This is a genomic window from Klebsiella sp. PK01, from assembly GCF_057624675.1.
This window is the reverse complement of record NZ_JBYEZM010000001.1, coordinates 344,955-459,412: the sequence shown is the minus strand read 5'-3', so window position 1 is coordinate 459,412 and position 114,458 is coordinate 344,955. Positions and strand designations below refer to the sequence as shown.

Here is a 114,458-nt window from a genome sequence, read left to right as displayed (position 1 = left end):
CCAGTCGCCGCCGCCCTCTGTACTCCCGGGCTCTGGCCGCCAAAATCGCCACTTCGTGGTTCCTTCGACTTATCCCGGCAGGCTCCGGGTCGGGCCGAGGCAGCATCCCTGCAAATCACGGCCCTCAGCCCGCATCCATGCGGGCTGCCCCGGCCTGCCGGGAACGTCTCAGCGATTTTGAGGCCACCAACACCGCAGTTTCAGTAGCCATTTACAAGATAGAGATCTTAAGCTCACAACGGTACGGACCATAGATACTGTTATCGGTTTGCTACTTTTTTAAGGGGTTTTCCCGGACGCGGCGCGTTGCGCCTTCTCCGGGCTACCAAATCGCAAAGCGCTGTAGCCCCGGTAAGCGGCAGCGCCACCGGGGATTTTGAGGCTACCAACACCGGCAGTATAAATTAACGGCAGGCCGCACGGACCGTAGGTCGGGTAAGGCGTTAGCCGCCACCCGACAAAACAACGGCGCAATGGGCCTGCCGCTATGGCTGGTACGGATGCACCTGCCGCCAGTGGTCGGCAATCTGCTGGCGGGTACAAATCCACACGCGCTCATGCTGCTGCACGTAATCAAGAAAACGTTGCAGAGCGCGGAAGCGCCCAGGGCGCCCCAGCAACCGGCAGTGCATGCCGATAGACATCATTTTCGGCGACGTTTCGCCTTCCGCGTACAGCACATCAAAGCTGTCTTTCAGATAGGTATAAAACTGTTCAGCGGTATTAAACCCCTGAGCGGTGGCAAAGCGCATGTCGTTGGCATCGAGCGTGTAAGGCACGATGAGATGCGGTTTACGCTGCTCGTCGGCGCAAGGCACTTCCGTCCAGAACGGCAAATCATCGCCATAATAGTCGCTGTCGTAATCAAATCCGCCATGTTCCACCACCAGTTGCCGGGTGTTAGGGCTATCGCGACCGGTATACCAGCCGGTGGGCGGTTTGCCAAACAGGTCGGTCAGCACCTGCACCGCTTTATGCAGATGGTCACGCTCCTGTTCAATCGCCATATGCTGATAGTGGATCCAACGCCACCCGTGGCTGACCACATCATAGTTGGCCGCTTTGATCGCCGCGACGATATCCGGATGACGCGCCAGCGCCATCGCCACGCCAAACACCGTTAACGGCACCCCCCGCTCCTGAAAGGCATGATGGATACGCCAGAAGCCCGCGCGGCTGCCATATTCATACAATGAGTCCATTGACATATGGCGGTCAGGGTAGCTGGCAGCGCCGATGATATCGGAGAGAAACTGTTCGGAACCCGCATCGCCGTGCAGGACGTGATTCTCGGCGCCCTCTTCGTAATTAAGCACAAACTGTACCGCGATACGCGCCTGATTTGGCCACTGCGCGTGCGGCGGCTTTCCCGCATAGCCGCGCAAATCGCGCGGATACGATTCTGCTGCTGGTATCATCTCCCACCCCCTCATTTAATCATTAAACACGGCAAATTTACCGCTAAGCGTTTTACGTTCCGGATAGGCTAAATCACCGTGCTTGCTGGTTGTCAGCCCGAGCGACACCAGAGATTCAACCATCTTCACCGCCGCGCTGACGCCATCAATAACGGGTACCTGAAGTTCCCGGGTCAGTTGCTGCGCCAGGGTCGCCATGCCGCCGCAGCCCAGCACGATAGCGCCGCAGCCGTCCTCCTTTAGCGCCTGAATACAGCGGGCGCGTACTTTTTCCTGCGCCACACCGCTGCCATCTTCCAGTGCCAGCACCGGTAGATCGATCGCATGCAGACCGGCGCAATGGTCATGGAATCCATACTGATGTAGCAGGTGGCGAGCGATAATCAGCGTGCGCGGCAAGGTAGTGACCACCGAGAAGCGGGTAGCGACCAGCGTCGCCATATGCATCGCCGCTTCGGCAATACCAATAACCGGCCCCTGGGCCAGTTCACGGGCGGCCAGTAGTCCCGGATCGCCAAAACAGGCGATGACATGGCCGGAAACGCCCTGCCGCCGCCCGGCTTTAATCTGCTCCAGCACGCCGACGGCGGCGACGGCTTCGTCAAAATGTCCTTCAATCGACGGCACGCCGTCCGGTGGACAGACCGCGAGAATATCGGTTCCTGGCGACGCCGCGGCGCGGGCCGCCTCGGCGATGGTTTGCGTCATACCGGGATCGGTATTGGGATTGATAACTTGTATACAGATGGTGGACATTACCGCTCCTTATAGCCGGCGAATAGCCGGGCGAAATCGGGAACCGACTCCCCCGTGCGGGAAAAACATAAACTGGCGACGATGTGTTCAAAGTGATGGTTGAGCGCCTCGGTCAGCGCGGTTAGCGCTTTTTCGCGCAGCAGGCCGACAAGGCGTTCGTGGTCATCGCAGCGGCACCCTTGCCGCCACGGCGCGCCCCAGGCGGCAATCACCAGCGATGAGCGTTGACTGAGCCGGGTGACCATCTCCGTTAGCACCTGGTTGCCGGAAATGGCCTGTAACTGAATATGAAAATTAGCGGAGTGGCGGATAGCCGCCGGGCCATCATAGGCCTCATGCGCCAGTTGCTCCTGCTGAATAATGGCTTCCAGCGCCGCCAGATGCGGAGGCTGGCAGCGTTGCAGTACATCCGGCAGATTCGCCACTTCCAGTAGCGCGCGGGTGCGGAATATTTCTCGTGCCTCGTCAACTGTCGGACTGGCGACCTGTGCACCACGTTTGGGCGTTAATGTCACCATTTGCACAGCGGCGAGTCGTTGCAGCGCTTTGCGTACCCCCGTGCGGCTGACGCCGAACACCTCCGCCAGCGCCTCTTCCGGCAATTTGCTGCCCGGCAGCAGCTGTTGCTCGACAATCGCGGTCAGCAAGGCTTCGTAGATAGACTCATCCTTGTCATGCAGTCCGGCTGCGGCCTGCAGCGGATTTTCATTGCCCATTGGTCTACTCCACTTTCCATTTTGATATCAAATCGTATACATAAAATAAATATTTTGTATACAAGATTAACCATTCTGGCCTGAATCCTGCAACGCCTTCCGCTATCAACGGCACAACGTTTGTCTTCAGAGGAGCAGGATCCATGCCAAATACACAAAATACGCATCAGCTCAACGCCGGAGACCCGGCATCAGGCTACAGCCCGCGTCTTTGCAACGAGGATCTGGCGCCGACGCGCGAGCAAAACTGGAACTGGTACAACATTTTTTCTTTCTGGATGTCGGACGTGCATAGCATGGGAGGCTATGTAGTGGCGGCGAGTTTCTTTACGCTGGGGCTGGCGAGCTGGCAGGTACTTATCTGCCTGTTGGCCGGAATTGTTATCGTCCAGTTTTGCGCCAATCTGGTGGCAAAACCCAGCCAGATTGCCGGCGTGCCCTATGCGGTCATTTGTCGTCAGGCGTTTGGCGTCTTCGGCGCCAATATTCCGGCGGTGATACGCGGACTGATTGCTTTCGCCTGGTACGGGATCCAAACCTATCTGGCTGCGAACGCCTTGATGCTGGTGCTGCTGAAGTTCTGGCCCTCGCTGGCGGCAATGACGCAAACCTCATTGCTGGGTCTTTCATCGCTTGGCTGGCTCTGTTTCGCTACCATGTGGCTGTTGCAGGCGATGGTGTTCTGGCACGGCATGAGCGCGATTAAGCGTTTCATCGACATCGCCGGCCCGGCGGTATATGTGGTGATGCTGGCGCTGGCGGGCTGGATTGTATACAAGACAGGCCTCGACGGTATCTCCTTTACCCTCGCCAGTAAGACGCTGACCGCTGGCGAGCAAAGTTGGCAGATGATCACCGCCACCGCGCTGGTGGTCTCTTACTTCTCCGGTCCGCTGCTCAATTTTGGCGATTTCTCCCGTTATGCCAGAAGCATGGGCGAAATTCGCCGCGGTAACCGCTGGGGGCTGCCGTTTAACTTCCTGCTGTTCTCGGTGGTGACTGTAGTGATCGTCTCCGGGACGCAATCTTTATTTGGCCGGATGATCACCGACCCGATTGAAACGGTGAGCCATGTGGGTAACGATCTGGCGGTGGCCATCGGCTTGCTGACCATGATCACCGCCACTATCGGCATTAATATTGTCGCCAACTTCGTCTCGCCGGCATTTGATTTTTCCAACTGCGCGCCACAAAAAATCAGTTTCCGCACCGGCGGGATGATTGCCGCCGTCGGCTCGATACTGCTCACCCCGTGGAACCTGTTCAACTCCCCTGAGCTTATCCACTACACCCTGGATGTATTGGGAGCGTTTATCGGGCCGTTGTTCGGCATTCTGCTGGTTGATTTCTATTTGATTAAACGCGGGCAGGTATCGGTCAACGATCTGTTCGATGACACTCCGAAAGGCAAATACTGGTACCGCAACGGTTTTAACCCGAAGGCCATCGCCGCGCTGCTGCCCTCGGTAGCGGTTGGCCTGATTATCAGCTTTATTCCCGCTCTGCATGAAGTGGCCAATTTTAGCTGGTTCATCGGCGTGCTGCTAAGCGGCAGCCTGTATCGCTGGATTGCCCGCGATGAGCGGCAGGCCGCTTCTTCCGCCCGCTTTACCCCCGGCACGCTGGCGCAGAAAGAATAATTCCGCCCGGCCGCGGCATCTGTCGCGGCCTTCTGGCATTAAATTTGCAAAACATTTGCGTAATAGATATCTCCACACTCAAATAAGGCGGCAACATGCTGGAATACCACACCGCGCTACGCGGTGCGTTTTTTGATATTAGCCAACCCGCCGCCAGCGCTGACGATATCGCCCGCTACGCGCGATATATTGATGATGGCGTGCTGTTTATTTACGCCGGAAAGATTCAGGCGTTACTGCCATGGCAGGAAGGCGAAGCATTACTCGATCCACAGAAAGGCTATCGCGATCTGCGCGGTAAACTGCTGCTGCCGGGGTTTGTCGACGCCCATATTCATTATCCTCAAACCGAAATGATCGGCGCCTTTGGCGAACAGCTGCTGGAATGGCTGACCACCTATACCTTCCCGGTGGAAAGCCAGTTTGCCGATGAACGGTACGCGGCAGATATCGCCCGTTTTTTTGTCAACCAGTTGCTCAGCCATGGCACCACCACCGCGCTGGTATTTTGTACGCTTCATCCGGCGTCCGTGGATGCCCTGTTTACCGAGGCGTTGCGCCTGAACATGCGCCTGCTGGCCGGTAAGGTGATGATGGATCGCCATACGCCGGAGTATTTAACCGAAACCGCCGAACAAAGCTATCGCCAGACCCGCGAACTGATCCAGCGCTGGCACCGGCGCGGTCGTCTGGGCTACGCCATTACGCCGCGTTTCGCCCCCACCTCCACGCCGGAGCTGCTGCAAGCTGTTCAGCGTCTGCGGGAGGAGTTTCCCGATACCTGGCTACATACCCATCTGAGTGAAAACCTAAATGAAATAGCGTGGGTAAAGCAGTTATGGCCGGAGCATGAGCACTATCTTGATGTTTATCATCACTATCAATTGACCGGTGAGCGCAGCGTCTTCGCCCACGGGATCCATCTGGCAGAGAAAGAGTGGCGGTGTCTGCATGAGACCGGTTCGGCAATTGCTTTCTGTCCGACGTCAAACCTGTTTCTGGGCAGCGGGCTATTTCGCCTGCCCGCCAGCTGGCAACATCAGGTCCGGATCGGCATCGGCAGCGATGTTGGCGCCGGGACCTCCTTCAGCCTGCTGCGTACTCTCGGCGAGGCCTATAAAGTGGCGCAGCTACAGAGCTATCTCCTGCGCGCCAGCGAAGCGTTTTATCATGCGACGTTGGGCGGCGCGCACGCGTTACGCCTGGATGACAAAATAGGTAATTTCCAGTCGGGAAAAGAGGCCGATTTGGTGGTTATCGACCCGGCGGTGACGCCGCTACAAAGACTGCGCAGCGCCCGCTGTCAGGATGTGTATGAACAGCTGTTCGTGTTAATGACCTTAGGCGATGAACGGAACATTAGTGAGACCTGGGTCAATGGCGAACAGGTATGGTGTAACGAAGGATGAACCGCTGCCCGGCACTGTATTCTGACCGGGCAGCGGACTCAATTTAACTTCCGCGATAGGTCGACCAGCCGCCGGGGGCAATTAAAAACGGCAGATGAAAATGGTCTTTGTCGTCGTTGGTAATCATAAAATCGATCTGCGCCTGTCGGTACAGGGTCTGGCGGCCATCGCGCGCAAACCACGATTGCAGTTCGGCCACCAGCTGATAGTTTCCGGGACGCAGCTGTCCCGTCGCCATCTCGCCCAGACGGCCATTGCTGTCCGTCACGCCTGATGCCAGGCTGCGCCCTTCGCATAACAGGGTGACCGCCACGCCTTGTGCAGGCTTGCCGGTGGAAATATCAAGAATATGGGTGCTCAGGGTGATCATGCGCTAATAACTCCCGCCAGTCTGAGTAAGGTGATTTCACGTAATTGTTCCAGTGCCGCTTCAATTTCCTGCGCGTCATTATGCGTCAGCCGTTGGGTCAGCGCCTGCAGGATCTCGGCGGCGCTGCGCCCTTTGGCGCGGATCAAAAACACGCGGTCAAAGCGGGCTTCGTAACGGGCGTTCCCTTCTTTCAGCGCCCGGGCGATAGCGGCATCGTCGGCATTAACCTCCGCCTGCTCCTGGCGAGACAGCGCGGCATGCACTTCCCCGCCCGTCGGCTTTTCCCCGATCCGCGGGTGGGCGCAGAGCGCCCGCGCCAGGTCTGCCTCCCCCCAGTGCTGCATCAGCTGTTGTGCGCGGTCCGTTAAGGCCGTCAGTGTGGCATAGGGTCGCCCCAGCGCCAGCGCTTCGCGCCAGGCGGGGAGCGCCACGCAGGGTTCGAGTAGTCGCAGGGCTTGCGCCTGCGGCAGCTGATTAAAGTGGTTGAGTGTTATCATCATTGCTCCTTGCCGCTGCCGTCATGGCGGCTTTCTCTTGCGGAATAATCAGATTCAATACAATCGCTACCAGCCCGCCGCTGGTAGCGGCAGATTCAAACAGATTGCCGATGATGGGCGGGAAATGGGCAAGGAAAGCGGGAACCGCCTCAATGCCGAGGCCAAAACCAAATGCCAGGCCCACAATCAGCATATCGCGGCGGGTTAGCGGGGTCTGGGTGATAATGCGGATCCCGGCCGCCACGACACAGCCAAACATGACCATCGTCGCGCCGCCTAACACCGGCGTGGGGATCTGGCGCAGGATCTCGCCAAATGGCGGGAATAGACCAAGCAGGATCAGCAATACGCCGATATAACGCCCGACATAGCGGCTGGCGACGCCGGTCATTTGGATAACGCCGTTATTCTGCGCGAAGGTGGTATTGGGAAACGCGCAGATCGCCGCGGCGATCAGGCAGCTAATACCATCCGCGAGGATCCCGCCTTTCAGGCGTGAGCGAAACGCGCCATCATCGATGGACTGTTTTGAGATCAGGCAGTTGGCGGTTAAATCGCCGACGGCTTCAAGAATGCAGACCAGCGACACCAGCGCGACCGGTAAAAAGATGGCGCTATTAAACTGAAAGCCAAAAGGAAAGAGCGCCGGCAGACGAAACCAGCTCTCGCCGATCGGCGCCAGATGAAATTTCCCGCTCAATGCGGCGGCGATACAGCCCACCGCCATGCCGATGACCACCGACGATAAACGCAGCCAACGGTTTTTCGCGCAGCTTAATAACACGATAATCCCTAAGGTCACGCCGCCCAATGCGATATTGCCCGGGCTGGCGAAATCCTTCGCGTGCTCGCCGCCGCTCCAGTTAATAATACTGACCTTTATCAGGCTGATGCCGATCAGCGCAATGACGCTGCCGGTAATAATGGGGGTAAAGAGTTTTTTCAGCGGTTCGATAAAGCGGCTGACGACGACCGGTACCAGCGCGGCAACAACGTTGACGCCGAACAGCATAGCCATAATGTCCTGCGGGCCGCCTCCCTGCGCTTTGACCCACATGCCGCCGGCAATCGCTACGCCGAGAAAAGCGAAGCTGGTGCCCTGCATACAGATCATGCCCGCACCGAGCCCCCAGACGCGGTTAGCCTGAAGAAAGGTGCCAATCCCGGAAGCTATTAGCGACATACTAATTAAATATGGCAGCCATTCGCCAAGCCCCAGCGCGGCGCCAATAATCAGCGGCGGCGTAATAATGCCGACCAGCCCCGCCAGCACGTGCTGTAAGGCGCTAAAAAAGGCCGGCAGCGGCGGGATGCGCTGCTCGAGGCCATAAAGCAGGTTGCTGTTCTGTTCATCAGACATGGGGTCACCGTCTCGTCGTGGGTAAGCGTTAACGATGTAGTGCACAAAGCAGGCCACATTGCTGACTCCCTCTATCTTTATCCACCTAAAAATCGTTTTATCTATTATTTTTCAGTGAAATAGCTTCATTAAAGAGTGGGGGTTCCGTAACGATCGTTGGCGCAAGGCGATGAAACTTTTGATTCCTGAATTCATAAAAAGAAATTTTTGATTCATAAAAAGGCAACATAATCGCAACTTTGCCCTTCTTTGGTGCGCACTCCGCCCATCACCCTTCCGTTTTCCGCTGATTTCGTATGTTCTGCTACCTGGTACGCAAATTGCTGAACCCCTTAAACAACACACCTAAGGGGAAGACAATGAAAGCAATCGTGATTGGCGCGGGAATCGGCGGCTTGAGCGCCGCGGTGGCGCTCCGTAACGCAGGCATCGCATGCGAAGTGTTCGAAGCGGTAAAAGAGATTAAGCCGGTTGGCGCCGCGATTTCTATCTGGCCCAACGGCGTCAAGTGTATGAACCGCCTGGGGATGGGCAAGATCATCGACGCTTACGGCGGCCCGATGCATTATCTGGCGTATAAGGAGTATCAACGCGGAGAAACGCTCACCCGCTTCAGCCTCGCGCCGCTGGTTGAACGTACGCAGGGCCGCCCTTCGCCTGTGTCGCGAACGGAACTGCAGCGCGAGATGCTCGATTTCTGGGGGCGTGAGCAGGTGCGGTTCAGCAAGCGGGTTACCCGCGTGGAAGAGCATACCGACGGCGTAACCGTCTGGTTTACCGATGGTAGCGAGGCGCACGGCGATGTGGTCATCGCCGCCGATGGCAGTCATTCGGCGCTGCGGCCATATGTGCTCGGCTATACGCCGGAACGCCGCTATGCCGGTTACGTTAACTGGAATGGTCTGGTCGATATTGATGAGTCCATTGCTCCCGCCGATCAGTGGACGACGTTTGTCGGCGAAGGGAAACGCGTGTCGCTGATGCCGGTGGCGGGCGGACGCTTCTACTTCTTCTTCGATGTGCCGTTGCCGGCCGGATTAGCGGAAGATCGCCTCACCCTGCGCGACGATTTAACCCGCTACTTCACCGGCTGGGCGCCGCCGGTGCAAAAGCTTATCGCCGCCCTCGACCCGCAGACCACCAACCGGATAGAAATTCACGATATTGAACCTTTTGATAAGCTGGTACGTGGCAAGGTGGCGCTACTGGGCGATGCCGGACACAGCACCACGCCGGATATTGGCCAGGGCGGCTGCGCGGCGATGGAGGACGCGGTCGTGCTGGGGAATGTACTACGCGAAAACAGCGATATTGTCACCGCGCTGCGCCAGTACGAAGCATTGCGCTGTGAACGGGTGCGTGACCTGGTGCTCAAAGCGCGTAAACGCTGTGATATCACCCACGGTAAAGATATGGCGTTAACCAAAGCCTGGTATCAGGAACTGAAAACGGAAACCGGCGAGCGTATTATCAATGGCTTGTGCGAAACCATTCAGGGCGGGCCATTAGGCTGAGAGTGAGCAGCGCTACGCATCTCCTCCATCACCAGCGTGAGTTTTTGAATCGCCATTTGCGCCGGACGAGATAGCTGGCGCGATGGCGCGGTGCATAGCGCCAGGGTCAAAGGCCGCAGCAGCTTATTACGTAGCGGCACAAACGCCAGCGAACCGTTGTTTACCTCGTCCTGCACGTCGAGCAGGCTCAGGACCGCCACCCCGCCGCCTTTAAGCACCAGCGATTTAATCAGACGAATATCATTGCAGCTAACGGTGTTGGGCGGCGAAAAATCATAATGGCGATAGAGCATTGCCACCCGGTCATGCACTATTAACGGCGCGCCGGGAATAATATGCCGTTCATCGCTAAGTTCCCCCAGCGAGATCGCGGGCGCAGCGGCAAAAGGATGGTGCGGATGCAGTACCACCCCGACTTCCATTTCAATAAACGCCAGTACGTTGAGACCCGCCTGACCTTCAGGATCGAGGATCAGACCAAAATCGACATCGGCCTGACGCACTCTGTCGCTGATGCTCTGGCTATCGGCGACCTGCAACATCAGTTCCAGCCACTCGCACTGGTTGATAATCTCTGCCAGCGCCGCGGCAAAGCTCCCTTCGGCTAGCGCCTGCACCATACCGACATTCACCGTTCCGCGTTTTAGCCCCTGCAGTTCATCAAATTTCTGTTGGGTTACGCGAAACTCTTTTTGCCAGCGCAGCAGATTGTCATACAGCAACTCGCCTGCGGTGGTCATCCGCAAACCTTCGGGCAGCCGCTCAAACAGCGGCGTGCCGAAGGACGCTTCAGCCTGCAGTATCTGGCGGTTAATCGCCGAAGCCGAAATATGCAGTTTTTCCGCCGCCCGACGCAGGCTGCCGCTGCGGGCCACTTCCATAAAATAGCGAGCAAAGCGTGAGAAAGGACTCATCGGTTACCTGTACTGATTTTTGCAACGGATGGCTGAATTAATGCTGATGGATGTCAACACCCTACTATGGCAACAATTAACTCACAACAATTAAACAATCACTTTAGCCATCAGGAAGCAAAACGATGAACAGACAACCGCTCACGCCCCCCGCGCATTGCACCTTTGAACCCCAGGACTGGCTGCGGCTGGCAAAATGCTGGCATCCGGTGGCGCGTAGCGCGGATATCGGCCGGCAACCGGTGAAGGCCACCCTGCTGGATGAAAAGCTGGTAATCTATCGCCTGCACGAACGCATAGTGGTCGCCCGCGACGCCTGCCCCCACCGCGGGGTACCATTGACGTTAGGTTTTCATGACGAAGAAGGTATCATTTGCCCTTATCACGGCCTGCGCTTTGGGGAAGATGGCCGCTGTAACCGAATCCCCTCCAGTCCAAATCAGCCGATACCGGCGAAATTAAATCTGACCAGCTACGCGGCGGAAGAGCGCTATGGTCTGGTGTGGGTCTGTCTCGATTATGATGCTGACAATCCCCCGCAGTTACCGACCATGCCGCACTGGGCAGACGACGGATTTCAGCAACTGACCTGCCCGGCTTTTGAGGTCAATGGCTTCGCAGGCCGTCAGGTTGAAGGGTTTCTTGATGTGGCGCATTTTGCGTGGATCCATACCGACACCTTCGCCGATGCGGATAATCAACAGGTTCCTGACTACCTGCCTGAGGAAACGGAAAATGGGTTTGTCGTCGACTACTGGAGTACGGTCGGCAATTATCCGGCAAGCGCCGGCTACCGTGCTCCGGAGGGTTTTCAATGGCTGCGTCGCTTTGAGATGCATTTGCCCTTTACCGCCACCCTGACGATTCATTTCCCCGGCGAAGCCCGGCTGGTAATTATGAATGCCGCCTCGCCCGTCTCATCACGGATCACGCGAATGTTTGCCCCTATCGCCCGCAATTTCGACCTGCATGTGCCGGTGGAGGAAGTCTACGCCTTCAACCTTCGCGTGTTTGAAGAAGACCGGCTGATGGTAGAGAGCCAGCGTCCGGAGACGCTACCTCTGGATCTTACCCTGGAAGCACATATTCCTGCCGACCGTAGCTCAATTGCCTACCGTCGCGGCTTGAAGCGGCTGGGTTTCGGTGAGTTTTTCCTGGTCTGAGCAAGGAGTTATATGATGAGTACTCTGATTGAGGTGGTTGTCGATGGTCTCTGGCGTGAAGGCGAACATAATCTGGCGGTCACGTTGGTGACGACTGACGGCGGCCCATTACCCGCATGGCAGCCCGGCGCCCATATCGATCTGCATCTGGCGAGCGGCGTAACCCGTCAGTATTCACTCACCGGCAGCCACAGCAGGCTGGAACGTTATCTGATTTGCGTGGCGAGAGCGGCAGAATCGCGCGGCGGTTCGCGCTACATCCATGAGACGCTGCGACCGGGTCAGAGGATGATGATATCACCGCCGAGAAATCAGTTTGCCCTGCAGACGGCGCGACACGTCACCCTGCTGGCCGCCGGGATTGGCATTACGCCGCTGTATAGCATGGCGCGGGCGTTAGCGGCGCAGGGAAATCCGTTTACCTTGCATTATTACCTCAACCGTCGGGAAAACGGCGCCCTGCTAGCCGCGATTGCCCGCAAGCTGGCGCCAGAAAACGTGAGAATTTATAGCTCAGCTGAAGGCGGGAGCCCGCGAGAAAATCTGGCTGGCAGATTGAGCGTTCCTCACCGTGAGGATCGGCTTTACGTATGCGGTCCGGCGGGATTTATGGCCGCCGCGCGCCAGGCGGCGGCGATACAAGGCTGGCAGGCTGAGCAGATCCATGAGGAGGCGTTTCAGGCGTCAATGCCCGCGAACGACGCCCGGCCAGAAGAGACGTTTACGGTGACGCTCGCCTCTTCTGGCCAATGCTGGCCTGTCGCCGCCAATCAAACCATCGCGCAGGTATTGCAGGAAAATGGTGTGGCAGTGCCGCTCTCTTGTGAGATGGGGATTTGCGGCGCCTGTCTGACCAGGGTGGTTGAGGGAGAGGTGGACCATCGTGATACGGTGCAGTCAGCAGCAGAAAAATGCGCCATCGTGCAGCATGTCGCGCTGTGCTGTTCCCGCAGCCGCAGCACGAATCTGCTCATTGATTTATAAAATAAGGCCAGGCGAACCCTTTTCTAACGTGAAGCGCGGCGCGGCATTTGGCGCTGAATATTAAGCTGTTTTCGCCAGACCCTGTTATGTAAATAAAGGGCGTTTGCACGGTAAAAAGTCTGGCTATTTATGCATCGGATACAGCCGAAAATGAATAATAGTCCCAGCACGGCGCTGATGAGAAATCCTGGTTTTAGTCCGGCGCCGAATAATGCCCCGAGGCAAACAGAAAGAAAATAAACACTCGCAACCAGACCACTGAAAACCATCAAAGCCAGTGATAATTTAAACGCCAGAAAATTGCCTCTGGCAACGAAGTACATCGCCAGAACCATTACCAGACTATAAATTAGCGATACAGGCACAATCGCCGCCATCACGGCATACTGCGGCAGCCCAAATAGATCGAACATTGCCAGGCAGAGATAAGGTTGAGCCAGGGCAAAAGCGAGCATGCTCAGAATCATTGCCCCTATCAGCGGTATTCCTGACATATGCCAGCCGACCGGAATACCCATCCGGTCTTTTAATCTGTCTTTAAGCTTCTCCAGTTGCTGCGGATCGTTGGTTTTTATTCTGTCCCTGACGACCGCACTGAGCAGCAAACTGTCTTTCATGAACTTCAGCATCCTCTGAACATCCTGTTGTCGAGATGGATATACGCGCCAATTATGGCCCTTCCGTCGACGGCGGTGTCGTCGTCCGTAAACTGTTTTCCTGCGATAAGCGCCAGAAATCATGCCCGGCGGGATACTGGTAAAGACGCAGTGAAAACTGCCCGGCCACGGCGGTAATGTATTCAAAAATAGCGGATTGCGTGTTCTCGTAATCCATCCATAGCGTCGAGGAGGTAAAGCAGTAGATTTCCAGCGGCAGCCCGGACGGCGACGGTTTTAACGTCCGTGCCACGATGTACATATCTTTAATGATATCTGGCCGTTCGGCGAGATAGCTCATCAGGTAATGGCGAAACAGCGTCAGGTTAGTCAACCCGTTATCAATAAACCAGCGATCCGCGACGCCGCCCGGATCCCGGCCATCCAGTAATTTACTGAGCGGCTCACTCACCCCGCGGATTGCCAGCATCGGGGTTAACATCTCCTGATTCAGGAAGGTTACCGAGTGCTGATCGATATTAATACTGCGCATGATCCGCCGTGCGCCGGACGAGAACATCGCCTGCCAGTTGGTATACGTTTCTGTAAGGAAATTCTTGGTCGGAATACGCGAAATGGTGTTGTCCCAGTTACGGATAGTAATGGTATGCAGCGCGATATCCGTCACTTCCCCGCTCAGATTCTTGTCAGGCATTTCGATCCAGTCGCCCAGTTGCAGGACATCGTTGGACGATAGCTGGACGTTGGCCACCAGCGACAGCAAGGTATGTTGAAACACTAACATCAGCACCGCCGCGACGGCACCGAGGCTGGAAATGATAATCACCGGTGATTTATTCGACATCACGGCGAGGATCATAATCGCGGCCAGAATGTGAACTAAGATTTTGCCTATCTGGATATAGCCTTTGATGGAGTGGTTTTTGCGCTTGGTCTTACGCAGATAAGAGCTATTGACGATATCCAGCATTTCGTTGAAGAAGATCGACAGAAAAATAAAAAACAAAATTCCGCAGATGGTATTAATCGCCGTTACCAGCGATGCCGGCATATTGGGCATAAACTGCAGAACATAGTAGACGATAATAACCGGAATGAAGTTTGACAGTTTCTCGGCGATACGGCGGTCTTTTTCCAGCGGTACGTCCTGTTTATGGCTGGCGAAGAACACTTTGCGTATCACTTTAATCAGCAAAAACTTGCACAAAAGATGGGCAAAGATGCCGGAGACGACCAACAGAATAAGGTTAAAGCCGATCGCTAATGCCGGATTACTTTCAATAAACGTCAACAGATGATTCAAATACGCCATGCGTTATCGCCTGAATAAATATGCCCTTTTGTATTAGCCCTTCACTCTCGGCTATTAATACAAAAATTTAACCAATGTGCATCATGACATGTCAAAGCCGCATAAGTCCACGCTTTGCGCGGGGGATCACATTCATTGTATAAATATGTTCATTTGCATTAATGATGCTCTGCGCCCACTATTAAGGGGCCCGAAATGAGGACATATCAACTCCAGGAGGAAACATGTTCAAAGCACTTGCCGCCATCGTCGCACTCACCGCATCCGCCAGCGTCATGGCGCAAAGCGATGTTACGCTGACTTCACTTGCCAAAGATAATGCGACCAAAGCGTCGTTCAGCCAGATGGTAAAAGGCCATAAGCTCCCGGCCTGGGTTAACAGCGGTGGTACCGGATCCCCTGCACAAACCGTGAAACTGGGATCTGAATCCTGGCAGGTATTAAGCGCCTGTAAACCACACGATTGTGGAAGCGAACGTATCGCCGTGATCTGGTCTGAAAAATCCAAACAGATGGCGGGCGTCTTCTCAGTGGTTGATGAGAAGACATCGCAAGAAAAACTGACCTGGCTTAACGTCAGCGATGCGCTGTCGATTGATGGCAAAACCGTGTTGTTTGCCGCGCTGAGCGGCAGCCTTGAAAACCATCCTGACGCGTTTAATTACCCGCAATAAACAAAATCCCTGGCTATCCGTTGATAGTCAGGGGTTGCTCACCGCCTTTACCACTCCCTATTTGCGCTGCCGGCGTAGTTTGCCCGCGAGAAGAGCCAACCGCTGGCTACGACAATAAATCGCGAACAGCACGAACCCCTGACGGTTAAATATTAGCCGGCAACACAGTAATGCCAGCGCGGCGAACGCCAGCGGCCAGAGACTTTCACCTGCGCTGAGCATCGCTCTCAACGCTTGCGCCGCCGTTGACGCTGAGAGGATAAGAAATAGCGCCAGAAATCCCTTCAGCCCGAGGGTATAACCGCGAGCCAGCAACACGCCGCTGGTTAACAGAAAAATTATCATCACCAGCGCCGGTACAAAAAAACTCGCTACCCGTTCCGGCGTAGAAAGCCATGGCAGCGTCTGCAAAAATGGCAATAGGTTTAAGGCAAAAGCTATTGATAACAGTGGAAACAGCGCGGTGACCGGAAATGGGTTTTGCCGGGGACGTTCGCCTGGCGGACGTGAAAAGTAGCGTTCAAGTTCTGGCGTGGAGTGAGTCAGCAGGCTGGCGTCCCGGCGCGCAATAGCGCGGTCGATCTCCCGACCATGCTGCAGGAGATCGTAGAAGACGGGCCCTACTATCGGAGAAACTATCGACATCAGATGACGGCCTGGGCGCGAATTATCGCTGCCAAAATAGCGCTGAATGTTTGAGGGCCGCTGAGTCGCTCCACCACCTGACCATCGCGGAAAACAAGCGTATTGGGTAACCCCCAGACGCTATATTTCGCCGCCAGCACCGGAGCCTGAACGACATTTACTGTACCGACTAATACATCAGACGGTAGCCGGTCTGCCGCCTGGAGAAACAGACTTTCGCTGCTTTGACAAGGGCCGCACCACGGCGCATGAAAACGCACAACAGCCACGCCGTTATAGCGTTCAACTTGCGAGAAATTGTCTTCATTCCACTGAATAACGCTCGGATTCATCTTGACCCTTATAACTCTGCACAAAAAGTGATTCAGTTGGGCGATTGTAATCGTTTTCGCGCATAGCCGACAGCTTACGGCGCCAGCATCAATACCTTGAACTGGCTGGGGACGATGCGCATACCGACCGCATTTGTCGAATTTTGCAGGCTAACGCTGGTTAGACGCGTCGCCGGCGTGCCTTTTAACAGCACGGTAAATGCGCCGGTCAGATGACGCGACGGCCCCATTACCGTACCTGACGCCACCCCGGTCGCTACGCCGGGGTTATCGCCGTTGGTGAGCGGCGTCACCGTCGCCATATTGTGCGCGGGCATGCCCATAAACAGAATATTGAGCGCGTTAGGGATCGCCGTCGGCCCCAGCGCGATATCCGGATAGGGAATCGGCGTTGGCGCCGGCATCGGCGTCAGACAGACGTCGGGAAAGGCTAAATCGACACCAAAAAGCTGGCAGTTGGCAAACATGATTAGCTCCTTAGCCCATGTGGATCTGTTCTGAATCGACTTTGGTGATCGCTTTTGAGGTGATGACCGTATTGTGCGCATGCAGCCGGGCGTAATCTTCCGCTTTCATATCCAACTGCCCGGCGCGCACCTGCTCGGTCTGCCGGGTGGTGCGCAGCAGATTGTGGCTAATTTGCGTCACCGTTTGCCAGACCGATTCGGCGCGCTTGCCGACAATACGTGACAGTGTCACCCATGCCGAGAGCTTATCGCCGCTGTAGTTCATCTCGCTGATATGGCAGTCCCCCTGCGCAGCATTGACGCACAGCCGCTGACCGCTGAGGCTGAGTTCCCCCTGACTTTGAATATGCAGGTCACCCGGTACGCTGAGCTCCGCCTGGCGGCTTTCATCACGCTCCAGCACCGCTAACAGCCAGATCTGGTTGTCCACGCTGCTGATGAGTACGCGATCCCCAGCCTGCGGCGCGATCAGACAGCTGACCGCTCGCCTACAGTGCCAGCCGCGCCCTTCGCTCTCGACGGTCACGCTACCGTCGGCAAAGCAATGGGTCACCGTGCCGGAAGCCTGCGCCGGCGGCATCACCGCCTGGGCCAGTTTGTGATTAATAGTTGTCATCTGTTGTCTCCTTAACAACGGCTGTGGCGCTGGGCGCTCCACGCCTCAGCGGCTAATAACTCTTCATCGTATTCCAGGATCCCCTGGCGGCCGGTAAACAGCGCTTCGTCCTGGCGGGCGCGATGCAGGCGGGTGCGGGAAAAGGTCGCGCCGCGCAGATCCGCCTGGCGCAGGTCGGCGGCGGAAAAATCACTCCACGTCAGATCGCAGAGCGCGAATCGCGCTCCGGCGGCCTGAACCCGCTGTAAAACGCTCTGGAACAACCTGCTCTGGCTAAAGTCGGCCTGCTCCAGGATCGCGCCGACAAATATCGCCTGGTCGAACAGGCTACCGCGACACTGGGCGCCGCGCAGATCGGCCTCCATAAACAGCGCCTGGCTGGCGTTCACCTGATTGAGCTCTGCTTCACGCAATGACGCGCCTTTGAAATTGCACTGGGTTAGCTGGGCGCCGTTAAACTTCGCGCCGTCCAGCGGACAATCGGTGAACTGGCAGCCGGTAAAACCCTGCCTTGAATAGTCTTTGCCGCGCTGATCGCACTGGAAAAACACCAGCCGATCGCACTGCATTTCGTTCAGCGCGGTGTCCCGCAAATCAATATGGTAAAAGGTGGTCAACAGACCGCGGCTTTGCGCAAAGCTGGCGTGAGTCAGGTCAGCCTCATAAAACACGCTGCGTTCCAGCGTTGAACCGCTAAAACGGCTCCTGCTCATCTGGCAACGCATAAACTGGCTGCTTTGCAGCGTCGTCGCCGAGAAATCGCTCTCTTGCAGGTCGCACTGATTAAACACGCAACTATCAAGCGTGGTTTCAGCGGCCTGAAGATGGGTCATTTCACACTGATTGAAGGTCGTCTGCTTAAGTTGGGCGCCTTGCAGCTGCAGGTTCTGCAGCTGGCATTCGGTAAACAGGGCTTCATGCAGATTGGCATTTTGCAGATTAGCGCCGCGTAGCGACACCTCCTGAAACAGACCGCCGGAGAGATCGCAGCCCTGCAGGTTGATACCATCCAGCGATATTTCATTGAGTGGCTCGCCGTTTTTGATGCGCTGAACGATCTCCTCCGGGCTCAGTATCGTCATATCACTTCTCCATCGCGCTTCGGCAGGGTTTTAATGCGTTTGGTCCATGCGCCATCCAGCCGCGTGGTTTTACTGGTAAAGGATTGTGAAAGATCGGCGCGGAACAGATTGGCGCCTTCGAAATTTGCCCCGGCAAGCTGGCTTTTTTGCAGCAGCGCGCCCATCAGGTTGGTGTCGGTAAAATCGGCCTCGCGAAAATCGGTGCGAACAAACAGACTGCCGACCAGATTCGCGCGCACAAAGCTGGCATCACGGCAATCAGCCTCACTCAGATCGCTGTTTTCGATTTTTGCCAGCGCAAAGCGCGCGCCCTGTAATGGCGTCTGGCGCAAATTGCTCTGCTGCAGCGTAGCGTGGCTGAAGTCGGCGCCGATAAGTGAGCTTTCCGACACCGCAGCGCTGGCTAGCCATGTTGCAGCGCTAAAATCAGCGTTCTCCGCTCGGGTCTGCACCAGCGAACAGCTGTCCAGCGTCGCCTCGTGGAAAATGGCATGCTCCAGTTCAGATTGTAAAAACGAGCATTTGTGCAGCCGCGCGTGGCTGAAATCAGGTTGTGCCAGCGTCAGTTCCATAAAGACGCAGCCATCCAGCTCGGCGCGCTGAAAACGGCAGTCAATCAGGCTGATTTCCCGAAGGATCAGCGTTTTTAGCGTCGCGTTATCGAAAATGCATTGCGCAAACAGCGCGTTCTGTAGCTGACTATCTTCAAAGCGGGCGCCGGTGAAGTCGCTTTGATGGCACTCCGCCAGTACCAGGCTGGCGCCGCTAAAATCACAGTTACGCAGCGACGAATGCTGTAGCTCCGTTCTGGCCAGCACGGCCCCCTGAAAAGAGGCGTTATCCAGCTGACAGTGGCTGAGGTCCGCGCATTCCAGTAACGCCTTTTCAAAATTGGCGCCGCGAAAATCCATGCCGGAAAAATCAACGCCGGTCAGATCCATCCCGCTAAAATTGCCGCCCTGCGCCATGGTACGCTCGGCGCGTTGGCGCAGGATCATCGCCAGATCGCCCTTCAGCCGGACCGCCGGCGGCTGATGCTGCACCGCGGCCAGGTACATCTGATGTAGCGCCTCGCGCGTTTGCGCGCGCTTCTTCTCGCTCAGTTCCTGCTGGTGCTGATGTAGCATCTCCTGCATCCGGTGCATGGATTCGGGGCCACGCGGTTGGTTTTCATCGTTATTCAACTGCGGATATTGCGCCTCCATCTCACGCTTGCGCTGTTGTGCATCATTCTCCATTTCCTGCGCCTGACGCTCCATGTCGGCGATAAACTCCGGCAGGTCTTCAAGCTTAGGCAACGTGGGCTCGTCGATATCCGCCAACAGGCTATCGATATCACCGCCGCTGGCTTCGATGGCGGCGCGGTGCTGTTCACGCAGCAGACGAGCGCGGTTTTTCATATTCTCCTGCTGCGGACTCGGCGACTGTTCAATTTCATTGTCGATCCACGGGCCGATGGTCTCTTCCGGTATGAGATCCTTTTCGCGAAAGGAGAAGAGCGCGCCCTTCTCTTTATCCATTCGCTGGGCCAGTACCTTGCGATAGTGATTAAGCGAACGGGCGGCGCCCTCTTTTTCCAGCGCCGGGATCAGCTGCAGGACGTCGGCGGCATCGTCTTCATTGATACGAATGTGCCCCTGCCAGATAAGCATCATCTGTTCCCGATGGGGAAAGAACCATACCGTGGTGGCGCGTAAGGCAATTTCTTCGAATAGCGTTTCATCCGCGCGCTGGCGATGAATAAAACAGCGAGCCTGCCACGGCGGCAACTGGCCCTCCTGCATTGGTTTCTCTGGATGCATATTCCAGATCCGCCATTTCGCCCCTGGCGGCAAGGTATCCCGATCCTCCCACCATTGATCGGGACTGGCGGCGTTAAAGACTTTCCAGTCAATATCGCGGGCAAAACCGGGAAACTCCTGTTGTAGCCAACTGGCATCATATTTTTTGCCCATTCGGCTAAACCGCCGCGGCCACTGAATATCCAACGGGCCAAAACTTGCCGGCTGCGGTTTCTGCTGCGGCGAGCTTACTCTTCCCTCCAGCGGTTCAATATTCGGCAGAGGATGACGCTCGCGCCCCTGCTGTTTTACCGGCGCGATACCAAGACCGTGCGGGTTGTCGGCATAATCACCGCCGCCAAAGGCGCGGCTCCAGTCGAGGCGCATTTCGCTAAACGGCTGCGGTCGGGTCATACGTTGTCCCGTCCACTCGCGATCGCCGAACACCACCAACGACTTACTCAGTTTGTCGATATCGATGCGCGCCACGCAGGCGCTTTTTTCCTGCTGATGATGGGTATAGGCAAAACCGGTGGCAAGAAATTCGGCGCGGACTTTAGGGATGGCCATATCCACCACGCCGCCGCTGGTTTGCAGTTCGTCGGCGGCAAGCTGCCACAGTTCCATCTCGGGGCGCAGCTGCGGGTTTGGCCCCATATCCGCCAACGCCAGCACCGAAACGCCAAGATAATTTTTGCCCTGCCAGCGGAATGGCCGGTTCAGTACGCTCAGGCGTAAGGGTTTAATGATTTTCATATAGCCCTAATGCGATAGGTTCTTAAGGGGAATTGATGCTTAGCATCAGACATTACGATAATCGAGGTAGTAGAAATGTTGTGGGTCGTCCTGGTGAACGCGAATATTGATTAATTGATTCACCTGAACCTCAGATTGGTCTTGCGCGGGGAATATAACGCCGCGGATGCCCTGCAGTTCTTGCTCATGCCAATGATAACGAAGGGTCAAAATGGCTGAGTAGTGATTATTAATTCGCTGGTCGCGATCGTATTTGATCTGCAGGATGGTGGCCTTAACATTGACACCATTCATTTTCGTTTTTTTATCTTGTCGCGCAGAGCGTATATTCTGCATCGCAACCCAGGCCACAAAGAGCAATACTACCAGCGGAATGGCCCATGCCATGGTTAGCATTATGGTAGAGACGATTTCCATGTTATCTCCTGATTAGCTGTCACAAAAAAAGCGGCCTGTCATATAGCGCAATTCTCTGCGGGTTCGCCGGATCGTATTTAATCGTTGTGCCATTACCCGGCTTAAAACGCTCAATGTCGCTGAAATTCAGGGTGTAATTCAGGCTAGCCTGGACTTCCACCTGCTCGCGGGTCTTAAATTTAAAGGTGAGACGATAGACCGGTTTACTTCCGCTCCAGGCGCTGGTCTGGTGTGCGGCAATGATATCCGCGTTGACCGCAATCCCGGATTGCAGGACCTCACTGTGGGTGAAACTATCCTTTAAATACGGATAAACATCCTGATAAAGAAAGCGGGCCATGGGATAGATACCAAACACCAGGACAATCAGCCCCATGACGATAAAAAAGAGTATATCCATAGTGAATTAACCCACATCACCGATTTGCATAATAGCAATCTTATTGCCGCGTCCTTTCTTAACGACAATGGACAGCCCTTTACGTAATAGATGTATTTGTGCTGGTGCAATCAGCGCCTTGGCGCAAAATAATTGAGGCATTTCATCGATGCGAAAATATATATCGAAAAATAGATTATTACCGAGCATTACATTAGTTTGTTGCCAGAATTCAATCTGCGACCTCAGTAAGTCTCCTCGCCAGCGCTCGCGTTTTAAAAAGATTTTCCCTGACTTTAGTTGTAACGATGACTTTCTGAATGTGAAATAGGTGGCTATCATGAATAATATACTTACTGACAAACCAATAATCACGGGTATCATTTCCCCTGGAGACATATTGGTGATCCATTTTTCAAATGACATAATTATCCCTGGTGGGTTTCAGTTAAGGCTTCGCAACTCATGATTTTAGGTAAAAAAACATCTTGGTTTTCTCACAATATAGAGAGACTCCATCACTCCATCTCCCAGGGTGTTGGTAATAACCCTTTGGGATTATCAGGCATGTAGTAGATGTAAATAGTATTGTTTCTCATGATTTTTACCATATTTTGCGGGGAAATATACTGTTTAGCCGTTGCCGTCACCAGACCTGAGTCAGTATTGAAAGATAATTCCATTTTAAGTTTAGTGCTCCCTCCGCCACTCGCGCCAATTTTTTCCATGCTTAATATTTTAGCCTCGGTACGAATGCCATTTGCCTTAAACTTATCATAATTGGAGCCTGAACGATAACAATATAAGAACAAACCAAACAAAATTAAAACGGCTAATATTAATGTTCCCCACATAGAGTCAAACATAATGATCCATTAATGATGAAGTTCACCACATATTAGAAATTATGTGAGTGTTTTTAAGTGGCCACCTAAATGGCCACGAGCATAGAGGTCTAGTGGATACCCTGTTTATTCATAATCCACATCCATAACAGCCATTCGTTTTGGCGGAACGCCCTCATGCTTTATAGTTAATTGAAGTCCCGGTTTTAATTTGGGGATTTCTGAAGCACGTACCACGGCGGCAGCATTATACTGTTTTGTCGTACCCTCAATGTTCGCCTCAAAGGTAAATACAAAATAATAATCAAAATTATTGGTCGCGTTAGTTTGACGCCAACTTACCAGAGATGCGTTTTTGATCTCACCGGGCCAGCGCTCACGGCTTAGCCAGTTTTTTATTTCAGTAAGGTCCCCGCCCTGTCCTTTGAGACTTCGCAACGAACCGAACAACAGAAAAAAGCTAAATGCAACCGATGCAATAACAATTAACAAAGAGTGTTGATAAATAAAGTTCATTGTTAGCTCTTTTAGGTTTTAAATATAAATAATTGTCACATTATAAAAATAATGGTCTGTCATAAATTGCGATTCGTTTAGGATTTTTAGCGTCGTATTTTATTGTTGTCCCATTGCCGGGTTTAAATCTCTCAATTTCTTCAAAGCTTAGCCCCATATCAACACTCGCTTCGGTTTCAACACCTTCAAGAGTTTTAAATTTTAAGGTCAAATGGTATATTGGCTTATTTCCACCCCACATACTAGTTTGATGAGATGCAATAATATCGGCATTTACTGCGATTCCTGTTTTAAGAACAGCGCTTTCAATAAACCCAGCCTTGATCATAGGGATAACGGAACTACGAAAATTCCGCCCAATAATATAGAGTGCTATAAGGCATGCCACAAGCAGAATATAAAACCATTTTGTATTTAGAAAATCCATTTAATCAATTCCAGGTTGTGATTTTATAGGTAGAATGAAATATCAAATACTACAGCACCATTACACATTTAATAATTAACGGAAGTAACCGCTATCTTTACAAGCGTGTCATTACTGTACTTTACTGATAATAACATTCCTTTCTTTAATTTATGAATGTCACCGGGTCTTACAATGCCTTTCGCAATGTATTTTTTTACATAACCGTTTATATTTGCACTAAAATAGAAATCATAAATATAATCATTGCCGTACTTTGTTTCTGTCTGACGCCATGATTCTAGCGGAACCTGGATTGTTTGACCGGACCACTTATCTCTCGATAACCAGTTTTTAATTGCTGAGACTTCAGATTTATTCGGTTTGAATGCAGCGAATGATATACCTAATGCTATGATTGTCACCACAATGCCAAAGATAAAAGATGATTCCGTGATGACATTCATAGGGTTGCATCCGTGTTATTAACAAAAACCATCATCGATTGCTTACTCCATATCCCCAGGAACAAGGTAGACTTTTTCAGGGGTACCTGGGAGGTAATATAAACAAACTATATTTTTCCTACCAATTTTAACCATTTCTTCCGGAGTTATAAAACGACGAGCATGTGTGACGACAACTCCATCGGGAGTCATAAATTCCAATTCAAAATCAAATTTCATATTCCCGGTGCCAGAGGTACTTATATGTTGCTTACTAATAATTTTAGCTTCAACTTTAAGGTCTTCCTTACGAAACTTCTCATCATTATTTCCTGACTTCATTATACTGTATAAGAACCACCCCAAAACTAAAATGGTTATAAAGATAGACCACATTGTTGAATTTGACATCGTAAAATCTTACATTAAGTGAACCATTGATGGCTGTCTTATTTTAAATGCAAAAAATTGAGAAATCGTTAGGTTCTGGATTGATTATTTATTACCAGCTAAAACCAATGGAAAGGAAACGCAGCATTTGGAGGCCGTTTCTATGCCATGTTCCCTATCAAAGGGTAAAGCAGCAATTATATGTCGTGCATCGACTAGTATTAGCCTACGCTCATGACTGCTGTTTTTTTTGGGGGTACTCCCTGGTATTTGAACATTACAGGCATATCCTTTTTTAATTTAATGACTTCAGAGGTCTTTAACACAGTTGCTGCTTTATATGTTTGAGCTTCACCACTCAAATTAGACTCGATAGTAAAAATATAGAAATGGTCAAAATTATTGGTAGTTGATGTTTGTTTCCATTCTTTTAATTTCCCTGTTGCTAATTCGCCGTTCCAGTTGTCCCTTGTAACCCAATTTCTTATTTCACTAAAATCTTCCTTCTGTCCCTTTAATCCTCTGAGACAGATGAAGATGAATATCAACATTACACCTAACGCAATAGGGCCTGAGTGTTCAGAAAGAAAATTCATATATACCTCTTACATAAACATGTGGATAAAACCAATAACTACATTCTGCAATGAAGATTCTATTTTTGTTAGAGATCTAGTTACATTCATTGGAGAGTGGACAATACTTGCTAATGACGTTGGCATGTTTAATGGTGTCCAACTAAACGATGCACCATTCACAGATGTGCTAAGTCCGTTGAAGGAGTGTGTTGTGCCATTTAATGATACACTTATTCCCTTGTTAGTGAACAACCCCTCAGGGGAAACAATTTCTACTTTAGTATCGCTTTTTATAGATATTTTTAATGGTGAGTTAATAGATATTTTGCCTTGAACCGTTTCATTAAGTTCACCCAGGATATTTCTAGCAACATTCCCTTTAACGTCTACTATTTGATTATTATCCACGGTAAGTTTGTCAATACCTTGGATATGCGTTACAACCCCTTTTTTGTATGTCACTCTGGTGGCAGCGGAAACTGCGCTTGTAGAGGCTGCTGCCAAATAATCTGTTGCGTAGAGCTTGGTCCCTGGTGCAGCCATAATCTGCCCAGCGGTATTTTTAATATCAAAAGGTATATTGGGAACTGCACTTTCTGTACCTTTGGCATCGACAACCTGACCAAAGATAACATCTGGCGTTTCGTACATTATCTTCGATGCCGCCAAAGTGCTAACCGTATCACCGCTTTCGGTTACCACATTGCCGGTATAACTATTACTTGAATAACCTGTAACCGATTTAGTTTCACTATCGACAATGCTTTCATTACGTCCATTAGCCGTGATAGCGATGGTTTGCCCGGCATTAAAGGTTTGCGTATCGTGGCCTACCACACTAGTGGAACGCGTATTTAGATGTGAATAGATCGTTTGCTGATGAACAACTTCATTGTGCATCCCTTCAACAGACACGTTCATATTTTTTTCAGAATGCAAATCGACGGACTCTTCACCAAGCTTATCTTCAAAAAACAGGTAACTGGCATTGTCCTGATTCCCATCCTTACTCCGCGTCATAAAGCCCATCCGGGTGGCGTCGCCGGGGAGATCCCATGGCGGCATGCTGGCTTCATTATACACACGTCCGGTGACGATCGGGCGGTCAGGATCGCCGTTGATAAAATCAATGACCACTTCATCGCCGACGCGGGGAATTTGCACGCCGCCAAAGCCCTGGCCTGCCCAGGCGCTCGACACGCGAACCCAGCAGGAGCTGGTGTCATCGCCTTTGGCGTGGCGGTCCCAGTGAAACTTCACTTTGATGCGGCCATACCTGTCGGTCCAGATGCTTTCCCCTTCAGGCCCGACAACTTTCGCCGTCTGCGGGCCATAGGTGCGCGGCCAGTCGGTTACCTGCGCCGGGCGATAGACTACCGAAGAGGGGATCACTCTAAAATGGATTTGGTGCGAGATATCGCTATTGCCGCCGCTGGCGTAGCTGTTCTCTTCAAACAAGTAATCTGCGGCGGTCGTCAAATATTCGCCGTTATCGCTAAAGAATGGCGCATTGGTTAGGGTAAACGTTGCGCCGGGAGCGATGCCTACCGCGGTGGCGGACGCCTGGATCTGCTGATGTTCTACCTGCCAGCGCTCCTGGCGGATACGGGCGTAGAATTCACCGTGTCCGTGATCGACAAACCGCCCCGGCCAGTCGTACACGTCGATACTGCCCGGCGAGGGCGATGCCGGGTTCTGCCGCGCCTGAAACAGCCAGGCGTTAGGTTTACGGAAATCATAGTCATCGAGGCTGTAAATCCCCGGCGTCACGCTATCTTCCAGCGCCCACTGACCGATCCCCTCTTCAGTGGTAATACTGCCCGATGCCGTCTGGTGGTAGGGAATGGTTTCATAGCCGCTTACCGGTTGATGCTGGGTGGCTGAATCGGTCAGAACCATCGTATGTTTACCCGCCTCGTGACGGAAATGGTAGGCAATCCCCTCCAGCTCCATCAGGCGGCTGATAAAGGCGAAACTACTTTCCTGATACTGGACGCAGTAATCCCAGACGCGGTAACTGCCGTTCAGCTTATCCTCAACGTTGACCTGATATTCGCTCAGCAACGTATTGATGATCTGCGGTACCGTCTGCCCCTGGAATATACGCAGGTTGCGGTCGCGTTTCATCGGCCATAAGTCGGGTTCAACGATCAGTTGGTAAGCGGCGTAGCGGATACCGCTCAGTTCAACGGCGCTCACCGCCACGCGGGTAATTTTACCATTGAAATAACGCGAACTCAGCGCGTTTTGCGTCGGAATGGTCACGGTGACCGGCTGGCCAAGCAGCTTGCTGCGATCCAGACGCGCATCGCTGCCAAGCAGCGTTAAGCTGAGCTCAAACATTTCCGACATGGCTTCATGTCCGCTGAGTTTCCAGAAAAGCAGCCCCTCAACGGGGAGCTGAACGGTGATCCTGTTAGACATAATATTATTCCATTCAGGGGGATACAGTTTGTGCAGCATTAGCTGCGCGTTAACAGTGGGTTCGGCAGATCGACCAGCACCTGTTGCGGGTCAAGGCGCAAGTAGCGTAACGGAATCGGCTTTCCCGGTTGAAAGTTTTGGATACGCGTAATATCAATAACGATATCCCGCTGACCGGTCAGCAATTCACCTTTTTCGTTAACGTAATTAAAATCGACGCTAATATTAATAAACCCGGAATTACCGCCCGAGCGGCTTCTCACATTTGTGATGGTGCCAGACACCGCAACGCCATCATTGTGGATAGCCGCTTTGATTTTTTTATTTTTCGCATCGCGAATCAGTAATGACGCAAAAATATAAATAAACAGTAGGACCACGGCCAGAACGATTACGTTAGTAAAAATATTCATCTTCCACTCGTCAGTTTTGGCTTATCGTTAATATCTCTTACAAACACAATGGCGTTATCTTTTGGCTCGAGTTTTGCCTCATAAGTCACTCCGACCTGCCAGGCATCGAGGGTAATTAGCAAAACCGTTTCCTGGTGCTTTTCCACAAGCCACGTTTTTCCATTATTTAAATCCTGTACCCGCAGATCCATATCAATGACAGGATTGTTGTTGATAAATAATCCGGTTTGCCGCATTGCGAGTATCGTAACCTGGATATCGTTCCCGTTTTCGATAATCCGCTGCTCTCGCCGTTGCGAGTTTTTTACTATGCGGTTGGCAAGGTAAAAGCCGATGAAAATAATAACAAACGTCAATACTGCGTTGATAATCCAGCCTGGGGTCATTAAACACTCCTTGTTGATCAGTGATATCTCGCTAAATGATTATCCCACCCGCCGTTCATTGCCGGCGGAGGGATTTCGCTCTCAATTGCGCCATCTAACTCGATGGATTAATAAGCCAGGTTCCCGGTTTGGCGATATCCAGCGTCTGCTCGCGGGTTTGTCCATTACCCTGCAGGGTAATTTCATAATGCCCCGGCGCCAGCTTCAGCGAGGCGAAGCCGTTCGTGGCCGGTTGCGTATTATGAGGTTCGCCATTGAGTTTGAGCTTTTCCCCTTCCCGCATGCGCACGTAAACCTGAGCAACAGGCGCCGCCGCGGCGGCAGGTTTGCTCTCTTGAACAGCAACGGGCGGAGCGGGCTGCGCGTTAGCGGTCTGCGTTGTTACCGGCGGCGTAACCGCCGCTGGCGGCTGGGTGCTGGCGCTCTGTGCTGGTTGCGTCTCGCTGCCGCCGCCGCTGAACAGCATACCGCCGGCAATAATGCCGACCAGTACGCCTGCGGCGACCATCCCCGGAACCTTATAGCGCCGCCAGTCTGTCATGGCCGGCGCCTGTTCTTCCTCTTCGACCAGCGCCAGCATGGTGCCGGTTTTTTTGACCGACAAGACGTCATCGATACTGGACACCGGCATTTCAATCAGCTCGGCGAACGCGTCGATTGACTGGGGACGATCTTCCACCCGCAGCGCCAGAGCTTTATCCACCGCCTGTAGCAGCGGCAGCGAGTAACCCGCCGGCTTCAGTTCCGCCAGCGGCTGATAGTTGTCCTGAATACTCCGCACCACGCTCACCGGCGGCGGTGAACCCACGATCAGCGTATGCAGCACCGCGCCGACGGCATAAATATCGGTCCAGGCGCCCTGTTCGCTGTCATTATCGTCGGTATACTGCTCGATAGGCGCATAACCCGGGCGCAGCATAGTTTCGGTTTCGTCGGAGAGATTACCGATGGTCCGGCGCGCCGAACCGAAATCGAGTAGCACCGGCAGGCCGTTATCCTGGATCTGGATATTTTCCGGTGAGATATCACGATGCAAATAGCCGGCGTCGTGAATGGTTTTAATGGCGCCGAATAGCATCGGCAGCATCCGGCGGATCCATGCCTCATCGATGAGGTTTGGCTGTTGTTCGCGCAGGCGGCTCAAGGTGGTGCCGCTATAAAACAGCGTGCCCATATAGGCGGTGTCGTTCTGAACCCAAAAGCGCAGCACGTGCAGCAAGTTGGGATGATTAAAGCGCGCCAGCAGCCGCGCCTCCTGGATAAAGCTGTTTAATCCAGCGGAGAACGCTTTGCTAAAGCGCTCGCTACGCAGTACCAGGGTCATATCTTCGTTACGTACCGCCAGCGACGAAGGCATAAACTCTTTAATCGCGATGGTACGTTCCAACTGATGGTCCCAGGCGCGATACACAATGCCGAAACCGCCGCCGCCAATCACTTCCTTTATTTCAAATTCGTTAAAACGATACCCGACCGGCAGCGCGTTCAGGACAGTCCGATTGTTTTCGTGATCCGTCATCTTAAGACTCACTTTCTGATGGTGTTACGCGGCAAACTGACAATGAAACTCGCCTTGCGCATAGCTGATGCGCAGTTGCGTAAACTGCTCATCGTTACGGTTGGCGGTTAACAGAATTTGGCTCATCTGCGGCAGCAGCGTGTTGGTCAGAATCGCATCGACCATACGCCCGCCGGATTCCACTTCGGTACAACGCTGAACCACCTGCTCGACGACGCTGTCGTCAATCTCGCAGACAATGTTGTGATTGTCCTGCAGACGGCGCTGAATACGCGCCAGCTGCAGACGCACGATTTGCCCCAGCATCGCATCGCTCAGCGGGTAGTACGGCACCACCAACAGGCGGCCAAGCAGCGCTGGCGGGAAGACCTGTAACAGCGGCTGACGCAGCGCGCCGCTCAGCGCTTCCGGCTCGGGCATCAGATCCGGATCGGCGCACATAGCGCTAATCAGCTCGGTACCGACGTTAGACGTTAAGATAATGATTGTGTTGCGGAAATCGATATGGCGGCCTTCACCGTCTTCCATCCAGCCTTTATCAAACACCTGGAAGAAAATTTCGTGCACGTCCGGATGCGCCTTCTCGATTTCATCCAGCAGCACCACGCTATACGGGCGGCGGCGTACCGCTTCAGTCAGCACCCCGCCTTCGCCGTAACCCACGTAACCCGGCGGCGCGCCCTTCAGGGTCGAGACGGTATGCGCCTCCTGGAACTCACTCATGTTGATGGTGATAATGTTCTGTTCGCCGCCGTACAGCGCTTCCGCCAGCGCCAGCGCGGTTTCGGTTTTACCTACGCCGGATGGACCGCATAGCATAAAGACTCCGACCGGCTTATTGGGATCGTCGAGCCGCGCGCGTGACGTGCGGACACGTTTGGCGATCAGATCCAGCCCGTGGCGTTGGCCAATCACTCGCTGGTTGAGCGTGTCGGCCAGGCTCAGTACGGCGTCAATCTCATTTTTGACCATCCGCCCCAGCGGAATGCCGGTCCAGTCAGCGACCACCGCCGCCACCACGTTCTCATCTACCGCCGCGAACAGCAGCGGCATCTCACCCTGCAGGGTTTTTAGCGCCAGCTGTTTTTCATTAAGCATCTGGCGCAGCGCCGGCTGGGCGTCGTCATCGGCCTCCTGCAATTGCGCGCGCAACGCGATGACTTCATCAACCAACGCGCGTTCCTGCTCCCAGCGACGACTCAAGGTATCGCGTTCAGTTTCCTGCTGCTGACGCGCCTGCTTGAGTTGCTCAATGCGCTGAGCATCGCCAATCGCCACCCGGTTCTCGCGTTGGGCAATCTCCAGTTCCACATCCAGGGCGGCAATGCGCTGCAGGCAATCTTCCAACTGCGGCGGCGGCGCGCTTTGGCTGACGGCGACGCGGGCGCAGGCGGTATCCAGCAACGCGACCGCTTTATCCGGCAACTGCCGCGCGGGAATATAACGATGCGACAGCTTCACCGCCGCGTTGACAGCTTCATCAAGCAGCAGTACCCGATGGTGTTTCTCCAGCGGAGATACGGTACTGCGCAGCATCAGCAACGCTTTCTCTTCATCCGGCTCGTGCATTTGCACCGTCTGGAAACGGCGGGTCAGCGCCGGATCTTTTTCAATATATTTTTTGTACTCCGCCCAGGTGGTCGCGCCGATGGTGCGTAACTGTCCGCGCGCCAGCGCCGGTTTCAGCAGGTTCGCCGCATCGCCGGTGCCCTGCTGGCCACCAGCGCCAATCAGGGTGTGGATCTCGTCGATAAACAGCACGATCGGCGTCGGGCTGGATTGCACTTCGTTAATTAACGCCTGAAGACGGGCTTCAAATTCGCCTTTCATGCCCGCACCGGCCTGCAGCATGCCGATGTCCAGCAGCCACAGCTCAATATTACGCAACGGCTGCGGGACATCGCCTGCGGCGATCCGCCGCGCCAGCCCTTCCACCACCGCGGTTTTGCCGACGCCGGCTTCCCCGGTCAGCAGCGGGTTGTTCTGCCTGCGGCGCATCAGGATATCCACCATCTGGCGGATCTCTTCATCGCGGCCAACCACCGGATCGATTTTGCCCTCCTGCGCCCGCAGCGTCAGGTTCTGTCCGTACTGGGCCAGCGTACCCTGCGCCGTCGGCGTCGCGCCAGTGTTGGCCGTCTCCACCGCCGCCTGCTGGCTCTCTTTACTGGCGGCCAGCAACGTCTCAAAGCTCTCGCTCAAGGCATCGACATTGATTTTGCTAAACTGCGGCGAAATGCCTTTCAGAACGTTAGCCAGATTCCAGGTTTTCAGCAGCCCTATTAACAAATGGCCGCCGCGGATGCGGTTGACGCCATATTTCAGCGAGCCATAAACCCACGCGCGTTCGACGGCGCTATCGATATGCTCAGAAAGGTCGGAGACCGAGCTGGCGCCGCGCGGCAGCGCATCCAGGGCCGCGATGATATCGCGGGTCAGCGCCTGCTCGTCAAGGGCGAAATGGCGGATAATGTGTTGCAGATCGCCGTCCTGCTGCTGCATCAGCTGATGCAGCCAGTGCACCAGCTCAACGTAAGGGTTGCCGCGCAGTTTACAAAAGGCGGTTGCGCTTTCCAGCGAGGTAAACAACAGCGTATCCAGTTTGCCGAAGAGTACGGCACGGCTGATTTCTGACATGTTCGGTTCCATTGATAACATTAATAAAGGTGTCAGAGAGCAGACAACATCAGGCGTCGCTCTGCTCCACGCTAAACACTAAATCGCCACGCGGCGCGGGGGCTGGCTGGTGGCCAAGCCAGGTGCTGTAACCCAGTTTGCCGTCGCCGCTGAGGACCGTACCGGGTATTTCATCGCCGCGGATAAGTACCCTGACATCCCATGCATATTCGATCCCAAGATACTGGCGGATCCAGTCGCGTAATTCGTTTACCGCGTTTTCGCCCGGCAGAAAACGGGCGTATTCGGCGGCGCTAAGCGGGCCGATTTCAAGGCGGAATTTATGCTGAACATCGCGTACCGCGACGCCGAGAAACGCCGAGACGCCCAGGCGAGGTAAACGCCTTCCCGCCCCCAGTTGCGCTTGTTCTCGCGAGGTCAGCGGCATCCATTGCGGCACGTTGCTGATAATGTTGACCGGGACTTTGAAGTAATTTCGCAGGATCTTCTCCAGCCCTTCCGGATCCCGACCATGGCGGCTGAGATGGCCTGCGTGGGTGAAACGCGCATGCGGGCTCAGGTCGCCCTTCTCCAGTTGCCCCGGCTGACCCATGCCGATGAGTGAGGCGAGATAGCGCTCAAAGCGGCGGTTATCCGCACGGTCTAACGATACCGTTGGCTGCGCGTCGGCCCAGGCGCGGTAGAACAGTAGCGTCAGGCGGTGATGAAAGAGATCGGCAAAAGCGCTCAGGCTGTCGTCCTGATGATGATGAATACGCTCGCGGGCGTATTCGGTCATATGAACCGGCAGCGGGCCATTAGGGCCGAACAGACCGAAGCTGAGAATCGATATCTCATGCACCGCGCTATTTTCCCGTTTCTGCGCGCTGGCCAGCGTCGCGGGCGCAAACCCCATGGATGGCGTCTGCCCGATGCGCAGCGATTCAAATTTCGGCAGCGGCGCGCGCCCAAGCGGATAACGTTCGCCCCCTTGTGCGTCAATGCGGCGCAGCAGATGAAAAAGATCGTAGCGCCAGGGCGCGGCGGTAACCTCGCGCCAGAAAACGTCCGCCAGCGGCGTCAGGCGATGAATGGTAGCCAACGTGTCACTCATATCAGCGCCCTTTTCCCCATTCGCGGCGCCCAGTAACCGATTTCGCCACGCTGCTGGCTACATAAGGTGAATTCGGTAAAGCTGTTGAGCGACACCAGCCGGGCAAAGACCCGTTCCAGTACGCTGCCAAACAGCCACGGGCTGGCGCCGGAAAAAGCGCGTTCATCAACGGTCAAGGTAATGCCGATACCGCGGGCGAAGACGATCGGCCCCGGCTCCGGCACCCGGCGATGAACCGGCTCCAGCACGCAGTGGCGTACCCCTTCGATTTGGCGGGCCACGGCGGTCTCCGCCAGCCCGGCATACAGCCCAAGCAACTGGCGCAGCGCTGCTGCGCCTTCGCCATTTTCACCGTCCATCAGGCTGAGATAGTTCATCTGCAGCTGGCTTATCAGCCGCCAGGTGCTGAGCCCTTCCGCCAGCGCCGGTCGCGGCGGCGTCGGGCCGCTACGCATTTTCAATGTTTTTACCGGTAGCGAATCCGCCAGCACGAATTGCCCCAGCTCCTGTTGTAGCATCAACGGTAGGTCGCGGCTGGTGCACAGCACCTCGGCGGTAATGTAACGCAGATCTTCCTGCCACGGCGCATGCTGCTCATCGACCAGTGAGACAAAGGTCTCAGAGCCGGTATAGCCGGTACGCGTGCCATAGCGCAGCGCGTGTTCGGAAAGCACCCGCTGTTCGCGGCGCAGTGAAAAATAAGCGCCGTAATCTCCGGCATCCTTGCTCCATGAACTCCAGAATGGACGGAACTCGCGATCGTCGCGGTGGCCATCGGCGCTGCCGTGAATTTTACTCACCGAATAGATTTCGTAGTCCAGCGGGCGGATGTTATCGACCACCAGATGGTATTCATGTTGGCTGTCGCTCAACGACTGGCGGGCGGCGATTTTCGGAAACAGGTTAATCACCGGCGTGCAGTGCAACGCGAAGTGGTTAGCTTCCACCACTTGTTCCAGCCGGTCGTCGGTTTTATCCAGCAGGATAATGATATCGAAGGATTTTTCTTCCTTGCACTGGCCGATTAACTTGCTGAGGCCGTTAATACTGATAAAGCGGAAGCGCGCCGGGAAGGCAAAGTATTCGTGCAGCAACCGGTAGCCGTCAAAATTGCGAAGATCTTCCGGTAGCAGCGCCTGATTGGCGGCGAAACCCTCTTGTTGTATAGCCTCTTCGCTCAGCGAAAAACGCAGCGGATCGCGCCCGGTGGTCTGGCACACCACGCCGACCTGGTGGGCAAGAATCAGCTCCAGCAGGCGCAGCGCCTCAATATCCGGGCCGCTTAAGAAAAACGCCAGCCGGTCAAAGGTCAGATGGCCAAGATGTTGAGCCCCTTCACAGCTTATACGCAGACGCAAAGCGCTGACGGCGCCGCGCTGGCTGAGCCCAAGCGCGGCCAGCGGCACATCGGCGGGGATCCCGCCAAGTTCGGCTTTCTCAATACGCAGCGGTAACAGCGTGACATCGTGCGCGGTGGTATAGCTACAGGTGACGCCGTTTTTCTTCAGTACCTGGCTGTCCATCATCGTACCGCGCGGCACCACGAAACCTTTACTCAGATCGCCTTTATTGATGTCCGGCTGCAGTTCGGCAATCGCCATCGACGGCGTAGGCGCCAGATAATTGGGCGCGATCATCTCCAGCAGGCGCTGTGAAAAACGCGGGAATTCGGCGTCCATTTTTAGCTGCACGCGGGAAGTCAGAAAGGCGAACCCCTCCATCATCCGCTCAACGTAAGGATCGGCGACCTCAATACCGCGCATGCCCAACCTGCCGGCAACCTTCGGATAGCGTTCGGCGAATTCAGCGCCCATCTCACGCAGATAGGCCAGCTCGCGGTTGTAATATTCAAGCAGTTTGCCTTCCATCGTTACCCCGCGTCTTTCAATTCAAAGTGGCCATTTTCGAGATCCACATCGGTACGGAACAGAAACTCTAATGGATACGGTACGCACCACAGACGCCCTTTAATTTCAATCGACAGGACGTTATGTAAATCCAGTGACTGGGTATCAGAAATACAGCGGACCTGAAGCCCCTGCGGCAGAATGCGTGGTTCGAAGCTGATAATTGCCTCGGTAAGTTTGCGCTGAATATCCTGCCATTCAATGTCCGACATCCGTTTCCCGGCCAGCGGCGCGACGCCGAAATTAACCACCGAACGGCGCACGTGCGCCAGCGCGGCCAACGCCTGCGGATCGTCATGATTGATGGTATTGAACAGCCACTGCAGATCGCGCAGCACGTGACGGCGCAGCGTACTGTGGGTGATCAGGTTGCTGTTAAGCGGCTCCGATTTTTTCTGCGGCTGATTATCGGTCAGGCGGTCGAGCAGCGACGGCTGCATCTTATCGCGGGCGCCAATGGTCTCTTGCTTGCTACGCGCCTGCCAGCCGCTGCGCAGCGCGTCACCGTCGCGTACCGGTTTGTTCATGCAAAACTCACCACGTCGAGAGAGAGAATCGGGAATTCATCGTTATCGTTAAGCCACACTTTCTGCCCGTGGCCCTGATACAGGGATCCTTCGTCGTCCAGCGGCTGCCACTCGGTGGCGCGGCCCAGCTGGAAGCGCGCCTCCGTCTGCGGCGTGACAGGGTAACGCGCGGGGATCTGACACACCTGCTCGCTTCCATCGGTCAGGCGCACCAGCGCATGGCGCCACACCAGATCGGTGACGCTCGCCGGGGCCTGAAAACGAATTTCGGCGATAGCGGCGAACGGCAGCCAGCAATACCGGCCATTGACGATAAGTTCGCAAACCGGCCCCAGACGCGCGTCGCCGTCCATCAACCAGTGAAAAGCGACCGCGGGGGTATCCGCCTGATTGAGATTGCCAGGATTAAGGGGCGCCTGTTCAAAGGCGGCCAGCCGCTGTCGCTGGGCGGTTTCTGAATCAACACAAAGCGCGGAGGCCAGCGCAGACAGCCACGGCCACTGGCTGTCCGGCATCTGCGGGCGGGCGCTGCCGGCAAATACCGCATCGCGCTGCTGCTCGCCCTGAATGCTCTGTTCCAGCAGGGTGACCGTTGGCTGGGCCTGCGGCTTCAGCGCCAGCCAGCTTTTTAGCTGCGCCAACGCGCGCGTCCAGTTACCGCTCAGACATAGAAACTGGACGAACGCCGCACGTAAATCGGCATCGGCGGGACGGCTTTTGATCTCGCTTTCCAGGCGCTGCAGCGCCGCGCCGACGCTTTCGCCAGCCAGCTGTTGATATAGCGTGTTCATCGTCGCTCCTTAGTTTGCCGCGCGCCATGCGCCGGCCGCCGGGTTACGCAGCAGCGGGTGCAGGCCGTCGATCAGCACAACGTTGAGTTTGATATCCGGCGCCAGCCACGGCGTCCAGACGCTACGCGCCGCCTCTATCCGCGCCTGTAGACGCGACGGATCGTTGGCCAGTTCCTGGGACATTTCGATAGCCAGCGTGCCGGTCATCTGCCAACCGTTTTGCCCGGCGACATAGGGCAGGATCATCCAGCTTTGTTGAGCGTTTTCATTGCTGACTACCATGCGTTGATTATTGACCGCGGTGATCAGAAGTTTATTGGGGTCAGCGGCGGCATTGAGACCCAGGACCGGGAAACCATGTACGAAGGTCACGGTGCTCTGCTTTTCTTTACCGTTAACGGATTGAGTGATGACGGTGCGACCGCTCAGCCAGCCGCCCTTTTCGCAACTACCGGATTCAACGGCGGGGATGAATAAGGCGGCGGCGTTTTCCTGCCAGAAGGTGCGCAGTCGACAGCCGCCCTGCAATGTGAACTCCTGCCACGGCGTGCGGTCGGCGGCGGGAGACAGTTTTTCCGCCTTCTCTTCCGGCGGCAGCCAGGCTGGCGCGACGGGCTTTTCCGCCGCCGCGGCGGTCTCGGCGGGCGCAACTTTTACCGCCCATTTTTTGTTTTTCGCCGCGCTTCCCTGGGCAATATGCCCATTGTTAGCGTCAACCAGCGTCCAGTTCAGCTGCTGTAAACGCGAACACTGATGCTCCATTAACGCGCCGACGCGTGGCAGGAAGTTATCCAGTATCTTAACGTTCTTGTTACCGTTGGCGACGATGCGTAGCGCCACTTCATTAGCGCACCAGCTCTGCGCGGTATTACCCTTGATGTTATCGATCCAGACATCCAGTTTTTGCGAAGGCGATTGCACGATACGGTAGTTTTCCGCCTGTGCGACGCCGGTGGCGGCAAATAGTGCCGCACCCAATATCCAATGTTTCATAAAAATCCTTCTTAGCCTGTCTCAATCCCGCAGGGGGAAAAATTGCGCGGCGTCGGCCAGCGAGTGCAGCAGCGTCGCCTCTTCCGGACTGCCCATCCATACCGCGACGGCGCTGTAGTTGTCTTGCGAAGCCTGGTCGCCGTCATTGTTTCTCTGAAGATACTGATTCATCAGGGTTAACCACTCCTGCGGGGTATTAACCATCTGCAGGGAGGATTTCATCTGCTCTTCGCCGACGCCGTGCCAGAAACCGTCGGTACAGAGCAAAAAGGCATCGCCGTCTTCGACCGGCACCACATCGCTATAGCTGGCTTCCGCACCGTCGCTGGCCATGCCTAACGCTCGGTACAGTAGGTTGCTGTTAATATCGTCGGTCTGATGTCCGGCATCTTTCATCTGTTGGACCAGACTGTGGTCAGTGGTGACGTGGTACAGCCAGCCGCGGCGAAACAGGTATAACCGGCTATCACCGGCGTGGGCCCAATAGGCCAGCTTATAATCGCGATCGATAAACAGGCTCACCAGCGTGGTGCCCATTCGCCGATAATCCGGCGTCGCCTGCTGTTGCTGGAGAATGGCGCCGTTGGCCTGCTGTACATACTGGCGAATGGTCTGGGCGTTCAGATGATTATCGCCGTCAAACCGATCCAGAATCGCGTTGCGCGCCAGTTCCGCCGCCACCTCGCCGCCGGGCAACCCGGCAATGCCGTCGCAGACCACAAAGCAGGCGGAGCGCTCACCCACGCATTCGCCGGTCTGATCCTGATTGCTGGCGCGCGTTCCCTGGCGGGAAAGAGAAGCCGTGGTAATGTCCATTATTCTTCCGATCCGCTCTGTGAGTCTTTGTACTGATTCACTTCCATGTCATAGGCATAGAGGAACGCTTCGCCAAACAGGGTGTGGAAATCGTCTTCAATTTCCCCGGCGGTTTCGCCGTAGGTACGGACAAAATAGTCCCATAACGCCGCTTTGCGGCTGGCCGGAAGCGCCAGGCGCGAAGTATGGCCATCGCGCTTAGCCTCTTCTTCCAGCTGCTCGGGATTAAAGGACTGCAGCATCGCGGCAATAATGGCGCGGATCCCCGAGATCATCCCTAACTGATGGGCCTGCAGGTCAATCAACGCATCGCGCACCGATTTTTTCGGCGGCATAAAGCCCGGCATCCGCGCGCCGAACATCTGCATCAGCACGGTTTTGCCCGAAGGCAACAGCTTGAACGGGTTATTGGCGTCGTCCAGTACCATGGTCATATCGGCTTTGACGCCGCGTTTGAGGATCGAACGCGAAGAGAGCAGCGCGACGGTTCCCTGCGAGAACATGCTCAGCATTTGACCAAGCTGCCGCATATTCTCTTTGTCGAACTGCGGCACCGGCTGCATATCGCCGAGCCCCATGCCTTCCAGTAAGGCTTCCAGTAGCTCTCCCTGCAGCACTTCGCCGTTACCCGGCTGCGGCGTGCTGGTCGCCTGATGTTCATGACGTACGGGATCGATACGCAAGCGCCCTTTTGGCGTTTGGGCGGCTTGCCGCGCCACGGCCTGCGGTGTCGGTAAGGTTATTTCCGGCGCTTCTTCACGCGCTGCCGCGGGCGGCTCCTGCGGCGGCTGGGCCATCAATAATGGCGAATCAAAAGCGGCATCAGGCTCGTCGGCAACCGTTTTAGCAGGCTCTTCGTTGCTGAAGGCATCTACCGATGTCAGCGGCGCGCCGCCCATTAGCCCCAGCGGATCGTCATGACGCGCGGTTTTGGCGCTCGCGTCGCCGCCAAAGAGCGCCAGCGGATCCAATTCTGCCTGCGGCTCATCGGCGACAGGCTGAGCCGGTTTTTCAACTGGCGGCACCAGCGTCGTTGGCGTAACGTCGGCAAAAATACTGTCGCGATCAAATGGGGTGTCATCGGCAAACAGGTCGTCCGTCGCCACCGGCGGGCGCTCAAACAGCGGTTCACTATCAGCGAACATCGCCAGCGGATCTTCCGGATTACGTTCGGCAGGCTTCGGCTCGGCGAAGGGATTAGGCGCATTATCGGCCTGCGGCTTAGCCCGGCTGCTGGAGATGCTGTCGGCAATCGAGAATTCCTGCATCAGGCTATCCCAGATTTCTGACGGTACCGCGGTTGGCGCGGCTTCCGCCACGGTGGGCGCTGCGGATGGCGCTGGTGTCGACGGTTTCGCAGTGACAGGCGGCTGACCGCTCGCCGCCATTCGGCTTATCGGTTGGCTATCCTGCAGCAGATCGCTGACTTCGATGCGATAGTCGTCAATGGCGAGGATATCGCCATCCTGGAGTTCAACCTGACGCCCCCGCTCCAGCGGGATCTCGTTGAGTACCACCCGCGTCACGTTGCCGCGATTGGTAATTTTGCACTCGCCGTCTGCCGCCACGTGAACGATGGCCTGGAGGCGAGAAATGGCGCGGTCGTCATCCGGCAGCACCAGGTTATTGTCCGTACCGCGCCCAATGGTACCGCCCGGCGCGTAAAAGTCACAGCTGCCCTGCGGGGGCTGATGACCGGCTTTGGTCGAAATAATCGTGAATCGCATAGCCTATTCCTGCTGATATGATTGGCGCACAAACGCTGCCGCTCTCGGAATAAGAACGGCGGCGTTTACGGGCGAGTTATTGAGTCATTTAGAAAAAAAAGAGAAGTAAATTTAGCGAACTAATTATCGCCCAGCAAGGCCAGGATGAACATCACCGTAAATAAAAATAACATTAACCAAGTCAGGCGCTGAAAATTCTGTAGCAAGGAAATGTCATAATATTCTCTGACTAACTGACTCGCCCCAGACTTAAGCCAACCGCCCCCTTTTCTTTTTATCTTTTTCTCCTTAAGAATTGCGGCCATTAATGATGCTCGAAAACCGAAACCGGGTAACCCCAGCTTTTCATATAAATAATAATCCTGGTAATCAAGAAAACCGTTCCGCCGTAATAATTCGAAAGCGCCAGCTAATTCCTGATCGTGTTTTTTATAATAACCATGATAGATAATCAACATTACAAATACTGCAACAAACAAAAATGAAGAAATGATGAGGTGATAACTAACAATAGACATTTTAGTTAACGCATAAGCGTCCATACCAGAAGCACTAAGAACTCAATAGCCATTATAGTAACGCATTTATAATAATTACGAATCCAGTCGAGTTCGAAGTTTGCGATGCAACGCTGACCTTCCCTGGCATCCAGTATTTTGGCATTACTCAATTTAACTGGCTTGCCATTATGAATTCGTGAAACCATTGCCACGCGAAAACTAAATCCCCAGAATCCTAACCTCTGCCAAAACTCATAATCTTGAGTACTAAGCAGTCCCGCTTGCACGAGTAATAGGCACATTGCTTCTACTTGCTTCGTATGGCGACGATAAAATAAAAAAGAAAAAATAATAGATGTAAAAAAAACAACTACAAGAAGCAAGTACAATATATCAAGGTAGTATTTCAATGTAGTATCAATCCCCACGATAAATTAATCTATTTAATGTATTGCCAATTTCGTCGCCAACGATACTACCAGCCCAAGAACCTGCTGCCGTAACTACTAATCCACATACAATAGTTCCTACACCATAAGTGGGAACACCAGCCGCTATACAAATAGGTGCTGCAAATGATGCTCCAGCCATACCGCCACCTATTCCCCCAGCAAACTCACTATATTTTTTGATTGCTACCTGACCACATTCGCTTTCTCGGCCTGCGGTGCAAGCGTGATAGACGTCATTGCTGGTGTTCATGAATGATAGACCAAATGCCACCCAGCCCCCCATCTTCATAAAAGCGGCAGCTTTGGCTGCACTGTTCACATAAGTTGCGTAACCGGGTATTGCCCCAATGCCAACTGTGCTCCATTCATGAACGATAGATTGAGTAGACAATCCAAGTACCCTTTTCATATCGTTATAGTCATTGAATTTAAGGGACTTTCTTACAACCTTATTAAGCAGTGGTTTTAGCTGAGTAAATAACGCATTTCGTTCAGCATAGAATTGTTGTCCAATCAAAGCACCTTGTGTCCTGAATTGATTTTGATACGTTGCTTCAATTTTTTTCAGAATACTCTCGATTTGCCTGAAATATTTTTCGCCTGAATCGCTCGCATTGCCAACTATCGCATCCCCCCACGAAGTAATGGTAGATATTTTATCATAATTTTTATTGAGCATTTCAGCCACTGAATTATCAACAGTCGATAATGCTGTGTTTACTTTTTTCTTGGCGACAAAAAGTGAATTCATCTGGAATGCTTGATTTAAGTTGTTTGGGTTGGCAATAATTAATATCTGGCCTGGTTTGACCCATGGGGTATCGCGATTAAGCTGCATAAAGTAACGGGCGGATTCACAATTGATATTATTGAATAATAAGCGAGCTTGAAAATCCAATGTTCCCGGCTGCTGTACAATACAGTAACCTGGTAATAAGTTTGATTGTCCCTTCATTTTCTTAGTCCCTGGTGAATTAAACCGAACCAGAGAGTCCCCCGGTTCGGTTAAAGCAATATAATTATGCTTCTTTATTTTCTTTGATATTCCAGCCGGCGCTGCTTTCTGCCCCTTTACCGCCAGCGGAAGTCTGCTCCCAGTACTGCTGTTTCACTTTCGCCGCCTGGAAGGCATAGGTTACGCCAACGGTGTCGCCGTTATCGGCGCCGGTGTACTGCACAGAAGTCACCAGTACATCTTCGAGGGTGATTCGCGCATATTCAACCTGCTGACCACCGGCTTTGCAGACCGAAAGTTCAACTTTGGTCAGGTGCTTGCCGCTGGAGCAGTGCTTCAGAATCGCGGTGGTGGATTTGTCGATCAGCGCATTTACGTGCAGGTCGTTGAAATTCACTTTACCCGCACCACCACCGCCGCCCACGCTCATATTACCCGGCTGGGATGCGCCCCAGGAAAAAGAGGTAATATCAGTCCAACCGGTGTGATTAGAATCTTTTGATTCACCGGTTACACCCTCGACCTTCAGAAACATATCAATAGCCATAATATCTACTCTTCGTTAATGAAAATTATTGCTTTCGAAAAAGCACTTATATGGCAAACAGGAAAGCATGGGGCTGAATAAAACCATCCATATTTTACCTCTGCCTCAGAGCAACAGGCTTAAGCCCATTGCTGGTCTTAACACTCATGCTGTGAAATAGCAGGAATGCAAAGTTGAAATTAATGCGGGTTATCCTGACTCCAGGTTTTATTAGGATCACCGATGATTATCTGGGAAGTTAATTTCCCAAAACCATATTTCTTTGCAGTCGGTGTAGTTCCATGGCGTGGTACCTGCCGGGAGTCGCCTCCCGGCGGCATCATATTACGCTTCCTTGGTCTTCAGCGACGGCAGCTTGGAAACCAGACGCAGCGACACGGTAAGCCCTTCCAGCTGGTAGTGCGGACGCAGGAAGAACTTCGCGGTGTAGTAACCCGGGTTGTCTTCGATCTCCGCTACCTGTACTTCAGCGGCCGCCAGCGGTTTGCGCGCTTTGGTCTCCTGCGACGAGTTAGCCGGATCGCCATCGACATAGTTCATCACCCAGTCGTTCAGCCAGCGTTCCATATCATCGCGCTCGCGGAAGGAGCCGATTTTGTCGCGCACAATGCACTTCAGGTAGTGAGCAAAACGGCAGCAGGCGAACAAGTACGGCAGACGCGCAGCCAGACGGGCGTTAGCCGTGGCGTCGGCATCATGATATTCCGCCGGTTTCTGCAACGACTGCGCGCCGATAAAGGCGGCAAAGTCGGAGTTTTTGCGATGGATCAGCGGCATAAAGCCGTTTTTCGCCAGCTCCGCTTCGCGGCGATCGCTGATGGCGATCTCGGTCGGGCACTTCATGTCCACGCCGCCATCGTCGCTCGGGAAGGTGTGGCAAGGCAGATTTTCCACCGCGCCGCCGGATTCCACGCCGCGAATGGAGGTGCACCAGCCAAACTCTTTGAACGAGCGGTTAATGTTCGCCGCCATCGCATACGCCGAGTTGGCCCACGCATAATTGTTGTGATCCGCGCCGTCGGTCTGCTCTTCAAAATCAAAACTGTCCACCGGGTTGGTTCGAATACCGTACGGCAGGCGCGACAGGAAGCGCGGCATCACCAGCCCCAGATAACGCGCGTCTTCCGACTCGCGCAGCGAACGCCAGGCGGCGTATTCGGTATTCTGGAAGATTTTGGTGAGGTCGCGTGGATTCGCCAGCTCCTGCCAGGACTCCATCTGCATCACTTCCGGTGCGGTACCGGTAATAAACGGACAATGCGCAGCCGATCCGATTCGCGCCATTTCGCCCAGTAATTCCACATCCTGCGGACTATGGTCGAAATAGTAATCGCCAACGATGCAGCCGAATGGCTCGCCGCCAAACTGGCCGTACTCCTGCTCATAAATTTTCTTAAAGATCGGGCTCTGGTCCCAGCCCACCCCTTTGTAACGTTTCAGAGTGCGCCCCAGCTCCTGCTTGGAGATGCTCATAAAGCGGATTTTCAGCATCTCGTCGGTTTCGCTGTTGTTGACCAGGTAGCTCAGGCCGCGCCATGCGCTTTCCAGTTTCTGGAACTCTTCATGATGCAGGATCTGGTTCACCTGGCGCGACAGCTGCTCATCGATACCGGCAATCAGGTTCTGGATGGTGCGATAGGTGTCGTTGGAAAACGTGACGGTGTTTTCCAGCGCCTGCTGCGCGAGGGTTTTTACCGCGCTCTCAACGGCGGAACGCGCCTGGTCGGTTTTCGGGCGAAACTCTTTGTTCAGCAGCACGCTGAATTCATCCTGGCTAAAGGCCTGGCCGGACTGCTGCTCATGTTGTTGAGTCGGGTTGCTCATCGATTACTCCTCGCTACCTTTCGCACTGTCATCTTGTTTCGGCATCTGGCTCAACGATTTGAGCAGCGTCGGATCCTGCAAAATTTTGGCAATCAGCTCTTCCGCGCCGTTTTTGCCGTCCATATAGGTGAGCAGATTCGAAAGCTGGGTACGGGCTTCCAGCAGTTTGTTCAGCGGCTCCACTTTGCGGGCCACGGCATCCGGCAGGAAGTCGTCCATGCTGTCGAAGGTTAAGTCGACGTTCAGTTTGCCTTCGTTGGTCAGCGTATTGTCGACCTGGAAAGCGACGCGCGGTTTCAGCGCTTTCATACGTTCGTCGAAGTTATCAATATCGATGTCGAGAAACTTACGTTCATCGACCGCGGGTTGGTTGTCGACCGGTTTACCCACCAGATCCGCCATTACCCCCATTACAAACGGAAGCTGGATTTTGCGTTCCGCACCATAAATCTCTACGTCGTACTCGATCTGTACGCGGGGCGCACGGTTGCGTGCGATAAATTTCTGCCCACTTTTACTTATTGCCATGATGTTCTCCATCGAAGATGCGCGGTAAAGGTTGAGCGCCAGACCTTATGCCTGTCGCCATAATGTCCGGACGCGTCAGTCGCGACGTCCAAAAATGTTTTCCAGTTGATGAACGCCGTCCGGCGCTAAATCGCGGATGATGTCCATAAAATCCAGCTCAATCAGCCGCTGTACCCGTTCAATCATCAGCGGCGCGGGGTGACTCGGTTCGTGCTGGGCGAAGTACTGTTTTACTTTTTCCAGCATCTGCTGCGCCTCGGCGCGGCTGCTGATTTGCGCGCTGCGCCAGTCAACGGCTGACGGCGCAAGCGCGTCGGGAATCGCTTGATGTTCACTCACGGCACTCTCCTCGCGGGACGCGTGAAAGGACGAAATATCGGTTATCTGGCAGGCGCCGGCGACGATACCGACGGTCTTCTGCAGCTGTTCCATTTCCGGCACGCCGCTTTCACCCAGACAATCGCTTAATATTTCGCGGATAGTCTGCAAGCGCTGGTGAATGGCGAGGATGGCGTCAATCCCCGGCTGTCCGCCGCGGGCCAGTTCATCAATCAATCGCGAACGGCCGCCGGGATAATCCGCGCATTCGGTTTTACTGCCATCGAGCAGCGCCTGCGCATCGCGCAATAGCAGTTCATCGCCATTACTGCGTAACAACACGGCATTGCGTAACGCGCTGGTCAGCGCTGATTTATCACTTAGCCCCGCGAGCGCATTGATACGGTAAAACGGGTCAGTTTCGCCATACTCTTCCAGCAGCGGGTAGATTGGCTGCCAGTAAAGCGACAGCGCCTGTTGCACCAGCAGCAGGCCATCCGCGTAGCCACTCAGGCCGCGGCGTTTTGTCCACGCCTGAGTCAGCGCCAGCATGACGCGCAAATCTTTGGTGCGGCTAAGTAGCCCAGCCGCCAGCTTTTCTACCGTCGTCCAGTCAGCGGGTTCCGCCGGGATAATGGTGTCGCCAAACTGCTGCTCGGCTTTACCCTGCATCGCTTGTTCCATTGCCTGGAAATCAGCGTCATATTCTAGGTTTTCACCGCAGGGCTGCTCCGCGCTAACCGGAGCAAGGAATTCATCAATATTCATGGCCTACCTGCTTATTCAAACATCGGCGGATACAGACCGTGACGGCCCGGTCTCGCGCCCCCGGCGGGATCAAACAGCAGCGTGAACAGCTGGCCGGTCAAATTACCGCTATGGACGTGGGTATAGAGCGGATAACCATCGGCGCGGTTGGTCCACCAAAAACTGGTCTGGCGCTGCGGATCAAAACAGTCCGCCGCCTGCTGCCAGCCAAGGGAGCTTTGCCCATCTTGCTGATAGCCAATCACGTCGAGTATTTCCGAACGCTTTTCCGTCTCTACCAGCTTTGGTGCCGGAATGGCGAGTAGCGCCTGGTCAAGTTGTTCAGCGGAAAAGCCATTGCGTACCGCATGCAGCAGCGTTCTGCCCACCTGCTGATACCACTCTCCGGCCTGAGTGAGGATTGAAGGCGACCACTCCAGCGGGTTGAAGGCCATTTGCGCGCAGATGGGATACTGGCGGCCTACCCGATCGCGTCCGGGGATCAGACACCCCATCTGTACCATCTGGCCGCTCAACATCGGCGGGACGATAAAATTCCACACCGGCGCGTTGCTGAACTGGCGTTCGCCGCTACGCTGTTGCTCCTGTTGCCAGGCCAACAGCCCCACCTGAAACCATTGCGACCACTGGCGAACCAGCATGTCCGGAAATCGACGTTGTAAAAAATCGCCGGTACTGGGGAGTTTCCCGTACCAGCTCATCGCAGGGGCGTGAGTCATTCGGCTTTCCTTGCGGTTATGGACATGAGAAACGGGGAAGCTGGAACGGATTGCGAATACTGTTCGGCGCAAACTCCAGCGTGACCTGATAACCATCGACGTTAAACGTTGCCTGACGGCTCAAACTGCTGCTGCCGGGCGCGGTGCGCGCTTTATCAAAAAAGCGGTTCAGCGCCCATGAGCCGCTGGTCACCAGCGTCGAGGTGGTACCATCGGCCAGACCGAGTTGCATACGCACCTGATTGGTGCCGCCCGGCCCTGGCCAGCTCATCATTTGCACCGCCTGCGGACCGTGGCTGTAGCGCAACTGCTGGCCATCAACATCCAGCGTCAGGTTGAGGATCCGGTTGTCCATGCTGATGGTGCGCACCGTCACTTTAAATGACGGCGTGGTCGCGCCATTGGCAAAGAACGCGTCGCGGATCGATTGCGCCTGCTGGAAAGGCCTTAATAACCCTTCACTACCCGGCAACGTTTTGCCATCGATGCCGGGCATAAAACGCCAGCTTGATTGCGTGGTATCGACTTTATTGGTCAGGTTGTCACGGAAGAAGGTATCCATCATGCCGGTACCCGGCGCGAACATACGCGCCAGATCGTCCGGCGTGACTTCGCTTCTGGCGCTGCGAACCAGCGGATAGCGCCCGGCGATAGCCTGGCGGCAGAATCCGCCGACTTCCACGTTAATCCGTTTACGTACGTTATCGAGATCGCGGCGCTGGGTATCACTGCTGGCGCCGACCGCCATTTTGCTGAACATGGTTTGCAGGCCGCCCGGTAAACGCCCGGCGCTGGCCTGCAGACGGCTAATCGCATCGCCGCCCGGCGGTTGCATACCGCTGTTGGCGGCATCCTGTACCGCGGTCAAGTAGCGATAAAGTTCGTCGATCTGTTTGAGGAAGTCGTCAAACACAATCGTTTTGCCGCCCTTTTCCAACGGCTGCGCCAGCTCGATCAGCGGCGCGTAGTGTTCGGTTACCAGCTGTTCCGGCGTCTGGCTAAGCGCCGCGCCCTGGGTTGCGCCGCCCTCATCATGGCGAAAAAGCGCTTCCAGCGTTCGGGTCGCACGGTTGCCCTGCTCGGCTGAACTTTCGCTTTTAACCGTATCCGGCTCAGCGCGCGCCAGGTTCAGCACCTGGCTCAGGCTGATAACCAGCCGGCGCAGCGGCGAGTTACTGGCTGAAAGCAGGCGCGCGGTGTTGATCCGCGATGACAGATCGGCGCTATTGTTGAGCTGAATATCGGCGAGGAAGCGATCCCAGTTGGCGATAAAATCACGCATATAGAGCTGGCGGACGGCGTTATCGGTTTGCTGCTTATCTTCCGACGCGCTGGCGGCGCCCAGCACCCAAATATCATCTTCATGCAGCGCGCTGGTCACGTTATCGATCTGTTTATTGAACACCTGCCAGTAGCCATCTGGCGTGTACAGCCCTGGCACGCCTTCTGCGATCGGTGTACCGCTTTTACGCGAGAACACCAGTTCGCTCTGCGGCCCGCCGAGCGTCGCCAGCGAGACCGCTTTCAGATTGTCGTCATGCTCAAGCAGACGTTTCAGCCGACCATACACTCTTGAGGAGAGCGGTTGCTGGTTAATCAACGCCCGTTCGCGGGCGATCAGCGCATCGTCTTTGGCATACGGCGAGGACTGGATTTGCGGTTCCAGTAGCTGGACCAGATGCCCTTCCAGCTGTCGTAGCTGCGCCTGCGTCACGTTTTGCGGCAGGTTACGCTGCAGGTTAAGCATCACCCAGGAGAGTAAAAACTTGCCGTCATACTGCTTGGGCTGATAGAGCATTTGATAGGCTTTCAACGCCTCGTAGCTATATTCGGCGTCACTGCCGTTGTCGTTGCGCAACCAGGTAGTGATTCGCATGGCGACATCCGGTAGCAGCATTTGCTGCAGCGCTTTTTGATACAGCGTCTGCGAGGCGTCGCTGACATCATTACCGCGGTAGAGCCCCATCCGGCGGCTGACCGGCGGGTCGTTGACGTCAAAATCGGCGCTCTTCGGCAATTCCAGCAGGCCGTTGAGTAGCGGCAGCATGGCGAACAGATCGCGCTGCTCGGGGTTTTGCAGCGCTTTGCTCTGCTGCTCAACCTGCGGCACCTTCGCCGAGACTTCTTGCAGGTAGGCCTTGTTTTTGCCGTAGCTGGTCAGCCACAGTACGCATGAAATGATTAACAGCGCCGCGAGCGCCGCATAGCCTGACCAGATCGCCGCGCGGTTACGCAGTTCCCACCAGCGGTTCTGCCCGGCGATGCCGGCTTCCTGGAAAATCACGTTTTGCAGCAGGTTTTTAATGAAATAACTCTGGCCCTTGGCGCCGGGGATCGGCGCTTCTTTACTGACCGAGTCCCAGTTGTCGTTTTCATTTCCCTGCGGCAAAGACAGCGCGCGATTGAGTTCGCCCATCACGCGGTCGAACGGTAACCCTTCCTGGGTGCCGCTGGCGAAATAAATACCGCGCGGTGAAAACTCGGTTTCAAAGTTAGAGCGGGCAAAAACGGTACTAAGATAGTCCGCTAACAGCGGTCGCAACGCCGCAAACTCTTGCGGGAACAGCCAGGCTTCGGCGCGGGTTTTGGCATCATGCTCTTGCAGCATCGTATCCGGCAGCCCGGCTTCAAGCCGTTGTTGCAGTAACGCAAACTCCTGGGTAAAGCGGCCCATCAGATCGAAGTCGGCAAGGCTTGCCTGCTCCCACGGGAAAGTGAAGCCCCAGATTTGATCGCGCTGCGCCTTGTCGTAACCGGCAAACCAGGCGCGGAAGCCTTTAAGCAGATCGGCCTTCGTCACCAGTACGTATACCGGGAAACGAATACCCAATTGTTCATGTAGTTCAGAGAGACGCTGGCGCAGATTAACCGCCTGCTGCCGCGAGGCCTCCGTCGATTGCGTTAACAGATCGGAGATACTTACCGTGACGATAACGCCGTTAATCGGCTGGCGGCGGCGGTATTTACGCAATAACCCCATAAACTTCAGCCACTCGCTGGCGTCCTGCGCCTGCTCGCTCTCCTGGGTGGTATAGCGCCCGGCGGTGTCCAGCAGCACGGCTTCGTTGGTAAACCACCAGTCACAGTTGCGCGTGCCGCCGATGCCGCGTAACGCCGTTTTACCGAAGCGGTCGGCTAGCGGAAACTGCAGCCCGGAGTTGGCTAAAGCGGTGGTTTTACCGGAGCCAGATGCGCCAATAATCACATACCACGGCAGCTGATACAGATAGTGGGTGCTAAAGCGCTGGGTCCACTGACCATTACCGGTTTTACTGAAGTGCGCTTTTTTCAACATTTGCGCGGCTTCATCAAAGCGATCGGCGAGGATCTGGTCTTCGCTATTGAGGCGCTGCTGCGGATCGTTGCCCTTCGGTGTTTCTTCCTTCAGGTTATCCATCAGCTTGCGGTTGAGCCAGGCGTTGTATAGGCGCGGCAGAATGTGGCTTTGCGCCCAGATGAGGTAGACCAGCGCAATAGATATAACGCGGTTTTGTTCCGATTCCAGCGGCCGGGTATCGACAATCGACAATAGCGGGCCAATCATCCAGATGACGGCCGCCACCGCCGTAGCGCCGAGAAAACCCCACAGCAGCCGGTTGGTCAGTATGGAAAGCAGAAGTGTCAGCATCCTTAATTTCCTTGGGGCAATCCGTTCAGCTCAGCCCGGGTATTATCGGGCGACACCAGCAGAGTAATTTCCACACGGCGGTTACGGGCACGGTTCTCAGGAGTGGTATTCGGCGCGATGGGGTTCATTTCCCCTCGCCCTTCGGCTTTTACGCGTTCGGGCTGCGTCAGATGATTTTGCAGTTGTTTTTGTACCGAACGCGCGCGTTCCAGCGACAGCTCGTAGTTCGAGGCAAAGCGCGCGCTGCGGATAGGCACGTTATCGCTATAGCCGACCACCAGAATGCGGCCGCTGACGTTGTTCATCGCTTGCGCAATACGGTCAATGACCGGGTCGTAGCGATCGCGCACCACCGTTGAGGCCGAAGCAAAGAGCCCGTCGCCTTTGAGGATCACCACGCTGCGGTCCGCTTCGTCACGGACCGCAACCAGCCCTTCGGCAATTTCCGGGCGCAGAAAACCTCGCAGGTTAAGTACCGCCGGCAATTTTTCCGCCGGCTGAGCAATCGACGCTTCCGGCAACGGCGTCTGGTAAATTTTCGCCAACACCGGGTTGGTGGCATCGCCAAGCCGCCAGTTAAGAATGATATAGAACAGACAGGCGGCGAACCCCGCCAGCGCGACGCAGGCCCACAGCGGCACCACCGGACGCCACAGTTTACGCAGCACCGGGCGATCCTCACCGTGAACCGATAACGGCGGCGCGTAGCCGCCGCGTACGCCGCAAATCATCTGCCAAAGGCGCTGTTTGATGGTTTCCAACTGCGTGCGGCCGTTATCCATTACCCGGTAACGCCCTTCAAAGCCGAGCAATAAGCAGTAGTTGATCAGTTCCAACAGATTGATATGTTCGCGCGGATTCTGCGACAGGCGTGCAAGCAGCTGGAAAAACTTCTCCCCGCCCCAGGTTTCATTGTGAAAGGTCACTAAAAGACCGCTGCCCGACCAGACGCCGCTACTCCCCCATGGCGTCAAGGCCGCAGCCTCGTCCAGTGCGGTACACAGGCAGTAACGGGCGCCGACTATTACTTCGTAGGGTAACCCCGCCTGCTGACCGCGCACTTCAAAACGGCGGATTTCATCAATCAAACGCTGGCGCAAACCGGCCTGGTCATCGTGCGATACCGAATGACGGATCTGGGGAATCGCATTAAGTAATGGGTTGGCGGCCGTCACCAGGGGATTATTGCCGCTTACGCCATGGCTGGCAGCGGCCTGTTGTTCCTGCATCATCAACGCTCGCTTTCTTATTCCGACGGGCTACGGATAGCCCAAAATTCCATATCCAGGCCGGGGAACTCGCCTGCCAGATGCAGGGCGAAGGCGCCAGATTTCTCCATGTCGTTCCACAGCTCGCCGCCCTTCTCGACTGCAAAGTAGTTGTAACCGGCATGCCACGGAATTTGCGGCGGCGCGGCGGGCATAGCGCGCAGAATTAAACCCGGAAGCTGTAGTTGCACCAGATCGCGAATTTTGCTCACCGGCGCGACTTTCATCTGCGCCGGGAAGTGCGTTTGCAGAACATCACCTGGTACGCTGGCTTTAACTGCCAATACGAATCCGAAATCACGCACCATGCTGCTCTCGGGTACCGTCGCGATGTTCAACCCATGCGATCGTTCTATCAGCGGCAGTTGGATGGCATTGTCTTCCATTACCTGTGATAACCCCTGGCGCAGCAACAGCATCAGTTTGCCGAAGCAGCTCGCGAGATCGTCATGGTCGTAAATCGGCAGCGCAGCATCCGGACCGCGCTGCGCCATCCAGGTCGTCAGCTCGGCGGCGAACGGCAGCCAGCTATTCCACAATGACTCGGGATGAACTAACGGCAGCGTTTTGAGATGTGAGAGATGGCCGAGATGGCGATTGACCAACGCAAGTAGAGTGAACTCAATTAATTCGGAAGTATTAAAACGCCCCGGCTGTCGTAGCCGGCTGCCGATTTGCTGGCTACGCTGCGCCAGCAGACCATGCAAGTCGTTGATCATCGCGTAAATCAAAGGATGATTGATGCCGTTAAGCATCGGCGGGATATAGCCATTATCGAGTTTTACGGCGTTATCGTTGCGCTTTTCGGCGATGAACGCCACGCCGATGGCCGTCCACTCGGCGGTCAAATCCTTTTCCAGCATCAGGGTGAGCCGCGGGCGGGCAAACTGCACGGTGGCATCGCCGACCGACAGCGCATTGTCATCTTCCACATCCTGTTCAAACGCGGTAAATCGCGCCAGCGAGTCTTTTTCCTCGCTGAAGATAACCTCTTCCCGACCGCCGCGACGAACCGGCAAGGCCAATACGACTTTTTCGCCCGTGACGTTATCCGGGATTTGCAACGGCGCCGGGCCCTGACGAGCATCGCGAAACTGGAAGAAAGTCCCATCCGGCAGCAGGCCGCTGGCATAGCTCAGAGCTATGCACCCCTGACGCAGCATCGCATCATCAAGTTCAATCTCAAGAAAACCCCACAGCCAGGAGCGCTGTAATCCGCCCCATTCGCGAATTTGCGTTTGCAGGTAGCTTTCTGCCCGCTGAAAGTGATGCGGACGCAAAAACATGCCTTCGGTCCAGACCACCTTTTCTGCTTTATTCATACAAATTTCCTGTTAGGGCTCGCGCTATTGCTGCACGACGCGGATCCCGTTAACGTCAAGATATAAATTGGCTTGCAGTTGATCTGCCGACAGTTTCCAGAACTGCCAGAAAGGGGTTTCGCCAGGCGTTGGCAGAGGAAGAGAAATGCGCCACTTTTTACCATCCAGAGATTGGTATTCCGCCATCACTCCGATATAACGCGCCTCCGGCGAGCTTTGCCCGCTGAGTTTTTTTGCCAGTTGCCCCGGCATCAGGAAAAATTCATCGCTGTTCAGCAAGTTGCCGGCGAGAACTTTTTGCGCGTTATTTTGTAAGGAGTAGAAATCGGCGGACATGAATTCCGCATCGGATTTCAGCACTAACACTCTGACCTTTAATGGCGCAGAACTGTTAATTTGCGGGTGGGCCTGGAACTGAAGATTGTATCGGGCAGGGTCGCTGTGTGAAGACGAACCACATCCACTAACCAACGTAAAAAGAAGCAAATAAAACGCCAGCATGACCTGGCGTAAAAGAGAGTTATTATTCATACGGTGTCGCTCGTAAAGGCGGGATTAATCCAGAATCCAGGTACCGTTATTGCCGTTTTTGCAGGCTTTGGTATTTCCGTCGACGCTCACGCAGGTCGCTTTCTTACGCGCCTTCGGGCGCTTCGACTGTTCACGGACCGTTTTATCATACAGTTCACTTTTGACGACGGCATTGGCCGGAGCATAGCCAATTAAATTTTCCTGACCTTCATTGGCTAACGCTATCCAACCGTCCTGCGCCTGGCCCAGGGCGATATAATTAGCACCAGGAACCAATTGCACAATCACTTTGCCGCCATATCCGGCCTGGCTCATTACCGCGGCAGAATACAGCGCGCGATATTCTGCGTTAATTGGGGTAAATTCCGTTGGCGGAACAACAATATGGCGATGGGTCAAATTGACGCCGTTAACCTGCGTGGTTTCAATGGTGTCATCGGTAATTTGCGGCTTCGGCGGCGCTTCGCACCCTGCCAGTGAAACCGCAATCATAGCGGCTAAAAACACTCGCGTTTTCATATGCTTTTCCATTGCAATGCTATTATTTTCTTAAGGGTTATCTCTGCTTGAATAACAAGTCTGAATATCCTTAATCACTGTGCGTAAAAGGGTTCCCGATGTGATATGGGCATAGCTACCGCACGAATCTTCACCGCAGTGGATCCCTATATTACATTTCATTAACTATCACCACACAATTTTACAGATCGATCGAGTCAATTCAACACGCAATTTCGCCCCATTATCAGGAGCAGTTGGCGGAATTAATTTTTTCAGACTAATCTTATAATGATGATATCCCTGAAAAAACCTTCTGACGGCGGAAAAGTGTAATCGCAAAAACCATACAAAAGAAAGTGAAATTTAACTGATTGATTTAATGAATATAATATACGGTTTTATAAATCGGATTTTTCATTCACTGAAAAGATGGAATTATCCTAAATATTTTTACACGCACATTACCCCCACTAATGTTGGTAGGCCATTTGCAATATTATTAGTTCATTCTGAAAAGGGAGATTGATGGGGTAATTTGCTTCTGCGATGAAGACATTATCAGACAATATTGCAGACACAAGGCAGAAGGTAATAGCAGATTGGAGCCATAATGGCTCCAATCTTATTTAGTGATGATGGTGGTTGTGGTGCTTGTTGTACTCTTTTTCGCGCTTCTTATAATCCTTGCGACCATCACGATAACCTTTCTCATAGGCTTTACGCTGCTTTTTCTCCAGCTTTCGCCAGTGCTTATCACGATATTCATAGTGACGATGCCAGTAGTCTTTGTCACGCCAGCGCCCACCATCCCAGTAATGACCATAGGAATCACGGTCGCCAATCTGCAGTTTTATGGCCGGTAAAAGCGTAATCTCCTCGGCCTGGGTGACGATCGGTGCGGATGATGCCAGCAAGACGGCGGCCAGCAATAATATTTTTCGCATCGGATTCTCCTTAGCTGTGCGTTTAGTAATATGTTGTAACACAACCGACCAGCTAATTATCCAGGTTAATTCTGCTTTTTTGTCAGGAAATCACTGGGAGGATACTGTTATGTATGGATGTTAGAGGCGATCCTAATTGGCAACATGGCAGTAATTTTTCTCCGTCCAATTACACACCTTGCCCTCACCTGCGAATCATAAGACAATGTGATTTTTCAAGCGTCTACATGCCTACGGGAGTAATGATTATCGCTTCTCGTCGCCTCCTCTCCGTCACCAGCATGACCCGGCTCGGCGCGGTTGCCGCCGCCGTATTGCTGCTCGTGACTTGCACCAGTAAAGCGCCAAAATCGCTGGTGACCGCCAGCAAACCGCCCGTTGCGCAAAAATCGGCAAAAAATCAGCAGCCGGTGCGCGGCGTCTGGCTCACCACGGTTTCCCGTCTCGACTGGCCGCCGGTGGGTTCAATTATCGCCAGTAGCCCGGAAAGCCGTATCAGCCAGCAAAAGCTGGCCCTGATCGCCAAACTCGACAATCTACAACGCCTGGGCATCAATACCGTCTTCTTCCAGGTTAAACCGGATGGCACCGCGCTGTGGGAGTCCCACATCTTGCCGTGGTCAGACATGTTGACCGGCAAAATTGGCGAAAATCCCGGTTACGATCCGCTGCAGTTTATGCTCGATGAGGCGCATAAACGCGGGATGAAAGTTCACGCGTGGTTCAACCCGTATCGGGTTTCGGTCAATACTAAACCCGCCACCATCGCCGAACTTAACCACACCCTGACTCAGGTCCCCGCCAGCGTATTTGTCCTGCACCGCAACTGGATACGTACCGCCAGCGATCGCTTTGTGCTCGACCCAGGAATCCCGGAAGTCCGTGACTGGATCACCAGTATCGTGGCGGAAGTGGTGCAAAACTATCCTATCGATGGCGTGCAGTTTGATGACTATTTCTATACTGAAACGCCGGGATCGATGCTGAACGATAATCAAACCTATCAGCGATATGGTCAGGGTTATGCCTCGAAAGCCGACTGGCGGCGTCATAACACCCAACAGTTGATAGCGCAGGTCTCACAGACCATCAAGAAACTGAATCCGCAGGTTGAGTTTGGCGTCAGCCCGGCGGGGGTATGGCGCAACCGTTCCCACGATCCGGCCGGTTCTGACACCCGCGGCGCTGCGGCCTATGATGAGTCCTATGCCGATACCCGCAGTTGGGTTCAACAAGGGCTGTTGGATTATATCGCGCCGCAGCTGTACTGGCCGTTCGCCCGCGATGCCGCGCGCTATGATGTGCTGGCTAAGTGGTGGGCCGATGTCGTGAAACCCACTCACACCCGGCTCTATATCGGCGTGGCGCTGTATAAAGTCGGTGAACCGTCAAAAAATGAACCAGACTGGATGGTCGGCGGCGGCGTGCCGGAGCTGAAAAAGCAGATCGACCTCAATGAAACCACGCCAGGTATTCAGGGGACGATTCTGTTTCGCGAGAACAACCTTAACCAGCCGCAAACCCAGCAGGCGGTTCAGTATCTGCAGCAGCGCTGGGGGAGCTAATTTGTGCTAATCACCCTCCCCGTTGTGCGAACGGGGAGTTTCTGTTTTCCGCCTGAGAGCGCAGCGGTAGAGATTAAACCGTCAGTTCATCCACTACTTCCGCGACGCTCTTGACCTGCTGAATACTGCCGATGCCGGTTCCCAGTGAAATGTAACCTTCGTCAGTATTGCCCTCCAGCATGCCAATCCGTAGGCCGCGCAACCCGCCCATTTCCGCGGCTATGGTTTCATTACTGGCGCCGGATTTATCTAACGCCACCAGTCTGGCGGCTAATTGACCCGGCAGCGAACGATAGTAATCCGGCAATGTGCGAAATAGCTGCAAATCCAGGCCGTTAGCTTGCACGATCATCTCTTTCACCGATTGCGGCACGCGGCTCTCGGTGGTGCTGATAAACACGGAGCCGGCAAATACCCCCTGCGCGCCCAGCGCGTGGGCGGCCCTGGCGGTGCGCCGGTCGGTAATCCCCCCAGCCGCCAGCACCGGCACGCGCTTCACCGCATCGACAATCAATGGCACGATGGAAAACGTTCCCAATGCCGTCCCCGGAAGCGTTCCACCTTCGTCGAAGCCGGTGGCGACAATAACATCAGCGCCCATCTCCTCGGCCTCGCGGCTGTTTTCCGGCGTCGGGTTAATATCACGATAGATAATGTTGATCCCGGCCTGCTTAAGAGAAGCAAACAGCGAGGGAATGATAGCCCCTTGACCATAGCCGGTATAAACCACCGCTTTAACCCCCTCTTCTTTTACTACTTCTACAATCGGCGGCGTCCAGATATCGTTTTCAACCGTCGGAATGAGATTGACGGCAAAAGGTTTCTCGGTGAGTAATTTCGTTTTACGGATCTCTTCACGCATCTTTTCTGCCGTTTCCTGCGGCGTCGAGACGGCGGTTTGCGCGGTTAAACCTGCGTTCGGCCCTAATACGCCAAGCCCTCCTGCATTACTGACGGCGGCGACCAATCGGGCGTCGGTCAGCCAGGATAACGGCCCCTGAATGACAGGTTTTTCAATACCGAGAATATGGCTAACAGAACGGTTTTGCATGATGCGACTTCCTTAGTGTGTTTTCTGGCGCTTAACGCTGGGATGACGACACTGTAGGCCGCTTTATTGTTGGGAAAAATAGTATAAGTTATCCTTCACTGTTATTAAATAAGTAATAATCAAAATGAAATACCATGTTGTCATCGGAGCGCATCGGCACAAATGAACTTAAATCTTTTTGAATCTATTAAGATTTTTATCGAGATCATCGAGTCTGGCAGCTTTACGCGTGCCGCCGAGAATCTGCAGATCCACCGCCCGGCGGTCACGAAAGCGCTACAGCAGCTGGAGCAGCACTGCGGCGTTCGGCTTCTGCAGCGTACCACCCGACAGATCCACCTCACCCCTGATGGCGAGGCGTTTTATCGTCGTAGTAAACCTCTGCTGGCGCAGGCCGACGAGCTGATGGAATCTTTCGCCCCGCAGCGTCCGCTGCAGGGTCAACTGCGCGTCGATATGCCTATCGCCCTGGCGAAGTTAGTGGTCGTACCGAATCTCCCCGCCTTTTATCATCAGCATCCGGAGCTTGAAATTGTGCTGAGCAGCTCCGACCGACGGCGGGATATGCTTCGTGAGGGCCTCGATTGCGTTCTGCGCATCGGCGAACTTGAAGACGGTGACTATATCGCACGTCATCTCGGTACCGTCGGTATGAAAACCTGCGCCAGCCCGGCCTACCTGGCGAAACACGGCGTTCCCACAACCCTTGACGACCTGCAGCATCATCAGGCGATCAACTGGCTGAATAACAGTAATCATCAGACCATGCGCTGGGTGTTTCAGACTGACGCCGGACCGCAGACTCTTGCGCTGGCCGGCAAACTGGTGGTGGATAATTCAGAGACGTACATTGCCGCCGGTTTGGCTGGGCTCGGCATTATGCAGGGTCTGGATCTTTTCCTGCAACCCTGGTTGAAGAGCGGTGAGTTGGTTGAGGTCCTGCCGAATAATCCGGTTCCCTCCAGAAAATTATCGCTTATCTATCCCCATCGTCATGTATCACGCAAGGTGCGCGTCTTCGCCGAGTGGCTGGCGACGCTGTTATAGAAATAAGGATACAATAAAGCCCGGCGCGATATGCCGCCGGGCATGAGTTAAGGCGAGGTAAGTTCATCGTAGAGCGTTCGCAATCGGCTGCGAAGAAAGAGTACCGCTTTGTGTTTACGCGACAGCCACGCCTGCTCGCTGGCGCCGCTCTCTCCCGCCAACTCCCTGTAGCTATAGCCCTGCAGTTCGGTTTTCTCGAAGGCTTCTCGCTGCAGCGGCGGCAACTCCGCCAGCGCTTCAGTTAATGCCTCCCACAGCAGTTCTTTAAGGTATGCTTCCTCCGGCGTCTGCGCGATGCCAAACAGCGTTTCCGCCAGCTCATCCTCGGCAGAGCCGCCATCGCCATCCTCATCGCTGTCGAATGTTAATGGCAACTCGCGCTTCTTGCGCGACCGATCGGTCATTTCATTACGCGCCGCCCGGAATAACCATGCCGCCACGTTCTCCACCGGTTGCTCGACTTTCATCAGTTGCAGGGTAACTTCCTGCAGGATGTCATCGGCATCGTCACGTACGGCGGTTCTACCGCGAATAAACGCCCTTAAACGCGCACGACAGGCGGCAAGCGCAGACAGCAGCCGTGATTCCCCCGCCATCGTGTTGTTTACCTCGTTCACTCGGCATCCGGCGTCTTCGCCGAGGTGTTATCGTCAGTCGGTTGCCCGCCGCGACGTTCATGCCAGGCGCAGCGGCCGTGATGTCCGTGGCGACCAAAACGTTGAGCAAACTCCTCTCGCTGCTCCGGGGTCATGGTCATCCAGCGTTCATGCATGCGTCGACGCACCTGCGCCATACCAAACATACCGCGATGAAAACCTAAACCGCCAAACAAGATACGGCACAGCGCCAGCAACCCCAAAGCCTGCCAGAAACCGATGCTTTTCACCCCGAAGATAGCCGGCAGCAAGGCGTTCCATAGCGACATCACGACCAGACTCAGTACCACAACAATCAGCGCGCCGATGATCAGCGGCCGCGCCATTCTGTGACGTCCAAAACCCTGGTGATGATGCCCGTGTCGTTCAAAATCTCTCATCGTCAATTACCTCATTAAAATGTATGTATCGAGGTAGACGAATCAGCGAAGAAAATATTGCCAACAAAAATGAAAAAATAACGCAATCACGAAAACGGGCAATAGCACTCAGAAACTCATTGCTAAACCGAGGCCGTACCCTTCGGTGTTATTACCGAACATGTAGCGGGCCACCAGTCGGGTGCGGGTGATAAATACCGGGTACTGGCTACTATCGAGCTCCAGGCCAATACCAAGCGAACTCAGGCTATCAAAACCGAGTTCACCGCGCTGGTCGCCGAGATACATGGTATGGGCGCCTTCCAGCACATAGCGCACCGGGCTTTTCAGCAGCGTCCAGTCGGCAATCGGCGCGCGTCGGCGAAGGTAGATACCCAGGTTTTCGGCACTGGCCTGCCCCTGTACCGCTTCAGATGTGCTACCGAAGGTTTGCAAATTCATCGCGGAATAGCGCGCCTCTATATCAATATCCTGCGTTTTGGAAAACAGTTCATAATCGAGCATTAGCGACCCGCCCAACCCATAGGCGTTCAGTCGTCCACCATCGAGGAAGCGAATATCGGCATCGGTTTTACGTTCGAGTGCCCAGCGACCAAGACGCGCATCACTGGCCATGGTGCCCAGCATCATATTGAAGATAGGCCGTAGTACCAGTTTTCCACCCCAGCGGTCCTGATACAACGGAAAGTCCCAGCCGACGCCGCCGGTGGCGGTCAGACTGTTCCATTTGGTCGGGATGGTACGACTTTGGTCGCCATCGCTGATTACAAATTGTGGGTCGTAGCGGCTATAACCCATGGTGCCTTCCAGATAGAGAGGAAAGCTGTCGCTCAGCGTTGCGCCGCCGCCGAATTGGGTGATGGTGAGTTCGTTTTTCTCATTGGCGCCGGAACCAATATTCAGGTCGCTGGCGGTTACATCAGGCACCACGGTATAACTCATTAAGGTGAGCACCGCGTCCGCACGCTGCTTTAGCCGACTGCCGTCGAGGGCATAGCCTGCCTGGCTGACGAATAGCACCGCCAGCAGTAGCCAGGACGCGCGCGGAACGACAAATACCATGGTCTGATGCTACCTCAACGGGGGATTCGTTTGATTGAGTATAGCCAGCAGCGACCAATCGTTAGTTATTTTTCAATACGCTGCAGTTGAATGGCATCTGCCTGCTGCGCTTTATCAGCAAGCTGCTGGAACTGCTGCGGAGAATAAAAATTTTGCGGCGCTGGTAGCGACTGCATATCCTGCCCTGGATGGATTTGCAGTTGACCCAGTTCAGCGAGCGTAAACCCGGCAACTTCCTTTGGCATCGTCAGACGATACGGCGGCGTGCGTTCAAAAGGAACCGGCGTTGGCAGGCGATTTTCGCTGAGATCGTAATTCCGCTTCAGTACCAAAAATTTGTCCGGTACCCTGCGCTTACTGTTCCACCAGTCGCCGTCAATCTCGCGAAACATCCGTTCCGTCTCACTTTGCGGCGCGACCAGCAGTTTGACCAACGCCTGTTTTAACGCCGCTTCCATCGCCCGGTTGTAGGCATCGACCGAACCGGCTTGCCCTTGCAATATGACGTTGATCGCCAGACGTGCACCCAGCAGATTGGAGTAGAGATCCTCCGGCGAAAAGGCGGAAATCTCTTCCGAAAAGCCCGGAACCGATTGGAAGCCATACCATTGGGCGATCTCATGCCATTGCGCAATTTCAAAGGCCAGATGGCCGGCAAGCCACGCGGCAATCGTATATCGCTGCGGCAATGAAGCCGGCGGCGTAAAGGCATTTAACTGGACGCGGCGGACGCCCAGCTCCTCGCTATAAAAGATACGTCCTGGCTGGCCGAGCGTGGGATAAATTCGGCTGAATAAATAGAAGGTGTAATCAGCGGTATCGCGCACATGGGCAATATCAATAAAGCCGCCGCGGCGGGTATAAATAAGGCCATTGTGCTCATCGCTTAAGCCAATCAGATTTTTAACCGCGCCGAGCGCGCTATCGTTGTAATGATGCTCACCTAAGGTATCGAGCGTCAGCACATTGCCAATCTGATAAACCGGGATCGGCACGCCAATGGCGCGCACCCGCAGATCGAACCCGAAGGCGCAGCATGGGCGCAGCGATTCCGGCGGTGACAATTCACCCACTACCGGGCTGACATGATTAACGGGAATCGTCGGTAATACCGGGTCCTGGGCAAATACCGAAAAAGCGGCTGCCCATAACCACCACAAACTCTTACGTATCAAAAGCGTTCTCCACCACACAAAAACAGCGCGCATCATACTCGCCGATGACTACGCGCCGTTAAGTCAAAAACGGTATTCGCCAGCGACAAAGAAACTATTGCGCTCGTTAAAGCCAAATTCGGTTAGCACATTGAAGTTACGCGTGATTTCGTACTGGGCGCCGATCAGCATATTCCACGGTGAAGTGAGTTTCTGTTTGACATCAAACTTACCGTCGCCGTCTTTATTGACCGCGGCAATCAATGGCTGCAGCTGTGGCGGCATATGCAAATCGGCCAGGTTGCCTTTAAATTCCTGTTGCACATCCTGATACATACTGCCGACCCACACGCTGAGATGCGAAGGGCCGGAAATCCCCTGCAGGTTAAAGCGATAGCCAACGCGAGGTGACACTGTCACGGCAGAGATACTGCCGTCGAGAATATCGAAATCGGTGCGGGTGTAGTTTGTATCGACGAGGGCAAACCAGTTCTCATAGCCGCCAGCCAGCGTGAACCCGCCCCCCCAGGTAGTACCTTTGAAATCAAGGACAAAATCGATGTTTTGCAATTCGCCGCTTTGGTTGAGGTTATGCACCGCGCCGGCGATGATGCGATCCAGACCGCGGTATTGCGTTGGGTCGGCATCGACCGACACATTCGACACCGACGAACCGCGGGTGTGGCCCAAAATTCCGTAGACATTAAGGAATGGAAATACCCACATATCGAGACGCAGGTTCTCAGTTTTGCTCTTCTCCCGCGTGTGTCCGGCGTCAATGGCGAACATATCGCTGGGGATTGGATGGTTACCCAGTTTCAGTCCGGAAAAGGTGATGCTGTCGACCATAATATCCTGGCGCATATTCATATAGCTGAGATTGACGCCAAACGGCATCGGAATGGAATAACCGCGGGCGCGGGCTTCGTCGCCCCAGATGGGAAAGTAGCTATCACTGTCGTCACTTTCCGCCGCACAGGCATTCCACACGGCGCCAGAGGTTAATAGCAGCGTAATGACGGTTGTTTTCCATCTCATTTTTTATATGTACCTTTACAGTCCGGAACCCACATTAAAATAGACCGCCTGTTCGTGTTCGCTGAAGGCGACATCGACGCCGGTAAATAACCCATACTGACGGGCGACCAGATAACGAAAACCGGTGCCCCACGCCACTTCGTTTTGCTGCCACAACGCCCCGGCTTCGTCAGCGGCGCTACCGACGCCGACAAAACCCTGCAGGATCCAGCGCGGCGCAAATTGCCAGGCCAGTTGTGTCTGGGCGACAGCGACATAATCGCCCTGATAGCGAAAACGCGAGATACCGCGCAGTTCGATGTAAGGCCGCGCCATTGGCGTTAGATGCTTGTCATGATGAGTCAGCGACTGATAATTTGCCGCCAGCGCCAGGCTTAAGGTCGGCGCCAGCGGTAGAAAGTATTTACCATCCAGCGACAACTGATTGTAATGATAGTCGCCGCCGAGCAGAGCGCGGTAAAAACGGTACTCGCCTTGCAGTGATAACCCTTTCTTAGGATAGAAAAAATTATCAGTGGTGTCATATTCCGCCACCACGCCCAACGCCGAAGAGGTGCTGTTTTCCCCCAGAACCCGCTGCCACACCTTGTTAATCAGCTGATTGTCCGCAGTCACATCGGTGTGCGCATAGAATTGCGAGGCGCCAAGAAAAACCGGCGAGTCCCCCACGCGAAATAACAGCTTTTGTAGACCGCCATAGCCTTTGGTGTGGGTTTGCACCGCCACATTTTTGTTAAAACCGGCAATATCGCCCGAATAGATATCGAGATTGACATTGGCGTAGCCCGCGCCAACCAGGTAACGAATCCGGTCGTGATTCCACGTATGGCGATGCGCGGCGCCGATGAACCAGGTGCCATTTTGCGTCCCGCCGCCGCCGACCCCCGTTAGCGCTGGTGGAATAAAACGATCGCCCTCGCGGGAGCCTTTACCATGCAGAAATAAACCAAACAGACCGCCGCCGTAGCCGATAGCCGGCTCGGTGATCATTACCGGCACCGGCAAAAAACCGTAGGGGTTATCCTGCAGATACTGGCTCATATCAAGCATGCCATCTTCAGGATCGAACAATTGGGCGGCACGAGACGCGTCAGGCGCGAGGGCAAGCATCAGTAAAAGAGTAAGGCCTGCCAGCTTCATGCGGTCTCCAGCACTGACGCATTCATAAGGGGATATTAAGGGAATGTGCTAAAAATATATCGTAAGCCCTTGTTCTTCGCCAACTTACTCTCGCCTTACTTTGCTTATTTTTGGATAAAAAAGCGTGGTTAATCACACAAATTGATAAATATTATTTATCGATCTGGCGCATAACCACTCAAATGTGACAGTGTCACTACTATCGACGCTTTTTACCTTGTCACCGTTGTAATCAAAAAGTGAATGACGTATAACATGTCGCAACCGAGGGGTGTCCCGTGAGGGCTGAGATGGCGTAAAAACCGAACCCTTTGAACCTGATCTGGGTCATGCCAGCGAAGGGACGGGTCGGCATGTTCGCCAGTTTTCAGTTTTTACCTGTTCACACTTCTGCACGCCCGGATCTCCCCTTATTTTCAGGAGGTCCCATGATGATTCCCGCTTTTACCCAAGGTCTTTACGGTCGACTGCGTGAGCAGGCCGGTGGCGAGTGGCAACGCTATGTATCGCACCCTTTCCTCCAGCAATTAGCCGCGGGTACGCTGCCGCAGGCAGCCTTTCGTCATTATCTAACCCAGGATTATCTGTTCCTGATCCACTTCGCTCGCAGCTACGCCCTGCTGGTCAGCAAACTTCGCACGTTGCCGGAGATGCGCGCCGCCGCCGCCTCGATGAATGCCATCCTTGCTGAGCTACCGCTACATGTGGGCTATTGCGAGCAATGGGGGCTGAATGAAGACGCTATGGCCCTGCAAAGCGAAGCGATGGAAACCGTCAACTACACGCGCTACGTACTGGATATCGGCCACGCCGGCGACGCGTTGGATCTGCTGGCGGCGCTGCTGCCCTGCGTTGCGGGTTACGCGGAAATCGGGCTCGGTCTGCTGCACAACCCACAAACCAACTTGCACGATAATCCCTATGCTTCATGGATCCGCAACTACGGCGACGAGAGCTATCTTCAGGGCGTCAACGCGGCGATCGGCCTTCTGGAAACCCTCTGGCAACAGCGCGGCGCGGAATCACGGTTCGCCGAACTGAGCGACATATTTACTACCGCTACCCGGCTGGAAGGCAATTTCTGGCAGATGGGTCTGAATGCCGCCGGGCAGGTCCAGGCGTGATGGCGCCAGGCATTCACGTTCGCGATTTATGCCTGCGCTTTGGCACACGGACTATCTTTCGCGATCTCGCCTTTGATATTGCCGCCGGGCAATGGGTGTCGCTCCTTGGCGCCAGCGGCGCGGGCAAAACCAGCCTGTTGCGTATTATCGCCGGGCTGGCGGCGCCAACCCGCGGAACCGTCGTCGCCAGCGATGGCCTTCCCGTCACTACGCGACTGGCGTGGATGGGTCAAAAAGATCTGCTCTATCCGTGGCTTAATGTGCGGGAAAATGTCGCCCTCGGCGCCAGGCTGCGCGGTGAGAAGGTCGACAACGCCCGCGTCAACGAGCTTCTTGAGCAGGTAGGACTGGCCTCCTGCGCTGATGAACGCCCTGCCGCGCTGTCCGGCGGGATGCGCCAGCGCGCGGCGTTGGCGCGCACCCTCTATGAAGATCGGCCCATTGTGCTGATGGATGAACCGTTTTCCGCTCTCGATACCCTCACCCGCACACGCATTCAGAGCCTGGCCGCGCGCTTACTGACCGGACGAACCGTAGTGCTTATTACCCACGACCCGATGGAAGCCTGCCGCCTCAGCCATCGGCTGCTGGTGCTCTCGCCTGATGGTGAAATTGATGATAGCCATCATTTAAGTGGCGTTCCGCCCCGCGATCCGGATGATGGCGCGCTGTTGGCAAGTCAGGCGCAGCTGCTGCAGCAATTGATGAGGGCGAACGGATGAGGGGCAAGTTACTGCGCGGGTGCAGCGTATTTTGTGGCCTACTGTTGCTCTGGCAGTTGGCGAGCTACAGCGGCATTCCCGCCTTTTTGTTGCCTTCTCCGGCGGCGGTCGCTGAAGCGCTGTGGAATAACCGTAGTTATCTGGCCAGCCACACCCTGGTCACCCTGAGCGAAATTCTCAGCGGAATGGCGCTCGGCGTCGCGCTCGGTATGGTGCTGGCGCTTTGTATGACCATGTCGCCGCGATTACAGCGGTGGGTAATGCCGCTGGTACTGACCAGCCAGGCCATTCCGGTCTTCGCCCTCGCGCCGCTACTGGTGCTGTGGTTTGGTTTTGGTATGAGCGCCAAGGTCATGATGGCGGTGCTGGTTATTTTCTTCCCCGTTACCTCGGCTTTCTTTGATGGTCTGCAACGGGTCAATCGCGACTATCTCGATCTGGCCCGCACCATGGGCGCCTCCTTTGGCGCTCAATTGCGCCATGTCCGACTCATGGCGGCGCTACCCGCGCTAGGTTCCGGCCTGCGGATGGCCGCCGCCGTCGCCCCCATCGGCGCGATTATCGGCGAATGGGTCGGCTCCGCCGAGGGGCTTGGCTACGTAATGCTGAATGCCAATGCCCGCCTGCAAACCGATATCTGCTTCGCCGCCTTGTTCATTTTAGTGCTGCTGACCATCGCGCTGTGGTTGGCGGTCGACGCCTTTTTGCACCGGCTGATCGACTGGTCGCCGGAATAACTTATCAACAGATAATAAGGAAGAGATATGCGTATACCTCTGTTGGCCGGCCTCACTCTGCTGGTTTCCGGTCAGGCATCGGCAAATGAAAAGCTGACCCTGGTACTGGACTGGTACATCAACCCGGATCATGCGCCCATTATGGTGGCGGAACAGATTGGCGCCTTTCGGGATGCCGGGCTGGATGTCAACATCATCCCCCCTTCCGACCCGGCGCTCCCTCCGCGCCTGGTTGCCGCTCGCCAGGCTGATTTAGCGATAACCTATCAACCGCAGGTTCACTTCTTCGCCGATGAAGGACTGCCGCTGGTCCGCGTCGGGACGCTGATCCACTCGCCGCTGAATACCGTGATTGCGCTGGATCCGCGCATCAAATCTCCGGCCGATCTACAAGGGAAAAAAGTGGGATACTCGGTGAGCGGTATTGAACAAGCGACGCTGGCCACCATGGCGCAGCATGCTCACATCGACCCTGACAGCATCAAATTGATCAACGTTAATTTCCAGCTCACCAGCGCTCTGCTGGCCGGCCAGGTTGATGCCGTTATCGGCGGTTATCGCAATATCGAAGCGCTGGAACTCAAACTGCAGGGCAAAAAACCGGTGGTCATGAACGTGGAAGACTATGGCGTGCCCGCTTACGACGAACTGGTGATCGTCGCAAACAAGGCCGAGGTCAACGCCCCTAAAATCAAAAAGTTTCTCGACGCATTACAGCAGGGCGTGAGCTATTTGCGCGCCCATCCGCAGCAAACCTGGCAGCGGTTTGCCAAAGAGCATCCGGAACTCAATACCGAACTGAACCAGCAGGCGTGGTTGCAGAGCGTACCGCTGTTCGCCACCGATCCGGCAGCGTTAGATAAGCCGCGTTATGACGCGTATGAACAATTTTTATATAACAACAAGTTGGTGAAAAAAGTAACACCTTTAGCAAATTATGCGGTTGAACTGCGTTAAGTAACCATAAAACTGACGGAAGTATTTCCGTCAGTCATTCAGCGAAGCGGTAATAAAAATATATAGACTTTCTCACTAATAATTACACTTTCCATGGTTTTAAAAACAATCGAAATTTATCTTTTAAATCAGCTAATTATATTGACACCCCTGTATGTAATAATGACGTCAAAATAGCGCCATAAATTAAAGATTGAATGCGGATTTAAAAAGCCATATATTGTGCGCGCTTTATGAATGCCGATTCAATTTTCTAAACCTTTTTATTCAACCAGAGTTCAAACGTAACGCTGGTTGTGGGAGTGATATGATGACGGATAAAGTCCGTATTGATACTTTAAGTGCAGATTTATTGGACGCGAACAACGAAACCTTTTTGGCTCGTCAGGCTGAATTCGAATCGAATGTCAGGAGTTACCCTCGCAAGTTGCCGCTCGCCATCACCAAAGCCGAAGGCGTTTGGCTGACCGATGCGGATAACAAACAGTACCTGGACTGCCTCGCCGGCGCCGGGACCCTCGCTCTGGGCCATAACCATCCTGAAGTACTGCAGAGCATCCAAAGTGTCATTACCAGCGGCTTGCCGTTACATACCCTCGATCTGACAACACCGTTAAAAGATCGCTTCTCTGAATACCTGCTCTCCTGCCTGCCGGGCGAAGGGAAAGAGTATTGCCTGCAGTTCACCGGTCCTTCCGGCGCTGACGCCGTTGAAGCCGCGCTGAAGCTGGCGAAAAAATACACCGGCCGTACGGCGGTGATCAGCTTCTCCGGCGGTTATCACGGGATGACCCACGGCGCGCTGTCCGTGACCGGCAATCTGTCGCCAAAAGCGGCAGTCAACGGCATGATGCCGGAAGTCCAGTTTATGCCTTATCCGCACCTGTATCGTTGCCCTCTTGGTATCGGCGGCGAAGCGGGCGTGAAAGCGCTGACCTACTACTTCGAAAACCTGATCAACGACGTGGAAAGCGGCGTTCGCAAACCTGCGGCAGTTATCCTTGAAGCCGTTCAGGGTGAAGGCGGCGTGAACCCGGCGCCGGTTGAGTGGCTGCAGCGCATCCGCAAAGTCACCAAAGAGCACGGCATTCTGCTGATCATCGATGAAGTTCAGGCAGGCTTCGCCCGTACCGGTAAATTCTTCGCCTTCGAACACGCCGGCATTGAGCCGGACATCATCGTGATGTCTAAAGCCGTCGGCGGTGGTCTGCCAATGGCGGTTCTGGGCATTAAGAAAGAGTTCGATGCCTGGGAACCTGGCCACCATACCGGCACCTTCCGCGGCAACCAGCTGGCGATGGCCACCGGCCTGACCACCCTGCGCCACCTGCGTGATAACAAGATTGCCGACAAAGTCGCCGCCCAGGGCGAGTGGCTGAAAGGCAAACTGGCGGAAATGCAGAAACGCTATCCGGTTATCGGTCACGTTCGCGGTCTCGGTCTGATGATCGGTATCGAAATCGTGAAGCCGAACGAGGCGCAGGATCATATGGGTTGCTACCCGGCTGACGGCGAACTCTCCGCGCTGCTGCAGAAGAAATGCTTCGAAGCGGGCCTGATCCTGGAACGCGGCGGCCGTCACGGTTGCGTACTGCGTCTGCTGCCATCTCTGCTGATTAGCGACGCGGAGCTGGAAGTATTCCTCGATAAGTTTGAACAGGCCCTGCTGGCCGCCGGCGTAAAACCGGTCTGAGTGGAGTAAGTGACCGCAATGTCCAAATTGAATCCGATTCTGGCTGGGTCCGCGGCAAGCATTGACGCTTACCAGCAGGTCATTTCCCAGACCAGCCAGGCGGTTGCGCAGTGGCTGCAACAACCTGAAATGTATCAGGGGAAAAGCGTTGATGAACTCCGTGAGCGCATCACCCTTGATTTTAACGAACAGGGTCTGGGCAACCAGGCGGCGATTGAACGTGCGATCGAGTACTTCCTGAAAGACAGCCTGTCGGTGCATCATCCGCAGTGCGTGGCGCACCTGCACTGCCCGAGCCTGGTTATCAGCCAGGCGGCGGAAGTGCTGATCAACGCCACCAACCAGAGCATGGACTCCTGGGATCAGAGTCCGTCGGCGACCATCATCGAGATGAAGCTGATCGAGTGGTTGCGCGCGCAGGTCGGTTATCCGGCTGGCGATGCCGGCGTCTTCACCAGCGGCGGCACCCAGAGCAATCTGATGGGCCTGATGCTGGCGCGCGACGCCTTCTTTGCCCGTCAGGGGCATTCCATCCAGCAGGATGGTATTCCGGGCGACATTCGGCAGTACAAAGTGCTGTGCTCGGAAAACGCCCACTTCTCGGTGCAGAAGAACATGGCGCTGATGGGGCTTGGCTATCGCTCGGTCACGCTGGTGAAAACCGATGAATTCGCCCGTATGGACGTCATCGACCTGAAGGCCAAGATTGCGCAAGCGCAGGCCAACGGCGAGCAGATCATGGCCATCGTCGCCACCGCCGGTACCACCGACGCGGGCGCGATTGACCCGCTGCGTGATATCGCCGCTATCGCGGCGGAGCACCAGATCTGGCTGCACGTTGATGCCGCGTGGGGCGGCGCGCTGCTGCTGTCCGAGCAGTATCGCGATTACCTCGACGGCCTGGAGTTAGTGGATTCAGTAACCCTGGACTTCCACAAGCAGTTCTTCCAGACCATCAGCTGCGGCGCCTTCCTGCTGAAAGAGGCGCGTCATTACGAGCTGATGCGCTATCAGGCGGCCTATCTGAACTCCGAGTTTGATGAAGAACATGGCGTTCCGAACCTGGTCTCCAAATCGCTGCAGACCACCCGCCGCTTCGACGCGCTGAAGCTGTGGATGGGGCTTGAGGCACTGGGCAAGAAACAGTACGCTTCAATCATCGATCATGGCGTGACGATGGCGAAAAACGTCGCGGAGTTCATTCAGACTCAGCCAACGCTGGAGCTGGTCATGCAGCCGCAGCTGGCAAGCGTGCTGTTCCGCTCACGTCCGGCGCAAATGGCTGGTAGCGATACCGCCGCGATCGCCCTGCTTAACCAGCGCGTGGGCGACGCCCTGCTGGAGTCCGGCCGCGCCAACGTCGGCGTGACCGAGCATAACGGCGTAACCTGCCTGAAGCTGACGCTGCTCAACCCGGTGGTAACGCTGGAAGATGTGAAGGTCCTGCTGAGCCTCGTTGAACGCACTGCCCAGGAACTGCTGGCGAAATAAGACGCTGCCGATTAGCGAGTTTCCTGCAAAGCCGATAACTGCTGTTATCGGCTTTTTTATTTCCGCCTCACGTCCGCGTTTCGCGCAGCAGTTGTTGGATCACCTGCTCCTGACGGGCATAATCGCCTTCGCCAAAGGCGGTATAGCGCAGTTGTCCCCGCGCGTCGAAGAAATAATGCGCCGGCCAGTACTGATTACCAAACGCATTCCAGATGGCGTAGTTGTTATCCGCGACAACCGGATAGTTTAGCTGCCGCTGGCTGACCGCTTCACGAAGCTGCGGCAATGATCGTTCCCACGGATATTCCGGCGTATGTACGCCAATCACCACCAGCCCCGCATCGCGATACTTATTGGCCCACGCCCGTACATAAGGCAGCGTATGCTGACAGTTGATGCAATCGCGGGTCCAAAAATCAATCAGCACCACCTTGCCCTTTAACGCCGCCTTGGTAAGCGGTGGGCTATTAATCCATGCGGTGCCGCCGTGCAAATCCGGCATAGCGCTGGTTGGCCGCGGCGCGACGGTCGGCTCCAGCCGAACCCGTTGCGGATCCTGCGGCATAAACGCGCTGAGCCGCTGCTCCAGACGATGGGTTAAACCGCTGGCGCCCTGCAGATAACGATCGCTGCCGCTGGCGATTAACGCCACCACGGCCAGCATCGCCACGCCAGCCAGTTTGCGCAACCGCCCACTTATCACCTGACCACCGCGCAGACAGGAAATCAGCCGCGCGCCGAACCACCCCAATAGCAGCAACATCAGCGCGCATCCGCTGGCATAGGAAAGCAGCAAGATGCCGGTCGTCACTGAATTTCCTTGCAACAACGCCAGGCTAAATATCGCCCCCAGCACCGGTCCCGCGCACGGCGCCCAAAGTAGTCCAATCGCCAGTCCGGCGAGCACTGAAGCGAGCCCACTGCCATAACGATAGCTCTGTTGGTTAAGTTGATTGCCCAGCGCCACCGCTGGCGATCCGAGCCAACCTGCAACGCGTGATGACAGCAAACTGATGGCCACAACGACCAAAAAGCCCAGCGCCAGCCAACGCCCAACGATAGTCAGATTGACTAACCACCCTGCTGCCGCCGTGGCCAGCAACGACACAGCGGTAAACATCAACCCCATACCGAACAACAACAAGATCAGTTGTCCCCTACGCCCGCTAACGCTGGCAAACACCAGCGGGATCACCGGTAAGGTACAGGGGCTGAGCAGCGTCAACATACCGGCCAAAAATGCAATCACAACAGCCATGATCATTCTCCTTCGCAACGTTGCCGAAGTGGCAACGTCAGCATTACAACAGGCGATTGTATGGCGGATATGTCCGTGAAACGGCGGTTTAGTATAGGGATTTATCTGCAGTTGACGTGGATACAGAAGGATACAAAGCGGCGGTCTTGAGACGTACCCGCGCCTCAAGACCGCCCTGTTGAAGATTATGCAGGGTCAAACTTCCCTGCATCTGTCCGGCGAGCTGGGCGGCGATTGCCAGCCCCAAACCGGTACCGCCGGTATCGCGATTACGTGACTGCTCGAGGCGATAGAACGGCTGCAGTACGGCGGTGAGTTCTTCTTCCGGGATGCCGGGGCCATCATCAGCAACGTGAATGATAACATCGCCATTCGGCGAATAACTCAGGCTGATTTCTACCTTTTCGGCGTATTTCAGCCCATTATCGATTAAATTACTCATGATTCGCCGCAGCGCCTGTGGCTGAAGCGCCATGACGTCCGCCCCTTTAGCGGCATGAAAACTGACCGCTTTACCGATGTCGGCATAATCACAGGCGATGCTATCCAGTAATGCATTGAGACTCATCCGCTGCGGCGCTTCTGCCAGCGGTTCGGCCGATCGTGCCAGCGCGATGCCTTCACGAACCAGTCGGGTCATGCTATCGAGATCCTGTAACAGCTTATCGCGGAGTGCCGGTTGGTCAGCCATCTCGACCCTTAGCTTCATACGGGTAATCGGCGTCTGTAAATCGTGAGAGATCGCCGCCAGGATCCGCGCGCGCTCCTGCAAATGGTCCTGTATTCGCTTTTGCATCGCGTTGAAGGCGCGCGCCGCGCGCTGCACCTCCTGCGGCCCCTTCTCGGCCAGCGGCCCTGCCGCCGGAGTAGCCGGTTGCAGCGTATCAATGGCGCGGGTAAAACGGGCCATCGGCGCAACCACCTGGCGGACGGCGTACCAGGCGCAAAATAGCAGTAACAGAAACTGAGTGACCAGCACCAGCGGCAGCCAACGCGCGATGGCCGGCAGCTTTGGCCACAGGTCAATGCTCAGCGGCGCGCCGTCGCGCAAGGTCACGTGGGCCTGAATATGTTCGCGCGGTCCAGGGACGGCGACAATACTCACAGGATAGCGACCGCTCAGAGCTTCCTGTAACGAGCGTACCGCATCGCGGGTACGCCAGCTGGTGGGATAGTCGCCAGTTTGTCCGGCAGAAAGCTGATAGCGATAGTTACCGCGCGCCAGACGCGGCAACCAATGCGGGCGTTCTTGCGCCGGAAGACGATCAAGGATAGCCACGCTAGTGGCGACATCATATTCAAGGTTGCCCAGCATGACGCTACGGGCGCTGCTCATGCGTTCGTAGAGCAGAAGCGATAGCGTCAGGGCATTCGCAAGCAGCAGAGCGAGAAAAATCATCAACATTAAGCGCGACTGCAGTGACGCCGGCCACACTTTCATTATCGCGCCTCGCGGATCGACACCGGCACTGACAGCACATAACCCTCGCTGCGCACGGTTTTGATATAGGCGGGTTCACGCGCGTCCTCCCGCAGGCGCTGTCGCAGGCGACTCACTAACAGATCGATAGACCGTTCAAACAGTTCGGCATCACGCCCTTGGGTAAGATTCAACAACTGATCGCGGTTGAGCACCCGTTGAGGATGATCAAGAAACACCCGCAGCAGGCGATATTCCGCCCCGCTTAGCGCCACAATTATGCCACTCTTGTCCAGTAGATGCCGCGCTGAGGTATCGAGCTGCCAGTCGCCAAAGGCGATAAGCCTGCCGGCTTCGCTGATTTGTAAATTGGGGGGAAGCGCGCGGGCGCGGCGTAAAATGGCTTTAATCCGCGCCAGTAGCTCCCGCGCCACGAAGGGTTTCACCAGATAATCGTCGGCCCCCATCTCGAGACCAAGTATACGGTCGCTATCTTCGCTACGCGCGGTCAACATCAGCACCGGGATATCCTGTTGGCCATCATTGCGCAACTGGCGACAAAGGGTTAAACCATCATCGCCGGGCAGCATGATATCGAGGACAATCAAATCGATTTGATGGTTTTTAAGTACGGACCACATCGCTTTGCCATTAGCTGCGCCGCTGGCGCGATAGCCCGATTTCTCCAGATAACCCACGATCAGTTCGCGGATATCGCGATCGTCATCGACAACCAGGATGTGGTCAATACGTTCCAAAGGCGTCTCCTGCGGAAAAATAAGCTCATGAAAAGCATATGCGGCTTCTCCGCAAGCGCAACTCTGCGTTTGCGCCGCGGTGAGGCTTATAAACGATCGGCGTCAATAACCGCCTGAACAAATTCCGCTGGCGCCTCCTGCGGCGGGTTATGTCCCACTGCGCCTTTGAAATCCCGATGCTCATATTTACCGGTGAATTTCGCCCGATAGGTATCCGGCGCCGGATGCGGCGCGCCATTGTTTTCCCCCTCGATGGTAATTGTGGGTACGCTAATCGCCGGCAGTTTCGCGAGTCGCTGTTCGTAGGCCGCATATTTCGCTTCGCCCTGCTCCAACCCCAGGCGCCAGCGGTAGTTGCTGATGGTGACGGCAACGTGATCCGGGTTATCCAGCGCTTTCGCGCTATTGGCGAACGTGGCCTCCGTGAATGTCCACCGCGGCGAAGCCTGATGCCAGATAAATTTGGCAAAGTCATGGGTATTTTGCCGGTAGCCTGCCTCGCCGCGCGGGGTGGCAAAGTAGAATTGATACCACCACGACAGTTCCGCCTGCGGCGGTAACGGCTTCTCGCCAATTCGCTGGCTGCTAATCAGATACCCGCTCACCGATACCAGCGACTTAACCCGCTGCGGCCAGAGCGCCGCGACGATATCCGCTGTACGCCCCCCCCAGTCAAAGCCGGCGAAATCCGCTTGCTTAATATTTAGCGCATCCATCAGATGCACAATATCCGCCGCCATCGCCGATGGCTGACCGTTACGCGGCGTTTTAGCCGACAGGAAACGAGTGGAGCCGTAGCCGCGCAGATACGGCACGATGACCCGGTACCCCTTCTGCGCCAGCGCCGGGGCCACCTGCGCGTAGCTTTGAATATCATATGGCCAGCCGTGCAGCAAAATTACCGCCTGGCCATCGCGTGGCCCCATATCGACATAACCGATATTCAAATCGCCGGCGTTGATTTGTTGCACCTTGTCGAAAGCGCCTGCGTCTTCAGCAGCGCACACGCTGGCGGACCACAGCGCGGAGAGACACTGCGCCGCCGCGCTGACATGACGGATTGCGGATAATCTGTTCATCCTCATTTCACCTTTTATCTGGAAGCGTTAAGCGAGTACGTGAACAGTTAATCAGGCCTGTGTATCCCGCATGTGTGGGATTTATCGTGTTTTTGCATCGCCATGTATGAGGGGTGTCGATTGATACAGTGTGATACAAACGCCAGATTTGGCGATTGTTGCTAAGTTGTGAATTTCCACTTGCCGCAGCGAACAAATCAGTTACCGTGTCAGGCATTTCCAGTACAACCAGCGGAGGGAGCGCTATGGCGATTTTTGATGGTCACAATGACCTGCTGCTCAATTTATGGCTTCACCATCGCGAAGATCCTGCAACCGCTTTCTTTGCCGGGATTGAGAACGGTCATCTCGACTATCCGCGCATGCAGCAAGGCGGATTTGCCGGCGGGCTATTCGCGCTATTCGTGCCGCCGCAGGAGTATATTGCCCGTATGGCGCCGCAATACGCCAGCCAACGGTGGGATCCGATCGATATCCTCTGGCAGCAGCTGGCTATCCTGAAGCAACTTGTCGCGCAGTCCGCTGGACGCTTGAGATTGTGTTTGAGCGCGGCGGATATCGAGCGCTGCCGCCAGGATAATGTACTGGCAATGGTGGCGCATATTGAGGGCGCCGGGGGTTTTGATGGCGAGGGCCACGACCTGCAGGCCTTCTATGCCGCCGGGGTACGCAGCATTGGACCGTTCTGGAATATTGCTAACCGCTTCGGCAGCGGCGTTAATGGTTCGTTTCCCGGTAGCCCGGATACTGGGCCTGGACTGACAGCGGCAGGTATCCATCTTATTAAGCAGGCCAATGCCCTGAAGATGCAGATTGATGTGTCTCATATGAATGAAAAAGCATTCTGGGATACCGCCCATCACTCGACGTCGCCGCTGGTAGCCACCCACTCCAATGCCCATGCGCTATGCCCGCAGCCGCGTAATCTCACCGATGAACAACTGCGGGCGATTCGCGACAGCGGCGGCGTGGTCGGCGTCAATTTCGGCAACGCTTTCCTGCGGGCCGACGGCAAACGCGATAGCGATACCCCATTGCGTACCATCGTTCACCATATCGACTATCTTATTAACATCATGGGCGACGATCATGTGGCGCTGGGGTCCGATTTTGACGGCATCACGCTACCGGACGAATTGGGCGATGTGAGCGGTTTACCACGGCTAATCAACGCATTGCGCCATAGTGGTTATGAACAATTGGTGCTGGATAAACTGCTGTGGGGCAACTGGCAAAAGGTATTAAAAAATGTTTGGCAACAATAGGTTATATTGTAAACATAAGGTTAAATACTTACATGTTGCCGGTTGACCTTTATCCCCCTGAGGGGCAATATTTGATTGCTATCACAAAACCGACACAACCGACGTTGTTGATGTCGCATTTTTATAGAGGAAAAAACGATGTGGAAGAAACCTGCTTTTATTGATTTACGTCTGGGTCTGGAAGTGACGCTGTACATTTCCAACCGCTAATCGCTCCGCCCGCCGTCCGTGCGGGCATTTTGTTTTTTTATCTGGTCCGTCTTCATGTTTATAAAAGTCCTCGGTTCCGCCGCTGGCGGAGGCTTTCCGCAGTGGAATTGTAACTGCGCCAACTGTCAGGGTCTGCGCAATGGCACGATTCAGGCCACTGCTCGTACTCAGTCTTCCATTATCGTGAGCGATAACGGTAAAGAGTGGGTGCTGTGTAACGCCTCTCCCGATATCAGCCAGCAAATTGCCCATACGCCAGAGTTAAATAAACAAGGCGTTCTGCGCGGCACGCATATTGGCGGCATTATTCTTACCGATAGCCAGATTGACCATACGACCGGGCTGCTGAGCCTGCGCGAAGGCTGCCCCCATCAGGTATGGTGCACGCCGGAGGTACATGAGGATCTCAGCACGGGTTTTCCCATTTTTACCATGTTACGGCACTGGAACGGCGGCCTGATTCACCATCCTGTCACTCCGCTGAATAGTTTTACCGTTGACGCCTGTCCCGACCTGCAGTTTACCGCCGTCCCCATCGCCAGCAATGCGCCGCCTTACTCGCCGTTTCGCGATAGACCGCTGCCGGGCCATAACGTAGCGCTATTTATCGAAAACCGCCGCAACGGCCAGACGCTATTCTATGCGCCGGGGCTTGGCGAACCGGACGAAGCGCTCTTGCCGTGGCTGAAAAAAGCGGACTGTCTGCTGATTGACGGCACCGTATGGCAGGATAATGAACTGCAGGCTGCCGGCGTCGGGCGCAATACCGGTCGTGATATGGGCCATCTGGCGCTTGGCGATGAACACGGCATGATGGCGCTGCTGGCCTCACTCCCAGCGAAGCGCAAAATTCTGATTCATATCAACAATACTAATCCAATCCTTAACGAGCAGTCGCCGCAGCGTAACGCCCTGACGCAACAGGGAATTGAAGTGAGCTGGGACGGAATGCCTATCACGCTTCAGGACTAACTATGCAGATTCGCGAAACCCTATCGCCACAGGCGTTTGAACAAGCGCTACGGGAAAAAGGCGCCTACTACCATATCCATCATCCGTACCATATTGCGATGCATAACGGTGAAGCCAGCCGCGAGCAAATCCAGGGCTGGGTGGCGAACCGTTTTTACTATCAGACCAATATCCCGCTAAAAGACGCCGCCATTATGGCGAACTGCCCCGATCCGCACACCCGACGCAAGTGGGTACAGCGGATCCTCGACCACGATGGCAGTCACGGCCAGGAAGGCGGTATTGAAGCCTGGCTGCAGTTGGGAGAAGCCGTGGGGCTTAGCCGCGATGAGTTACTCAGCGAGCGCCACGTGCTGCCCGGCGTGCGTTTTGCCGTCGACGCCTACGTCAATTTTGCCCGCCGGGCCAACTGGCAGGAGGCGGCGTGCAGTTCGCTAACCGAACTGTTTGCCCCGCAAATCCATCAGTCGCGCCTCGACAGCTGGCCGCAGCACTATCCATGGATCAAAGAAGAAGGCTATTTCTACTTCCGCAGCCGCTTAAGCCAGGCCAATCGCGACGTCGAACATGGGCTGGAACTGGCGAAGATCTACTGCGATAGCGCGGAAAAACAGAACCGGATGCTGGAGATCCTGCAGTTTAAGCTCGACATTCTGTGGTCGATGCTGGATGCCATGACCATGGCCTACGCACTGCAGCGCCCACCCTATCATACGGTCACCGACAAGGCGGCCTGGCACACGACCCGACTGGTATAACTATGCAAAAGAGCGCAATCATCGCCTTTCGTCGCGGCTACCGCCTGCAGTGGGAAGCCGCTCAGGATAGCCACGTGATCCTCTATCCGGAAGGAATGGCGAAACTGAATGAAACCGCCGCCGCGATCCTCGAGCTGGTCGATGGTCAACGCGACGCGGCAAAAATAATCGCCGAACTCAACGCCCGTTTCCCGGAAGCGGGCGGCGTCGATGACGACGTCATCGAATTCCTGCAGATAGCTTACCAACAGAAGTGGATTATCTTCCGTGAGCCAGAATAAACCCGCCGTTAATCCGCCGCTGTGGCTACTGGCGGAACTGACCTATCGCTGTCCGCTGCAGTGCCCCTACTGCTCTAACCCGCTGGACTTTGCTCAGCAGGAGAAAGAACTCACCACCGAACAGTGGATTGAGGTCTTTCGCCAGGCGCGGGCCATGGGTAGCGTGCAGATGGGTTTCTCAGGCGGCGAACCGCTGACGCGCAAAGATCTGCCGGAGCTGATTCGCGCCGCGCGCGATCTCGGTTTTTATACCAACCTGATTACGTCGGGCATTGGGCTCACCGAGAGCAAACTCGACGCCTTCAGCCAGGCCGGGCTGGATCATATCCAGATTAGCTTCCAGGCCAGCGATGAAGTGCTGAACGCGGCGCTGGCGGGCAACAAAAAAGCGTTCCAGCAGAAGCTGGCGATGGCGAAAGCGGTAAAAGCGCGCGACTACCCGATGGTGCTGAACTTTGTCCTGCATCGCCACAACATCGACCAGATCGATAAAATCATCGAGCTGTGTATCGAGCTGGAAGCGGATGATGTTGAGCTCGCCACCTGCCAGTTTTACGGCTGGGCATTCCTCAATCGTCAGGGATTACTGCCGACCCGCGAACAGATCGCCCGTGCTGAACAGGTCGTTGCTGATTACCGACACAAAATGGCGGCTAACGGTAATCTGACCAATCTGCTTTTTGTCACCCCGGACTACTACGAAGAGCGTCCCAAAGGCTGTATGGGCGGCTGGGGCTCGATATTCCTCAGCGTGACCCCGGAAGGCACCGCGCTGCCGTGTCACAGCGCGCGCCAGCTGCCGGTCGAGTTCCCGTCGGTGCTGGAGCAGAGCCTGGAATCGATCTGGTATGACTCATTTGGCTTCAACCGCTACCGCGGCTTTGACTGGATGCCGGAGCCCTGTCGTTCCTGTGATGAAAAAGAGAAAGATTTCGGCGGCTGCCGCTGTCAGGCCTTTATGCTGACCGGCAATGCCGATAACGCTGACCCGGTGTGCAGCAAATCGCCGCACCACCATAAAATCCTCGAAGCGCGGCGCGAAGCGGCCTGCAGCGATATAAAAATCAGCCAGCTGCAGTTCCGCAACCGCACCCGTTCACAGCTGATTTATAAAACCCGGGAATTGTGATGACCACCGCCACCCGCATCGTGGAACTGGCAGGCGGTATGCGCGCAACGCTGGTTCATCATCCGCAGGCGACGCGTGCGGCGGCGTTGGTTAAGGTGGGCGCCGGAAGCCATCATGAAACCGATGCCCTGCCGGGGCTGGCTCATTTGCTGGAACATTTACTGTTTCGCGGCAGCCAGCGTTATCACGATGATGAGCGATTGATGGCGTGGATCCAACGCCAGGGCGGCAGCGTCAACGCCACCACCCTTGCCCGCCACAGCGCCTATTTCTTCGAGGTTGCCGCCAACAGTCTGGCCGGCGGCATCACCCGTCTACGGGATACGCTCCGGGCGCCGCTGCTGTCGCCTGAAGATAGCCGTCAGGAACTGGTGGTCATCGATGCGGAAAACCGGCTTATCCAGCAGCACGATCCCTCCCGCCGTGAAGCCGCGGCCCGTCACGCGATGGCGGCGCCCGCGGCTTTTCGCCGTTTTCAGGTCGGCAGCATGGATTCGCTGGGCGGAAACTTGCCTGCGTTGCAGAGTGCGCTCGGCGAGTTTCACCAGCGCTATTATGTCGCCAGCCATCTGCAGCTATGGCTTCAGGGGCCACAGTCGCTTGATGAATTAGCCGAATTGGCCCATTTTTTTGCCGCGGGGTTCCCTGGCGGCCTGCCGCCGGAAAGCCCGCCGTCTGCGTATTTTAGCAACAATGTGGATCTTCAACTGGCCGTTGAAGACAAACCGGCGGTATGGCGTTGTCCGCTCATCGAAAAATGTGACAACGTCACCACTTTTCGCGAATTCTTACTGGATGAAGCGCCTGGCAGCCTGCTTGCCGGGCTGCGTGAATGCGGGCTCGCGGACGATATCGCGCTGAACTGGCTTTACCAGGATGAAAGCGTCGGCTGGCTGGCGCTGGTATTCAGCAGCGACCATCCCGACGCCATCCAGCAGCATGTCGAGCGATGGCTGCAGGCATTGCGGCACACCTCGCCTGAACAGCAGATGCACTATTACAGGCTGGCGCAGCGGCGTTTTGACGCACTGACCCCGCTCGAACAGCTCCGCCAGCGGGCATTGGGTTTTGCGCCCGATTCCCCGCCCGTCGATTTTGCTGGCTTCTGCGCCAGCTTGCTGTCGGCGCCGGCCTCTTCGCTGGTTTGCCGCAAAATAGCGGCTGGCGATGGCGTGGCAACCCAGGGCTTTACCTTGCCGCTCAGCCGCTGGCAGCCACGGACGATAGTGACGGATCCGCTGGCATTTAGCTTTTATCCGCAGGCGGCGACCGCTGATGCACCTGAACTGACGCTAACGACCAGTCCAATGCTGCATGTCATTGCAGATAATCAAACGCCGACGCTGATCGTTCGCAAGCCTTTCTATAGCGTGCTCAGCCAGGCGCAGGGTATGGCGATAAGCCAGCAGATCCGTCCCTTGCTCGCGCAACTTCGCCATGCTGGCGGCAGCGGCGAGTGGCAAACGGTGGACGGCAACTGGCAGCTTACTCTACAGCTACCTGAATCCGGCGGCGTAGCGGAGCGCGTCGTCACCGCGCTCATGCGCCGATTATCTCAACCCGCGCCGGGGACGGTGGTCGCACCTGAAACCATCGCCATTCGCCAGCTACTGCAACAATTACCTGAACAATTGACTATCGCTCCGCCGCAGGAGGGTTGGCTGGCGGCGATGGTAGGCGGCAGCAGCAATCTGGCGCGGCAGGTTGCCCACCTGTTGAGCTTGCTCAACGCCCCGGTCAACGCCGAGCTTCGCTCTTCGGCGGGCTGTCGCCGCGGTATTAAGCGTCTTCCTCACGCCAGCTCAGATAGCGCGCTTCTGGTTTTTATTCCATTGCCTGAGGGGGCGTCGCTGGCCGCGCTGCAACTGCTGGCGCTACTTTGCGAGCCGCAATTCTTCCAGCGTCTGCGGGTCGAACAGCAGATTGGCTACGTGGTGAGCTGCCGTTATCAGCGGATCGCCGATCGCGATGGCCTGCTGCTGGCGCTGCAATCGCCCGACCGTTCCGCCGGTAATCTACTACGCTGCTGTAAAACCTTTCTTCGCCAGTTAACGCTGTGTGGGCAAGCTGAGTTCAGCCAGTTACAACACCAGCTGGCTGAGCAGAACGGTCAGGTGCGGGACGCCAGCGCAACCGCGCTCGCCGCCCTGCGCCAGCGCTATCATCTACCGGTAGCCAAGCCGCAGGACGTTAACGAGCTGCAGCTGGACGAGATCATCGCGCTATGGCGTGAGATAACTCGCCGTCGCCGCAGTTGGCAAATCTTATATAGCGCGCCGACGACGTCCACCACTTAAGGTCGTCACTGCGCATCGGCGCTTTCGACCTGCGGAACGTTACTTTGCGCGCTATCCGCAGCTGGCGCATTCGCCGGGTCGAAGATATGGTCGAGAATCGCGCGCGCCGTCGGGCCGGCGACAACGCCATCGCCGCCGCCATTTTCGAGAATGAGCGCCATCGCCACCTTCGGATGCTGATACGGCGCAAACAGGGTATAAAAAATGTGGTCGCGCAGACGTACCGGGATCATTTTGGCATTGTAGGTCTGGTTCTCCTTCAGGCTAAACACCTGCGAGGTCCCGGACTTCGCCGCAATCTGATACGGCGCGGTATGGAACAACTTATATCCCGTCCCGTTCGGCAGGTTCGCCATGCCATACATACCGTTACGGACAATCCCCCAGTATGGCGATTTCGGGTCGCCAACCTGCGGTAAATTGGCCGGCTGCTGGTAGCGTTCGACCTTATTCCCCTGCTTCATTGAGTACAAAAGATGCGGGTTTTGTACTTTGCCATTGTTGATTAGGGTGGTCAGCGCTTTCACCATTTGAATAGGAGTGGCGATCCAGTAGCCCTGGCCGATACCGACGGAAATAGTATCACCCTGGTACCACGGTTTTTTATGGACCCGCTGTTTCCACTCTCGGCTCGGCAACACGCCAGAATACTCCTCATTCAGGTCAATCCCTGTCGGCTGTCCATAACCAAACTTGCTCAGCCACTGATGAATACGGTCAATGCCCATTTCAAAAGCGACCTGGTAGAAGAACGTATCCGCCGACTCTTCAATCGCTTTGGTCACATTCAACATACCGTGTCCGGTTTTTAACCAGTCGCGATAGCGGCGCTGAGTACCGGGTAGCGTCCAGGTTGGCGCGCCGAAGAAGGTGGTATTTGGCGTAATCACCCCGGCGGAAAGGGCTGAGAGCGCCATATACGGCTTGACCGTGGAAGCCGGGGGATACAAGCCCTGAGTGACGCGGTTAATCAACGGGCGATCCTGGTTATCGAGCAGCGATTTGTAAGCCTGGTAGCCAATCCCCTTAACGAAGGGATTCGGGTCATAGCTGGGGCTCGACACCATCGCCAGTACGCCGCCGTCGCGCGGATCGACGGCCACGACCGCGGCGCGCTGGCCCTTCAGGACCGACTCAATATACTGCTGCAAATGCAGGTCGAGCGTCAGATAGATATTTTTGCCGGCGACCGGCGGGACTTCTTTCAGTAGGCGAACGACGCGGCCGTGGTTATCTACTTCGACTTCCTGATAACCGGTGGTGCCGTGTAATTCTTTCTCGTAATAGCCTTCAATTCCCTGTTTGCCGATATTGCGATCGGCCGCGTAGTTTTCTGCTTCGCCGTTTTTCGCCAGCCGTTGTAAATCGTTATCGTTAATTTTGGAAACGTAACCGACAACGTGCGCCAGTTCCGCGCCATAGGGATAACTTCGCTGCTGGTAGCTCTCGACGGTGACGCCGGGAAAACGGAATTCGTTGACCGCGAAGCGCGCCACTTCCACATCGGTAAGATCGGATTTCAGCGTCACTTCTTTATAGCGGCTATTGTGGTGCATATCGTCGCGGAAACTGGCGATATCATCCGCCGTCAGGTCGACAATCGGGCTTAACGCCTGGAGCAGCGCCGACATATCGGCAATTTTGCTGGGGATCACCTGCAGGCGATACAGGGTGATATTTTGCACCAGCGGAATACCGTTGCGGTCGAAAATCAGCCCCCGGCTTGGCGCGATCGGCAGCATTTTAATGTCGTTCTGGTTGGAACGGGTCTGATAAAAATCGTGCTGCTCTACCTGGAGATGGTAGAGATTGAAAATCAACACGCCAAAGCAGACCACCACCAACAGGAAAGCAATGACGGCGCGGCGGATGAATAGCATCTCTTCTGCCGAGTGGTCGCGGATCTCATCTCTCAATAGGGGCATTGGCGGCAATTTACCTGAGTCACTTGAAAGCACAAAAAATAAAGGCGGGGAAGAATAGCTTTATTGACGCATTAGCCCTACAGAAAGGTTGCTAATGAACTGGCAGAAATGTATCAGTATGTTAGAACGTGAGATGCCTTTCTCAACCGGAGAAAGGCATAAGCATGCGGGGTTCGCCAGTAACGGTTATTTTCTGGCCTCAAAGGCAATTTTTACGGCCATTCCGGCAAGTACCGTCGCCATCAGCCAACGTTGAAATTGTTGCCAGCCCGGCCGCCGCCCAAGAAACAGCGCCACCTGCCCGGCCAGCATAATAATAAGTCCGTTTACCGCCACGCTTATTAGCGCCTGGGTGCAGCCTAATATTAGCGACTGACTCAGCACGCTGCCGAGCCCGGGGGTGATGAACTGTGGCAGCAAAGACAAATACATGATAGCCACTTTAGGATTCGCCAGGCTGGTAAGAAGGCCCATCAGAAACAGCTTACGCCCGCTATCCGCCGGTAAGTCGCGAACTGCGAAAATCGGCCGCCCACCGGGTTTAATCGCCTGCCACGCTAAATAGAGTAAATAAGCCACTCCGCAAATTCGCAACGCGTCGTAGGCATAGGGTACGGCGAAAACCAGCGCGGTTATGCCAAAAGCCGCGCACAGCATATAACAGAAAAATCCCAGCGCAACGCCAGCAAGAGAAATAAAGCCGGCGCGTTTTCCCTGGCAAATCGACCGTGAAGTGAGGTACATCATGTTGGGGCCAGGAGTTAATACCAATCCCAACGCCACCACGGCAAAAGCCGATAATGAAGCTAATTCAGGCATAACTTATCTCCAGATAGGGGTAATGCCCAGGCGCGCGGCGTACTTGACCATGCTCCCCAACAGTATTCTGTCTTTAGCGCCAGTCACATGGTGTCTAAGTATTAGCTTATTCCCGTTCGGTCGACAACCATTTCGCCTTTCCCGACCGTTTTGTCGGCTCAACTGCCCCTGATACGCCAGACGCGTATATAAAGTACAGCGCTAGCGCCAAACACAGCGCCGCCGCCAGGCGTTGTGGCGAAAAGGCAATAGCGCTATTCCCCAACCACCCAAAATTGTCAATCAGCAAGCTCATCGCGAGCTGACCAAATATTACCGCCACCGTCGCCGTTGCCGTGCCGATTCGCTGTACTGCCAGCACCATGATGACAATATAGGGTACCCCGCAGAACGCCCCAAGCAGTTGCCACTTTGGCACATCCAGCAGCGTCATCGACTGCTGCGGAGCAAAGAAAACGATCAATAAACCGGTCACCAACGCGCCAATGGAAAAGGTCAAAAATGCGCTACGCAATATTCCGACATGTGCGCCAAGACGGCCATTCACCGCAGCCTGTACGCTTAGCAATGCGCCGCCAATCAGCGACAAAATAATCATCAATATATTCATATCAGCACCTCAATCAACGGCAATCAGCACTAATGCCGCCACAATGAACAACAGCGCAATAACCCGGCGGCGATCTATTTTTCGCCGCGGACTACCAAACCAGCCAAAATGATCGATTAACAGGCTTTTACATACCTGACCGGCGAGAACGCCGGTAATTGTCATTGCGATGCCGATCGCCGGAGTCACAATCGTTAATATCACCACATAACCGGGCCCCAACAGACCACCGGTTAATTGCCAGCCGGGGAGCGAAAAAAAAGAGGGACTCTGTCGCGGGCTAAAAAAAAGCATCAGTAAAAATGTTAATGCCGCGCCAATAGAGAAAATACTCATTGTTGCCCATAAATCACCGACCTGACCCGCCAGCGGCCCCAACAAACCTGCTTCTACGGACAGCCCCATTCCGCCGGCAATCACTAAAAAAATCAGCATACGCTGCATATTAAATACTCTTCAGTTGTTAAGAGCGGAAGAGAATAGAACGGCGCGCTAATGCAAAAAATAGTATAGTGTTGTAAACACCTTTGCAGGATCTGCATCAATGGCCGACGTAGGTAACATCAATCTCCGCGCCCTCCAGCTATTTATCGCCGTGTATGACAGCCATAGTTTTTCCGTTGTCGCGCGCCGTGAAGGCGTATCCCCTTCTCTTATCTCACGGGTCATCCAGCAACTCGAGGATGCGCTAGGCCAGCAGTTGTTCTATCGCAATACGCGTGCGGTCGTTCCAACGGAGGCCGGAAACCTTTTTGCTGACTATGCCCGCGGGATGACCGAGCAATTCGCTCACGCGCAACGCGAATTACAAGATCGCACCCAACAACCTGGCGGACTTATGCGCATCAACGCCCCGGTCTACTTCGGCCAACGGCATATCGCGCCATGGTTAGCCGGACTGGCCGATCGTTATCCCGCGTTGGAGTTCGAATTAATTCTGACCGATGACTTTGTCGATCCTCATCGCCAGGCGACTGATATCATTTTTCGCATCAGCGCCCTGCCTGACGCCAGCTATCACGCAAAGGTTTTTGGCGCCCAGCGCTATTACCTCGCCGCAGCGCCTGGTTACCTTTCCCGTTTCGGCGCGCCGCAATCGCCTTCTGAGCTCAATCAACATCACACGCTGGTGTATCGCGGTTCACAGGGAGCTAACCGTTGGCTTTTTCGCCAGGGGGAAGAAGAGTGGACCCATTACCCGCAAACACCGCGGCTAATCTCAAACAACGCCGATGCCCTTCTCACTTCAGCGATTGGCGGAATGGGTATTGTTCTGTTTCCAGACTGGATGGTGGGCGATGCGCTGGCGCAGGGAACATTAGTTTCGCTGATGAATGACTACAGCGTTGGCATCAACCATTTGCCCTCTTACATTGCCGCGATTTATCCGCATGCTCGTCATCCGTCGCTCAATGTACGCACCGTGATTGATTATTTTACCGACGTTTTCGGCACGCCGCTTTACTGGCAACGCTAATCCATTCATCGCAGTAAAATTGTCATATCTCAAACAATTAGCGATCCGTAGCGGTTAACGCATCATAACGTTTCCTTTACCGCTGCGTTACGACTATGTTTAAAGGTGTGGTTTTGAATTTCGCCGAGTAAACACACTAAAACACTGGTTTTAATTATGTTTGTTGAACGGTAAAAGCTATTAAATCCGTAGACTCATTCAAATATCGCTTATTGGTAGCAGTGTATATCGTAATGGCATTCACAAAAGCAAACGGAGCCTGATATGAGCACGTCAAATGATCCCACTAATAACCCATCCGCAGGGAAATGCCCTTTCCACGCCGAGACGCCGAAGCAAAGCGCCGGCAGCGGTACCGCCAACCGTGACTGGTGGCCCAACCAACTTCGTGTTGACCTGCTGAATCAGCACTCCAATCGTTCTAACCCGTTGGGTGAAAACTTCAACTATCGGGAAGAGTTCAAAAAGCTCGACTACTCCGCATTGAAAGCCGACCTTCGCGCGCTGCTGACTGACTCCCAGGAGTGGTGGCCTGCCGATTGGGGCAGCTACATTGGCCTGTTTATTCGTATGGCGTGGCACGGCGCGGGGACTTACCGTACCGTCGATGGCCGCGGCGGCGCGGGTCGCGGGCAGCAGCGCTTCGCCCCGCTTAACTCCTGGCCAGATAACGTCAGCCTTGATAAAGCCCGTCGTCTGCTGTGGCCGGTGAAACAAAAATATGGTCAGAAAATCTCCTGGGCCGACCTGTATATGCTGGCGGGTAACGTGGCATTAGAAAACGCCGGCTTCCGTACCTTCGGTTTCGGCGCAGGGCGTGAAGACGTGTGGGAACCGGACCTCGATGTTGACTGGGGCGATGAAAAAGAGTGGCTGAAACATCGCCACCCGGAAAGCCTGGAAAAACAGGCGCTGGGCGCCACCGAAATGGGTCTCATCTATGTCAACCCGGAAGGCCCTAACGCCAGCGGCGATCCGCTTTCCGCCGCGGCAGCCATTCGTGCGACCTTCGGCAATATGGCGATGGACGATGAAGAAATCGTCGCGCTGATCGCCGGCGGCCATACGCTGGGTAAAACGCACGGCGCCGCACCGGCAAGCCACGTTGGCCCGGAACCGGAAGCCGCCCCGCTGGAATCTCAGGGTCTTGGCTGGAGCAGTACTTACGGCAGCGGTGTAGGCGCGGACGCCATCACCTCGGGTCTGGAAGTCGTATGGACGCAAACCCCGACCCAATGGAGCAACTACTTCTTCGAGAACCTGTTCAAATACGAATGGGTACAGACGCGCAGCCCGGCGGGCGCTATTCAGTTCGAAGCGAAAGATGCGCCGGAGATTATTCCCGATCCGTTTGATCCGAATAAAAAACGCAAGCCGACCATGCTGGTGACGGACCTGACGCTGCGCTTCGACCCGGAATTCGGCAAAATCTCGCGCCGTTTCCTGAACGATCCGCAGGCCTTCAACGAAGCCTTCGCACGCGCCTGGTTTAAGCTGATTCACCGCGATATGGGGCCAAAATCCCGTTATCTCGGGCCGGAAGTGCCAAAAGAAGATCTGATTTGGCAAGATCCGTTACCGGCACCGACGCATAACCCAACCGCCTCCGACATCGCCACGCTGAAAACGGCCATTGCGGATTCAGGCCTGTCGGTTAGCGAACTGGTCTCCGTTGCCTGGGCTTCCGCCTCAACCTTCCGCGGCGGTGATAAACGCGGCGGCGCTAACGGCGCGCGTCTGGCCCTGCTGCCGCAAAGAGAGTGGCCGGTAAACGCCATCGCCAGCAAAGTGCTGCCAACTCTGCAGGCCATCCAGAAAGCGTCGGGTAAAGCTTCTCTGGCGGATATCATCGTTCTGGCTGGGGTCGTGGGCGTTGAGCAGGCTGCCGCCGCTGCCGGCGTTCGCGTAAACGTGCCGTTTGCGCCGGGTCGCGTTGATGCGCGCCAGGATCAGACCGACGTTGAAGCAATGGATCTGCTGCAGCCGCTGGCCGACGGTTTCCGTAATTACCGTCGCATCGAAGGCGGCGTGTCGACGGAGACCCTGCTTATCGATAAAGCGCAGCAGCTAACCCTGACGGCGCCGGAAATGACGGCGCTGGTCGGCGGCCTGCGCGTGCTGGGCGCTAACTTCGACGGCAGCCAACATGGCGTCTTCACCGATCGCGTCGGCGTCCTCAGCACTGACTTCTTCGTCAACCTGCTGGATATGGGCACCGTATGGAAAGCCGCCGATGAACAGGCTGAGCTGTTTACCGGTCGCGACCGTAAGAGCGGCGAAGAGAAATATACCGCCACTCGCGTTGATCTGGTGTTCGGTTCTAACTCAGTCCTGCGCGCGCTGGCCGAAGTCTATGCCTGCGCCGATGCGCAACAGAAATTCGTTACTGATTTCGTTGCCGCATGGACGAAAGTGATGAATCTGGACCGCTTCGATCTGTAATTCCCCTGCCCGCCGGTGAATAATCGGCGGCAGGTTACTCTGTTAAAGCGCCGCTCATTATCGAGAGGCGCTTTTTTTATGCTTCCCGAGAGAGCTGCTGTAACCGGCTGTAGGTGCGCTGAATATCATCCAGCTCCACATCCGCCACCAGTGTTTCCAGCCCGCAATCGGTAATTAATATTAAGCGGCACTGTTTTTCATACAAAATATCCACCACGTTGATAAAGCGCTGCTGTGCCGCCGGGCTAACGCGCGCCAACGGTGGAACCTTCTCGACGAGCCAGTTCTGGTGTTGCTCACATAGCGTCAGGTAATCCATAACCGAGGTAGGCGCAAGGCAGAGCTGGTCGAAAGTGAAATGCAGAAAAGCACCTTGCCGAGATGCCGTCTGCAGGGTGCGATAACCTACTTGCAGAGCCTGCGCCTGCAGGGCAATATCCGGCAAACCGAGCGTCGCGCGAGTACTGGGGGTTGGCTGCACCAACAGTTTTCCCTGGCAGAAATCATTCTCCAGCGAGGCATGTCGCTCGCGGTAATCCTGTTCGCCGTTGAGCGCCGTTACCGTCATATGATGTTTAATGAGGTTAATGGAAGGCAAAAAACGTTCGTGATAGAGCGGATTCGTCAGCAAACGGTCGGGGGGATAATTGGAGGTCGCTAATAAGACGATATTTCGCGCGAACAAATGCTCCAGTAGCACCTTTATCAACATCGCATCAGCCGGGTCATGAAGATGAAACTCATCAAAACAGAGCAGACGACAGTTGTCGGTCATTTGCGCGACGACCTCTTGCAATCGCGGCGCCGAAGGGGCGTTCAGCCGCTGATGGAGCTCGCGGAAAAAGTGATGAAAATGCACCCGCCGCTTTTCACGCAGCGGCAAGCTGGAAAAGAAGCTATCGAGAATAAAGCTCTTCCCGCGCCCGGTTCGCCCCCAGACGTACAATCCTTGTATTGCCGTTTGCTGCCGGAATAACTGCTGGCTCAGCATTTGCAAGTTGGCGACCAACGCGAGCTGGTCGGCATCAAGGGTGAGATTTTCTTTTGCCGCCCGTTGAGCCATCACGGCGCTAAAACAGAAATCAGCGTACTGTGGCATGGGATTCACTAGCGCTATTTTTATTGAGAATGGTTGCCATGACGTTGTCAAAATGCGGCAGATCCTTAGCCACGGTAAATGCGGGATTCATCGCTTTACGGCCAATCAGACCATCGATGAATGCAAAGATGGTGAGCGTTGCTTCTTCGACGTTAACGTGTGGGCTGAGCTCGCCAGCGGCAATTCCTTGAGCAATAATCTGTGCCATTCCGTCGCGCATGATCCTGTCGCTATTGACGAAAATCTGCCGCAGCGCCGGCTTTCTTGCCGATTCCGCAATGATTTCCACCCACAGCTGGTGCGAAGAGGGATACCCCACTTCTTCTATACAGGAAACGGCTAAGGCGCAAATCTGCGCAAAATGGGAACCTTCGAAGCGCTCCTGATGCTTAGCTAATGCCGATTTTTGCTCTTCAAGGATAATCGCCTCAATGAGTTCATCTTTGCCCTTGAAGTAGGTGTACATCGCGCCGAGGCTAATACCTGCGCGCAGTGCAATTTCGCGCACGCTGGTTCCATTAAATCCTTTTTCGGCAAAGCACGCCGCCGCGGCGACAATCAGCTTATGGTACGTTTCTGAATTATTTAACATTTCAACTACCTCCGGCGATGGGCAATTCTACCTGCTTCTGCCGTTTTTTGCTTGCCATCGTGCATCGCGCGTTTCATTATAAATGAATGAACGTTCGTTCATTTAATTGCACATGCCTGAGGCGAGGATGATATGGCTCAAAATACTTACCACACACTGCGTTTACTTTTCCCGCAGTGGCAAGGCGGTAACAATCCGCCCTACTTTTTCGGTTCGCAGCTGCTGGCGTGGCTGGCGCCGCCGGCCCAGGGCGCCGTTGAGGAGGTCAGCGTCCCCGCCCCGACCAAGGCTCCGCTGGTTAATGAAGAGGGTATTGTCGGCCGCCGTGCGGTAGTTGAACAGCTGTTTGATGCGCAAGACAAAATCACCAGAACTCAGCCAGAGTCCATCGTCACCTTAGGGGGCGATTGCCTGGTCTCTCTGGCCCCCTTTGCCTGGCTTGCGGAAAAATATGGCGATAAATTGGGGGTGTTATGGATTGATTCTCACCCGGACATTATGACGCCAGAGCAGTTCCCACATGCCCATGCCCACGTTCTTGGGGCGTTGATGGGCAATGGCGACGTGGAACTAACCCAGGTGGTCAGAAAGCCATTATCGCCTGGCAAAGCGCTTATTGCTGGGATCCATAGCCCCCTCGATGTCGAAAAACAGTTTATTACTGAACGCGGTATCGCCACCTTAAGCCCATCAGAGCTGCGTCAGAATCCGCAGGCGATCGACGAGTGGATAGCGCGCGAAGGTGTTGAGTACCTGGCCATCCACCTCGATCTTGATGTCCTCGACCCGGCCCTGTTTCGAGCGGTGCTGTTTGCTCGTCCGGGGCGCGGCGTACACGACTTCGGCGATGTCGCCGAAGGGAAACTGACGATTGCCGAAGTGGTTAATTTTATCAATCAAGCTGCCGCTCAGGCCAAACCGGTGGGACTCACCGTCGCCGAACACTTGCCGTGGGATGCCCTAAACCTGAAGAATATGCTCGAAGCTCTGCCATTATTGAGCTAATCGACGCGTTCCCCGTGGTGGAAAGCGCCAATTGCCATGTTGCAGGAATACCGCAGGACTTTACCTCAGGCCCGGAGCAATAATGCCCCGGGCCTTAAACTACCTAATCCAGACGGTGAGTAAGACTATCACCACCATCATCAACACGGCCTGGAGAAAGATTGGGTCTAACGACGTTTTGCGCATAGTCCCCCCGCTATTCAAAGATTTGCCGTATCGCCAGCGCCAGTACCAGCAAACCGGCCAGTAAAAACATCCAGGCGATGAGATCCTCCGGTGAACGATTCATCGTCATCCTCCTTTTTGTCATCAAAACCACTGGCCAAAGCGCTTGATATAGAAACGTTTCATACCCTGCGCCACCAGGCAGTAGCTCAGCAACGTGGCAACGAGCCACGGGAAATAACTCAGCGGCAGCGGCTCAAGCCCCACCATGGCGCCAAGCGGCGAGAACGGGATATAGATGCCGATGGCCATAATGGCGGCGGTGGTGAGCAAAACCGGCAGCGTCGCGCGGCTCTGGATGAACGGAATTTTCTGCGTTCTCAACATATGCACCACCAGCGTCTGCGACAGCAGCCCTTCGATAAACCAGCCGGACTGGAACAAGGCCTGCGCTTCCACATGATTGGCGGCGAAGACGTACCACATCAGAGCAAAGGTGGTGATATCGAATATCGACGACGTGGGGCCAATCCACAGCATAAAGCGGCCAATGTTCTTCGCATCCCACTTGCGCGGCTTACGCAAAAACTCCTTATCCATTTTGTCCCACGGCAGCGACAGCTGTGAGATGTCGTACATCAGATTCTGAATCAACAGATGAATCGCCAGCATCGGCAGGAACGGGATAAAGGCGCTGGCGACCAGCACCGAAAACACGTTGCCGAAGTTGGAGCTGGCGGTCATGTTCAGGTATTTGATAATGTTGCCAAAGGTCTCTCGTCCTTTAATAACCCCCTCTTCCAGCACCATCAGGTCTTTTTCCAGCAGAATAATATCCGAGGACTCCTTCGCGATATCCGCCGCGCTATCGACAGAAATACCCACATCGGCATCGCGCAGCGCCGGGGCGTCGTTAATGCCATCGCCCAGAAAACCAACGGTATGGCCATTTTTCTGTAGCATCTGCAGAATGCGCGACTTCTGCAGCGGCGTCAGTTTGGCGAACACCGCGCGTTTCTCGACCTCCTGCTGAAGCTGGCGGTCAGTCATTGACTCAACCTGTTGGCCGGTGAGTATGTCGTGCGCATCAATGCCCACTTCAAGACAAATCCGCTCCGTTACAACCGGGTTATCACCGGTAAGAACCTTGACCGCGACACCGTTATCACGCAGTGCGGTAATGGCTTTGCCCGCGCTTTCCTTCGGCGGGTCGAGGAACGTCAACATGCCCTCGACGGTGAGCCCCTGTTCATCAGCGGCGGTGAGCGGCACATTTAGCGCGGCATCATCCAGCTTGCGGGTAGCGACCAGCAATACCCGAAAACCCTGAGCGTTATAATCTTCGGTTTTCGTCAGCAGCAGTTCCCGGCGCAGCGCATCCAGTTCAACGATCTTGTCGCCCTCACGGATATGGGTCGCGGCTTCGAGCATCTCTTCAACCGCCCCTTTGCAAATCAGGCTTTTATCGCCATAGCGGCTGTCTTCCACCGAGACCGATACGCGGCGACGTACAAAATCGAATGGCAATTCATCAAGCTTAACGAAGCGCTCTTTTTCCGTCGGCGCCAGCCGGCCTTCCCCATAACGGAGCACGGCCCTGTCCATCAGATTACGCGCTCCGCTTTGGCTGCTGCTATTCAGCCACGCCAGCATTAATACCCGATTACTTTCCGCGCCGCCGACGTCGAGATGATGCTCAAGAATGATATTGTCCTGGGTCAGGGTGCCGGTTTTATCCGTACACAGCACATCCATTGCACCAAAGTTTTGGATGGCATTAAGACGTTTAACGATCACCTTGCGTCGCGACATGGCAATCGCGCCCTTCGCCAGGTTCGAACTGACGATCATGGGTAACATCTCAGGCGTTAAACCGACCGCCACCGCCAGGGCGAATAGCGAGGCTTCAACCCAATCGCCCTTGCTGAAACCGTTAATCAACAACACGATCGGTACCATGATCAGCATGAAGCGGATTAACAACCAGCTGACGCTATTCACCCCGCGATCGAAGGCGGTTTGCGTGCGGGTGCCGACGATCGATTTCGCCAGCGAGCCAAACCAGGTCCGGTCGCCGGTCGCCACCACCACCGCCTGCGCCCTGCCGCTGGTGACGTTCGTCCCCATCAGACAGATATTACCCATCTCTAACAGACTTTTATTTTTATCCGGCGTCGGTAGACGGTCGCTGCATTTTCCCGACACGCTGGCCATCAGATCATATTTTTCTACCGGTAGTGATTCACCGCTAAGAATGGACTGACTAACAAAGAGGTCCCGTGATTCCAGCAGACGAACATCTGCTGGCACCAGATCGCCTGCGGCAAGGAAAATAATATCGCCCGGCACCAGCTCTTCAATGGGTATTTCCTCCTGGCTGGGGCCAATATTGCCCGGCCCGCGGCGCAGTACCGTTGCGGTGGTACGGACCATGGATTTTAGCGCCTGCGCGGCTTTATTGGTCCTGAACTCCTGCCAGAAGCGTAATAGACCACTCAGACTCACCATCGTCAGGATAATAATAACTCCGGTGAGGTCGGTCTCTTCACCATTACGCAGCGGTAGCCAGTAATCGGTAATAAAACTGACTGCCGCCAGCGCCATCAGCACGTAAATAAACGGGTTATTAAATGCCTGCAGTAATTGAATAAAAAACGGCGGCGCGGTTTCTCGTGCCACTTCGTTACGGCCATAGTCTTCCAGCCGCTCCAGCGCATCGGCGGTCGTTAGCCCCTGCCGACTGCTATTTAAACGCGACAGCGTGTGATCCGGGCTATTAAAGGCCTCCGTTTCAATCGCAAAGCTCTTTTTATGCTGCTTATCATTTTCTGACGCAGACCGGTTGGTATTCCGGTTTTCTAATTTCATGTCAGTCATGATTCATCCCCAAATTTAGATGTGGTAGTCCCTGCATAAATAAATTATGCATAGTTAGATGTTATTTTTTTCACACTCATAATTGCGCGTATTAAATATCCCTGCGAGGTTAGCCAAACCGCAGTGAGAGAGCCTTAATGGCTAATATGAGCGTGTATTACCGCGGCAAAGGCGGAGGGAACAGTGCGTAAAAAAACAATAGCATGATGAATTACCTCGCAAAAAAGCGAATTCCAGTTCTCAGGAGGCAATCGGGTTCGGGAAAGGATTGCTGCCTGCCGGTTGGCAAACAGCGCAGAATAGATAGCGTCAGTTTGCCTTGATGTTTAAATAAGGGTGACTGTCCAACATATCTCTCCTGTGTGAAGTTGTGCTTAGTATAGACGTGACTTGCCGGGAGTAAAGCTCCGTAAGCCCGTCAGTGAGGTTTGGTTTAGATTTGCTCTCGTTTAACCTCTCTCGTCAGAGGAGTCACAGCGCACAATCGTGTCGGCTGCCCATGCGTCAGACCGCCATCATACAACTCTTATCGTGAACATTGTGCCACCCCCATCACCAAATCAGACAACATACCTATACGATAAACGTTATTTATATTAACATCTTAAATATTCGCATTATTTATTTATCTGTACAAAATACCATCATAATTTAAGCAAATTTACACAACCACGTAAAGGAAACGGTATGAGCAAGAGAGTTTATTTGGTTTCATGTTCCGGAAGACCAAATTATGGCGATGAATTAATCACCGCCACCTGGCTATCTTTCCTTTATAAAAATTATCCACAGTATGAAGTCTGGTTAGATACCCCTGAACCAGGTAACGTGCAATCGTTGTTTATGAAGTATCATCCCAACTTCAAAGCCATTAATACCTTGTGGAAAATCTGCTGGCGTTCCGTAGATATTCTAAATGATATAAATAATAAAACTGCCAGTCTTATTAAGGATTATGGTTCTCCTGATATTGACCTGAATATCGATATTTTACGCTCTGCTGATATTGTACATATTCTCGGCGGTGGCTATATCAATGCCAACTGGAAAGAAAACTATGCCATCCTGTTCGCTTGCCAGGCGCTAAAACAGGTCTCGCAAGCTAAAACGATTGCCACCGGCATCAGCATTTACCCGCACGAAGAGTTCCTTGCCGCTGAAATTTTTAACGATGCGATAACCTCATTTGATTATTTTTCCGTTCGCGATCCCGCAACGGCCAGTCGATTTGCGGTTGAAAATACTCAGGACGATGTGTTCCTGGGTTATGACCTGGATGTGGTATCCAAAAACAATAGCCCCGATCTGCCGGATATTTTATGCTGTATTCAGAATGAACTTTCTGAAGACGATATATTTCAAAAGCTTGTTTCCCTGGTTGCCGATTACCTTCAGCAACAGCATCAATGCGGCAAGAAAATAGGTTATATAGAAGCTATTCCAGGCGCCGACAACACGGCATTTGTCGAACTGCAGAAGGCCATCCCTGATATTCAGTTTTATCCTTTCTCGCATGTCTGGCATGGAGGTATCCCGGTTCAGGCTGATGGTGAGATTATTAGTACCCGTTTTCATCACCATCTGGTAGGCGCTTGCCTTGGAATTAAAGGCACCGCACTTAATATTGATAGTGAATATTATAAGAACAAGCACGAATCGTTGAGCCTGCTGGGTACCGGCTGGAATGTGCAATCGGCAGACACCCTTGCCGGTAATTTACACTCAACAATCAATGACGATTTTCATGCGCAACTCAGTAATATCGCCTCCGCCAAGTTAAACAAGGCTTTGGCGCTGTATCAGGAATAACGACACTCCAGTCCCCCGGCAACGCCGGGGGCTTCAGTTTAATCAAATACGCTATTAATAATCGCGGTGACCACAGCGGTACTGAGCGCAATCAGAACCAGATCGTCCCCGACGACCCGCCACTCATAGCCGGGATAATAAGGTAATTGGTTGAGCATCGTGGCAGGCACCGCTTTTTTGGCAATACCCGGAGGTAATGGTTTTCCACGCGCGAGATTTTTCGCAATCCCCGGAGGCAGCGCCTGATAGCCGGTTAAGCCATAGTTCACCGCTAGCGCGCGAGCGGTGGTATAGCTGATATCACTGTTGACGTGATCCGGTTTGCCGTAGTTCTTACGCTGTCCCTTGCCAGCGCCGTTATCGCTTTGGCCGACGCTATGGCCATTGTTGCCTTTGTCTCCATGGTTGCCGTTATTACCACTATTGCCATGGTTGCCGCTATTACCATGACCACCGTTGCCATTACCGTTGCCATTACCGTTTCCGGGATTAGCAAGCGCCGGTGCCGCAGCCATTGTTAGGGACAGCACCATAGCCAACGCTGCTTTTACTACCTGACGCTTTAACATGATCTTTTCCTTTAAATGCACAGAGTACACGCTGCAAATGTAGGTGATATTCGCCAACGATACCATTTCACTTATTCTGATTTCCATCACCGGTCGTTTACTTCAATTCCGCCGCTACGCCAGGCAAAAAACCAGCATATTTGCCATCTATAAACGCATTAAGCATGATTTCTGACTGTTAAATCGTGATGCCGCTAACAATTAAAAATTTAAAACCATTAACAACCAATTAACATTAGCAGGCAAACATTTCTCCTGAGGAAAATAATAATATGTCTACCACCCAGGTTCTCGGCGACGCCTCCTTTAGCCCGCCAGGACAACATCCCGACAGCTTAACCGCGCGTATCGACGCTCTGCCCTCCTCGCCCGGTCTGTGGTCATTTATCACACTGCTGGCATTAGGCGGATTTTTCGAACTCTACGACCTGTTCCAGACCGGTTATATCAGCACCGGTCTGCTCGCCGAGAATATTTTCCATACCGGGAAAGACGGGGTATTCGGTATCGCGGATCAGGCGGCCTTCGCCTCTTCGACCTTTATGGGCTTGTTTATCGGCGCCAGCCTGCTCGCGCCGCTGGCGGACAGGCTCGGACGCCGTCTGACCTTTATGTTCGCGCTGGCGTGGTATGGCATCTTTTCGCTGATTATGGCGCTGCAAAATAGCGCTGAAGGGGTCATTTTCTTTCGTTTCCTGGTCGGGATCGGCCTGGGAATTGAACTAGTGACTATTGATACTTATCTCAGCGAGTGGATGCCGACGCATTTACGCAATAAAGCCTTCGCGTATGCTTTCTTCATTCAGTTTCTCTCGGTACCGACAGTGGCGCTGATGTCCTGGCTACTGGTGCCAATGACCATCCTCGGCCTGAGCGGCTGGCGCTGGGTGATTATTCTTGGCGCACTGTGCTCATTGGTCATTTGGGTCATCCGCAAAAAGCTGCCGGAATCCGCCCGCTGGCTGGAAAGCAAAGGCCGCCACGATGACGCGCACCGGGTCATGGGTGAAATGGAGCAACGCTGCGGTTTATCGCCTTCCCGGCGCCATGCCAGCCCGGCGGTATCGGCGCCGCAACGCGGTAATTTTAAAGAAATTTGGGCGCCGCAGTACCGGCAACGCACCCTCATGTTAATGGTGATGAACTTCTTCCAGGCCATCGGCTTCTTTGGTTTCGGTAACTGGCTGCCCGCGCTGCTTTCCGGCCAGGGCGCCAGTATTACCCATAGCCTGCTGTACGCCTTCTTTATCACCCTGGCCTACCCGCTTGGCTGCCTGTTCTGCACTCGTTTCGTCCATCGTTTTGAAAACAAATGGCAAATTGTCCTGTCAGCGCTAATGACGGTCATCTTCGGCACACTGTTCGCTTTACAAAATAACCCGATACTGCTGGTTATCTGCGGCTTTATGATCACCTGGTCTAATGCCTGGCTCACCATCAGCTATCACGCCTACCAGGCCGAAGTTTTCCCGACCCATATACGCGCCCGGGCGGTAGGTTTTTGTTACTCCTTTAGCCGTCTGTCTACCGCGGTCACCAGTATTATGATTGGTGTGATCCTGCAATATGCCGGAACGCCAGGGGTGATTAGTTTTATCGTCGCCAGTATGCTGATGGTTATGCTGTCGGTCGGCATATTTGGGCCAAGAACCCGGGGAATTCGCCTGGAAAATATTTAAAGCTCACCAACGCCGCCGGTTACCCGTTCGGCGGCGTTATGTACGAGTATTTTTTCTTGATAGCGCAGTAAAAATGGCAGCAGCAAGGCGCTAGCTCCGCTAAATGCAATCAACCCCGTAGACGCCTGCTGACTCATCTCGCCGTCGGCCAGCCACACTGAACAGAGCACAAAAGCAATCGCCGTACTGAAGGACATGAAACCTCCTTGCAAAGTGGTAAATCCCGCTCGCCAGGTATCGTCCGGGAACCGAATCGCCACCGCCGAGGAGGCAACCAGCCGGCTATAAGATGCTCCCAGGAAGGCAATCATGAACAGCCAATTCGCACCGTCCAGCCAAAGCACCATCAGCAAACTGATGATAAAAACTACGGTTGCCGCCAGGCTCAGCCGATAGCCGCCAAAGCGTTGACACAGACTGCCGCTCAACTTTGTCGCCGCGAATCCCGCTATACCGCCGAGAAAGAACAACCACGGTAGCGCTTCGCTGCTTGCCCGCATATTGCCCATCAGCAAAGGCACCAGGATCGGCAGTAATAGCATCGGGCTAAACTGGGTTAACGCATTGCCGCTGGCGAATAACAGCATCGTTGGCGTGATGCGTATCTTTGTACCAGAGCCTGCACAGCCGGAAGTCTTCGGCAGGCCAACATAGATCATGATAAGCGCCAGCAGGCAGAGAACGCCAATCAATGCCGGCGCCGTCTGCCAGCCGAAACGTGCGCAGAGAAACAACATGGCGGGCATGCCGATAATACTGACCAGCGAAAAGGCCGAAATGACCGTTGCCAACAAGCGCGCGCGTTGTTGCTGGTCCGCCGCGTTGATCAATAAACTGCTGGCCACCCCCATCGTCATTCCGCCAAAGATCCCGGCAAAAAAGCGCAGCACCAACAGTAATATGAAATGCTGGGTGGCCAGCACCATCAGCGTTAACGCTCCCAGTAACGCCATATTAACCAGCAGAAACGTTCGCGGATTAAGCCTCCCCACCCAGCGCCACGCGCCAATGCCAGAAATGACCGATGCGAGCGTGTATATACCGCTGACATAACCTGCCCAGCTCACCGGCACCTGGAAAGTTGGCGCCATGTAGACAAATAGCGGATTGAAAATCATATATTCCAGCGCGTTGGTAAATTGGATAAAAGCGATAATCGCACCCATTCGTCGTAGATTTATGGTCATTACACGTCCTCTCATCAGGGGGAGCATCAGTTTATCGGCTAGTAAAAAAGCGCATAAGGCGGTAAAAATGGGCGGGTTAATTATCAAAAATGGGATAATCGGCGGTGAGTAAACTGGATTTGAATGCACTACGCGTGTTTGTGAATGTCGTGGAAAACGGCAGCTTCAGCGGGGCGGCGCGGGCGTTACGTATGCCTTCGTCAAATGTCAGTCGCCAGATTTCTCAACTGGAAGAAAAACTGCAATTGCGGCTTATCCAGCGCAGCACCAGACACATGCATCTCACCGATGCCGGACAGGCTTTTTTTAACAGCATGCGTCCCCTGCTCGATGAGCTCGCGGCAACCGAAGCGGCCTTGACTCAACAGCAGGCCGATCCTGAGGGGCTGTTGCGCTTATGTCTGCCTAACGAAATTGGACCGACGCTTTTTGGCCCCCTGCTGGCGCAGTTCGCCACGCGTTATCCCAAAATCGAAGTAAGCTGCGTGGTCAGCCTTGCCGGTGCCGATGCGCTTAAAGATGATATTGATATTGCCGTCGCCATCGTCCGTGGAAAAATGGAGGATGCCAGCTATATCGCCAGGCCGTTGGCGACGTTTCCCTGTTGTGTTGTCGCTGCGCCTTCGCTGCTGGAAAAATGCGGACAGCCAGTACGTTGCGAGCAGCTTGCCTCGCTTCCCTGCATCACCACCGTCAGCGCGCTGAAGGGGCAAGCCTGGCAATTCATCACCGCACAGAACGCGTTTAAAAAAGTGAACGTACAGGCCCATTTTCGGGTGAATAGCGGAGAGATCGCTCTTCATGCCGCCGTCGCCGGCGTGGGTTTCGCCATCCTTGCTGAACAGGCTTGCCGCCCGTTTATCGCCTCAGGTCAGTTAAAGGTGATTGAACTGGAACTACCGGCGGCACCGCTACATCTCGTGGCGCTGTATCGCGAACGCCACTTTTTACCCGCTCGTTCTCGCGTCTGGCTCGATTTCATGCAACAGCATTTTGCCGCCGATTAAGTTTCTGACGTTTCGCCGAAAATCGCCTGCGCATCGGCGAAGCACTTCTCCGCCAGCGACGACACCGGCTCCTGGTTACGCATGATGAGCGCAAGCGTGGAGTCAACCTCGGTTTCCGCGATGGGAATAATCGCCAGGTTGTCGCTCAACGCCTCCAGGCCGTTATTGAGCGGCATGATGGCACAACAGATCCCGGCCTGGACCGCCTGGATTATCTGAAATGTCGAATCGCTTTCAAAGACATATTTCGGCGTTAACCCTTTGGCTTTGAAGCTCATTTCAATCGATTCACGATAATACATTCCCTTGGTAAGGAAACCCAGCGGCAGTCCCGCTAATGTCTCCCACTCGGGGATACCGGCGTCAAACTGGAAATGGCGACTGTCGTGCAGCAGGCCCATTCGCGTTTTCGGCAGCCAGGTGACGTTAAATAATTCGCTATCGACGTGGTGCAGATAGCAGATGCCAAGATCGAGCTGATTACGGCTGACGCCGTCGATAATTTGCTCAGAGGTCATCGACAGCAGACTGAACTGCAGTTCAGGGTATTTTTCCGCCAGCGGTTTGATAAGCTGCATAGGGTTCAGGCTGGCTAACGGCACCATGCCTACGCGTAACTGGCCCACCATCTGGCCGCGACAAATCGCCGCTTCTGCCGCCAGGCCGTCGTGCGCCGCCAGCAGCGCCCGCGCCCAGGCCAGAATGCGCTCCCCCTCCGGGGTAAAACCTTCGAAGCGTTGGCCGCGCTGAATCAGCGTGAGATTAAGTTCGTCTTCCAGGTTGCGAATACGCATTGAAAGCGTCGGTTGGGTGATATGACAGGCCGCCGCGGCCTGACCGAAATGGCGCGTCTGATCGAGCGCGATCAGATATTTCAGCTGTTTAATGTCCATCTTAACTTCCAGAATAGTGACGTCCGCTGGTCATTCGTGTACGCGATGCAGAACACAGCTGCGATAAGATATGTTATTTAAATGTTACTTGCGGTGGGGGCTTATTTCAAGATGCCATTTGCCAGTGGCCCGGTCTTAGGCCACTGGCAACATTCAGCAAATTAACGCAGACCGGGAACGGCGCGCACCTCTTTCGAACGCAGCGTCAGGCGGATAGGAACTGACTTGTACGACGGCGTTCCGCTCTCTTCATCGATGTAATCCAGCGGCACCAGCACGTTGGCTTCCGGGTAATAGGCGCCAACGGTGCCCGGCGCGATGCTGTATGCAACCACGGTGATATCCTCGAGGCGCAGATCGCTGTTCGGCAGCGCGGTGAAAATATCGACGCGGTCGCCATGCTCCAGCCCCTGCTCGGCCATATCCTGCTCGTTCATAAACAGCACATCGCGGCGGCCAAACACTCCGCGATAGCGATCGTCCATCGCGTAAATCGTGGTGTTGTACTGATCGTGGCTGCGCAGCGTAACCAGCCGCATCACGTCGTCGCCGTCAACCCGGCTGTTCTCATGGACGCCTTTGAACACCGAGAACATCGCTTTGCCGGTCGGCGTCGGCCAGATCCGCTCGGTTGGCGGCAGCGGCATTCGGAAACCGCCCGGATGACGAATACGTTCGTTATAATCCTCGAATCCGGGGATAGTGTGCTCGATGAGATCGCGGATGCGGTCGTAATCCGCCACCAACGATAACCAGTCGATCTTACTGTTCGGCAGCGTCGCCGTCGCCATCCCGGCGACGATAGCCGGTTCCGAGCGCAGTCGGTCAGAGGCCGGTTTCAGTTTGCCGGATGAAGCGTGGACCATCGACATCGAATCTTCCACGGTAATCGACTGACGTCCGCTCTCCTGCATATCAAGTTCGGTGCGGCCCAGACAAGGCAGAATAAAGGTCTCTTTCGCCACCAGCAGATGCGAACGGTTCAGTTTGGTGCCAATGTGCACGCTAAGATCGAGCCCGCGCATTGCCGGGAACGCCTGCTCATGATCCGGCATCGCCACCGCGAAATTACCGCCAAGACAGATAAGCGCTTTCGCTTCGCCGGCAACCATTGCCTGCAGCGCTTTCACCGCATCGTGACCATGTCCACGTGGAGCGGCAAAGCCAAACACGCTTTCAAGATTATTCAGAAACTCCGCACTCGGTTTTTCGGTAATGCCGACGGTACGGTTGCCCTGCACGTTAGAGTGACCGCGCAGCGGGCAGATCCCGGCTCCCGGTTTGCCGATATTGCCTCGCATCAGCAGAAGGTCGGCAATCAACCGGACGTTAGAGGTGCCTTTGTTATGCTGGGTGATCCCCATGCCATAGGTCACGATAGTGGCGTTGGATTTGGCGTAGGCAACGGCAACGCGCTGCAGATCGTCGCGGGTTAATCCGGACTCACGCTCAATTTCCGGCCAACTAGTCTGACGTAAATCTTCGGCAAAAGCATCGAAGCCGAGGGTGTGCTCGTTAATAAACGCCTGGTCCAGCACCTGGCCCTGGTCCGCTTCGATCTCCAGTAATGCCTTAGCGATCCCTTTCAGCGCCGCGGCATCGCCGCCCGCTCTCACCTGAAAATAGGTTGAGGCGATAATAGTTGAGCTGTAGGTCGCCATTTCAATAACGTTCTGCGGGTCGGCAAAACGCTCCAGCGCCCTTTCACGCAGCGGGTTAAAGACGATAATCGGCACACCGCGGCGGGACAGTTCATGCAACGTCCCCATCATGCGCGGATGGTTGGTTCCGGGGTTGTGACCGATGGAAATAACCAGTTCGGTTTTATCAAAGTCATCCAAAGACACCGTGCCTTTGCCGATGCCGATCGATTGCGGCAGACCGACGCTGGTCGCCTCGTGGCACATATTAGAGCAGTCCGGGAAGTTATTGGTGCCGAACTCGCGGGCGTAAAGCTGGAACAGATATGCCGCTTCGTTAGAGGCGCGCCCGGAGGTATAGAACTCAACTTCATCGGGCTGCATGCCCTGTAATACTTCGCCAATGCGGGAAAACGCGCTTTCCCAGGAGACCGGGCGCAGCGTGTCGCTTTCGCGATCGTAAGACAAGGGATGGGTAATACGTCCGTACCCTTCCAGTTCAAAGTCGCTTTTCGCCAGCAGCGAGGTCACGGTATTGGCAGCGAGGAACTCTGGCGTCACGCGTTTGCTGGTGGCTTCCCAGGTGACCGCCTTCGCGCCGTTCTCACAAAACTGGAAGGTTGATTTATGTTCTTTATCCGGCCATGCGCAGCCGGGGCAGTCAAAACCGTCAGGCTGGTTGGTACGCAGCAGCGTGACCGGGGCGTCAAGCGTGTCCATTTGCGTACGCACGGCGATGGCGGTCGCTTTTAACGCCCCCCATCCACCCGCTGGGCCATCATAGGGATGAACACCGGGGACAGCGCGTTTTTTCTTATTCATATGAACTCCTGAATACTCTCTTCAGCTAGCGGATGTTATTAACAACATTGGTCACGTTTTTTTGCGGTGATGTTAAATAACCACATTAATTAAGCGGGAAATACCGCATTTCATTTTGCAATGAATAGCAAATGACAGGGTTAACTCGTTGTTTTTAATCTTTAACTAAATGTCTGGTTAAAATGAAATGAGCGACTTTAATCGTTAACTAAATAATAACATCTCATTTCGTGTTGTATAATAGATGTTATCTATCGGGTGTTAAATTTAACCTATTTGATAATTAAAGAATTATTTTTAAACTTTATTATCAAGGGCATTAACATATTTCAATGCCCGTCAACGCCGTAATTTAATTGTCATCAACAGGAGGCTTTGCCCAGGTAAAGCCGTATCCGCTATGCAGAAAATATTCCATAAATACAATGAAGTAATGTCGTACAGGGGTGAGCCATGTTCGGATTAGATGCCTTTTATTTAGCCAGGATACAGTTTGCATTTACTGTATCTTTCCACATCATTTTCCCCGCTATTACCATTGGTCTCGCCAGCTACCTTGCGGTACTGGAAGGGCTGTGGTTAAAAACAAAAGAGGATACCTACCGCCAGCTCTACCATTTCTGGTCAAAAATATTTGCCGTTAATTTTGGTATGGGCGTCGTTTCCGGACTGGTGATGGCCTATCAGTTCGGCACTAACTGGAGCGGGTTCTCGCAGTTCGCCGGTAGTATTACCGGGCCGCTATTGACCTATGAAGTCCTGACCGCCTTCTTCCTCGAAGCCGGCTTTCTTGGCGTCATGCTGTTCGGCTGGCATCGCGTCGGCCGCGGACTGCACTTCTTCGCGACCTGTATGGTGGCGCTGGGCACGCTGTTTTCCACTTTCTGGATCCTCGCGTCCAATAGCTGGATGCATACACCCCAGGGCTACATTATCGAGAATGGCATCGTGGTGCCGGTAGACTGGCTGAAGGTCGTTTTTAACCCTTCATTCCCGTATCGCCTGCTGCACATGTCCACCGCCGCCTTCCTTGCTAGCGCCTTTTTCGTCGGCGCTTCGGCGGCCTGGCATCTGCTGAAAGGCAATGACACGCCGGCAATCCGCAAGATGTTCTCGATGGCGTTGTGGATGGCGCTGATCGTCGCCCCCATTCAGGCGATGATTGGCGATGCGCACGGCCTGAATACGCTCGAACATCAACCGGCAAAAATCGCCGCGATTGAAGGACACTGGGAGAATAAACCGGGTGAAGCCACGCCATTAGTGCTGTTTGGTCTGCCGGATATGGATGAGGAGCGCACCAAATATAAAATTGAGGTTCCCTATCTTGGCAGCATCATCCTGACTCATAGCCTCGATAAACAGGTTCCGGCCTTAAAAAGTTTCCCGAAAGAAGATCGCCCAAATTCCACCATTATCTTCTGGTCGTTCAGGGTGATGGCCGGGCTGGGTATGTTAATGGTACTGCTCGGCGTGGTCAGCGCCTGGCTGCGTTGGCGTGGCCGGCTTTACACGTCAAAACCGTTCCTGCGTTTTGCCCTGTTGATGGGCCCTTCCGGGCTGGTCGCGCTACTGGCAGGCTGGTTTACCACTGAAATTGGCCGCCAGCCGTGGGTAGTCTATGGCGTTCAGCGCACCCGGGATGCGGTCTCCGCCCATGGCGATCTGCATATGTCCATCAGCCTGCTGGCCTTTATCGTGGTTTACGCCTCGGTGTTTGGCGTCGGCTACGTGTATCTGATTCGCCTGATAAAAAAGGGGCCGGAAAGTGCGCACACGCCGGAGGACCCGACTCAGAACCAAACCCCTGCCCGCCCGCTGTCAGCGGTACGCGAACCTATGAATACTTCGGGGAGAAAATAATATGGGTATCGACCTGTCAATTATCTGGTTCACGATCATCGTTTTTGCCACTCTGATGTATATCGTGATGGACGGTTTCGATCTCGGGATCGGCATTCTGTTCCCGTTTAATAAAAATGAAACCGACCGCGATATGATGATGAACAGCGTGGCGCCGGTGTGGGACGGCAATGAAACCTGGATGGTGCTGGGCGGCGCGGCGCTGTATGGCGCGTTTCCGCTGGCCTACGCGGTGATTATCGATGCGCTCAGCATCCCGTTAACCGCCATGTTACTGGGGCTGATTTTCCGCGGCGTAGCGTTTGAGTTTCGCTTTAAGGCGACGCCGGAACATCGCCCGTTGTGGGATAAGGCGTTTATCGGCGGTTCGCTACTGGCGACGTTTAGTCAGGGGATCGCCGTAGGCACCCTGCTCAACGGCCTCAGCGTCACGGGTCGCGAATTTAGCGGCTCAACCCTCGACTGGCTGGCGCCCTTCCCGCTATTTTGCGGCGTCGGGCTGGTGATTGCCTACGCCTTACTGGGCTGCACCTGGCTGATAATGAAAACTGAAGGCGCTCTGCATCGCAAAATGTCCGAGCTGGCGATCCCGCTGACGCTGGCGTTGTTAGCAGTGGTCGCTATTATCAGCATCTGGACGCCGCTGACTCACCCGGAAATCGCTCACCGCTGGTTTACCTTCCCCAATATCATCTGGTTTATGCCGGTGCCGTTGCTGGTGCTGGTTTGCTGCTGGGGGATTGTCCGGAGCGCCTATAATCGTGAGGCCAGCTATGGGCCGTTTTTACTCACCCTGGCGCTGGTGTTCCTCGGGTTCAGCGGCCTTGGGATCAGCATCTGGCCAAATATTATTCCACCGGCTATCTCTATCTGGCAGGCCGCTTCGCCGCCGCAGAGCCAGGGCTTTATGCTGGTCGGCGGGCTGCTGATCATTCCGGTTATTTTGATGTACACCTGCTGGAGCTACTACGTGTTCCGCGGCAAAATCAAACCCGATGAGGGGTATCATTGATGGCGACTCAATCTGATAAAACGTTAACGACGCATCATCGTCCGTTCTGGCATAAACTGATGTGGCTGGTGATTATCTGGGGGGCCAGCGTGCTGGCGCTCGGCGTGGTCGCCACCTTCTTTAAGCTATTGATGACGGCGGCAGGAATGCGCACTCACTAATACTAAACGCCGGACGGGCTGACCCGCCCGGCGTTTTTTTATGTGAGGTTGTAATAACGATCGGGCTGCATTTTTTCCGGTAACGGATGTTGCCCGGTCATATCCATCAAATTACGTTCAATGGTATTGCACATTGCATTCAGCGGCAGGTCGTTGGCCGAGGTGCCAAACGGATCTTCCAGCTCTTCCGCCAGCGAATCCCATGACAGGAAGGTGTAGGAGATAAACACCGAAACAAACGGCGTCATGTAATGCAAATCGCCCACCAGCGCGAACGGCAGCAACGTACAAAAAAGATACACCGTGCGCTGTAAAATCAAGGTGTAGGCAAACGGCACCGGCGTACTCGCCAGACGTTCGCAGCCCCCCAGGACATGGGCTAACTCATCGAGTTTATTATCCATCAAGCCGTAGGTAATATCGCTGAGCTTACCCTGCTCGCGCAGCTTACCTAGCTCATTACCAATCAATAATAATATTCGGTTAGTCGGCATTGAGCTGGCGAGAATTTCCGCCACTTTTTCTTTCGGCAACAGGCGATAGAGGTCGACCGCCGGGTCGGTTTTACGCAACTGGTGCTTAAGGCTCCAGCTGAACGCCACCAGGTAACTGACTAATGTTTTATGCGTTTCATCCTCGGCTGGAAGGATATTTTTCAGCTGTCGCACCAGCGTTCGTTCGGCAATCAGCACGGTTCCCCATAAATTACGCGCCTCAACGAAGCGGCTGTAGCTCGCGCTATTACGAAAGCCGAGAAAAATCGCAATCGCGATCCCCAACAGGCTAAATGGCGCAACGGTTAAATGAATGCCAAGTTGTTCATACCATTGATAGCTGATGATGGCGATGACCGACATCAGGACGTTCAATAGCAGGCGGAAAACAATTTTTGACAGCACGGAACCGTGCCAGTCAAACAGACGAAAAAACCAGTGTTGTTCTGGCCGGATGATCATTGTATTACTTCCTGAAGACCCAATGATGCTCAGTACATACCCTAATGAAAAATGATGGGTATATACCCGTCATACTTCAAGTTGCATGTGCGTTGGCAATAACTCGGCCCATCCCTGGGCCTCGCCCTTACGGGCGCAGTGAACTGCGTTCAAATTCGTTCCTGACGAATTTGTCCTCGCTCACCCCAGTCACTTACTGGAGTAAGCTCCTGGGGATTCCCTGCGTCGCCGCCTTCCTGCAACTCGAATTATTTAGGGTATAGATATTATCTATTAAGCCATTGGTTAATTTTATTGTACACAAACACGACATCGCGTTGATAACCGCCATTAATTAGCGATGAATTAATGGTGTTTTAATTATGGGCTCTTTTTATTTTCCACGCAATATACGGCCTGCAAAGCAGGCCGGAGAAATAAACCATCTGTAGCGGCGTAATGGCCGATATTATGCAGGGTTATTCAGCCTGACGGCTGGATAATTCTTCAAGTAACGTCGCGGAAGGTACAAAGAACAGACTGCCGGTAACCGGGCGGCTGTAATCGAGCAGTCGATCGTAATTACCGGCCGGGCGACCGACGAACATGTTTTCCAGCATCTGTTCGATGGGCGCCGGGCTGCGCGCATAACCGATAAAATAGGTACCAAACTCGCCCATCCCGGGTTTGCCGAACGGCATGTTGTCGCGCAGGATTTTAATCTCCTCGCCGTTCTCTTCAAGCGTGGTCAGCGAACTGTGCGAACAGCTTGGTTTGACGTCGGCATCCAGTTCGATGTTGGTCATTTTTTTACGCCCGATAATACGCTCCTGCTGTTCGACGGTTAGCGCATTCCAGCCCGCCATATCGTGCAGATATTTCTGCACAATCACGTAGCTACCTCCGGCGAAATCCGGGTCTTCTTCGCCGATAATGGTGAAATCCGCCGCCGCGCGCCCCTGCGGGTTTTCACTGCCGTCAACGAAGCCAATCATCGCCCGACGGTCGAAATAGCGGAAGCCGTGAACTTCATCGACAACCGTCACCGCGTCACCCAGTTTATCCATCAACTGCGTCGCCAGCTCGAAGCTAAGCCCCATATCATCGGAACGGATATGCAGCAGCAGATCGCCAGGCGTAGAGACCGCCACGCGCTCTCCGCTGCCCACGCGGCGGAAAGGATGTAGCTGCTGCGGGGTGGGTTGACCAAACAACTGCGGCCAGATCTCAGCGCCAAATCCGCAGATGCAGGAAATCCCTGCCTCCGGCATGCGGGTACCAACGGAACGCACCACCGCGGCAAAATCATCGCACCAGTCGCGCACGCGGCTCAGGCTCTCAGCGCTGCGCGCTACGGTCGCGACGATGAATATCGCCGTTCGCGGCAGCGGTAAAGTAATCGCCTGAGGTTCGTTAATTTTCATATCATCCTCTGTTATTGCCAATTAACGGCAAGGTAGCGTTGGCTCCTGCAGGCAGGAGTCGAAAGTTGTTTACGCGTGAGCCAGTTCGCCGCCGGGCGCTTCGTATGGATCAATGTGAATCATCACCTGTAGCACCTCATGGCGCGCGAGCACATTTTCCCGCACCGCCAGCGCGATAGCATGGCCTGCACGAACCGACAGCTCGCCCGGAACTTCAATATGGACATCGACGAGGATCAGGTCGCCCGCCTTACGAGTTTTTAGATCATGTAAACCCACTACGCCGCCGGTTGCGGCGATGGTGTCGCGTATCGCATTCTGGGTTTGCGCGTCGACCGAGCGATCCATTAAATCATGTAAAGCATCGCCGGCAAAAGTGTAACCCATTCGTGTAATCAATACCCCTACTAACAATGCCGCCACGGGATCCAACCAGGCAATACCGGCGAGGTTACCCACGATCCCCACCGCCACCACTACCGACGATGCCGCATCCGAGCGCGCATGCCAGGCGTTCGCAATTAATAATGACGATTGAATGCGCTTTGCTACCGCCAGCATGTAACGGAACAGCGTCTCTTTTGCGATCAGCGCCGTCAGGGCCACCCAAAGTGCCGTAATATGCACGGATTGAATGGTTTCCGGATGGAGTAGTTTATTCACCGCCGACCACAACATACCGACGCCGACAACCATTAAAATCGCGCCCAATATCAGCGACGCGCCATTTTCGTAGCGCCAGTGGCCATAATGATGATCGCTGTCTGAAGGTTTACGGCTTTTCTTATTGGCAATCAGAACCACAAAATCAGCAATTAAATCGGAAAGAGAGTGGATGCCATCGGCAATAAGCCCTTGCGATCCTGAAAACAGGCCAGCGATAATTTGCCCGGTCGATAAAAACAGATTAACCACGACGCTGACCAGGGTGCTTTTTCGCGCGGCCTGTGAACGCTGATGATATTTATTATCATTCTGTTGATTTTTATTTTCCATCATCCCTCCCGAATAAAGTATGGATGATAGCCTGATATGAATCAGCGATATTCAATATTAATGGCTTGTTGATAATAAATTTAAAATAAATAGCCTGAGTTATAATATATAAATGCGAATTATTGCGCTTTAAAAATAGCCGACATTGAGCGGCTATTTTTTTATTTTATGACGTTGCCATTCGACGCATAGCGCAATGATAAGCCCCATTTCGCACCGAGGCGCGGAGCACCCGCGCTACGCCATTGACCGCCACTCTGGCGGTTCGCCGCTGCAGCGGATTGATGGGGATAGCCAGCATCTGCTGCGCCCAATCGGGGAGCAGATCGATTCCGGCGACCATCATCCAGCGCCCTACCGGCTGGCTTAGACGGCCCGGCAGACGGGTGTTGAGCAGCACCTGCGCCACTTCTTGCGTTCGCTCATCACAACGTAACTGTGGGCGCATATCCTGCAAATACTCCGCCACCTGACGTGGCGTTTCGGGGATGTCTTCGGCGCCAAGCCGACGGGCGACCTCCGCCGCTTCGCGGTAGTATTGCTCCTGACGCGCGGCAGTAACGATGGTGCGCTTATAACGCAGATGAGAGGCCATAAAGCTGCTGCACTCGGCCACGTGAACCCAGGTTAAGAGCGCCGGATCGCTGGCGCGATAGGGTGTGCCGTCCGGCGCAACGCCGCTGATGCGCTGATGGATCCCCTGCACTTTGGCGATTAATCTTTCGGCATCTGCGGTAGCGCCAAACGTGGTGGCTGAGATAAATTGACTGGTGCGGCGCAGACGGCCAAAGATATCCTCGCGAAAACGCGAATGATCCCACACACCGGCCAGCGCCAGCGGATGTAGCATCTGCAATAATAGCGCGCTAATGCCGCCGCAGAGCATTGAGGTAAAGTCGCCGTGTACCTGCCAGATAGCCGACTGCGGGCCAAATAAGCCTGGCTCGCCCTTCGGGTTTTCAAAATCAATCTCTTTTAACGCCATCCCGGTTAAACCCAGGACCTGTGATTCAATCATGCCGCGTATGCTGGTCATTGCGTTGCCCGTCGCTATCCGTAACGCCACCAACATAACACCATTCGCGGCGGCAGGCATTTGCCGACGGTGACTTTAAACGCCAACGCGCCCGCGTCCCCGCGGGCACGCCACGGATCAAGCGTTGAGCTGATAATCGAGGGAGATGTCGGCTTTCAGGACCTGCGAAACCGGGCAGCCGGCTTTGGCTTTCTGGATAATCGGATCAAAGGCCGCTTTGTCGATACCCGGCAGGACAATATTGCTCTGCAGCGCAATCTTGGTGATGGCGAAACCGCCGCCGCTCTTATCCAGCGTAACCACCGCAACGGTATCAATAGAGGTCGCCGTATAGCCCTCTTCGCTGAGCATTAATGACAGCGCCATTGAGAAGCAGGCGGCATGGGCCGCGCCGATAAGCTCTTCCGGGTTAGTCCCTTTAACACCTTCAAAGCGGGTATTAAAACCATAAGGTTGTTGGTTCAGCGCGCCGCTTTCCGTCGAGACGGTGCCTTTACCGCTTTTCAGATCCCCTTCCCAATGCGCCTGACCTTTCTTATGAATTGCCATCGTTTCACTCCTTTTTGACGTTAAAGGAGTAAGTATAGACAGCTCTAGCTGACCTGAGCCAACTGTTGCTGAATGGCCTCCAGAAACAACGGCAGCGCGCTGGGCTGATAATCCCGTGACAGATAGATGCCATAGACGGCCAGGGATTTTGGCGTATATCCAGTCAGCACCTGCTTTAGCGCGCCGCTGTTTAGCGCGCGCCGGGCTTCCAGTTCCGGCAGCATGGCGATGCCGCATCCGGCAACCGCCGCTTCCATCAGCAGAGAGGAGATCCCGGCGCTCAGATTGCCGGAGACGGCCACCGACACGGGTTCACCCTGCGGATCGGTAAACTGCCATGTCGGGGTGGCGAAATGGCTATAGTGCAGACAGTTATGTTGACTAAGCTCCTCCGGCGAATTTATCTGGCCATGCTGCTGTAGCCACCTCGGCGAGGCGCAGAGTACCGAGCGGCAAATGCCAAGCCGCCGCGCTATCGCCCCCGGCTCCGGATTATCGGTGATCCGGATGGCGACATCGATACGCTCGCCAATCAGACTCACCGGATGGTTATTGATATCCAGTTCGAGACGCAGTTGCGGGTAGCGGGCCAAAAACTCCGGTAGCAGCGGTGAGAGCAACTGCATGGCGGTAAAGTGCGCGCAGGCGACCCGCAGCGTGCCGCTCGGCACCGCGCGTTCCGTCTGCCCCGCGATCTCATCCGCCAATTGCGTGAGGCTACGCGTTTTCTGTAATACCTTTTCGCCAGCGCTGGTTAAAGTCAGTTTGCGTGTCGAACGATGAATGAGCCGGGTTCCGGCCCAGTGTTCCATCTGCTCCAGATAGCGACTCACCATCGGCCGCGACATACCAAGCGCCCTGGCCGCCGCGCTCAAACTGCCCAGCTCGCATATCCGCATATATACCTGGGCGGCGATCACTCGATCCATATCCGTATCCATCTGCACGTTTTATGAAACTCAGCATCTCTTTTTTCAGGAATTTTCGCAAATCAAGAATGACGTAAAATAAACCTATTCACCTGAAAGAGAGAAAACCAACATGAAAGTATCTGCCCTGGCCATCGCCACCGCCCTGTTCAGCACCACCACTTTTGCCGCGCCGTTGACCCTGCAAACCTACAACCCGCAGGAGAACGCGATCTTCGCGGTGAACTCCACGCTGGCCTCCGGCCCGCACGAGGCGGTGCTTTTTGACGCCCAGTTCAGCGTTAAAGATGGCGAAAAGCTGGTTGAGATGATCAACAAAAGCGGTAAGAAGCTCACGCACATTGTGATCACCTCCGGCGATCCGGATTTCTATTTTGGCCTCGAGCCGCTGGTGAAAGCCTTCCCGCAGGCCAAAGTGGTGGCGACCCCTCAAGTGGTTAAGCATATTGAAGAGACCAAAGCGGCGAAGCTGGCTTACTGGGGCCCGCAGATGAAAGACGGCGCGCCGAAGCAGGTCTATGTTCCACAGGTGTTAGCCGCAGATAGTTTCACCATCGACGGCGAGAAAGTGGAAATTCGTCAGCCGCAGAACTACGGCGCATTCGTCTGGATCCCGGCGAATAAAGCGATTCTTGGCGGCACCGGCGTCGCCTG

110 protein-coding genes and 2 riboswitches (1 of these 112 only partly in view) are annotated in these 114,458 nt (G+C 54.6%); of the genes, 31 read left to right on the top strand and 79 right to left on the bottom strand.

What is annotated here, in order from left to right; all coding sequences use genetic code 11:
- Positions 1-485 precede the first annotated feature (485 nt).
- From puuE to AC22LX_RS02160, 3 genes are read right to left on the bottom strand one after another with little or no spacing between them, the layout of a single operon-like run.
- Entirely contained in the window at positions 486-1,418 is a 933-nt protein-coding gene (gene puuE / locus AC22LX_RS02170; protein ID WP_045394367.1) for an allantoinase PuuE, read from the bottom strand.
- 15 nt (positions 1,419-1,433) lie between these two features.
- Complete coding sequence (gene hpxA, locus AC22LX_RS02165; protein ID WP_063447094.1) at positions 1,434-2,174, bottom strand: allantoin racemase; 741 nt, start codon at positions 2,172-2,174, stop codon at positions 1,434-1,436.
- Entirely contained in the window at positions 2,174-2,890 is a 717-nt protein-coding gene (locus tag AC22LX_RS02160) for a GntR family transcriptional regulator (RefSeq protein ID WP_015705421.1), read from the bottom strand. Before AC22LX_RS02160 ends, hpxA begins: the two co-directional genes overlap by 1 nt.
- Positions 2,891-3,033: 143 nt before the next feature.
- Here AC22LX_RS02160 and AC22LX_RS02155 point away from each other — a divergent pair, with 143 nt between their 5' ends.
- Complete coding sequence (locus AC22LX_RS02155; RefSeq protein WP_163310971.1) at positions 3,034-4,530, top strand: NCS1 family nucleobase:cation symporter-1; 1,497 nt, start codon at positions 3,034-3,036, stop codon at positions 4,528-4,530.
- 95 nt (positions 4,531-4,625) lie between these two features.
- The gene (gene guaD / locus AC22LX_RS02150) at positions 4,626-5,939 is read left to right on the top strand and encodes a guanine deaminase (RefSeq protein ID WP_063447096.1); all 1,314 of its coding nucleotides are present in this window, start codon (positions 4,626-4,628) and stop codon (positions 5,937-5,939) included.
- Between the two features lie 43 nt (positions 5,940-5,982).
- Here the strand turns inward: guaD and uraH are convergent, their stop codons facing one another.
- Genes uraH through AC22LX_RS02135 form a run of 3 tightly spaced genes read right to left on the bottom strand, consistent with a single transcriptional unit; the run spans position 5,983 to position 8,166 of the window.
- On the bottom strand, positions 5,983-6,309 hold the full coding sequence (gene uraH / locus AC22LX_RS02145; protein ID WP_063447097.1) for a hydroxyisourate hydrolase: 327 nt from the start codon (positions 6,307-6,309) through the stop codon (positions 5,983-5,985).
- Positions 6,306-6,806, bottom strand: coding sequence for a 2-oxo-4-hydroxy-4-carboxy-5-ureidoimidazoline decarboxylase (uraD, locus tag AC22LX_RS02140; RefSeq protein WP_063447098.1), 501 nt, complete (start codon positions 6,804-6,806; stop codon positions 6,306-6,308). The genes uraH and uraD overlap by 4 nt, the downstream gene beginning before the upstream one ends.
- Positions 6,784-8,166, bottom strand: a complete 1,383-nt coding sequence (locus tag AC22LX_RS02135; RefSeq protein ID WP_063447099.1) for a nucleobase:cation symporter-2 family protein — start codon at positions 8,164-8,166, stop codon at positions 6,784-6,786. Before AC22LX_RS02135 ends, uraD begins: the two co-directional genes overlap by 23 nt.
- 359 nt (positions 8,167-8,525) lie before the next feature.
- Between AC22LX_RS02135 and hpxO the strand changes: the two genes are divergently transcribed.
- Entirely contained in the window at positions 8,526-9,680 is a 1,155-nt protein-coding gene (gene hpxO / locus AC22LX_RS02130) for an FAD-dependent urate hydroxylase HpxO (RefSeq protein WP_047048394.1), read from the top strand.
- Here hpxO and hpxR read toward each other — a convergent pair.
- The gene (gene hpxR / locus AC22LX_RS02125; protein WP_045394345.1) at positions 9,659-10,594 is read right to left on the bottom strand and encodes a LysR family hpxDE operon transcriptional regulator HpxR; all 936 of its coding nucleotides are present in this window, start codon (positions 10,592-10,594) and stop codon (positions 9,659-9,661) included. The genes hpxO and hpxR overlap by 22 nt on opposite strands.
- A 125-nt stretch (positions 10,595-10,719) precedes the next feature.
- Between hpxR and hpxD the strand changes: the two genes are divergently transcribed.
- Together hpxD and AC22LX_RS02115 are read left to right on the top strand one after the other, a co-directional pair.
- Positions 10,720-11,757, top strand: coding sequence for a molybdenum cofactor-independent xanthine hydroxylase subunit HpxD (gene hpxD / locus AC22LX_RS02120; protein ID WP_049061058.1), 1,038 nt, complete (start codon positions 10,720-10,722; stop codon positions 11,755-11,757).
- Between the two features lie 15 nt (positions 11,758-11,772).
- Complete coding sequence (locus AC22LX_RS02115; protein WP_063447100.1) at positions 11,773-12,741, top strand: PDR/VanB family oxidoreductase; 969 nt, start codon at positions 11,773-11,775, stop codon at positions 12,739-12,741.
- A 23-nt stretch (positions 12,742-12,764) separates the two neighbouring features.
- On the opposite strand, the gene AC22LX_RS02110 is transcribed toward AC22LX_RS02115, so the two are convergent.
- A complete protein-coding gene (locus AC22LX_RS02110) occupies positions 12,765-13,370 on the bottom strand; it encodes a hypothetical protein (protein WP_227509241.1) in 606 nt (201 codons plus the stop codon).
- A 40-nt stretch (positions 13,371-13,410) separates the two neighbouring features.
- Positions 13,411-14,670, bottom strand: coding sequence for a mechanosensitive ion channel family protein (locus AC22LX_RS02105; protein ID WP_045394337.1), 1,260 nt, complete (start codon positions 14,668-14,670; stop codon positions 13,411-13,413).
- Between the two features lie 224 nt (positions 14,671-14,894).
- Here AC22LX_RS02105 and ivy point away from each other — a divergent pair, with 224 nt between their 5' ends.
- Positions 14,895-15,344, top strand: a complete 450-nt coding sequence (ivy, locus tag AC22LX_RS02100) for an Ivy family C-type lysozyme inhibitor (protein WP_015705431.1) — start codon at positions 14,895-14,897, stop codon at positions 15,342-15,344.
- Between the two features lie 57 nt (positions 15,345-15,401).
- Here ivy and AC22LX_RS02095 read toward each other — a convergent pair whose 3' ends face one another.
- The 40 genes from AC22LX_RS02095 to AC22LX_RS01900 form a co-directional block, all read right to left on the bottom strand.
- Positions 15,402-15,989 (bottom strand): hypothetical protein, encoded by a 588-nt coding sequence (locus AC22LX_RS02095; protein ID WP_049059876.1) that lies wholly within the window; start codon positions 15,987-15,989, stop codon positions 15,402-15,404.
- Positions 15,989-16,321, bottom strand: a complete 333-nt coding sequence (locus AC22LX_RS02090) for a thioredoxin family protein (RefSeq protein ID WP_049059877.1) — start codon at positions 16,319-16,321, stop codon at positions 15,989-15,991. Before AC22LX_RS02090 ends, AC22LX_RS02095 begins: the two co-directional genes overlap by 1 nt.
- Before the next feature lie 74 nt (positions 16,322-16,395).
- Complete coding sequence (locus AC22LX_RS02085; protein ID WP_015366584.1) at positions 16,396-16,788, bottom strand: DUF4150 domain-containing protein; 393 nt, start codon at positions 16,786-16,788, stop codon at positions 16,396-16,398.
- 10 nt (positions 16,789-16,798) lie between these two features.
- Positions 16,799-17,404, bottom strand: coding sequence for a DUF3540 domain-containing protein (locus tag AC22LX_RS02080; protein ID WP_015366583.1), 606 nt, complete (start codon positions 17,402-17,404; stop codon positions 16,799-16,801).
- An 11-nt stretch (positions 17,405-17,415) separates the two neighbouring features.
- Complete coding sequence (locus AC22LX_RS02075) at positions 17,416-18,486, bottom strand: pentapeptide repeat-containing protein (RefSeq protein ID WP_063447101.1); 1,071 nt, start codon at positions 18,484-18,486, stop codon at positions 17,416-17,418.
- Positions 18,483-21,023 carry a DUF2169 family type VI secretion system accessory protein gene (locus tag AC22LX_RS02070; RefSeq protein WP_487333710.1) on the bottom strand — a complete coding sequence of 847 codons (2,541 nt, stop codon included), beginning with the start codon at positions 21,021-21,023 and terminating at the stop codon, positions 18,483-18,485. The genes AC22LX_RS02075 and AC22LX_RS02070 overlap by 4 nt, the downstream gene beginning before the upstream one ends.
- A 45-nt stretch (positions 21,024-21,068) precedes the next feature.
- Positions 21,069-21,440, bottom strand: coding sequence for a hypothetical protein (locus tag AC22LX_RS02065; RefSeq protein WP_045394322.1), 372 nt, complete (start codon positions 21,438-21,440; stop codon positions 21,069-21,071).
- A 19-nt stretch (positions 21,441-21,459) separates the two neighbouring features.
- On the bottom strand, positions 21,460-21,840 hold the full coding sequence (locus tag AC22LX_RS02060; protein WP_049059881.1) for a DUF3592 domain-containing protein: 381 nt from the start codon (positions 21,838-21,840) through the stop codon (positions 21,460-21,462).
- 6 nt (positions 21,841-21,846) lie between these two features.
- Complete coding sequence (locus AC22LX_RS02055; protein ID WP_049059882.1) at positions 21,847-22,245, bottom strand: hypothetical protein; 399 nt, start codon at positions 22,243-22,245, stop codon at positions 21,847-21,849.
- 92 nt (positions 22,246-22,337) lie between these two features.
- Positions 22,338-22,685: a DUF3592 domain-containing protein gene (locus AC22LX_RS02050; protein WP_049059883.1), complete on the bottom strand. Its 348-nt coding sequence runs from the start codon at positions 22,683-22,685 to the stop codon at positions 22,338-22,340.
- A gap of 105 nt (positions 22,686-22,790) precedes the next feature.
- Positions 22,791-23,180 carry a hypothetical protein gene (locus AC22LX_RS02045; RefSeq protein ID WP_015705440.1) on the bottom strand — a complete coding sequence of 130 codons (390 nt, stop codon included), beginning with the start codon at positions 23,178-23,180 and terminating at the stop codon, positions 22,791-22,793.
- A gap of 40 nt (positions 23,181-23,220) precedes the next feature.
- Positions 23,221-23,607 (bottom strand): DUF3592 domain-containing protein, encoded by a 387-nt coding sequence (locus AC22LX_RS02040; RefSeq protein ID WP_042897410.1) that lies wholly within the window; start codon positions 23,605-23,607, stop codon positions 23,221-23,223.
- A gap of 68 nt (positions 23,608-23,675) precedes the next feature.
- Positions 23,676-24,053 (bottom strand): hypothetical protein, encoded by a 378-nt coding sequence (locus AC22LX_RS02035; RefSeq protein WP_045394312.1) that lies wholly within the window; start codon positions 24,051-24,053, stop codon positions 23,676-23,678.
- Between the two features lie 42 nt (positions 24,054-24,095).
- Positions 24,096-24,443, bottom strand: coding sequence for a glycogen/starch/alpha-glucan phosphorylase (locus AC22LX_RS02030; protein ID WP_223683730.1), 348 nt, complete (start codon positions 24,441-24,443; stop codon positions 24,096-24,098).
- Between the two features lie 200 nt (positions 24,444-24,643).
- Complete coding sequence (locus AC22LX_RS02025) at positions 24,644-25,018, bottom strand: hypothetical protein (protein ID WP_223683731.1); 375 nt, start codon at positions 25,016-25,018, stop codon at positions 24,644-24,646.
- Positions 25,019-25,027: 9 nt separating this feature from the next.
- Positions 25,028-27,424, bottom strand: a complete 2,397-nt coding sequence (locus AC22LX_RS02020) for a type VI secretion system Vgr family protein (RefSeq protein ID WP_049059988.1) — start codon at positions 27,422-27,424, stop codon at positions 25,028-25,030.
- 38 nt (positions 27,425-27,462) lie between these two features.
- Positions 27,463-27,837: a DUF3592 domain-containing protein gene (locus tag AC22LX_RS02015; RefSeq protein WP_045394304.1), complete on the bottom strand. Its 375-nt coding sequence runs from the start codon at positions 27,835-27,837 to the stop codon at positions 27,463-27,465.
- Positions 27,834-28,223 (bottom strand): hypothetical protein, encoded by a 390-nt coding sequence (locus tag AC22LX_RS02010; RefSeq protein ID WP_020078763.1) that lies wholly within the window; start codon positions 28,221-28,223, stop codon positions 27,834-27,836. Before AC22LX_RS02010 ends, AC22LX_RS02015 begins: the two co-directional genes overlap by 4 nt.
- A gap of 94 nt (positions 28,224-28,317) precedes the next feature.
- A complete protein-coding gene (locus tag AC22LX_RS02005; RefSeq protein ID WP_047042623.1) occupies positions 28,318-29,742 on the bottom strand; it encodes a serine/threonine protein kinase in 1,425 nt (474 codons plus the stop codon).
- Between the two features lie 24 nt (positions 29,743-29,766).
- Positions 29,767-32,379, bottom strand: coding sequence for a type VI secretion system ATPase TssH (tssH, locus tag AC22LX_RS02000; RefSeq protein WP_487333709.1), 2,613 nt, complete (start codon positions 32,377-32,379; stop codon positions 29,767-29,769).
- Positions 32,380-32,428: 49 nt separating this feature from the next.
- A complete protein-coding gene (tssG, locus tag AC22LX_RS01995; RefSeq protein WP_015366572.1) occupies positions 32,429-33,472 on the bottom strand; it encodes a type VI secretion system baseplate subunit TssG in 1,044 nt (347 codons plus the stop codon).
- The gene (gene tssF, locus AC22LX_RS01990; RefSeq protein WP_015705451.1) at positions 33,469-35,340 is read right to left on the bottom strand and encodes a type VI secretion system baseplate subunit TssF; all 1,872 of its coding nucleotides are present in this window, start codon (positions 35,338-35,340) and stop codon (positions 33,469-33,471) included. The genes tssG and tssF overlap by 4 nt, the downstream gene beginning before the upstream one ends.
- A 2-nt stretch (positions 35,341-35,342) precedes the next feature.
- Positions 35,343-35,906 (bottom strand): type VI secretion system baseplate subunit TssE, encoded by a 564-nt coding sequence (gene tssE / locus AC22LX_RS01985; protein ID WP_015705452.1) that lies wholly within the window; start codon positions 35,904-35,906, stop codon positions 35,343-35,345.
- The gene (locus AC22LX_RS01980; protein ID WP_487333708.1) at positions 35,903-36,697 is read right to left on the bottom strand and encodes a type VI secretion system accessory protein TagJ; all 795 of its coding nucleotides are present in this window, start codon (positions 36,695-36,697) and stop codon (positions 35,903-35,905) included. Before AC22LX_RS01980 ends, tssE begins: the two co-directional genes overlap by 4 nt.
- Positions 36,698-36,706: 9 nt before the next feature.
- Positions 36,707-37,690, bottom strand: a complete 984-nt coding sequence (locus tag AC22LX_RS01975; protein WP_032708086.1) for a hypothetical protein — start codon at positions 37,688-37,690, stop codon at positions 36,707-36,709.
- A gap of 21 nt (positions 37,691-37,711) precedes the next feature.
- The gene (locus AC22LX_RS01970) at positions 37,712-38,506 is read right to left on the bottom strand and encodes a PP2C family protein-serine/threonine phosphatase (protein ID WP_015705455.1); all 795 of its coding nucleotides are present in this window, start codon (positions 38,504-38,506) and stop codon (positions 37,712-37,714) included.
- The gene (gene tagH / locus AC22LX_RS01965; protein WP_015705456.1) at positions 38,506-40,233 is read right to left on the bottom strand and encodes a type VI secretion system-associated FHA domain protein TagH; all 1,728 of its coding nucleotides are present in this window, start codon (positions 40,231-40,233) and stop codon (positions 38,506-38,508) included. Before tagH ends, AC22LX_RS01970 begins: the two co-directional genes overlap by 1 nt.
- 119 nt (positions 40,234-40,352) lie before the next feature.
- Positions 40,353-40,775, bottom strand: a complete 423-nt coding sequence (locus tag AC22LX_RS01960; RefSeq protein WP_086557355.1) for a hypothetical protein — start codon at positions 40,773-40,775, stop codon at positions 40,353-40,355.
- A gap of 375 nt (positions 40,776-41,150) precedes the next feature.
- A complete protein-coding gene (locus AC22LX_RS01955) occupies positions 41,151-42,140 on the bottom strand; it encodes a hypothetical protein (protein ID WP_015705458.1) in 990 nt (329 codons plus the stop codon).
- A gap of 64 nt (positions 42,141-42,204) precedes the next feature.
- Positions 42,205-42,687 (bottom strand): Hcp family type VI secretion system effector, encoded by a 483-nt coding sequence (locus tag AC22LX_RS01950; protein WP_015366565.1) that lies wholly within the window; start codon positions 42,685-42,687, stop codon positions 42,205-42,207.
- 324 nt (positions 42,688-43,011) lie between these two features.
- Positions 43,012-44,511, bottom strand: coding sequence for a type VI secretion system contractile sheath large subunit (gene tssC / locus AC22LX_RS01945; RefSeq protein ID WP_487333707.1), 1,500 nt, complete (start codon positions 44,509-44,511; stop codon positions 43,012-43,014).
- A gap of 3 nt (positions 44,512-44,514) precedes the next feature.
- Positions 44,515-45,039 (bottom strand): type VI secretion system contractile sheath small subunit, encoded by a 525-nt coding sequence (tssB, locus tag AC22LX_RS01940; protein WP_015366559.1) that lies wholly within the window; start codon positions 45,037-45,039, stop codon positions 44,515-44,517.
- Between the two features lie 75 nt (positions 45,040-45,114).
- Entirely contained in the window at positions 45,115-46,125 is a 1,011-nt protein-coding gene (gene tssA / locus AC22LX_RS01935) for a type VI secretion system protein TssA (protein ID WP_032711670.1), read from the bottom strand.
- Positions 46,126-46,136: 11 nt separating this feature from the next.
- On the bottom strand, positions 46,137-46,844 hold the full coding sequence (tagF, locus tag AC22LX_RS01930) for a type VI secretion system-associated protein TagF (RefSeq protein WP_032708092.1): 708 nt from the start codon (positions 46,842-46,844) through the stop codon (positions 46,137-46,139).
- Positions 46,845-46,860: 16 nt separating this feature from the next.
- Positions 46,861-50,472: a type VI secretion system membrane subunit TssM gene (gene tssM / locus AC22LX_RS01925; RefSeq protein WP_015366556.1), complete on the bottom strand. Its 3,612-nt coding sequence runs from the start codon at positions 50,470-50,472 to the stop codon at positions 46,861-46,863.
- A gap of 2 nt (positions 50,473-50,474) precedes the next feature.
- Positions 50,475-51,704, bottom strand: coding sequence for a DotU family type VI secretion system protein (locus AC22LX_RS01920; protein ID WP_032714535.1), 1,230 nt, complete (start codon positions 51,702-51,704; stop codon positions 50,475-50,477).
- Positions 51,705-51,718: 14 nt separating this feature from the next.
- On the bottom strand, positions 51,719-53,062 hold the full coding sequence (tssK, locus tag AC22LX_RS01915) for a type VI secretion system baseplate subunit TssK (protein ID WP_015366554.1): 1,344 nt from the start codon (positions 53,060-53,062) through the stop codon (positions 51,719-51,721).
- Between the two features lie 24 nt (positions 53,063-53,086).
- Positions 53,087-53,593, bottom strand: a complete 507-nt coding sequence (tssJ, locus tag AC22LX_RS01910; protein WP_047079150.1) for a type VI secretion system lipoprotein TssJ — start codon at positions 53,591-53,593, stop codon at positions 53,087-53,089.
- A gap of 24 nt (positions 53,594-53,617) precedes the next feature.
- On the bottom strand, positions 53,618-54,112 hold the full coding sequence (locus AC22LX_RS01905) for a hypothetical protein (protein ID WP_015366552.1): 495 nt from the start codon (positions 54,110-54,112) through the stop codon (positions 53,618-53,620).
- 608 nt (positions 54,113-54,720) lie between these two features.
- The gene (locus tag AC22LX_RS01900; protein WP_045394282.1) at positions 54,721-55,038 is read right to left on the bottom strand and encodes a DUF2502 domain-containing protein; all 318 of its coding nucleotides are present in this window, start codon (positions 55,036-55,038) and stop codon (positions 54,721-54,723) included.
- A 281-nt stretch (positions 55,039-55,319) separates the two neighbouring features.
- Here AC22LX_RS01900 and AC22LX_RS01895 point away from each other — a divergent pair, with 281 nt between their 5' ends.
- Positions 55,320-56,603, top strand: a complete 1,284-nt coding sequence (locus AC22LX_RS01895; RefSeq protein ID WP_045394647.1) for a glycoside hydrolase family 10-like protein — start codon at positions 55,320-55,322, stop codon at positions 56,601-56,603.
- 73 nt (positions 56,604-56,676) lie between these two features.
- Here AC22LX_RS01895 and AC22LX_RS01890 read toward each other — a convergent pair whose 3' ends face one another.
- On the bottom strand, positions 56,677-57,654 hold the full coding sequence (locus AC22LX_RS01890) for an NAD(P)H-dependent flavin oxidoreductase (protein WP_045394279.1): 978 nt from the start codon (positions 57,652-57,654) through the stop codon (positions 56,677-56,679).
- Positions 57,655-57,816: 162 nt separating this feature from the next.
- Here AC22LX_RS01890 and AC22LX_RS01885 point away from each other — a divergent pair, with 162 nt between their 5' ends.
- Entirely contained in the window at positions 57,817-58,701 is an 885-nt protein-coding gene (locus AC22LX_RS01885) for a LysR family transcriptional regulator (protein WP_047067587.1), read from the top strand.
- A gap of 47 nt (positions 58,702-58,748) precedes the next feature.
- Here the strand turns inward: AC22LX_RS01885 and AC22LX_RS01880 are convergent, their stop codons facing one another.
- The 6 genes from AC22LX_RS01880 to AC22LX_RS01855 all read right to left on the bottom strand — a co-directional run bounded on the left by AC22LX_RS01880 (position 58,749) and on the right by AC22LX_RS01855 (position 64,131).
- The gene (locus AC22LX_RS01880; protein ID WP_487333781.1) at positions 58,749-59,297 is read right to left on the bottom strand and encodes an RNA polymerase sigma factor; all 549 of its coding nucleotides are present in this window, start codon (positions 59,295-59,297) and stop codon (positions 58,749-58,751) included.
- 17 nt (positions 59,298-59,314) lie between these two features.
- Positions 59,315-59,737, bottom strand: a complete 423-nt coding sequence (locus AC22LX_RS01875) for a hypothetical protein (protein ID WP_487333706.1) — start codon at positions 59,735-59,737, stop codon at positions 59,315-59,317.
- Positions 59,738-59,845: 108 nt separating this feature from the next.
- On the bottom strand, positions 59,846-60,799 hold the full coding sequence (locus AC22LX_RS01870; RefSeq protein WP_045394271.1) for a hypothetical protein: 954 nt from the start codon (positions 60,797-60,799) through the stop codon (positions 59,846-59,848).
- Positions 60,800-60,864: 65 nt separating this feature from the next.
- Positions 60,865-62,007 carry a DUF4056 domain-containing protein gene (locus AC22LX_RS01865; protein ID WP_487333705.1) on the bottom strand — a complete coding sequence of 381 codons (1,143 nt, stop codon included), beginning with the start codon at positions 62,005-62,007 and terminating at the stop codon, positions 60,865-60,867.
- A 30-nt stretch (positions 62,008-62,037) separates the two neighbouring features.
- Positions 62,038-62,991, bottom strand: coding sequence for a hypothetical protein (locus tag AC22LX_RS01860; protein ID WP_487333704.1), 954 nt, complete (start codon positions 62,989-62,991; stop codon positions 62,038-62,040).
- Positions 62,992-63,006: 15 nt separating this feature from the next.
- Positions 63,007-64,131: a BamA/TamA family outer membrane protein gene (locus AC22LX_RS01855; protein ID WP_487333703.1), complete on the bottom strand. Its 1,125-nt coding sequence runs from the start codon at positions 64,129-64,131 to the stop codon at positions 63,007-63,009.
- A 257-nt stretch (positions 64,132-64,388) separates the two neighbouring features.
- A riboswitch (TPP riboswitch) is annotated at positions 64,389-64,492 on the top strand.
- Positions 64,493-64,559: 67 nt separating this feature from the next.
- Here AC22LX_RS01855 and tenA point away from each other — a divergent pair.
- The 6 genes from tenA to AC22LX_RS01825 all read left to right on the top strand — a co-directional run bounded on the left by tenA (position 64,560) and on the right by AC22LX_RS01825 (position 70,855).
- Positions 64,560-65,255 carry a thiaminase II gene (tenA, locus tag AC22LX_RS01850; RefSeq protein ID WP_487333702.1) on the top strand — a complete coding sequence of 232 codons (696 nt, stop codon included), beginning with the start codon at positions 64,560-64,562 and terminating at the stop codon, positions 65,253-65,255.
- Positions 65,252-65,977 (top strand): ABC transporter ATP-binding protein, encoded by a 726-nt coding sequence (locus AC22LX_RS01845; RefSeq protein WP_049060378.1) that lies wholly within the window; start codon positions 65,252-65,254, stop codon positions 65,975-65,977. Before tenA ends, AC22LX_RS01845 begins: the two co-directional genes overlap by 4 nt.
- Complete coding sequence (locus tag AC22LX_RS01840; protein WP_045394255.1) at positions 65,974-66,714, top strand: ABC transporter permease; 741 nt, start codon at positions 65,974-65,976, stop codon at positions 66,712-66,714. The genes AC22LX_RS01845 and AC22LX_RS01840 overlap by 4 nt, the downstream gene beginning before the upstream one ends.
- 27 nt (positions 66,715-66,741) lie before the next feature.
- Positions 66,742-67,671, top strand: coding sequence for an ABC transporter substrate-binding protein (locus tag AC22LX_RS01835; protein ID WP_045394252.1), 930 nt, complete (start codon positions 66,742-66,744; stop codon positions 67,669-67,671).
- Between the two features lie 307 nt (positions 67,672-67,978).
- Positions 67,979-69,364 carry a diaminobutyrate--2-oxoglutarate transaminase gene (locus AC22LX_RS01830; RefSeq protein WP_015366536.1) on the top strand — a complete coding sequence of 462 codons (1,386 nt, stop codon included), beginning with the start codon at positions 67,979-67,981 and terminating at the stop codon, positions 69,362-69,364.
- A gap of 9 nt (positions 69,365-69,373) precedes the next feature.
- Positions 69,374-70,855, top strand: coding sequence for a pyridoxal phosphate-dependent decarboxylase family protein (locus tag AC22LX_RS01825; protein ID WP_487333701.1), 1,482 nt, complete (start codon positions 69,374-69,376; stop codon positions 70,853-70,855).
- A 67-nt stretch (positions 70,856-70,922) separates the two neighbouring features.
- On the opposite strand, the gene AC22LX_RS01820 is transcribed toward AC22LX_RS01825, so the two are convergent.
- From AC22LX_RS01820 to AC22LX_RS01805, 4 genes are all read right to left on the bottom strand, one after another.
- Positions 70,923-72,113: a cytochrome c biogenesis protein/redoxin gene (locus AC22LX_RS01820; RefSeq protein ID WP_487333700.1), complete on the bottom strand. Its 1,191-nt coding sequence runs from the start codon at positions 72,111-72,113 to the stop codon at positions 70,923-70,925.
- An 88-nt stretch (positions 72,114-72,201) separates the two neighbouring features.
- A complete protein-coding gene (locus AC22LX_RS01815; RefSeq protein WP_045394244.1) occupies positions 72,202-73,554 on the bottom strand; it encodes an ATP-binding protein in 1,353 nt (450 codons plus the stop codon).
- Entirely contained in the window at positions 73,554-74,291 is a 738-nt protein-coding gene (locus AC22LX_RS01810; protein WP_045394241.1) for a response regulator, read from the bottom strand. The genes AC22LX_RS01815 and AC22LX_RS01810 overlap by 1 nt, the downstream gene beginning before the upstream one ends.
- Positions 74,292-74,377: 86 nt before the next feature.
- Positions 74,378-75,370 (bottom strand): alpha/beta fold hydrolase, encoded by a 993-nt coding sequence (locus AC22LX_RS01805; RefSeq protein ID WP_487333699.1) that lies wholly within the window; start codon positions 75,368-75,370, stop codon positions 74,378-74,380.
- Between the two features lie 245 nt (positions 75,371-75,615).
- Between AC22LX_RS01805 and AC22LX_RS01800 the strand changes: the two genes are divergently transcribed.
- The 7 genes from AC22LX_RS01800 to pqqF all read left to right on the top strand — a co-directional run bounded on the left by AC22LX_RS01800 (position 75,616) and on the right by pqqF (position 82,282).
- Positions 75,616-76,635 (top strand): dipeptidase, encoded by a 1,020-nt coding sequence (locus AC22LX_RS01800; RefSeq protein WP_045394237.1) that lies wholly within the window; start codon positions 75,616-75,618, stop codon positions 76,633-76,635.
- A 138-nt stretch (positions 76,636-76,773) separates the two neighbouring features.
- A complete protein-coding gene (gene pqqA, locus AC22LX_RS01795) occupies positions 76,774-76,845 on the top strand; it encodes a pyrroloquinoline quinone precursor peptide PqqA (RefSeq protein ID WP_002905689.1) in 72 nt (23 codons plus the stop codon).
- A gap of 54 nt (positions 76,846-76,899) precedes the next feature.
- Positions 76,900-77,817 carry a pyrroloquinoline quinone biosynthesis protein PqqB gene (gene pqqB / locus AC22LX_RS01790; protein WP_020078734.1) on the top strand — a complete coding sequence of 306 codons (918 nt, stop codon included), beginning with the start codon at positions 76,900-76,902 and terminating at the stop codon, positions 77,815-77,817.
- A gap of 2 nt (positions 77,818-77,819) precedes the next feature.
- The gene (gene pqqC / locus AC22LX_RS01785; protein ID WP_045394234.1) at positions 77,820-78,575 is read left to right on the top strand and encodes a pyrroloquinoline-quinone synthase PqqC; all 756 of its coding nucleotides are present in this window, start codon (positions 77,820-77,822) and stop codon (positions 78,573-78,575) included.
- A gap of 2 nt (positions 78,576-78,577) precedes the next feature.
- Positions 78,578-78,856, top strand: a complete 279-nt coding sequence (gene pqqD / locus AC22LX_RS01780) for a pyrroloquinoline quinone biosynthesis peptide chaperone PqqD (protein ID WP_015366526.1) — start codon at positions 78,578-78,580, stop codon at positions 78,854-78,856.
- Positions 78,843-79,985, top strand: coding sequence for a pyrroloquinoline quinone biosynthesis protein PqqE (gene pqqE / locus AC22LX_RS01775; protein WP_045394232.1), 1,143 nt, complete (start codon positions 78,843-78,845; stop codon positions 79,983-79,985). Before pqqD ends, pqqE begins: the two co-directional genes overlap by 14 nt.
- Positions 79,985-82,282, top strand: a complete 2,298-nt coding sequence (gene pqqF, locus AC22LX_RS01770; RefSeq protein ID WP_487333698.1) for a pyrroloquinoline quinone biosynthesis protein PqqF — start codon at positions 79,985-79,987, stop codon at positions 82,280-82,282. Before pqqE ends, pqqF begins: the two co-directional genes overlap by 1 nt.
- A 5-nt stretch (positions 82,283-82,287) precedes the next feature.
- On the opposite strand, the gene mrdA is transcribed toward pqqF, so the two are convergent.
- The 4 genes from mrdA to AC22LX_RS01750 form a co-directional block, all read right to left on the bottom strand.
- On the bottom strand, positions 82,288-84,207 hold the full coding sequence (gene mrdA, locus AC22LX_RS01765; RefSeq protein ID WP_045394227.1) for a penicillin-binding protein 2: 1,920 nt from the start codon (positions 84,205-84,207) through the stop codon (positions 82,288-82,290).
- A gap of 186 nt (positions 84,208-84,393) precedes the next feature.
- On the bottom strand, positions 84,394-85,026 hold the full coding sequence (locus AC22LX_RS01760) for a LysE family translocator (protein ID WP_213292534.1): 633 nt from the start codon (positions 85,024-85,026) through the stop codon (positions 84,394-84,396).
- 17 nt (positions 85,027-85,043) lie between these two features.
- Positions 85,044-85,123, bottom strand: a riboswitch (ZMP/ZTP riboswitch).
- A gap of 9 nt (positions 85,124-85,132) precedes the next feature.
- On the bottom strand, positions 85,133-85,636 hold the full coding sequence (locus AC22LX_RS01755) for a DMT family transporter (RefSeq protein WP_213292533.1): 504 nt from the start codon (positions 85,634-85,636) through the stop codon (positions 85,133-85,135).
- Positions 85,637-85,645: 9 nt separating this feature from the next.
- Positions 85,646-86,080 (bottom strand): DMT family transporter, encoded by a 435-nt coding sequence (locus AC22LX_RS01750; RefSeq protein WP_045394222.1) that lies wholly within the window; start codon positions 86,078-86,080, stop codon positions 85,646-85,648.
- A 100-nt stretch (positions 86,081-86,180) separates the two neighbouring features.
- On the opposite strand from AC22LX_RS01750, the gene AC22LX_RS01745 reads away from it, so the two are divergent.
- Positions 86,181-87,113 carry a LysR family transcriptional regulator gene (locus AC22LX_RS01745; protein WP_045394220.1) on the top strand — a complete coding sequence of 311 codons (933 nt, stop codon included), beginning with the start codon at positions 86,181-86,183 and terminating at the stop codon, positions 87,111-87,113.
- Between the two features lie 264 nt (positions 87,114-87,377).
- Positions 87,378-89,555, top strand: a complete 2,178-nt coding sequence (gene katG, locus AC22LX_RS01740; RefSeq protein ID WP_045394219.1) for a catalase/peroxidase HPI — start codon at positions 87,378-87,380, stop codon at positions 89,553-89,555.
- Positions 89,556-89,631: 76 nt separating this feature from the next.
- On the opposite strand, the gene zapE is transcribed toward katG, so the two are convergent.
- Both zapE and AC22LX_RS01730 read right to left on the bottom strand, forming a co-directional pair.
- Positions 89,632-90,654, bottom strand: a complete 1,023-nt coding sequence (gene zapE / locus AC22LX_RS01735) for a cell division protein ZapE (RefSeq protein WP_487333697.1) — start codon at positions 90,652-90,654, stop codon at positions 89,632-89,634.
- Complete coding sequence (locus tag AC22LX_RS01730; protein WP_015366516.1) at positions 90,638-91,246, bottom strand: TetR/AcrR family transcriptional regulator; 609 nt, start codon at positions 91,244-91,246, stop codon at positions 90,638-90,640. Before AC22LX_RS01730 ends, zapE begins: the two co-directional genes overlap by 17 nt.
- Before the next feature lie 132 nt (positions 91,247-91,378).
- Here AC22LX_RS01730 and AC22LX_RS01725 point away from each other — a divergent pair, with 132 nt between their 5' ends.
- Complete coding sequence (locus AC22LX_RS01725; protein WP_487333696.1) at positions 91,379-92,251, top strand: arginase family protein; 873 nt, start codon at positions 91,379-91,381, stop codon at positions 92,249-92,251.
- Positions 92,252-92,350: 99 nt separating this feature from the next.
- Here the strand turns inward: AC22LX_RS01725 and mgtU are convergent, their stop codons facing one another.
- From mgtU to mgtA, 3 genes are read right to left on the bottom strand one after another with little or no spacing between them, the layout of a single operon-like run.
- Positions 92,351-92,437, bottom strand: a complete 87-nt coding sequence (gene mgtU / locus AC22LX_RS01720; protein WP_251009860.1) for a magnesium transporter protection protein MgtU — start codon at positions 92,435-92,437, stop codon at positions 92,351-92,353.
- A gap of 10 nt (positions 92,438-92,447) precedes the next feature.
- Entirely contained in the window at positions 92,448-92,540 is a 93-nt protein-coding gene (gene mgtR / locus AC22LX_RS01715; protein ID WP_020078726.1) for a protein MgtR, read from the bottom strand.
- Between the two features lie 20 nt (positions 92,541-92,560).
- The gene (mgtA, locus tag AC22LX_RS01710; protein WP_487333695.1) at positions 92,561-95,293 is read right to left on the bottom strand and encodes a magnesium-translocating P-type ATPase; all 2,733 of its coding nucleotides are present in this window, start codon (positions 95,291-95,293) and stop codon (positions 92,561-92,563) included.
- 687 nt (positions 95,294-95,980) lie between these two features.
- Here mgtA and AC22LX_RS01705 point away from each other — a divergent pair.
- Positions 95,981-97,102: a polysaccharide pyruvyl transferase family protein gene (locus AC22LX_RS01705; protein ID WP_063447134.1), complete on the top strand. Its 1,122-nt coding sequence runs from the start codon at positions 95,981-95,983 to the stop codon at positions 97,100-97,102.
- Between the two features lie 38 nt (positions 97,103-97,140).
- Here the strand turns inward: AC22LX_RS01705 and AC22LX_RS01700 are convergent, their stop codons facing one another.
- Positions 97,141-97,671: an anti-virulence regulator CigR family protein gene (locus AC22LX_RS01700; RefSeq protein ID WP_063447135.1), complete on the bottom strand. Its 531-nt coding sequence runs from the start codon at positions 97,669-97,671 to the stop codon at positions 97,141-97,143.
- Positions 97,672-97,943: 272 nt separating this feature from the next.
- Here AC22LX_RS01700 and AC22LX_RS01695 point away from each other — a divergent pair, with 272 nt between their 5' ends.
- Positions 97,944-99,350, top strand: coding sequence for an MFS transporter (locus AC22LX_RS01695; protein ID WP_045394207.1), 1,407 nt, complete (start codon positions 97,944-97,946; stop codon positions 99,348-99,350).
- Here AC22LX_RS01695 and AC22LX_RS01690 read toward each other — a convergent pair.
- Complete coding sequence (locus AC22LX_RS01690; protein ID WP_487333694.1) at positions 99,347-100,537, bottom strand: MFS transporter; 1,191 nt, start codon at positions 100,535-100,537, stop codon at positions 99,347-99,349. The genes AC22LX_RS01695 and AC22LX_RS01690 overlap by 4 nt on opposite strands.
- A 104-nt stretch (positions 100,538-100,641) precedes the next feature.
- Between AC22LX_RS01690 and AC22LX_RS01685 the strand changes: the two genes are divergently transcribed.
- The gene (locus AC22LX_RS01685) at positions 100,642-101,544 is read left to right on the top strand and encodes a LysR family transcriptional regulator (RefSeq protein WP_049059748.1); all 903 of its coding nucleotides are present in this window, start codon (positions 100,642-100,644) and stop codon (positions 101,542-101,544) included.
- On the opposite strand, the gene AC22LX_RS01680 is transcribed toward AC22LX_RS01685, so the two are convergent.
- Together AC22LX_RS01680 and AC22LX_RS01675 are read right to left on the bottom strand one after the other, a co-directional pair.
- Positions 101,541-102,437 carry a LysR family transcriptional regulator gene (locus tag AC22LX_RS01680; protein ID WP_045394200.1) on the bottom strand — a complete coding sequence of 299 codons (897 nt, stop codon included), beginning with the start codon at positions 102,435-102,437 and terminating at the stop codon, positions 101,541-101,543. The genes AC22LX_RS01685 and AC22LX_RS01680 overlap by 4 nt on opposite strands.
- Positions 102,438-102,598: 161 nt before the next feature.
- Positions 102,599-104,899, bottom strand: coding sequence for an FdhF/YdeP family oxidoreductase (locus AC22LX_RS01675; RefSeq protein ID WP_487333693.1), 2,301 nt, complete (start codon positions 104,897-104,899; stop codon positions 102,599-102,601).
- A gap of 453 nt (positions 104,900-105,352) precedes the next feature.
- On the opposite strand from AC22LX_RS01675, the gene AC22LX_RS01670 reads away from it, so the two are divergent.
- From AC22LX_RS01670 to AC22LX_RS01660, 3 genes are read left to right on the top strand one after another with little or no spacing between them, the layout of a single operon-like run.
- Positions 105,353-106,762, top strand: coding sequence for a cytochrome ubiquinol oxidase subunit I (locus AC22LX_RS01670; RefSeq protein ID WP_063447137.1), 1,410 nt, complete (start codon positions 105,353-105,355; stop codon positions 106,760-106,762).
- 1 nt (position 106,763) lies between these two features.
- Positions 106,764-107,774: a cytochrome d ubiquinol oxidase subunit II gene (gene cydB / locus AC22LX_RS01665; protein WP_049059746.1), complete on the top strand. Its 1,011-nt coding sequence runs from the start codon at positions 106,764-106,766 to the stop codon at positions 107,772-107,774.
- Positions 107,774-107,935, top strand: coding sequence for a DUF2474 domain-containing protein (locus AC22LX_RS01660; protein WP_064568862.1), 162 nt, complete (start codon positions 107,774-107,776; stop codon positions 107,933-107,935). The genes cydB and AC22LX_RS01660 overlap by 1 nt, the downstream gene beginning before the upstream one ends.
- 38 nt (positions 107,936-107,973) lie before the next feature.
- Here the strand turns inward: AC22LX_RS01660 and AC22LX_RS01655 are convergent, their stop codons facing one another.
- The 6 genes from AC22LX_RS01655 to AC22LX_RS01630 form a co-directional block, all read right to left on the bottom strand.
- The gene (locus AC22LX_RS01655) at positions 107,974-108,891 is read right to left on the bottom strand and encodes a bestrophin family protein (RefSeq protein WP_045394194.1); all 918 of its coding nucleotides are present in this window, start codon (positions 108,889-108,891) and stop codon (positions 107,974-107,976) included.
- Between the two features lie 458 nt (positions 108,892-109,349).
- Positions 109,350-110,294 (bottom strand): Dyp-type peroxidase, encoded by a 945-nt coding sequence (locus AC22LX_RS01650; RefSeq protein WP_045394192.1) that lies wholly within the window; start codon positions 110,292-110,294, stop codon positions 109,350-109,352.
- 69 nt (positions 110,295-110,363) lie between these two features.
- The gene (locus tag AC22LX_RS01645) at positions 110,364-111,290 is read right to left on the bottom strand and encodes a cation diffusion facilitator family transporter (protein WP_487333692.1); all 927 of its coding nucleotides are present in this window, start codon (positions 111,288-111,290) and stop codon (positions 110,364-110,366) included.
- 166 nt (positions 111,291-111,456) lie between these two features.
- Complete coding sequence (locus tag AC22LX_RS01640) at positions 111,457-112,326, bottom strand: oxygenase MpaB family protein (RefSeq protein ID WP_063415540.1); 870 nt, start codon at positions 112,324-112,326, stop codon at positions 111,457-111,459.
- Positions 112,327-112,443: 117 nt separating this feature from the next.
- On the bottom strand, positions 112,444-112,875 hold the full coding sequence (locus tag AC22LX_RS01635; protein ID WP_015366497.1) for an OsmC family protein: 432 nt from the start codon (positions 112,873-112,875) through the stop codon (positions 112,444-112,446).
- 44 nt (positions 112,876-112,919) lie between these two features.
- Complete coding sequence (locus tag AC22LX_RS01630) at positions 112,920-113,804, bottom strand: LysR family transcriptional regulator (protein WP_045394185.1); 885 nt, start codon at positions 113,802-113,804, stop codon at positions 112,920-112,922.
- 112 nt (positions 113,805-113,916) lie between these two features.
- On the opposite strand from AC22LX_RS01630, the gene AC22LX_RS01625 reads away from it, so the two are divergent.
- On the top strand, positions 113,917-114,458 hold the 5' portion of the coding sequence (locus tag AC22LX_RS01625; protein WP_047048579.1) for a Vmh family MBL fold metallo-hydrolase. It continues 310 nt past the right edge of the window; the window shows 542 of its 852 coding nt (coding positions 1-542); it begins with the start codon at positions 113,917-113,919; its stop codon lies off the right edge, out of view.

Bases quoted from the DNA above. Each gene is read 5' to 3' on its own strand.
- tssG (WP_015366572.1), bottom strand. From the start codon at position 33,472: ATGAGTGACACGTTGGCTACCATTCATCGCCTGACGCCGCTGGCGGAC.
- tssK (WP_015366554.1), bottom strand. From the start codon at position 53,062: ATGAATAAAGCAGAAAAGGTGGTCTGGACCGAAGGCATGTTTTTGCGT.
- AC22LX_RS01885 (WP_047067587.1), top strand. From the start codon at position 57,817: ATGAACTTAAATCTTTTTGAATCTATTAAGATTTTTATCGAGATCATC.
- AC22LX_RS01745 (WP_045394220.1), top strand. From the start codon at position 86,181: ATGGCCGACGTAGGTAACATCAATCTCCGCGCCCTCCAGCTATTTATC.
- AC22LX_RS02095 (WP_049059876.1), bottom strand. From the start codon at position 15,989: ATGTCGATAGTTTCTCCGATAGTAGGGCCCGTCTTCTACGATCTCCTG.
- ivy (WP_015705431.1), top strand. From the start codon at position 14,895: ATGTTCAAAGCACTTGCCGCCATCGTCGCACTCACCGCATCCGCCAGC.
- tssH (WP_487333709.1), bottom strand. From the start codon at position 32,379: ATGTCAGAAATCAGCCGTGCCGTACTCTTCGGCAAACTGGATACGCTG.
- AC22LX_RS01870 (WP_045394271.1), bottom strand. From the start codon at position 60,799: ATGGTATTTGTCGTTCCGCGCGCGTCCTGGCTACTGCTGGCGGTGCTA.
- zapE (WP_487333697.1), bottom strand. From the start codon at position 90,654: ATGCCACAGTACGCTGATTTCTGTTTTAGCGCCGTGATGGCTCAACGG.
- AC22LX_RS01675 (WP_487333693.1), bottom strand. From the start codon at position 104,899: ATGAATAAGAAAAAACGCGCTGTCCCCGGTGTTCATCCCTATGATGGC.
- AC22LX_RS02135 (WP_063447099.1), bottom strand. From the start codon at position 8,166: ATGTCTGATGAACAGAACAGCAACCTGCTTTATGGCCTCGAGCAGCGC.
- tagH (WP_015705456.1), bottom strand. From the start codon at position 40,233: ATGCGATTCACGATTATTTCGACCAAAGCCGGTCATCAGCCCCCGCAG.
- tssM (WP_015366556.1), bottom strand. From the start codon at position 50,472: ATGCTGACACTTCTGCTTTCCATACTGACCAACCGGCTGCTGTGGGGT.
- AC22LX_RS02065 (WP_045394322.1), bottom strand. From the start codon at position 21,440: ATGGAAATCGTCTCTACCATAATGCTAACCATGGCATGGGCCATTCCG.
- AC22LX_RS02090 (WP_049059877.1), bottom strand. From the start codon at position 16,321: ATGAATCCGAGCGTTATTCAGTGGAATGAAGACAATTTCTCGCAAGTT.
- AC22LX_RS01830 (WP_015366536.1), top strand. From the start codon at position 67,979: ATGATGACGGATAAAGTCCGTATTGATACTTTAAGTGCAGATTTATTG.
- AC22LX_RS01700 (WP_063447135.1), bottom strand. From the start codon at position 97,671: ATGTTAAAGCGTCAGGTAGTAAAAGCAGCGTTGGCTATGGTGCTGTCC.
- tssJ (WP_047079150.1), bottom strand. From the start codon at position 53,593: ATGAATAATAACTCTCTTTTACGCCAGGTCATGCTGGCGTTTTATTTG.
- AC22LX_RS01760 (WP_213292534.1), bottom strand. From the start codon at position 85,026: ATGCCTGAATTAGCTTCATTATCGGCTTTTGCCGTGGTGGCGTTGGGA.
- AC22LX_RS01980 (WP_487333708.1), bottom strand. From the start codon at position 36,697: ATGAACACGCTATATCAACAGCTGGCTGGCGAAAGCGTCGGCGCGGCG.
- AC22LX_RS01630 (WP_045394185.1), bottom strand. From the start codon at position 113,804: ATGGATCGAGTGATCGCCGCCCAGGTATATATGCGGATATGCGAGCTG.
- AC22LX_RS02070 (WP_487333710.1), bottom strand. From the start codon at position 21,023: ATGAAAATCATTAAACCCTTACGCCTGAGCGTACTGAACCGGCCATTC.
- AC22LX_RS02105 (WP_045394337.1), bottom strand. From the start codon at position 14,670: ATGGCGTATTTGAATCATCTGTTGACGTTTATTGAAAGTAATCCGGCA.
- AC22LX_RS02005 (WP_047042623.1), bottom strand. From the start codon at position 29,742: ATGACGGATCACGAAAACAATCGGACTGTCCTGAACGCGCTGCCGGTC.
- AC22LX_RS01725 (WP_487333696.1), top strand. From the start codon at position 91,379: ATGGCTCAAAATACTTACCACACACTGCGTTTACTTTTCCCGCAGTGG.
- AC22LX_RS01650 (WP_045394192.1), bottom strand. From the start codon at position 110,294: ATGAAAATTAACGAACCTCAGGCGATTACTTTACCGCTGCCGCGAACG.
- mgtU (WP_251009860.1), bottom strand. From the start codon at position 92,437: ATGCGCAAAACGTCGTTAGACCCAATCTTTCTCCAGGCCGTGTTGATG.
- tssC (WP_487333707.1), bottom strand. From the start codon at position 44,511: ATGAGCAACCCGACTCAACAACATGAGCAGCAGTCCGGCCAGGCCTTT.
- AC22LX_RS01855 (WP_487333703.1), bottom strand. From the start codon at position 64,131: ATGAAGCTGGCAGGCCTTACTCTTTTACTGATGCTTGCCCTCGCGCCT.
- AC22LX_RS01875 (WP_487333706.1), bottom strand. From the start codon at position 59,737: ATGAGAGATTTTGAACGACACGGGCATCATCACCAGGGTTTTGGACGT.
- uraD (WP_063447098.1), bottom strand. From the start codon at position 6,806: ATGATAACACTCAACCACTTTAATCAGCTGCCGCAGGCGCAAGCCCTG.
- tssF (WP_015705451.1), bottom strand. From the start codon at position 35,340: ATGGAAGGCAAACTGCTTGAATATTACAACCGCGAGCTGGCCTATCTG.
- mrdA (WP_045394227.1), bottom strand. From the start codon at position 84,207: ATGCCCCTATTGAGAGATGAGATCCGCGACCACTCGGCAGAAGAGATG.
- AC22LX_RS01730 (WP_015366516.1), bottom strand. From the start codon at position 91,246: ATGTTAAATAATTCAGAAACGTACCATAAGCTGATTGTCGCCGCGGCG.
- AC22LX_RS02025 (WP_223683731.1), bottom strand. From the start codon at position 25,018: ATGAATTTTCTTTCTGAACACTCAGGCCCTATTGCGTTAGGTGTAATG.
- AC22LX_RS01900 (WP_045394282.1), bottom strand. From the start codon at position 55,038: ATGCGAAAAATATTATTGCTGGCCGCCGTCTTGCTGGCATCATCCGCA.
- AC22LX_RS01955 (WP_015705458.1), bottom strand. From the start codon at position 42,140: ATGAAGGGACAATCAAACTTATTACCAGGTTACTGTATTGTACAGCAG.
- AC22LX_RS01690 (WP_487333694.1), bottom strand. From the start codon at position 100,537: ATGACCATAAATCTACGACGAATGGGTGCGATTATCGCTTTTATCCAA.
- AC22LX_RS01840 (WP_045394255.1), top strand. From the start codon at position 65,974: ATGAGGGGCAAGTTACTGCGCGGGTGCAGCGTATTTTGTGGCCTACTG.
- AC22LX_RS02055 (WP_049059882.1), bottom strand. From the start codon at position 22,245: ATGTCATTTGAAAAATGGATCACCAATATGTCTCCAGGGGAAATGATA.
- AC22LX_RS02030 (WP_223683730.1), bottom strand. From the start codon at position 24,443: ATGTCAAATTCAACAATGTGGTCTATCTTTATAACCATTTTAGTTTTG.
- pqqB (WP_020078734.1), top strand. From the start codon at position 76,900: ATGTTTATAAAAGTCCTCGGTTCCGCCGCTGGCGGAGGCTTTCCGCAG.
- pqqC (WP_045394234.1), top strand. From the start codon at position 77,820: ATGCAGATTCGCGAAACCCTATCGCCACAGGCGTTTGAACAAGCGCTA.
- AC22LX_RS02115 (WP_063447100.1), top strand. From the start codon at position 11,773: ATGAGTACTCTGATTGAGGTGGTTGTCGATGGTCTCTGGCGTGAAGGC.
- AC22LX_RS02040 (WP_042897410.1), bottom strand. From the start codon at position 23,607: ATGGATTTTCTAAATACAAAATGGTTTTATATTCTGCTTGTGGCATGC.
- AC22LX_RS02060 (WP_049059881.1), bottom strand. From the start codon at position 21,840: ATGGATATACTCTTTTTTATCGTCATGGGGCTGATTGTCCTGGTGTTT.
- AC22LX_RS01640 (WP_063415540.1), bottom strand. From the start codon at position 112,326: ATGACCAGCATACGCGGCATGATTGAATCACAGGTCCTGGGTTTAACC.
- AC22LX_RS02010 (WP_020078763.1), bottom strand. From the start codon at position 28,223: ATGACCCCAGGCTGGATTATCAACGCAGTATTGACGTTTGTTATTATT.
- AC22LX_RS01815 (WP_045394244.1), bottom strand. From the start codon at position 73,554: ATGAAAGTGTGGCCGGCGTCACTGCAGTCGCGCTTAATGTTGATGATT.
- mgtA (WP_487333695.1), bottom strand. From the start codon at position 95,293: ATGACTGACATGAAATTAGAAAACCGGAATACCAACCGGTCTGCGTCA.
- AC22LX_RS01835 (WP_045394252.1), top strand. From the start codon at position 66,742: ATGCGTATACCTCTGTTGGCCGGCCTCACTCTGCTGGTTTCCGGTCAG.
- AC22LX_RS01905 (WP_015366552.1), bottom strand. From the start codon at position 54,112: ATGAAAACGCGAGTGTTTTTAGCCGCTATGATTGCGGTTTCACTGGCA.
- mgtR (WP_020078726.1), bottom strand. From the start codon at position 92,540: ATGAATCGTTCACCGGAGGATCTCATCGCCTGGATGTTTTTACTGGCC.
- AC22LX_RS01755 (WP_213292533.1), bottom strand. From the start codon at position 85,636: ATGAATATATTGATGATTATTTTGTCGCTGATTGGCGGCGCATTGCTA.
- AC22LX_RS01660 (WP_064568862.1), top strand. From the start codon at position 107,774: ATGGCGACTCAATCTGATAAAACGTTAACGACGCATCATCGTCCGTTC.
- AC22LX_RS02015 (WP_045394304.1), bottom strand. From the start codon at position 27,837: ATGAATATTTTTACTAACGTAATCGTTCTGGCCGTGGTCCTACTGTTT.
- AC22LX_RS01670 (WP_063447137.1), top strand. From the start codon at position 105,353: ATGTTCGGATTAGATGCCTTTTATTTAGCCAGGATACAGTTTGCATTT.
- tssB (WP_015366559.1), bottom strand. From the start codon at position 45,039: ATGGCAATAAGTAAAAGTGGGCAGAAATTTATCGCACGCAACCGTGCG.
- AC22LX_RS01750 (WP_045394222.1), bottom strand. From the start codon at position 86,080: ATGCAGCGTATGCTGATTTTTTTAGTGATTGCCGGCGGAATGGGGCTG.
- AC22LX_RS01975 (WP_032708086.1), bottom strand. From the start codon at position 37,690: ATGAAACATTGGATATTGGGTGCGGCACTATTTGCCGCCACCGGCGTC.
- hpxR (WP_045394345.1), bottom strand. From the start codon at position 10,594: ATGAGTCCTTTCTCACGCTTTGCTCGCTATTTTATGGAAGTGGCCCGC.
- puuE (WP_045394367.1), bottom strand. From the start codon at position 1,418: ATGATACCAGCAGCAGAATCGTATCCGCGCGATTTGCGCGGCTATGCG.
- AC22LX_RS02045 (WP_015705440.1), bottom strand. From the start codon at position 23,180: ATGAACTTTATTTATCAACACTCTTTGTTAATTGTTATTGCATCGGTT.
- AC22LX_RS02020 (WP_049059988.1), bottom strand. From the start codon at position 27,424: ATGTCTAACAGGATCACCGTTCAGCTCCCCGTTGAGGGGCTGCTTTTC.
- AC22LX_RS01655 (WP_045394194.1), bottom strand. From the start codon at position 108,891: ATGATCATCCGGCCAGAACAACACTGGTTTTTTCGTCTGTTTGACTGG.
- tenA (WP_487333702.1), top strand. From the start codon at position 64,560: ATGATGATTCCCGCTTTTACCCAAGGTCTTTACGGTCGACTGCGTGAG.
- cydB (WP_049059746.1), top strand. From the start codon at position 106,764: ATGGGTATCGACCTGTCAATTATCTGGTTCACGATCATCGTTTTTGCC.
- pqqF (WP_487333698.1), top strand. From the start codon at position 79,985: ATGACCACCGCCACCCGCATCGTGGAACTGGCAGGCGGTATGCGCGCA.
- tssE (WP_015705452.1), bottom strand. From the start codon at position 35,906: ATGAACAAACCGGTACGCGACGGTGACGCGCTGCGCAGCGGCTGGCAG.
- AC22LX_RS02080 (WP_015366583.1), bottom strand. From the start codon at position 17,404: ATGACAACTATTAATCACAAACTGGCCCAGGCGGTGATGCCGCCGGCG.
- AC22LX_RS01860 (WP_487333704.1), bottom strand. From the start codon at position 62,991: ATGAGATGGAAAACAACCGTCATTACGCTGCTATTAACCTCTGGCGCC.
- pqqD (WP_015366526.1), top strand. From the start codon at position 78,578: ATGCAAAAGAGCGCAATCATCGCCTTTCGTCGCGGCTACCGCCTGCAG.
- AC22LX_RS01645 (WP_487333692.1), bottom strand. From the start codon at position 111,290: ATGGAAAATAAAAATCAACAGAATGATAATAAATATCATCAGCGTTCA.
- AC22LX_RS01920 (WP_032714535.1), bottom strand. From the start codon at position 51,704: ATGATGCAGGAACAACAGGCCGCTGCCAGCCATGGCGTAAGCGGCAAT.
- AC22LX_RS02035 (WP_045394312.1), bottom strand. From the start codon at position 24,053: ATGAATGTCATCACGGAATCATCTTTTATCTTTGGCATTGTGGTGACA.
- hpxA (WP_063447094.1), bottom strand. From the start codon at position 2,174: ATGTCCACCATCTGTATACAAGTTATCAATCCCAATACCGATCCCGGT.
- uraH (WP_063447097.1), bottom strand. From the start codon at position 6,309: ATGATCACCCTGAGCACCCATATTCTTGATATTTCCACCGGCAAGCCT.
- AC22LX_RS02110 (WP_227509241.1), bottom strand. From the start codon at position 13,370: ATGCTGAAGTTCATGAAAGACAGTTTGCTGCTCAGTGCGGTCGTCAGG.
- AC22LX_RS01800 (WP_045394237.1), top strand. From the start codon at position 75,616: ATGGCGATTTTTGATGGTCACAATGACCTGCTGCTCAATTTATGGCTT.
- tagF (WP_032708092.1), bottom strand. From the start codon at position 46,844: ATGACTCACGCCCCTGCGATGAGCTGGTACGGGAAACTCCCCAGTACC.
- AC22LX_RS01705 (WP_063447134.1), top strand. From the start codon at position 95,981: ATGAGCAAGAGAGTTTATTTGGTTTCATGTTCCGGAAGACCAAATTAT.
- AC22LX_RS01960 (WP_086557355.1), bottom strand. From the start codon at position 40,775: ATGGACGCTTATGCGTTAACTAAAATGTCTATTGTTAGTTATCACCTC.
- AC22LX_RS01880 (WP_487333781.1), bottom strand. From the start codon at position 59,297: ATGGCGGGGGAATCACGGCTGCTGTCTGCGCTTGCCGCCTGTCGTGCG.
- AC22LX_RS01970 (WP_015705455.1), bottom strand. From the start codon at position 38,506: ATGGACATTACCACGGCTTCTCTTTCCCGCCAGGGAACGCGCGCCAGC.
- katG (WP_045394219.1), top strand. From the start codon at position 87,378: ATGAGCACGTCAAATGATCCCACTAATAACCCATCCGCAGGGAAATGC.
- AC22LX_RS01895 (WP_045394647.1), top strand. From the start codon at position 55,320: ATGACCCGGCTCGGCGCGGTTGCCGCCGCCGTATTGCTGCTCGTGACT.
- hpxD (WP_049061058.1), top strand. From the start codon at position 10,720: ATGAACAGACAACCGCTCACGCCCCCCGCGCATTGCACCTTTGAACCC.
- tssA (WP_032711670.1), bottom strand. From the start codon at position 46,125: ATGAATATTGATGAATTCCTTGCTCCGGTTAGCGCGGAGCAGCCCTGC.
- AC22LX_RS01820 (WP_487333700.1), bottom strand. From the start codon at position 72,113: ATGGCTGTTGTGATTGCATTTTTGGCCGGTATGTTGACGCTGCTCAGC.
- hpxO (WP_047048394.1), top strand. From the start codon at position 8,526: ATGAAAGCAATCGTGATTGGCGCGGGAATCGGCGGCTTGAGCGCCGCG.
- AC22LX_RS02075 (WP_063447101.1), bottom strand. From the start codon at position 18,486: ATGACGATACTGAGCCCGGAGGAGATCGTTCAGCGCATCAAAAACGGC.
- AC22LX_RS01635 (WP_015366497.1), bottom strand. From the start codon at position 112,875: ATGGCAATTCATAAGAAAGGTCAGGCGCATTGGGAAGGGGATCTGAAA.
- AC22LX_RS02155 (WP_163310971.1), top strand. From the start codon at position 3,034: ATGCCAAATACACAAAATACGCATCAGCTCAACGCCGGAGACCCGGCA.
- AC22LX_RS01950 (WP_015366565.1), bottom strand. From the start codon at position 42,687: ATGGCTATTGATATGTTTCTGAAGGTCGAGGGTGTAACCGGTGAATCA.
- AC22LX_RS01865 (WP_487333705.1), bottom strand. From the start codon at position 62,007: ATGCGCGCTGTTTTTGTGTGGTGGAGAACGCTTTTGATACGTAAGAGT.
- guaD (WP_063447096.1), top strand. From the start codon at position 4,626: ATGCTGGAATACCACACCGCGCTACGCGGTGCGTTTTTTGATATTAGC.
- AC22LX_RS01890 (WP_045394279.1), bottom strand. From the start codon at position 57,654: ATGCAAAACCGTTCTGTTAGCCATATTCTCGGTATTGAAAAACCTGTC.
- AC22LX_RS02050 (WP_049059883.1), bottom strand. From the start codon at position 22,685: ATGTTTGACTCTATGTGGGGAACATTAATATTAGCCGTTTTAATTTTG.
- AC22LX_RS02160 (WP_015705421.1), bottom strand. From the start codon at position 2,890: ATGGGCAATGAAAATCCGCTGCAGGCCGCAGCCGGACTGCATGACAAG.
- AC22LX_RS01805 (WP_487333699.1), bottom strand. From the start codon at position 75,370: ATGAACAGATTATCCGCAATCCGTCATGTCAGCGCGGCGGCGCAGTGT.
- AC22LX_RS01695 (WP_045394207.1), top strand. From the start codon at position 97,944: ATGTCTACCACCCAGGTTCTCGGCGACGCCTCCTTTAGCCCGCCAGGA.
- AC22LX_RS01680 (WP_045394200.1), bottom strand. From the start codon at position 102,437: ATGGACATTAAACAGCTGAAATATCTGATCGCGCTCGATCAGACGCGC.
- AC22LX_RS02085 (WP_015366584.1), bottom strand. From the start codon at position 16,788: ATGTTTGCCAACTGCCAGCTTTTTGGTGTCGATTTAGCCTTTCCCGAC.